The following is a 91,504-nucleotide window of genomic DNA, read 5'->3' on the forward strand; positions in this document are numbered from 1 at the left end:
TTTGGTGGAAATTCGAGGACGGCGTAATCTCCGGGTGCATCGAAGCCACCCAACCGGCGGCTGGAACCGCCAAGGAGATCACGCCATGACAAAGAATACAGCAACATCGACATCCGCGCTACTGGCCAATGAAGCAGGCTATGACCCGATTGAAGACCGGCTGCGCCAGAACATCCGCGCGACGATCGAGGCGGTTTTCGAAGAGGAGCTGGAGCAGTTTCTGGGCCGTTGCCGGTATGGCCGCAGCGGCGGGGCAAAGGCCGGATACCGCCACGGGCATCGCGAGCGGCAACTGGTCGGAACATTTGGAACCGAAACGGTGCGCGTGCCGCGTGCGCGGATCACAGGCGAGGCCGGCAAGGCCAGAGAATGGCGCTCGAAGGCATTGCCCCGCTACCAGCGGCTGACGAAGAAGGCCGAGGCGCTGATCGCTGCTGTCTACCTTTCGGGCACCAACACACGGCGGGTAAAACGCGCCCTGTTCGGCCTGTTTCAGGGGGCGGTCAGCAAGGATGTGGTGAGCCGCGCCTGGCGCAAGGTGAAGGTGGACTGGCAGGCGTGGTGCGCCCGCAGCCTTGCGGATGAAGACATCGTGCGGCTGATCCTGGACGGCACCGTGATCAAAACGCGGATTGACAGGAAGGCCACCAATATCTCGGTTCTGGCCGCGATTGGCGTGCGCCGGGATGGGCAGAAGGTCTTGTTATCACTGATGAACATGGGCGGCGAAAGCACCTCCGCCTGGCGTCAGTTCATCAACGATCTGGATGCGCGCGGGTTGAAACGGCCCGAATTTGTCATCGTGGACGGGGCACCGGGACTTGAGGTCGCTCTCATTGCCCTCTGGGGTGAAGATCTGCCGATCCAGAGGTGCACGGTGCACAAGCACCGCAACCTTCTGGCCAAGGCACCCAAGCGTATGCATGATGAGTTGACAGAAGGGAACCTCTGTAAATTCCCGTTTTCGCCTTCTTCGCGGCGGGGTGGACGGTTTTTCGCCTGTCCCGCCTGATTGCTTCGGATCATAAACCCATTTTCACCGGTTTCAAGCCGGTTTTGGGTATTTCAGGCACACCTCACCCCATGAACCCTTATCCCGGCGCCGCCAGGCCGCATTCGAACTGGACGAAGCGCTTCATGTTGTAGACCAGGTTCATCATCCCGATGCGAAATCGCGCCCGCTTCAGGCCGATGGAGCGGATCAGCTTGCCGCCCATGGAGCGCTCCTGAAAAGCGAATACATGCTCGACCCGGACCCGCACTTTCGAGCGCCTCCGGTTGGCCTTTTGCTGGCGCTCGCCAAGCGGCTTGCCGCGCCTGCCCTTGTGATGGATATGGCTGTGAAGCCCCCGCTCTTCCAGCTCGCTTTCGATCTTTTGCGAGCGATAGGCGCTGTCGGCCCACAGGTCCGATGAGGTGTTGCTCGCATCAATCAGACCGGCAAGCGCCTGGCTGTCATGCACGGCGGCATCGGTGACATCATAAGCGCGGATGAATTTGTGCCGCCGGTCGACATTGATGTGGTTCTTGTAGCCGTAATAGCTCTTGCCGTGCTTCTTCGTCCAGCGCGCATCCACGTCCTTCTGGCGCTTCTTGTGGGGTTTTTCCTCCCACTCTTCAGGCGTTTCGCCCGCCTTGATTTTCTCGTTCTCGTCCCTTTTGTTGTGCTGGCGCGGCGCCGGAACGATGCTCGCATCAACAATCTGCCCGCCCATCGCCAGATAGCCCTTTTCGCGCAGAAAGGCATCGAACTTGTCAAACAGCTCCTTCATCTTCCCGGCCCCGGCCAGCCTTTCACGGTAGGCCCAGATGGTCTTGGCGTCAGGTACGCTGTCTTCAATGCCAAGGCCGAGAAACCGCATGAACGACAGGCGGTCGCGGATCTGATACTCGATCTGATCGTCAGAGAGGTTGTAGAGCTGCTGCAAAACCATCGTCTTGAATATCAGCACCTCATCCCAAGGCGGGCGGCCAGCGTTGGATTTGCGCTGTTCGGGCGGCGTGCGCCATATGGCCTTCAGCTCGTCCCGGTAATCCTCGAACGGCACCATGTCGTTGAGCAACACCAGCGGATCACCAGATTTGTCCAGTCCCGCGTATCGGCTGGAAAGATCAAAAAATCCCATCTGACCCATGACAAAACCCCGTCGGTCGAATCATTTTCATCCTGATGACGATTCTACCCCGTCAGGCCGGATTTTGGGGGATTTTTAGAGGTTCCCAGAAGATTACCGCGACATGATCTACGCCAAAACACCCGAGGAAATCGCCACCCGCCGCAAGGCATTTCTGCGAAAATGGCGGCTGAAATGCAAGGCCGTCGCTGACAGCTTGGAAGAAGCAGGAGATAAGCTTTTCACCTTCACGCGTCTGCCACAAGGCCAGTGGAAATCGGCCAGAACGACAAATGCGATCGAACGCCTGAACGAGGAATTCCGCCGCCGCATCAAGACCCAGACCGTGCTGCCATGCGCCGAGACCGTGCCGATGCTGCTTTGGGCTCTGATGGCCTCGGGGCAGATCGTCATGCGAAAGGTCGATGGCTGGGAAACGCTCGCTCAGCCCGTCGCCGACGCAACCCTTGACCAAGCCGCCTGACCGGCGCATAACTCAACCCGCTCGGAGGTGCCTGAAATCAATTTCCACCACTTTCGAGACACAACCACCGCTACGCTAGAAGATCACTATGGCGAGGATGCTTCGCTTGACGATGAAAGCACGGCCGAAATCCGCGACTGGCTGATGGCAAATGCCGCGGAAACGGCGGACACACGGGCGGCCAATGTGTTTCGGCTGAATCCGGCAAGGGGTATCAATTCGCTGACCGACACGTCGTTTTGGCGTGCGCGGCACCGTGGCCTGTCGGATGCGATATTCAAAAGCAAAGCTGTTCGGGCACGCTCGAATTGCGTGGCTTGTCATGAAGATGCCGAGAGCGGTTGGTTCAACCCGTTCCAAGTTGAAATTCCGTAAGAAAGAGTAAGGAGTAATAGAATGAAAATTATCTATCTGGCCCTGTCAGGTTTGCTGTTGGCGACAAGCGCCACAGCAGGGGATACCACGCCACAGAAGCTGATTGCGGGTTTTGCTGCACAGGCGGGATCAACCCCCTCTGCCACACGCGGCAAAGCATTTTTTACCGGCAAACATACTGGCGGCAAACCGGAAACACCCAGTTGCCTGACCTGCCATACCAGCAATCTGAAAGGCATCGGTCACACCCGCGCGGGCAAGGAAATAGCACCAATGGCCCATTCGGCCAATCCGCAGCGATTCACTGACAGTGCCAAAGTGGCGAAATGGTTCCGCCGCAATTGCAAAACCGTAACCGGCCGCGAATGTAGTGCTGCTCAAAAGGCCGATATTCTGGCCTATCTTTCAAGCATTTAAGGAAAGGATGCCACTATGAGACTTTGGAAAAATACGGCAGGGATATTATGTGCGGGGCTGTCTTTTGTGGCTTTGGTCGCGGCGGCGCAAGGGGCGGCGGCCGAATCCGGACGTAAGGCGTTCGAGCGGGAATGCTCGGATTGCCACATGGCCTTTCCGGCGCAGCTGATGCCCAAACGGTCGTGGCATCTGATCACTTCGACACTGGACAACCATTTTGGTGAAGATGCCTCTCTTGATCCGGATGTTACCAAGAAGATTCAGGCGTATCTCGAGGCCAACGCCGCCGATACCGGCGGGCGCACACGGGGCGCTTTGCGCGGGATCAAGGACAGTGAAACGCCAGTGCGGATTACCGAAATGCCGTGGTGGGTTGGGATCCATAAATATGAGGTGCGCCCCAGTGCCTTTAAAGACCCGCGGGTGCGCAGCAAATCGAATTGCATGGCCTGTCACCGAGGGGCAAAACGCGGGAATTATGACGACGATTAAACCAATGCGGGCTTGACCTTGGGGCGGCGTTTGGCAACAAGCCGCCTCATGACACAGGAAAAACAAACACCCAAGCGCCCGCATCGCAATTTCTATGGCCGTTTGAAGGGCAAGGCGCTGCGCGATAGCCAGAAAGTGTATCTGGACGAGGATCTGGCCAGACTATCGCCCGGCGCTGTGGGGTGGGATGAAAACCCCGATCGTGTGCCGCTGGATTTGAAGGCGCTGTTTGGCGGCCGGCCGGTGTGGCTTGAGGTCGGGTTTGGCGGCGGCGAGCATATGGTGCATCAGGCCGTCCAGAACCCCGATGTCGGGATTATCGGTTGCGAGCCGTATATCAACGGGGTGGCGATGCTACTGGGCAAAATCCGCGAGGCCGGAGTGGATAACGTGGCGGTGCATCCCGGAGATGTGCGCGATCTGTTCGATGTGCTGCCCGATGGGTCCATTGATCGGGCGTTTTTACTGTATCCCGACCCGTGGCCAAAGGCGCGCCACCATCGCCGCCGGTTTGTCACACCAGAACATCTGGACCCCTTGGCGCAGGTGTTGAAAAGGGGGGCTATTTTCCGTGTGGCGACAGATATTCCCGATTATGTGCGCCAGACGATGGAGCAGATGATGGCGCGGGATGATTTTGAATGGCTGGCCGAAGGGCCGGACGATTGGCGCAAGCCCTGGGGGGACTGGATTTCCACCCGCTATGAAAAGAAGGCGCTGCGTGAAGGCAGGGTGCCCCATTATATGACGTTTCGGAAATTGTGAGGGCGCGAAAAAGAGATTTCATGCCTGCGGCGCGGATATTTATGGAACGATAATGGGGAGGGCATGGTGCAGGCAATTGGCTTGGGTTATGCAGGGGGAAATGAATATTGACGAGGAAACTGCGATGTCAGGTCATGGTGAAGCAACCCCGATGAAATCCCGCAAATGCGGTGCGCTAACGGGTGTGGCCGAGGTGCCGGGCGACAAGTCGATCTCGCACCGGGCACTGATTTTGGGGGCGCTGGCGGTGGGCGAGACAGGGATCACCGGATTGCTGGAAGGCGACGATGTGCTGGATACGGCACGGGCGATGCGCGCCTTTGGCGCGGATGTGATCGAACATGGCGGCGGCGAGTGGTCTGTGTTCGGCGTCGGGGTTGGTGGCTTTGCCGAGCCGGATGATGTGATTGATTGCGGTAATTCCGGCACCGGTGTTCGCTTGATCATGGGGGCGATGGCGACATCTCCGATTACAGCGACATTCACGGGAGATGCGAGCTTGCGCAGCCGTCCGATGGGGCGGATTACGGGGCCGGCCGGGTTGTTCGGGGCGCAGGCCTATGGCCGCATTGGTGGCCGGTTGCCGATGACCATTGTCGGGGCGGTCGATCCGGTGCCGGTGCGCTATGAAATGGAAGTGCCCTCGGCGCAGGTGAAATCAGCGGTGTTGTTGGCGGGGCTGAATGCGCCGGGACAAACCGTGGTAATCGAGCACGAGGCAACGCGGGATCATACCGAGCGGATGCTGGCGGGGTTTGGTGCGGATATATCCATCGAGGAAACCGAAGCGAGCCGCGTGATCACCTTGACTGGTCAGCCGGAATTGCAGGCGCAGGATATTGTGGTGCCGCGCGATCCGTCTTCGGCGGCGTTTCCGGTCTGTGCGGCACTGATTGTTGAGGGCTCGGACATATTGGTGCCCGGGATCGGCTTGAACCCGACGCGCAACGGGTTGTTCACCACGCTGCGGGAAATGGGCGCGGACCTGACTTATGAGAATGAACGCATCGAGGGCGGCGAGCCGGTGGCCGATCTGCGGGTGCGCTATTCGCCTGATATGGTGGGGATCACGGTACCGCCGGAACGTGCGGCCAGCATGATTGACGAATACCCGATCCTGTCGGTGGTGGCGGCCAATGCAACGGGCGCGACGGTGATGCGCGGGGTCAAGGAATTGCGGGTCAAGGAATGCGACCGAATTGACGCCATGGCGCGGGGACTGCAGGCCAACGGGGTGATGATCGAGGAATCCGAGGATATGCTGACGGTGACGGGGCAGGGAACCGGATCGGTTAAAGGTGGCGGGATGTGCAAGACCCATCTGGACCACCGGATTGCGATGAGTTTCATGGTGCTGGGCATGGCCAGCCAGCAGCCGGTTTCGATAGATGATGGCGCGCCGATCACCACCAGTTTCCCGATATTTGTGCCATTGATGACCAAACTGGGGGCGCGGCTGGAGCGCAGTAATTAGGAGAACACAGATGCGCCTGACTTTCTGGATGATATTCGCGGTGATGATGGGTGTCTATCTGGTGATGGTGTTGTGGTCTTTGCCATTGATCATGGCGGATGCGGGCGGATTGCCAGCGTTTGATTTGCGCCCGACGGGATATTCCTTTGACGAAGCACAGGCGTTTCTGACTGCACTGTCGCCGGAGGGGCGTGCGTTTTATCTGGACGTGCAGCAATGGCTGGATACGGCCTATCCGGCGTTGCTGGGGGTCACATTGGTGATGGCCTTCGGTTTTTTGTTTCGCGGGGCGTTACGCCGGGTTGCGATTGTGTTTGCGCTGGCGGGCACTGTGTTTGATTATCTGGAAAACGCGGCTGTGGCGGTGATGTTACGGGCGGGGCTGGAAGGGATAACGCCGGATATGGCGGCAACGGCCAGCCGCTGGACATTGTTGAAGTCCGGTGCGGTGACAGTGGCGATGCTGGCACTGATCGCGGGGCTGGCAATGCTGGTTTGGCGCAAGGTCGGGAGGAAGACATGAAAACAGGTGGATGTTTATGCGGGGCGGTGACCTATGTGGTGTGCGGGCCTTTGCGTCCGGTGGTGGCCTGCCATTGCACCCAGTGCCGCAAGAGCAGCGGGCATCATGTGGCGGCGACCTCGTGCCATCGGGATGATATCGAGATCACGGGCAAGGTGACATGGTATCAATCCTCGGATACGGCGCGGCGCGGGTTTTGCGGCACCTGTGGCAGCAACCTGTTTTGGGACGGGCCGGGGGTGAACCTGTCGATATTCGCGGGCACGCTGGACGGGCCGACGGGGATAAAGATGGCGGGGCATATTTTCTGTGCCGACAAGGGGGATTATTACGAGTTGGGGGATGATCTGCCCAAGGCGGATGCGGGTGATCCGGCGCTGACCACTATGGTTCACAAAGAGTAATGCCTATTTGATGAACGATCATATGCAAGAGCAGGGTTATTTTCCGGTGATGGCGCGGCCGATTTCGCGGTATTTATCCAGAACCGATGCGGGCAGGTTGCGCGCGCCGATTTCCCAGTCACCGTCGATACCCCCTGCCCAAGTATAGCCGATCAGGGCCGCGATATCGCCGCGGTTTTGGGCATAGGCGTAATAGGCGCGCGCCACAGCTGCCATGTCGTTTTCACCTAGTCCCGCACGGGTGTGGAAAGGTGTGTGGTGCGTGTCCATCACCATAACCAGCGCCTGATCCGGCCCTAACATGGCAGCGGCGCGGTTCAGGTAGGTGGTGTAACGCGGCTCGGTTGCGGGATCGGCCACAGTGTAAGCGTTGAATCCCCAATACTGGATGTTACGGGGGATTTGGGCGGGGCCATTCGGGGAATAGGCCTCGATCACCATGATCGGGGTTTCGGGATACAGGGTGCGCAGGGTTTGGGCGGCCTGTTCAAGATCGGCATGGGGCAGGTGGCGGTGGATTGGTTCGTCTGCAAGGTAAAAGACCAGATCGCGGGGCGGGACGCCGCTGTGCTTGATGGCCTGTTGCAGCATTGGCAACAGGGCATTGGGTTGGGTATTTGGCTGAAGCTGCCCATTCTGTTCGCTGAAAAAGACCGGCTCGATGTAAAGCAGCGGGGTGAAATGGCGGGCGGATTGGCGCAGCCTTTGGGCGGTGGTCTGCGTGTTTTGGGCAATGCAGACCTGATTGAGGTTGGTAAAACCGGCAACTTCGTCGGTGTAATCGGTTTTTACGATATCATCATGCGGATCATCCAGACCGCAATTCACAGCGGCAAAACCGAAATATTCAAGCGGCGTGTCACTATAGGCCGGCAGGCCGGTGGCAAGAAGTATCGCGAATATGATGGCGGGGTTTATCAGGCTTCTACTCCTCTTCCGCGTTCATGTTGAGCCATATTCTGGCATAGGCTTCGCCCATGCATTCCTCGTAATCTATGGTGTTGGCCCAGTGGGGAATGACGGTTTGGATGTTGCAGCTGGTTTCGGCCAGATCAATCTGCAACCGATGCTGGCGTTCCAGTAGGCTGTAGTAACGGTGGCTGGTGGTGCTGTCGTTGATGAAATCGGTAGAGTCAGGGATGGCCTGCAATTTGGCTATATATAAAATGAAAGTCGCAATTTCCCAGTACTTCCGACCCAGAGAAACGATTTCGGCGCATTCGATATAGTTGATACCGCAGGATATGTCGGTGTTATGGCTGGTGGGGATGCTGTTGCGCTCGATGTTGCTGGCGATTTTTTCGATGCAGGAATTTTCGGGAACCTCGCGAACATCAACCTCTTCCAGATGGCCCAGCATCTCGCAGCGTTCAAGCGTGGCGATGTTCAGGCGATCGGCAGGGAAACCGGCATTATTGAAAGCCGTCACGCAGCCCTCGACGTTGGCTGTTTGGCAGGTGTCCAGCGCATATGCAATTTCGCGGCGCAGGGTGTAGCTGGCGGTAAGGATACCTTGGCACTTGCGATAAAGGTTTTCGGGCGGGGTGTTGATACAGGCCTCAAACTGTTTTTGCAGATCGAAAGCAAACGGAGTGAGCTGGGTATCGGCACGCGGCGCTGTGGCGGCCAGACAAAGGGTGAGGATCATCAGGATACGGGTCATAATGCACTACTTTTTCAAAACTGCTTTTTCTTGGGGGCATTGGGGAATAGAAAGGGGGAAATGTCCAGAGCAGGGATGACAAGCAATGAGTTTCACAGTGGCAATCGACGGGCCGGCGGCCTCGGGCAAGGGGACGATTTCGCGGGCGGTGGCGGATCATTTTGGCTTTGCCCATCTGGACACGGGGCTGTTGTATCGGGCCGTGGGGCGCAAGGTGCTGGACGGGGTAGATCCGGTTCAGGCCGCAAAGGCATTACAGGCCGAAGATTTGCAAGGCGATGAATTGCGCACCTCCAAAGTGGCGCAAGCGGCCAGCAAGGTGGCGGTGATCCCCGAGGTGCGGCAGGCACTGCTGGATTTCCAACATGCCTTTGCGCTGCGTAACGGCGGTGCTGTGCTGGACGGGCGCGATATTGGCACGGTGATTTGTCCCGAGGCACAGGTGAAGCTGTTTGTCACAGCCAGTGACGAGGTGCGGGCCGAGCGGCGGTATCTGGAATTGTCGGGCAAAGGGCAGGATGTAACCCGCGACGGGGTGCTGGAAGATTTGCGGGCACGGGATGCACGGGATCGCGAGCGGGAAGCGGCACCGATGGTGGCGGCAAAGGATGCGGTGGTGTTAGATACCAGCGAAATGTCGATTGACGAGGCGGTGGCCAAGGCAGTTAGGGTGATTGATGGGCGGCTTTCAGAGGACTCACTGTCATGAATTCCGACTTGGGGATCAGTGAAATTGTTGTCCGTCGCGGCGGCGGCTGGGTGGACGGGGCGCGCGCCTACAAGATCGTAATCGACGGGATAATCGCTGGCAAGGTATCTAAAAACGGAACATTGCGGTTAAAAGTTCCGGCTGGCGAACATGAGGTGATCGCACGGGTGGACTGGTGTGGCTCGCAACCGGTTCAATTGTCTCTGAAACCCGGCGAGGTGGTCGAACTGGGTGTCGTGAATGGATACGGACTGTGGAAACTTGCGCTGGGTGTGACGTTCATTTTGCCGGGGATTTACATGTTTACGGTCGGGGCCAATCGATACCTGAAACTGGGGCTGATCGGCTGAGGCGGTTTTCGGCTGGCGAAACTTGCCGGTGGCCCTTGCGTTACAGGCGTTCCCGCCCTATATAGCGCGGGTCGAAGGGCCGTCAGAGCCATAGCACATGATACGAGCAGGGTCGGGATTAACCTCCGGCCCTTTAGTATTATGTGGTTTTGTGTTGGGGCATCCCGATTCGACCAACGTCAACCTGAAAGACCGGCGGAGCCAACCGCACGGCCAGTAACATAAACGTAAGGAAACCGAGACCACATGGCTCACTCAGCATCTATGGAGGACTTCGAAGCCCTCTTGAACGAAAGCTTCGAAATTGACACACCCAAAGAAGGGTCTGTCGTAAAAGGCAAAGTTATCGCAATCGAAAGCGGTCAGGCCATCATCGACGTAGGCTATAAAATGGAAGGCCGCGTCGACATTAAAGAATTCGCAAATCCCGGTGAAGAACCCGAAATCGCAGTTGGCGACGAGGTAGAAGTATTTCTGCGTCAGGTCGAGAACTCCAAGGGCGAGGCTGTTCTCAGCCACGAAATGGCCCGTCGCGAGGCCGCCTGGGATCGTCTGGAAAAAGCATACGCTGACGAAGAACGCGTTGATGGTGCCATCTTTGGCCGCGTCAAAGGCGGCTTTACTGTTGATCTGGGCGGCGCTGTTGCGTTCCTGCCAGGATCGCAAGTTGACGTGCGCCCCGTGCGTGACGCTGGCCCTCTGATGGGTCTGAAGCAGCCGTTCCAGATTTTGAAAATGGACCGTCGCCGTGGCAACATCGTTGTATCGCGTCGTGCTATCCTTGAAGAATCCCGTGCCGAACAGCGTGCCGAAGTTATCGGCAAACTGGCCGAAGGGGATACCATCGAAGGTGTGGTCAAGAACATCACCGAATACGGTGCGTTTGTTGATTTGGGCGGTGTTGACGGGCTGTTGCACGTCACCGACATGGCGTGGCGTCGTGTGAACCACCCGTCCGAAATCCTGTCGATCGGTGAAACGATCAATGTTCAGGTGATCAAGATCAATAAGGAAACCCACCGTATCAGCCTTGGCCTGAAACAGCTGCAGGATGATCCCTGGTCGCTGGTCGAAGCCAAATTCCCGCTGGAATCTGTGCACACTGGTCGCGTGACCAACATCACCGACTACGGCGCATTTGTTGAACTGGAGCCGGGCGTTGAAGGTCTGGTTCACGTTTCGGAAATGTCCTGGACCAAAAAGAACGTCCATCCGGGCAAGATCGTTTCCACTTCGCAAGAAGTCGAAGTCATGGTTCTGGAAATCGACAGCGCCAAGCGCCGCGTTTCCCTGGGCCTGAAACAGACCCAGCGCAACCCGTGGGAAGTGTTTGCAGAAACACACCCCGCCGGCACCGAAGTCGAAGGCGAAGTCAAGAACATCACCGAATTCGGTCTGTTCATTGGTCTGGACGGCGACATCGACGGCATGGTTCACCTGTCGGATCTGACATGGGAAGGCCGTGGCGAAGACGTGATTGGCGACTACCACAAAAACGACGTGGTCAAAGCGGTTGTCACTGAAGTTGACGTTGAAAAAGAACGCATTTCCCTGTCGATCAAAGCACTGGACGGTGATCCGTTCGAAGGTGCGACCGATGGCGTGAAACGCGGTTCGATCATCACTGTCGAAGTCACCTCGATCGAGGATGGTGGCATCGAAGTGACATACGAAGGCATGAAATCCTTCATCCGTCGTTCCGACCTGTCGCGCGATCGTGCCGAGCAGCGCCCCGAGCGCTTCCAGGTTGGCGACAAGATCGACGTTCGCGTCACCAACATCGACGCCAAGACCCGCCGTTTGGGTCTGTCGATCAAAGCACGCGAGATCGCCGAAGAGAAAGAGGCCGTGGCACAATACGGTTCCTCCGACTCGGGCGCGTCATTGGGTGACATTCTGGGCGCAGCCCTGAAGGGTGACGAAGAAGAATAAACCCGCTTAGGGTAACAAAATTTGGGCGGCCCTGTGTCAAGCGGGGCCGCCTTTTTCGTGCGAATCGGCAGTTGCTTGCAAATGGCGGCGGGCGCCATAATGCGGGTGGCAAATGCGAAAAATGGCCTTCCGCGACGTAATATCGCTCTAAATCAGCGCATTAGCCTGAAAATTTCTGCTGATTGCCCCTGCAATTTGTTTCTCAAATGAAAAATTACCGCTTATAGTCGGTGGGATAGTCGCGCATCAGCTGCCTTTGCAAAGCTATCTGCAAAAACTTTATTCTCGGGGGACGGAACGGATGATCAGATCAGAGTTGGTTCAGAAAATTGCGGATGAAAATCCACATCTTTATCAACGGGACGTCGAGCGCATCGTCAACACCATCTTCGAAGAAATAATCGACGCGATGGCTGCGGGAAACCGTGTTGAACTGCGTGGTTTCGGCGCCTTTTCGGTGAAAAAGCGCGACGCGCGGATCGGTCGCAATCCACGCACCGGCGAATCCGTTAAGGTCGAGGAAAAACATGTGCCGTTCTTCAAGACCGGCAAACTGTTGCGGGACCGTCTGAACGGTAAATAATCGGGGTTAGTTCCCATGCGTTACATTCGATATGCTTTTATTCTGGCCCTTGCGGTCTGTTTGCTGACGATTGCGATGGCCAATCGCGCATCGGTCACACTGCATCTGCTGCCCGAAGAACTGGCAGGGTTCGCCCTGCTGCCCAATACACTGGAATTGCCGCTGTTCGTGATCATTTTCCTTGGGATCGTCGCCGGTCTGCTGATCGGCTTTGTCTGGGAGTGGTTCCGCGAACACAGAATTCGTTCCGAGGCCGTTCGTGCGCAACGTGATGTCAAAAAGCTTGAGCGCGAAGTGGTGCGTTTGAAGGGTGACAAGGCGGATGACAAGGATGAAATCCTAGCCCTGCTTGAGAAGAGCGCCTGAAGGCGTTAAACGCCCTTTATGGCACATGAAACAAAAGTCAAAATTTGCGGGCTAAGCACGCCGCACCATGTAGCAACGGCTGTTGCAGCTGGGGCAGGGTATTTGGGGTTCGTATTTTTCCCGAAATCACCGCGCAATGTCAGCATAGCGCAGGCCCGCGATCTGGCCGTCGATGTGCCGATCGGTGTGGCCAAAGTAGCGTTGGTGGTGAATGCGGATAATGCCACGCTGGATGCCATTCTGGAGGCTGTGCCGCTGGATATGTTGCAGTTGCATGGCGCCGAATCTGTTGAACGGGTGGCCGAGGTAAAACAGCGCTACGGGTTGCCGGTGATGAAGGCTGTGGGCGTGGCGGACGAAGGCGACTTGAAAGCGCTGGATGAATACGGGCTGGTGGCTGATCAGTTGCTGGTGGATGCAAAGCCACCCAGGGGCGCGGATCTGCCTGGCGGCAATGGTTTGGCGTTTGACTGGCGTTTGATTACGAACCGGCGCTGGTTTTCGCCGTGGATGCTTGCCGGTGGGTTAACCCCTGCAAATGTGGCCGAAGCGGTGCGCCTGACGGGCGCGCGGCAAGTGGATGTTTCCTCGGGCGTGGAAAGCGCGCCGGGGGTAAAGGATGAAGAATTGATCGCAGGCTTTATCAGGGCCGCGCAGGGAGAAGCAGGATGAACGACCGGATAAACAGCTACAAAACAGGCCCCGATGAAAATGGCCGCTTTGGCAATTTTGGCGGGCGGTTCGTATCGGAAACCCTGATGCCGCTGATCCTGTCACTGGAAGAGCAATACGAGCGCGCCAAAACGGACGACAGTTTCTGGGCGGAGATGAACGATCTGTGGACCCATTACGTTGGCCGCCCCAGCCCGCTGTATTTCGCCGAACGGCTGACCGAACATCTGGGCGGAGCCAAGATTTATCTGAAACGGGATGAATTGAACCACACGGGCGCGCACAAGATCAACAATGTGCTGGGCCAGATCATTCTGGCACGCCGCATGGGCAAAACGCGCATCATCGCCGAAACCGGCGCGGGGCAGCACGGGGTGGCAACGGCTACGGTTTGCGCCAAATTCGGGCTGAAATGCGTGGTCTATATGGGGGCGCACGATGTTGAACGTCAGGCGCCCAATGTGTTCCGTATGCGCCTGCTGGGGGCCGAGGTTGTGGCTGTAACATCCGGCCGTGGCACGCTGAAGGACGCGATGAATGACGCGATGCGTGACTGGGTAACCAATGTGGACGACACATTCTATTGCATCGGCACGGTGGCCGGTCCGCACCCGTATCCGGCGATGGTGCGTGATTTTCAGGCAATAATCGGCAAAGAGGCCAAAGAACAGATGCAAGCCGCCGAGGGGCGTTTGCCTGATACGCTGGTGGCGGCTATCGGTGGTGGCTCGAACGCGATGGGGCTGTTTTTCCCGTTTCTGGATGACGACAGCGTCAACATCATCGGGGTCGAGGCCGGTGGTAAGGGTGTGAATGCCAAGATGGAGCATTGCGCGTCGCTGACCGGTGGCCGGCCCGGTGTGCTGCACGGTAACCGCACCTATTTGTTACAGGACGATGACGGGCAAATTCTGGAAGGGTTCTCGATCTCGGCCGGTCTGGATTACCCCGGTATCGGTCCCGAACACAGCTGGCTGCACGACATTGGCCGCGCGCAATATGTATCGATCACTGATGTCGAGGCGCTGGAGGCATTCCAGCTGAGTTGCGAGCTGGAAGGTATTATTCCGGCACTGGAACCCAGCCATGCGCTGGCCCACGTGATGAAAATTGCACCGACTTTGCCAAAGGATCACCTGATATGCATGAACATGTGTGGCCGTGGCGACAAGGATATTTTCACCGTGGCCAAGGCGCTGGGCGTGGATATGGATACCGGGGCATAACTGCTCTATGATGTGCTAAACTTTGGTTTACTGCATGAAAGAATGGGCTGTATAAACCCGCGGTCAATTTTTATTGCCTCATTCCGGCCTATATACCATGGCAGAGGAAGGATGCGGGGGTATTCCTTTCGTGAGTTGCCCTTTGGAGGGGGCATCCCGTAAAACGGTGTAGGGTGAAGAGGTTTCATAATGTTGAAACGGATCATATTTATTCTTGTTCTTGCCATGGCCTTGCCGGTGGCCCAGCCGGTTCTTGCCAACCCGATTGCAGATAGCGCTGTGTCGCAGTTACGCAAACAAGGGTATAATGATATTCAGGTCCAGCGAACACTGCTGGGCCGCATCCGGATTACTGCCACCAGCGAGACATATACACGAGAACTGGTTATCCACCCAATTACAGGAGAAATCATGCGGGATAGATGGTCGTCAAATGTCCAATCCGCAAATTCGCCTGATCCGATTGCAATTAATCCAGAGGGTAACGGTGGCGATGACGGCGACGGTGGTAATGACGGCGACGGTGGTGATGGCGAAGGTGATGGCGGTGGTGGTGATGGCGGTGGTGGTGATGGCGAAGGTGGCGATGGCGAAAGCGATCATGACTGAAAGTAGCAGCTGCTGTAAAAGGAACATTTTGCGTGTCAGATAAGAATCTCATCTTGGTTGCCCTGATTATTCAGGTTGTGTGTTCCGTGTTTTTCATCGCCGATATGGCTTTAACGGTCTTTGGGTTGCCACTAATGCCGACCAGCTGGATGTTGTACGAGCTGATGGAGATTTCAGCCGCTTTGGGGCTTGTCGTTGGCTCGATTGTCAGCGCAATGGCCCTACGTCGCGCCCACAAGCGCAGGCAACGGTTGGAAACACAGCTAAAGGCGGCATCCGGCGCATTTATGGAAATGTTGAATGAAAAGCTGGACGAATGGGGGCTAACGCCGGCCGAGCAGGATGTGGCGCTGTTTGCGATCAAGGGGTTTTCCACCCGCGAGATTTCCGAAATGCGCAACACCTCCGAGGGGACGATCAAGGCCCAGACCAATGCGATTTACCGCAAGGCGGGTGTCAGTGGGCGACCACAGTTGCTGAGCCTGTTTATTGACGATCTGATGGGTGATGCGCTGGTCGCCGAGTAGGGCGCTTTTGCCTGTGGCCGTTATTCCCGTTTGTGATTAATTCAAGCGATCCAGAAAATCATGTTTTTCAAGCATCTCGATGGGGATAATCTCCAGCGCCTGTTTGTGTGTCGCGGCCAGATTGACTTTTGGTGCACAGTCTTCGTCAACGGCTTGCAGAAACCGGCTGGCACATAGGCACCATTGATCGCCGGCCTTCAGCCCGCTGAAATTGAATTCGGGACGGGGTGTGGACAAATCATTCCCAAGGTATTTGGAGAAGGCCAGAAATTCATCGGTCATGATGACACAAACCGTATGGCTGCCTTTGTCCTCGTTACAGGTATTGCAGGCCCCGTCCCGAAAGAAACCGGTCAGCGGGTCTAGCGAGCAGGGGTCAAGGGCTTTGCCATAGACATTCACAGAGGGGTGCTTTTCCATATTGGCTCCAATAATACGGGTTCAATTCATGTATAGCCTAAAATCACTCTGTATTCTGCCCTGAATATTATTCCCCACACCGGAAGGGCCGGATTTGCAGTTGCCCGCGATAGCCGCTTGACCATATCCCGCCGATCCAATAGTAATCGCCACCTGTAAGCGGGCGTTGTGTAGTGGTAAGACCTTAGCCTTCCAAGCTAATGACGCGGGTTCGATTCCCGCCGCCCGCTCCAGCAAAACCGGTATCAACCACCTGTGACGATCCACCACTTGTTCACCGCGTGCCAAAGTTTTATGACGCAAGCCTGAACAAGCGAACAAGGACGGGTTAATATGGCACGCGGTACGACTCCTGACATGGATAAACGAGAGAAATCCAAAAAGGTCAGCGCGCTGTCCGGTTTGGTGCCTTTCTTGCGCCCTTATACACTGATGGTGGTGCTATCTGGCGTCGCGCTGGTGTTTACTGCAACGATTTCCCTGATATTACCGATGGCTGTGCGCCGCGTGGTTGACGGGTTTGGCGAAGAAAACGCAGCCCTTCTGGATCAGTACTTCGGGGCAGCACTGGCGATTGCTGCAGCTTTGGCTATTGGCACGGGGTTGCGTTATTATCTGGTGACACGCCTAGGGGAACGGGTGGTTGCGGATATCCGCAAGGCGGTGTTTGACCGCGTGATCACCCTTAGCCCCGCGTTTTATGAACGCATCATGACTGGCGAAATCCTGTCGCGGATCACCACTGATACAACAGTGATCCAATCTGTAATTGGCTCTTCTGTTTCGGTTGCACTGCGCAACGTGCTGCTGTTATTCGGCGGCATGGCACTGATGCTCTATACCAGTGCGAAACTGACCGGTCTGGTGCTGCTGATCGTGCCTGCGGTGATCATCCCGATCATTGTGCTGGGCCGCCGCCTGCGCAAACTCAGCCGTGAAAATCAGGACTGGATTGCCGCTAGTTCGGGTTCTGCATCGGAATCTTTAGGGGCCGTGCAAACTGTACAGGCCTTTACGCAGGAAGAGGCCACAGCCGAGGCTTTTAATGACGTGACCGAAAAAGCCTTTACTGCGGCCAGCCGGCGGATCGGTACCCGCGCGGTGATGACGATGATTGTGATCTTCCTGATCTTCAGCGGGGTCGTCGGGGTTCTGTGGATCGGCGCGCGCGATGTGCAGTCCGAAGTAATGACGCCCGGTCAGTTGGTGCAGTTCCTGATCTATGCCATTCTGGTTTCCGGTGCTGTTGGTGCACTTTCTGAAATCTGGGGTGAACTGCAGCGAGCGGCCGGTGCAACCGAACGGTTGATCGAACTGCTGGAAACCGAGGATACAGTAAAGGACCCGGCCCAACCTGTTTTGCTGCCCAGGCCGGCCAAAGGGGCAATCGCCTTTGAAGATGTCAGCTTCTATTACCCTGCCCGCCCCGAACATGCTGCGCTGAATGGCGTTTCGGTGGACATCAAAGCCGGTGAAACCGTGGCGTTGGTGGGGCCGTCCGGTGCGGGTAAATCTACCATCATCCAGTTGTTGCTGCGGTTCTATGATCCAAAAACCGGACGCATCACAATTGATGGCATCGACCTGCACGATATGGCGCGAGGGGATTTCAGGCAGGCGATTGCGCTGGTGCCGCAGGATCCGGTAATTTTTGCCACATCTGCGCGTGAAAACATCCGCTTTGGTCGTCCCGGTGCAACCGATGACGAGGTTGAAGAGGCCGCCAAGGCCGCCGCCGCACATGATTTCCTGACCGCATTGCCGGAAGGGTATGAAACCTATGTCGGGGAACGCGGTGTGATGCTGTCAGGTGGACAAAAGCAGCGCATCGCAATTGCGCGGGCTATTCTGCGTGATGCCCCAATTTTGCTGCTGGACGAGGCAACTTCGGCTCTGGATGCTGAATCTGAACGCGCTGTGCAGCAGGCCGTTGAACGCATGGCGGTTGACCGCACGACCCTGATTGTGGCGCACCGGCTGGCAACTGTGAAAAAGGCCGATCGCATACTGGTATTCGAAAATGGCCAGATCGTTGCCGAAGGTAGCCACAAGGATCTGGTGGCCCAGGGCGGGCTGTATGCGCGTCTGGCCAAGCTGCAATTTACGGACGGAATCGCTGCCGAATAGATTTTTTCGCAGCGTAGCCCTTGCGTGCCACGCCGTTTCCGCGCATTTTTCCCTATAACAAGCTCTGCACAACGCAGACACGGGGAGGAATGAATGGCACGTTTTGCGACTTTGGCTGATGTTCACGCGATCGAAAAAGAGGGGGCCTGGGAGGATCGTGATCTGCCCCAGACCATGTATCAGTTCCTGACACGGGTGGCGGAAAAACACGGCAACCGCAATGCGGTATCATTTCAGATTACCTCGGGGCCGACGGACAAGGCCGAGACGCTGACATGGCGCGGGCTGCATACCAAAGTCGTGCAGACAGCGAATATGTTCCGTAGCATGGGTGTTGGTGAAGATGATGTGGTGGCCTATCTGCTGCCCAACAGCAATGAAACTGTGATGACTATGCTGGCTGGGTCGATCGCGGGTATCGTCAACCCAATTAATCCGCTGCTGGAGGCTGAACAGATTGCCTCGATCCTGCGGGAAACTGGGGCCAAGGTTCTGGTGACTTTGAAATCCTTTCCCAAATCAGATGTCGCGCAAAAGGCTGCTGAAGCGGTCGCGCTGGCCCCGAATGTAAAGACTGTGGTCGAGGTGGATTTGCTGCGCTACTTGTCTCCGCCCAAAAGCTGGATCGCGGGATTGATCCGCCCGAAAAACCCTGTGACGCATAACGCGCGGGTGGTGAATTTCACCAAGGAAATATCACGCCAGAATACCACCCTGGATTTTCCGGATTCGGAAGGGGACCGTGTGGCAGCCTATTTCCACACCGGCGGCACCACGGGGATGCCCAAAGTGGCACAGCACAAATATTCCGGTATGATCTATAACGGCTGGCTGGGTGATACCCTGTTGTTCGATGAAAACGACACGCTGATTTGCCCGCTACCCCTGTTCCATGTTTTCGCGGTGCAGGTGGTGTTGATGGCGGTGATTGCATCGGGTGCTCATGTGGTGTTCCCGACGCCAGCTGGTTATCGCGGGGACGGGGTGTTTGACAACTTCTGGAAGCTGATCGAGCGCTATAAGGTTACATTCGTTATCACCGTTCCCACAGCTATTGCCGCGCTGATGCAGCGGCCGGTGGACGCGGATGTATCCAGCTTGAAAACAGCCTTTTCCGGATCGGCACCGCTGCCTGTCGAATTATTCAACCGGTTTGAAAAAACCACCGGCGTTAATCTGGTCGAAGGCTATGGTTTGACCGAGGCAACCTGTCTGGTGGCGATCAACCCGCTGGATGGCGAGAAGAAGATCGGCTCGGTTGGTTTGCCGTTCCCTTATACAGATGTGCGTATCCTTGATTGCGCCGAAGACGGGACAATCAAGAAAGAATGCGGCGTTGACGAGGTCGGCGAGATTTGCGTTTTCAATCCGGGTGTGTTCCCAGGAAATACCTATACCGAAGCGCCTAAAAATATTGGCCTTTATGCAGATGAAAAATACCTGCGTACGGGTGATCTGGGCCGGCTGGATGCAGATGGCTATCTGTGGATCACAGGTCGGGCCAAGGATCTGATCATTCGCGGGGGTCACAACATTGACCCCGCCGAGATTGAAGAGGCATTGGCGGGGCACCCTGCCGTGGCCTTTGCCGGTGCCATCGGGCAGCCGGACAGCTTTGCCGGTGAGTTGCCTTGCGTCTATGTCGAGCTGGTGGACGGAGCAGAGGCGAGTGTCGAGGAACTGATGGAATTTGCCAACAAGCATGTTCACGAACGTGCAGCGCGACCCAAACATCTGGAAATCCTGGACGAGCTACCGAAAACTGCGGTTGGCAAAGTGTTCAAACCGGACTTGCGAAAGCGGGCAATCGTGCGGGTTTATAATGATGCCTTGAACAAGGCGGGGATGGCGGCCGAAGTGATCCGCGTGGTCGATAGTAAAAAACGCGGGCTGGTTGCGCAGGTTGCCAAAACCGGGGATGTCGATGAAGCGTCGGTGGCGCACTTGCTGGGTGAATACACGCGGCCATGGGAATGGGTCGAGGATTAAATTAGCAAGAACAGGATTGATATTAACAACGGCCCGATATGACTGGGTAATAGATCATACCGGGCCGTTTTCAGAATATTTGGTAGTGTCGCGAGTTTGGTGGAAATTCGAGGACGGCGTAATCTCCGGGTGCATCGAAGCCACCCAACCGGCGGCTGGAACCGCCAAGGAGATCACGCCATGACAAAGAATACAGCAACATCGACATCCGCGCTACTGGCCAATGAAGCAGGCTATGACCCGATTGAAGACCGGCTGCGCCAGAACATCCGCGCGACGATCGAGGCGGTTTTCGAAGAGGAGCTGGAGCAGTTTCTGGGCCGTTGCCGGTATGGCCGCAGCGGCGGGGCAAAGGCCGGATACCGCCACGGGCATCGCGAGCGGCAACTGGTCGGAACATTTGGAACCGAAACGGTGCGCGTGCCGCGTGCGCGGATCACAGGCGAGGCCGGCAAGGCCAGAGAATGGCGCTCGAAGGCATTGCCCCGCTACCAGCGGCTGACGAAGAAGGCCGAGGCGCTGATCGCTGCTGTCTACCTTTCGGGCACCAACACACGGCGGGTAAAACGCGCCCTGTTCGGCCTGTTTCAGGGGGCGGTCAGCAAGGATGTGGTGAGCCGCGCCTGGCGCAAGGTGAAGGTGGACTGGCAGGCGTGGTGCGCCCGCAGCCTTGCGGATGAAGACATCGTGCGGCTGATCCTGGACGGCACCGTGATCAAAACGCGGATTGACAGGAAGGCCACCAATATCTCGGTTCTGGCCGCGATTGGCGTGCGCCGGGATGGGCAGAAGGTCTTGTTATCACTGATGAACATGGGCGGCGAAAGCACCTCCGCCTGGCGTCAGTTCATCAACGATCTGGATGCGCGCGGGTTGAAACGGCCCGAATTTGTCATCGTGGACGGGGCACCGGGACTTGAGGTCGCTCTCATTGCCCTCTGGGGTGAAGATCTGCCGATCCAGAGGTGCACGGTGCACAAGCACCGCAACCTTCTGGCCAAGGCACCCAAGCGTATGCATGATGAGTTGACAGAAGATTACCGCGACATGATCTACGCCAAAACACCCGAGGAAATCGCCACCCGCCGCAAGGCATTTCTGCGAAAATGGCGGCTGAAATGCAAGGCCGTCGCTGACAGCTTGGAAGAAGCAGGAGATAAGCTTTTCACCTTCACGCGTCTGCCACAAGGCCAGTGGAAATCGGCCAGAACGACAAATGCGATCGAACGCCTGAACGAGGAATTCCGCCGCCGCATCAAGACCCAGACCGTGCTGCCATGCGCCGAGACCGTGCCGATGCTGCTTTGGGCTCTGATGGCCTCGGGGCAGATCGTCATGCGAAAGGTCGATGGCTGGGAAACGCTCGCTCAGCCCGTCGCCGACGCAACCCTTGACCAAGCCGCCTGACCGGCGCATAACTCAACCCGCTCGGAGGTGCCTGAAATCAATTTCCACCACTTTCGAGACACAACCGTGGCTATTTCCATCTATAGGGAACCTCTGTAAATTCCCGTTTTCGCCTTCTTCGCGGCGGGGTGGACGGTTTTTCGCCTGTCCCGCCTGATTGCTTCGGATCATAAACCCATTTTCACCGGTTTCAAGCCGGTTTTGGGTATTTCAGGCACACCTCACCCCATGAACCCTTATCCCGGCGCCGCCAGGCCGCATTCGAACTGGACGAAGCGCTTCATGTTGTAGACCAGGTTCATCATCCCGATGCGAAATCGCGCCCGCTTCAGGCCGATGGAGCGGATCAGCTTGCCGCCCATGGAGCGCTCCTGAAAAGCGAATACATGCTCGACCCGGACCCGCACTTTCGAGCGCCTCCGGTTGGCCTTTTGCTGGCGCTCGCCAAGCGGCTTGCCGCGCCTGCCCTTGTGATGGATATGGCTGTGAAGCCCCCGCTCTTCCAGCTCGCTTTCGATCTTTTGCGAGCGATAGGCGCTGTCGGCCCACAGGTCCGATGAGGTGTTGCTCGCATCAATCAGACCGGCAAGCGCCTGGCTGTCATGCACGGCGGCATCGGTGACATCATAAGCGCGGATGAATTTGTGCCGCCGGTCGACATTGATGTGGTTCTTGTAGCCGTAATAGCTCTTGCCGTGCTTCTTCGTCCAGCGCGCATCCACGTCCTTCTGGCGCTTCTTGTGGGGTTTTTCCTCCCACTCTTCAGGCGTTTCGCCCGCCTTGATTTTCTCGTTCTCGTCCCTTTTGTTGTGCTGGCGCGGCGCCGGAACGATGCTCGCATCAACAATCTGCCCGCCCATCGCCAGATAGCCCTTTTCGCGCAGAAAGGCATCGAACTTGTCAAACAGCTCCTTCATCTTCCCGGCCCCGGCCAGCCTTTCACGGTAGGCCCAGATGGTCTTGGCGTCAGGTACGCTGTCTTCAATGCCAAGGCCGAGAAACCGCATGAACGACAGGCGGTCGCGGATCTGATACTCGATCTGATCGTCAGAGAGGTTGTAGAGCTGCTGCAAAACCATCGTCTTGAATATCAGCACCTCATCCCAAGGCGGGCGGCCAGCGTTGGATTTGCGCTGTTCGGGCGGCGTGCGCCATATGGCCTTCAGCTCGTCCCGGTAATCCTCGAACGGCACCATGTCGTTGAGCAACACCAGCGGATCACCAGATTTGTCCAGTCCCGCGTATCGGCTGGAAAGATCAAAAAATCCCATCTGACCCATGACAAAACCCCGTCGGTCGAATCATTTTCATCCTGATGACGATTCTACCCCGTCAGGCCGGATTTTGGGGGATTTTTAGAGGTTCCCATCAGCCCTTGGCCTCGTCGGTTTTTTCGTCACCAGGCAGGATGTATTGCGCACCTTCCCACGGGGACATGAAATCAAACTGCCGGTATTCCTGAACCAGCGAAACCGGCTCGTATACCACGCGTTTCTCTACTTCATCATAACGCACTTCGACATATCCCGAGGTCGGGAAATCCTTGCGCAGCGGATGGCCACGAAAGCCATAATCGGTCAGGATACGGCGCAAATCGGGATGGCCGGAAAACAGAATGCCGAACATGTCGAACACTTCGCGCTCGAACCAGCCAGCGGATTTATGCACATCGGTGATCGACGGCACGCTTTCCTCTTCGCGGATGGCGCATCTCAGCCGGATGCGGTGGTTCTGATACATTGACAGGAAATGATAAACCACGTCGAACCGCCTGACCCGCGTCGGGTAATCCACTGCGGTAATATCAATCAATGATGAAAACCGGCAGGTGCGATCGACCTTCAGAAACTCGACAAAGCCGACCAGCCCCGTCGGGGCAACCTCGACCGTCAACTCGCCGTTGGTCACGCAATAGGACAGCACATCATCCGGCCGTTTGGCCTGAATATGGGCGCCCAGTTCATTCAATGCGTCTGACATATCCACCCCTACCTGATCAAAGTGCCCGTGCGACGGATCCGGCGCTGCAACTGCAACACACCGTAAACCAGCGCCTCGGCTGTCGGCGGACAGCCCGGAACGTAAATATCGACCGGCACGATCCGGTCACAGCCCCGCACCACGGAATAGCTGTAGTGATAGTAACCGCCGCCATTGGCACAGCTGCCCATCGAAATCACATAACGTGGCTCGGGCATCTGGTCGTAAACCTTGCGCAGCGCCGGTGCCATCTTGTTGGTCAGTGTGCCGGCCACGATCATCACATCCGACTGGCGCGGGGAGGCCCGCGGTGCAAAGCCATAGCGTTCAATGTCATAACGCGGCATTGCCGTGTGCATCATTTCAACCGCACAGCAGGCCAGACCAAATGTCATCCAGTGCAACGATCCGGTCCGCGCCCAGTTGATAATGTCATCCGTGGTGGTCAGCAGAAAACCCTTGTCCTGCAAGGCATCATTCATCAGGCGAACCGATACATCCTTGTCGGCCCCGGCGGTGTTGGCTCCAGACATCACTCCCATTCCAGTGCCCCTTTCTTCCACTCATAGGCAAAGCCGATGGTCAGCACCGCCAGAAACACCATCATCGACCAGAAACTGACATCCGTCATATCCTTGAACGTCACCGCCCAGGGAAACAGAAACGCGATCTCCAGATCAAAAATGATGAACAGAATGGCGACCAGATAAAATCGCACATCGAATTTCATCCGCGCATCATCGAATGCATTAAACCCGCACTCATAAGCGCTCAGCTTTTCAGGATCGGGATTCGTTGGCCCAAGGATGACAGCGGCAAGGATCAACACCGCCCCCAATGCTGTTGCCATACCCAGAAAAACAAGGATGGGGAGGTATTCTCGTAACAGGTCTTCCACGTGTGGCTCCTTAACGCGCTCGTATTGCACATGTTGTTGCTCTTTGGTGGTTTACTCCTGCCTTATGTGCGGGTCAACAGAACCCGTGCCCCCAAATGCAGGATATTTCGACCCTTGGTGCATTTTGTATGCAATTGTGTGCTGATCTGTATCAAGCTTTGCCTACATGGCGCCAAAACGCTCCGAATCCCTGCTTCTCTTTTGCAAAAATATCCTCGGGGGGAATTGCCGCAGGCAAGGGGGGCAAACAGCCCCCATACCCGAGCGTCAGCGAGATACAAAGCGTTGCGCAGCAACTCCGTTAAACCGGCCTACCCCTCGACCACCCAGGCTGCCTTGCGCTTCTCGAAAAACGCCGCGATCCCCTCGTGGGCTTCCTCGCCGTCCCAACGGGCCACCAGCGCGTCAATGGTTTTGCCCACCACCTCGTCATCAATGCGCGGCCCCAGCTCCCGCGCCATCTGTTTGGCCGCGGCCACAGCACCGGGCGCACATGCCAGATAAGGCAATACTTCGGCCTCGATGGCGGCATCCAGTTCATCCGGCGCGACGACCTTGGCAATCACCCCCAGCGTCACCGCCTCGTCCGCATCAAACAGGCGCGATGACATGAACACGCGCCGCGCATTGGCCTCGCCCATCCGCGCCACGACATAGGGGCCGATGGTGGCCGGAATCAGCCCCAGCCTTGTTTCGGTCAACCCGAACCGCGCGCCCTCAACCCCGATAGCCACATCGCAGACGCAGGCCATACCCACACCGCCGCCATAGGCCTGCCCGTTCAGCCGCCCGATCACGGGCTTTGGCATGGTGTTGATCGCCTGCAGCATCGCCGCCAACTCGCGCGCACCCTCGGCCCGCTTGGCCGGACTGGCCTTCATCATCGACCCCATCCACGCCAGATCGCCACCGGCACAAAAACTGCGCCCCTCACCGGTCAAAACCACAACCCGCACCAAAGGATCATCCCCCAGTTGCCCAGCCACCTCGATCAACTCGGCAATCATCTGCGCCGACAACACATTGTGTTTCTCGGGCCGGTTCAAAGTCAGCACAGCCACCCCGCGCGCGTCGGTCTCTACCTTGATCGTTTCAAACATTGCTTATCCCTGTCGCATTTTCCGCGCCATTTCGGCGGCCTCTTGCAGCGTTTCGCTGCACAATCCGGTTTCATAACCCAGCGCGGTCACATGTTCCTGCACCGCCTCGGTTGCCACATTCCCCTCGGCCCCCGGCGCAAAGGGACAACCGCCCAATCCACCAATCGCCGCATCAAACACCCGCAGGCCCAGCGCCAGCGCCGCATCGATATTGGCGATCGCATGCCCGTCGGTGTTGTGAAAATGTCCCGCCAGCCGGTGCGCGGGCACCTCTTTCAGTACCGCCAGCAGCATCCGCGCCACCGTGTCTGGCGTGCCCTTGCCCAACGTATCCCCCAGCGAAATCTCGTAACAGCCCGCCGCGAACAGATCGGCCGCCACCTTGGCCACCGCCTCGGGCGCAACCGGTCCGTCATAGGGGCAATCGGTGACGCAGGAAACATAACCGCGCACCGGAATATCCGCGTGACGCGCTGCCTTCAGGATCGGCGTAAACCGCTCGAAACTCTCGGCAATCGAACAATTGATATTCTTCTGGCTGAACCCCTCCGAAGCCGAGGCAAAAATCGCAATCTCGTCCACACCGGCCGCAACCGCCGCTTCATACCCCTTCATGTTGGGCGCCAGTGCCGTATAGGCCACCCCGTCTGCCTTGATGATCCCTTGCAACACCTCGGCCCCGTCCGCCATCTGCGGCACGGCCTTTGGGGAAACGAAACTGGTCACCTCGATATGCCGGAACCCCGCTTCGGACAGCTTGTCCACAAGCGCGATCTTCTCAACCGCCGGAATGGCGCGTGGTTCATTCTGCAAGCCGTCCCGCGGCCCCACCTCGAATATTTCAACGAAATTCCCGGCCATCTCTCAACCCTCCTCAGGTGGTGCATAAAACGCGTCTCTGTAAATCACCGTATCACCATCACGCGCCTTGGCCAGCGCAAAAGCATCGCGTGCGACCAATCGCTGATAATAACCGTCCAGCGCAGGCAACAAATCCCCCGGCACGAAATGGCGCGCGATCATCACACCATAGCCAACATTCACATCCACCGCCGAAAACCCGCTGCCCAGTAAATAGTCCTGCCCCTGCACCGCACGGTCCACCACCTCCAGCGCCTTCTCCAGCCGTTTGGCCTCCAGCCGCATCACGGTTGGCGACCGCATGGCCGGATCACGCAGGGCGATATGATGCTGCGTCAGGTTCGCCAGATGCTGGCCAATCGTTTCGGCAAAATGCAACCACTGCAACCAGTCCGCCCGCTCGACGTCCCCCACTGCTCGTCCCAAGCCGCACTCGGGCCGCGTTTCCACCAGATATTCGGTGATCGCGCCCGATTCAAACAGCACCCGTCCGTCAATTTCCAGCGCCGGTACCCGCGCGGCTGGCGACAACGCCTTAAACTCCGGCCCCCGCATGGATTTGTCAAAGAAGTTCCACTGCCGAACCTCGAATTCCAGCCCCATCTCCTGCAACAGCCAAAGGGTGCGAAAACTGCGCGCCTGTGCCACATGATGCAAAGTAATCATCGCCTATCCTTCCAAATGGCCCAAATATCCGCGCCGCAGGCATCCCGAGGCCCCTTCACGGGGCCGAGACATAAAGCGGCCCGCAAGGGCCTCCATTAATCCGCTTCTTCCAACCGGATCAAAGCCGCCCCGGCCTCGACCTGATCCCCCTCGACCACCAGCACCTCGGCCACCACACCATCGCGCACCGCCAGTAGCGCATGTTCCATCTTCATCGCTTCCAGAATGGCCAACCGGTCGCCCTCGGCCACCGCCTGCCCCGCTTTGGCAAACACACCCTTCACCAATCCGGGCATCGGCGCTTCGATCAGATTGCCGTCCCCAGCATGGCTTGCATCCGCATCCAGCGGGTCAACAATATCAAAATGGAACCCGTGCCCCGCAAACACACTAACCGACGCCCCCAAAGGCACCACATGCGCCGCAACGGTTTTGCCATCCACCAGCCAGTGAAACCCGCGCAGAACCTCATGCGCCGCACCATTCACCAGCACGCTAAACCGCCCGCCGCCCAGCGCCGAGACCTTCACCTCATGCTCGACCTCTCCGGCAACCAGCCGCACCATCTGCGCCAGCGGCTCCCACAGGGTAAATCCTGTTTCCGGCGGCATGTCTCCATGCAGCTCCAACGCCCCCAAAGCCGCCAGAGCCACAACAGCTTCACTTGCCACAGGCTCTGCCACGAGCGTTTCAATATCACGCGCGATCAGGCCGGTATCGACATCGCCTGCGGCAAAACCTTCATGCACCGCCAAAGCCCGCAGAAACGCCAGATTGGTCACCGATCCGGCCACCTCGGTCAACTCCAGCACCCGCGCCAGCTTGCCCAGCGCCTCGGCACGGGTTTTGCCATGCACGGTCAACTTGGCAATCATCGGATCATAAAACGGCGAAATCACATCCCCTGCCCGCACACCGCTATCGGCCCGCGCGGCGGGTGGAAATTCCAGATGGGTCAGCCTGCCGGTTGCGGGCAAAAACCCCGCCGGCACATCCTCGGCATAGAGCCGCGCCTCGAACGCATGGCCGTTTATCCGTAATTCGTCCTGCAAACGCGGCAAGGCTTCACCCGAGGCCACCCTTAATTGCCACTCCACCAGATCCTCGCCGGTGATCGCTTCGGTCACAGGGTGTTCCACCTGCAGCCGCGTGTTCATCTCCATGAACCAAAAGCCATCCACACGCAAACCACCCGCACCATCAACGATGAATTCCACCGTCCCCGCACCCGAATATCCAATCGCTTCGGCCGCCTTCACCGCCGCCGCCCCCATTGCCAGGCGCACCTCGTCGGTCATCCCCGGCGCCGGTGCCTCCTCGATCACCTTCTGGTGACGCCGCTGCAAGGAACAATCGCGCTCGAACAAATGCACCGCACTCTGGCCATCGCCAAACACCTGCACCTCGATATGGCGCGGACGCTGGATGTATTTCTCGATTAACACATGATCATTGCCAAAGGCCCCTTTGGCCTCGGCCTTGGCTGCCTTTAACGCATCCGCGAAATCCGCCGCTTCCTCGACCAGCCGCATCCCCTTGCCGCCGCCACCGGCCACGGCCTTGATCAACACCGGATAACCGATCTTGTCCGCCGCCTTGGCCAAATGCACCGGATCCTGATCCGCGCCCATATACCCCGGCACCACAGGCACACCGGCCTCTTGCATCAAGACTTTGGCGTTGTCCTTCAACCCCATCGCGCGGATCGCCTCGGCGGATGGTCCGATAAACACCAGCCCCGCCGCCTTGACCGCGTCAACAAAATCGGGGTTTTCCGACAAAAAACCGTACCCCGGATGGATCGCCTGCGCGCCGGTTTCCAGCGCCGCCGCAATAATTACATCCCCGCGCAAATAACTGTCCGCAGGGGCCGAACCACCGATATGCACCGCCTGATCCGCCATCGCCACATGTTTGGCCTGCGCATCGGCATCCGAATACACCGCCACCGTCGCCACGCCCATCCGGGCGGCGGTCTGCATCACCCGACAGGCAATCTCGCCCCGGTTCGCGATCAGTATTTTAGTGAACATTCTTTATCCTTTATTCCCTATCCATTTGCAGGCCCGTTTCTTGGCGTCTCACACCAACCCGCACGCCGACCACCGTCATACCAACATGCCAACCCCGCTTCGACCATCCGCCGCGCCACGCCTTCTCCATCCAGCAACAAAATCACCAGCTTGCGCTGATAACGGTCAACCCCGTCAATTTTGACGGTTATCTTTTTTGCCCGCCATAACAACCAGCGCAGGTATAATGTGGCCCTAACCGCCATCAACAATTCCGAACTGCAACGGGCCTTAAGTTCGGGTGTGTCATAGGCAAGTATCCGCGCCGGATATGAACCGTCATTGCACCATATTTTCACCGTATCACCATCTGTAACCTGCCAAACACGGCATCCTTCATGCGGCTTGACAAACCCGTTCACAATATCACCAACCGGCATCCCGAACAGCAGCAAGACCAAAACAACTCCCCCGATAAATTTCCACTTCAGACTCCGTCTTTTCTTATGAGGGGGCTTGCCCATGTCCCATTTCGTATGCCGCCTGGCCCCACGCCAGAATTCAATAACGTTTGATCTACCAGCCATCTTGTTTTCGCCGCATTTGTTACCTTGGTTCAGGACCATATGGCATCAAAGTCCAGATACAGTGTCATTCAATAACCAGATCGCCCGAAAATCACATCCGGAACAGCCCGAACTTCGTCTCCTCTATCGGTGCATTCAGCGCCGCTTTCAAACTCAGCCACAACACATCCCGCGTTTTGCGCGGGTCAATCACCCCGTCATCCCACAAACGTGCCGAAGCATAGAGCGGATGCGCCTGCTCCTCGAACATATCAATCGTTGGCTGTTTGAAGGCAGCCTCTTCCTCGGCCGACCATTCCCCGCCATTGCGTTCAATCGCATCACGCTTCACGGTGGCCAGAACCCCCGCTGCCTGTTCGCCGCCCATCACCGAAATCCGCGAATTGGGCCATGACCACATGAACCGTGGCTGATAGGCCCGACCGGCCATGCCGTAATTCCCCGCGCCAAAACTGCCGCCAATCACCATCGTCACCTTGGGCACATTGGTGGTCGCAACGGCTGTTACCAGCTTGGCCCCGTGCCGTGCGATGCCTTCGTTTTCGTATTTGCGACCCACCATGAATCCGGTGATATTTTGCAGGAAGATCAACGGGATATTGCGCTGGCTGCACAGCTCGACAAAATGCGCACCCTTCTGCGCCGCCTCAGAAAACAACACACCATTGTTGGCAATAATCCCGACAGGACAACCCATCAGATGCGCAAAACCCGTCACCAGCGTTTCGCCAAACCGTGCCTTGAATTCATCAAACCGGCTGCCATCCACCACCCGCGCGATCACCTCGCGAATGTCATAAGGCGTGCGCAAATCAGCCGGCACCACCCCCAACAACTCCTCTGGATCATAAGCAGGCTCCTCGGGCGCGATCATCCGTAGGGCGGGGTTCACCCCGCCGCCCCCGTTCAGGTTCCGCACCGCTTCGCGCGCCAGTGCCAGCGCATGTGTATCATCCTCGGCCAGATAATCCGCCACACCGGACAGGCGGGTGTGCACGTCTCCTCCGCCCAGATCCTCGGCCGTGACCACCTCGCCGGTCGCCGCCTTGACCAGCGGCGGTCCCGCCAGAAAGATCGTGCCCTGTTCCTTAACGATAATCGACACATCCGACATCGCGGGCACATAGGCCCCACCCGCTGTGCAAGACCCCATCACCACGGCGATCTGGGCAATACCCTTCGCGCTCATCCGGGCCTGATTATAAAAAATCCGCCCGAAGTGGTCGCGGTCGGGGAATACTTCGTCCTGATTGGGCAGGTTCGCCCCGCCGCTGTCGACCAGATAGATACAGGGCAGATTGCATTCCTCGGCAATCTCTTGCGCGCGCAAATGCTTTTTCACGGTCATCGGGTAATAGGTGCCACCCTTTACTGTGGCATCATTGCAAACCACCATCACATCGCGGCCATGCACCTGCCCGACACCGGCAATCACACCGGCACAGGGCGCCGCGCCATCATACATCCCGTGCGCCGCCGTCGCGCCGATTTCCAGAAACGGGCTGCCCGCATCCAGCAGGTTGGCCACCCGTTCCCGCGGCAACATCTTGCCCCGCGACAGATGCCGCTCTCGCGATCGTTCACCACCACCGGCCGCCGCCAAAGCCGCCGCCTCGTTGATCACCGCCAACGCCTCTAGATGCCCCTTGCGGTTGGTCTGGAAAGTTTCGGAGGACGGCAAAGCCGTGCTGTTCAGTTTCGCCATGATACCCTCAATAATCCGCCAGCATTCGCTGCAAAAATAACGCCTGTTTGCCTGTCATCACCATATGACAGCCCTGCACCGCCGGACCGGTGCCAGTGCCCCCGCCCCATTGCGCGCCGATATAATCACAACGGGCATCGCGATAAGCCATCCACTTGCGCTGCATATCCTGCAAGGCCGGCGCCCGTTTTGGCGCGGATGACTCCAGATCGGCCATTTCCCTGTCTTCACTCTTTTCCCGCGCCATCAACTCGGTATAGGCCGCGTTCAGGCGCTGGTCCCACACCTCAAGCTCGGCCCCCATGCAGGCAACCATACCGGCAGTGCTTTGCCCCCCGTCCGTGCGCTCCATGCAAAGATTGGCGGATTCCCCGATGCAAGGCGCTGCATTTCCCTCATGTCCGCTGTCGGCGATACAGGTGTCTGTGGCCTGCATCGAAAAGACCAGATCTTGCGCCGCCACACCGCCTGCCCCCAGCAAAAGTGCCAGCAACGCATTGGCTGTATATCTCAAACCGTTCCGCTTCATCCCTCGACCTCGCGCATTTGTTTTAACTCGATCGTGCGCTCGGCTGTCATCCGCATGAAACACCCCGTTCCATACAATTGCCGGATGCTCCCTGACCCGCCAAGCGCATATTCCAGATCACAACTGGTGTCGCGAAATACCAGCCATGCCCGCTGCGCCTTTTTCAACGCATCGGCACGGTTGGCAAATTCGGGGAATATCTCGGCCTCGTCCTTGTCCAGCGCTTTCATATAGGCCATCGTCTGGCGGTATTCGTCATTCAGAAACCCGTCCCAGACCTCGGTTTCCGAAGAGGCGCAACTCGCCATGCCATAGGTGGTTTCGCCCTGCTCCTCACGCGCCATGCAGTTGCCCGACATCACACCGATACAGTCCTTCAACGCCGCCGCATCCGCAGCCTGCGCATAACATTGGGTCAGCAAGGAGCCATAGCGTTTGACTATGCCTTCCTCCGCCCAAAGAGGGGTTGCAAGAATACTCATCACTAATACAGTTCGTTTCACCCCATCGCCCCCATCAATTCGCGCCCGATCAGCATCCGCCTGATCTCGCTGGTGCCCGCCCCGATCTCCATCAGTTTGGCATCCCGCATCAATCGTGAAACCGTGCTTTCGTTCATATACCCCGTGCCGCCCATCGCCTGCACCGCCTGATGCGCCTGCACCATGGCTTGCTCGGACGCATAGAGCACACAGGCCGCCGCATCTTGCCGTGTAACCTCGCCGCGATCACAGGCTTTGGCGACTTCGTAGGTATAGGCGCGGGCGGAATTCATTGCGGTATACATGTCGGCCACCTTGGCCTGCATCAGCTGGAAATTTCCGATCGGCTGGCCGAACTGCTTGCGCTCGGCGATATAGGGCATCACCTCGTCCATGCAGGCCGCCATGATGCCGGTGCCGATGCCGCTCAATACAACGCGCTCATAATCAAGGCCCGACATCAGCACGGCCACCCCGCGCCCTTCCTCGCCCAGCACGTTTTCAAACGGCACTTCGACATTATCGAAAATCAGCTCGGCGGTGTTGGACCCCCGCATCCCCATCTTGTCAAAATGCGGGCTGGTGGAAAAACCTTTCACATCGGTTTCCACGATAAACGCCGTGATCCCGCGCGCACCGGCGTCGGGATCGGTTTTGGCGTAAACCACGATGGTATCGGCATCCGGCCCGTTGGTGATCCAGTATTTGGTGCCCGACAGGGTGTAATAGCCGTTCTTCTTCTCGGCCTTCAGCTTCATCGAAACCACGTCCGAACCCGCGCCAGCCTCGGACATCGCCAGCGCGCCGATGTGTTCGCCGGAAATCAGCTTGGGCAGATATTTCATCTTCTGCTCTTCAGTGCCGTTGCGTTTGATCTGGTTCACGCACAGATTGGAGTGCGCACCATATGACAGCGCAATCGAGGCCGACGCCCGCGCGATTTCCTCGACCGCCACCACATGCGCAAGGTAAGACATATCCGCCCCGCCGTAAGCCTCGGGCGTGGTGACCCCAAGCAAGCCCATTTCGCCAAACTCGCGCCACAGATCGTTGGGGAATTCGTTCTTTTCATCCACCTCGGCGGCGATGGGTTTGATCCGGTCCTGCGCCCAGCGATGCACCATATCGCGGATGGCGTTGACATCTTCACCCAAATCGAAATTCATCACAGCATTGAACATGGCGGCCTCGCTTGCATTATTGAACGGTTGTTCAATTAATAGCGACAAGCAGGATTCGGGTCAATGGGGCGTTGCGGTGATGTGGCTGTGCGTTGTCACACATTATTAAGACCTCTGCATAACATCGGGATTCCCCCGGGTTGGCCGTTTTGGTAAGCTAGCCGGGAAATCTCTGGGGTGAATAGATGGACCTTTTCCTGCACGAAGCGGCGGCACGGATCGGCGCGGATGACGTTCTGTCGAAGATCGACGCGCTGATGGATTGGAACTCGTTTTTGCCGATCCTGCGGCGCGGTCTGGGGCGCTCGGGGATCGGGCCTCAGGGCTATGATCCGCTGGTTCTGTTCAAGTGTCTTCTGGTTGGCCAGTGGCACGGGCTGAGCGACCCGAAGCTGGAGCGGGCCTTGAAGGTGCGGCTGGATTTCATGCTGTTCTGCGGGCTCGATCTGCACGCGTCGGTGCCGGATGAGACGACCCACTGCCGGTTCCGCAATGCGCTGGTCCGGGGTGGCGTTTACGATGAGCTGCTGGCCGAGGTCTGCCGCCAGATCGAGGCGCATGGGCTGAAGCTGAAAGAGGCTGAGGCGGCGATCATTGATGCGACCCTGATCGCGGCGGCGGCGCGCCCGCGCACCCATATCGACGCCCCGCAGGACCGGGCAGAGGACGGGGCAAGGGAAGGGACGCCGGATGATCCGCCCGAGGTCTCACCCGACGGGGCACAGCTGCATTTCAGCGCCGACCCTGATGCCCGCTGGGTCAAGAAGGGCCGCAAGAGCACGCTCGGCTACAAGGGCTTTGCCCGCTGCGACGAAGAGGGCTTTATCGACAAGGTGCACACCACGCCCGCCAATGCCGCCGAAAGCCCCGAATTCGCCACCATGATCGCGGGCGCAAAGGCGCAGCGGGTGCTGGCCGACAAGGCCTATGCGAGCAAGGCCAACCGCCAGATGCTGCGCGGCAAATACCGCGACGGCATCCTGCGCAAGGCAGCGCGCGGCCGCCCCCTGCGGCAATCGGAGAAACGCTTCAACCGGCTGATTTCGAAACGCCGCTTCCGCATCGAGCAGACTTTCGGCACGATGAAACGCCTCTTCGGCCTGCAGCGGGCGAGATATTTCGGGCGCGCCAGGGTGCATGCCCAGATGGTCATGGCCGCCATCGCGCAAAACCTGCTCAAGGCCGCAAACAGGATCACCCTCAACCCGCAAACCCCCGCAATCGCATAGCCCCAAACCCCGCCACCCGTCTGTCCGCCGGACCCGCAGGGGCGCAAGGTGGGCGGCCGAAATCTTGCTTCAACCGAAAGCCATGGCCTCATGCAGAGGTCTTTTATTACAGTAACTGGGTTTATCAGGGATGTTCTGGGTTTAAGTGGGTTGAGGCCTTATAAATAAGGGCAATTAGGCGTAGGTGGCAGAAGGACCGGTGGTTTTGCGGCGACATTGCAGTAAGCAGGGAAATGGGCCTTTATGGCAGTGTGGCGGCGCGTATGGGCGTTTAACAGTGGAATTGGCGCCAGCCTTGAAAGCCCTTTAAAACAAGGCTTGAAGGGGTGTTTTAAAGGGTATTTGAGCAGTGTCGGCGCAAATGGAACATGCAAATCGGCTTGCATGTTCGGTTTCCAGTTGCATGTTCGGCGCAAAGATTTGTTATTTATGAATATTCCATTCCATCAGCAGGTTCACTGCTGATCTCGAACATGCAAGCGATTTTGCCTCAAAACCAGCCGGACCCGCTGAATGTATTCTCTCAGGATTGCCATGAAAATGCAGTATGTCGATATGCCCAATCTCAGATTGTGATTTAAGCCAAGCCGTGTAGACTGTTGCTAAACTAGGAGCACAATCATGGCGCAGAAATCGGGTAGTGTCGCGAGTTTGGTGGAAATTCGAGGACGGCGTAATCTCCGGGTGCATCGAAGCCACCCAACCGGCGGCTGGAACCGCCAAGGAGATCACGCCATGACAAAGAATACAGCAACATCGACATCCGCGCTACTGGCCAATGAAGCAGGCTATGACCCGATTGAAGACCGGCTGCGCCAGAACATCCGCGCGACGATCGAGGCGGTTTTCGAAGAGGAGCTGGAGCAGTTTCTGGGCCGTTGCCGGTATGGCCGCAGCGGCGGGGCAAAGGCCGGATACCGCCACGGGCATCGCGAGCGGCAACTGGTCGGAACATTTGGAACCGAAACGGTGCGCGTGCCGCGTGCGCGGATCACAGGCGAGGCCGGCAAGGCCAGAGAATGGCGCTCGAAGGCATTGCCCCGCTACCAGCGGCTGACGAAGAAGGCCGAGGCGCTGATCGCTGCTGTCTACCTTTCGGGCACCAACACACGGCGGGTAAAACGCGCCCTGTTCGGCCTGTTTCAGGGGGCGGTCAGCAAGGATGTGGTGAGCCGCGCCTGGCGCAAGGTGAAGGTGGACTGGCAGGCGTGGTGCGCCCGCAGCCTTGCGGATGAAGACATCGTGCGGCTGATCCTGGACGGCACCGTGATCAAAACGCGGATTGACAGGAAGGCCACCAATATCTCGGTTCTGGCCGCGATTGGCGTGCGCCGGGATGGGCAGAAGGTCTTGTTATCACTGATGAACATGGGCGGCGAAAGCACCTCCGCTTGGCGTCAGTTCATCAACGATCTGGATGCGCGCGGGTTGAAACGGCCCGAATTTGTCATCGTGGACGGGGCACCGGGACTTGAGGTCGCTCTCATTGCCCTCTGGGGTGAAGATCTGCCGATCCAGAGGTGCACGGTGCACAAGCACCGCAACCTTCTGGCCAAGGCACCCAAGCGTATGCATGATGAGTTGACAGAAGATTACCGCGACATGATCTACGCCAAAACACCCGAGGAAATCGCCACCCGCCGCAAGGCATTTCTGCGAAAATGGCGGCTGAAATGCAAGGCCGTCGCTGACAGCTTGGAAGAAGCAGGAGATAAGCTTTTCACCTTCACGCGTCTGCCACAAGGCCAGTGGAAATCGGCCAGAACGACAAATGCGATCGAACGCCTGAACGAGGAATTCCGCCGCCGCATCAAGACCCAGACCGTGCTGCCATGCGCCGAGACCGTGCCGATGCTGCTTTGGGCTCTGATGGCCTCGGGGCAGATCGTCATGCGAAAGGTCGATGGCTGGGAAACGCTCGCTCAGCCCGTCGCCGACGCAACCCTTGACCAAGCCGCCTGACCGGCGCATAACTCAACCCGCTCGGAGGTGCCTGAAATCAATTTCCACCACTTTCGAGACACAACCTAACGTATCGCGTATTATAAAATAAGGGGCTGACCCAGATAACTACTTCAAGTAACGCTTAACCCATTGTCTTAGCTGCAATAACTGAGCTGAAGAGTCACTGTTGTTGAAACGCCACTCGCATTCCTTCAAATATAGCCCAAATTGGGCCTTGGGGACACCGTTAAATCGGCGCATGTGGCGCTTGGCTTGGTTCCAGAAATTCTCGATGCCATTGATGTGGTTGTGACGGTCTGCAAAGAGCTTGGAATGGTTGATGCGAAAGTGGTGGAAGTCTGACACATCCAGCACATTATAACCGCGCCAACAATCGGAATAGACGATGGAATCCGGCACGACTTTGCGCTCTATGATCGGGATCAGAGTGGCGGATTTGGCGTCCGGGATGATCTTGGTGTAAACCTTCCCACCCCTTTTTAATATACCAAAAACGGGAATTTTACCTGCCGCACCACGCCCGCGTTTACCTTTGCGTTTGCCGCCAAAGTAGCTTTCGTCCACTTCTATTTCTCCGCCGAACATAGCTTGGCTTTCCGCCTCCAGCTCATAGGCGATTATCTCGCGCAGGCGTAGAAAATAAAACGCTGCGGTCTTGCGGTTTACACCACACAAACTGGCTGCTGTTCGTGCTGTCGATCCCGAAACAAAATGCTCCGTAAGACGGTCTTGCTTGTAGTGGCTCAGGCGACTCTTTCTCATGCTTCCCATCATAACCTCTTTTTAGGTTATCTGGGTCAGCCCCTATTCATTTTCATTGTGACCTGCCTCTCTGATCACTACTCGGTTGCGGGTCTCTATTCGCCCAATTATCCGAGACAATGCAGTAACCTGATTTTTATCTCAAGAATCAAGTGGTTGATGGGGGTTGCTTATGTGTATAATCCGCAACACCACACCAATTCTTGGGGCAAACGATGTTAGGCCATCTATATACAGTAAGCATTTTTCATCTGTATTGGGTCATAATCCGGAAACGTGTCCATACCGCCGAGACGCAACCATAGCGAGAAATCAGTACTGCTCTGTGTCGTGACCCTATCTGTTTTTCCACGCTTGTGTGCGTTTCAACAGTCCCTTTGACAGGATCAGATGCAGGATTTTCGCCGCTGCTGTGGTGTAAAAGATCATCATCCCCATTGCCGCCGCCGGCGCAATATCGCCCGCGTCATCCATATTCAGCACCGCCACCGAGGCCAGCGTGGTTTTGGGCGAATAAAGGAACACCACCGCCGAAACCGTGGTCATGGCATTTACGAATAGATAGATCGAGATATCCAGTATGGCGGGCAGGGACACTGGCACGGTGACCCGTGTGAACAGCTTCATGGTGGGTTGCTTCAGGGATGCGGAAACGGATTCAAATTCGCGATCGATCTGTTTCAGGGCCGTCACTGCCGTCAGGTGCGACACGGTATAAAAATGGGTGACGGTGCAGACCACAAGGATGGTCATGGTCCCGTAGATCACATTCAGCGGGTTGTCCGGGTTGTTGAAGAAGAAGATATAGGCCAGCCCCAAAACCATGCCCGGAATGGCCATTGGCAGCATCGCGAACATCTGGAATATCGAACGTCCGGTTTTAAAGCCGCTGGATTTTTCCACCAGATAGGCGCCGAAAAAGATCACCGAGGTGCCGATGACGGCGGTCAACAGCCCCAGCCGGATTGAATTGAAATAGGATTTCCAGCCACCGCCATCCATTTTGTCGAACTGGTAGTTGTTCAGGCTAAGCGACAGGTCATAGGGCCAGAACTTGATCAGCGCCGCATATTGGCAGATGGCAAGGATGCCGACGATGAACAGGGCTACCAGCGCCGAATAGGCGAAAAAGAAGTTGTCGGTCTTGCTGTTGGGGGTTGGCTGGTAAGGGACGGAGCGCGCCGATAGTTGGGCCACCTGTTTGCTTTGCACATAGCGATCAATACCAAAGGCAAAAATCGCCGGGATCACCAGCACCACGGAGACCACCGCGCCCATCTCGAAATTCTGCTGGCCGATCACCTGTTTATAGATATCCACCGCCAGCACGTTGAACTGCCCGCCGATCACCTTGGGCAGGCCAAAATCGGTGATCACCAGATTGAACACCACAAAGGCGGCTGAAATCAGCCCGTAACGCGCCGCAGGGATGGTGACGGTCCAAAAAGTGCGCCACGGACTGGCGCGCAGGGATATGGCGGCCTCGTACAGGCGGCCGTCGGATATGGCCAGCGCTGTTGATATGATCAGAAAGGCATGCGGGAAGGTGAAAAAGACCGAGCCGATGACAATGCCGATCGGCCCATAGATACTGGCCCCGAATAGCAGTTCCTTCATGATCCCCTGATTGCCAAACAGATAGACCAGCGCGATGCCGGGCAACAGCGAGGGCACCAGAATGGGCGCCATAGCGATCAGCCGGAACGCCCCCTTAAAGCGCATGCAGGACCGGTTCAGCGCATAGGCAAACCAGAAGGCAAGTGAAACCGTGATCACCGTGCTGATGGTGGCGATGAACAGGGAATTCTTGATTGAATTGAACAGGGCGGGGGTTGAGAAATAGTTGATAAAGTTGCTAACACCCGTGGCCTTGACGGGGCGCAGTTGCACGCGGCGAAAATCGTTGCTTGTGAGTTCCAGCCAGTCGGTGCCGGTATGCAGGGTCGATCCTACCAAGAACCGCCCCACATCCGTTGTGTTGCGGATCTTATACATCACGGGGCTGCGGAAACTGAAATCAGGGAAGAATTTGATTAGGGCAAGCCGCCCATCCGATCCGGTGCTCAGATCCTGTTGCGAATAGACGCCGTACTTTTCATTCAGCGCGGCGGGGGTGGTGATTTCGTCCGAGAAGGTGCCGTTTTCATCCGAGACCTGCAATTCATAGGCAGCCAGATCAATCGTGTAGATCGAAAAGGATTTCGATAGCATTGCATATAGCGGCAACACCAGCGCGATCAGCAGGTAGAGCGCGATCACAATCATACCGCCGCGCATGATCAGGTCATCCTTGCTCAGCTTGCCTTTGATCTTGGGGCCGTCGGGCAGGGTGTCGGTGATGCTCATCGTGCTATGCCCCTGCCGGTGTGAAAACCATCAGGCGGCTGGCGGGCAGTTCGATCGGAATATCCCTGCCCTCGGCCAGCTCCAGCCGCCGTACGGCGTTGATCGAAAAATCGGCAATCAGTTCCTGCTTGCCTAATATTTCGTGCTGCAAACGGCAACGCCAAAAGGCGCCCAGAAATTCCATCTCACCCATCCGCACCGTCAGGGTATTTGTGGTATCTGTCAGGGTGTCCTTGTCGTGGGGGATGATATCCTCGGGCCGGATGGCCGCGATGACGGGGGTGTCTTTGGTAAACGAATGGGAGCGGCTGCTCAGGTTGCGTCCACCAATGGAAACACTTTCCTGGCTGGCCGCGGTGGCGGTGATCTGGTTCATCTCGCCAATGAAATCGGCGACAAACAGGCTGGCTGGCTCGCGGTAAATCTCGGTCGGGGTACCGACCTGTTCAATCGTGCCCTGATCCATCACCACAATGCGGTCGGCCAGCGCCAGCGCCTCTTCCTGATCATGGGTGACCATCACGGTGGTGACGCCCAGTTTGCGTTGCAGATCCTTGATTTCGTGGCGCAGGTAGACCCGCACCTTGGCGTCCAGCGCCGACAGGGGTTCGTCCAGCAGCAACAATCCGGGATTGGTGGCAATCGCCCGCGCCAGCGCGATGCGCTGTTGTTGGCCGCCGGACAGTTGGGCGGGGTATTTGCTGCCTTGTTCGGGCAGGCCAACCAGTTCCAGCAACTCGGCCACGCGGGCGTCTATTTCGGCTTTGCTACGGCCGGTGTTTTCCAGACCGAAGGCAATGTTTTTCTTGATCGTCAGGTTGGGGAACAGCGCGTAGGACTGGAACACAATGCCGAAATCCCGCATCGACGGGGGCAGGTTCGACACATCCTTGTCGTCCTGAATAACAGTGCCGCGTGTTTGCAGGTCAAGCCCTGCAATGGCGCGCAACAGGGTGGTTTTTCCGCAACCTGACGGGCCGAGGAAGCAGACAAGTTCGCCATCATTAATGTCCAGGGAAATGTCTTTCAGCGCCAGAAAATCGCCAAAGGCTTTCCACAGATTTCTAATGCTCAGATACACGTTGTCAGCCGGTTTTGTCACGGGGCGGTCCTTGGGTAATCTATTGGTATGCTTTGGAAAAGTTATGAGGGGCCGTTGTGGCCCCTCATAATATTCAAGGTTCTATTTCGGGTCGGATTTACCGTCATAGCGTTTCTGCCATTCGGCCAGAATGGTGGCGCGGTTGTTGGCGGCCCACTCGAAATCATTGTCGATCATCGCATCGACCAGACCTTCAGGGAAATATTCCACCGGCTTGGCCACACCCGGGATGGCAACCACGGCATAGCCCTGATTATACATCTGCATCGCGTCCATCGAGACGGTGAAGTCGACCAGCTTTTGTGCGGCTTCCTGATGCGCGGTGCCGGCGATGATCGAGGTTGCTTCCATCTCCCAGCCTACGCCTTCGCTTGGCACGATGATTTCCAGCGGCGCACCGGCGGCTTTGGATTTGGCACCACGGAAAGCGAAGGAAATACCGATCGGAATTTCACCGGCAGCGGCCAGTTTGCAAGGCTTGGAGCCGGAATGCGTATAGCGCGCGATATTTTCATGCAACGCGTCCATATAGGCCCAGCCGCCGTCCTCGCCAAACATTTGCAGCCAGCTGGAAACATCCAGAAAACCGGTGCCCGATGAATTGGGGTTCGGCATGATGATTTTGCCAGCATATTGCGGATCGGTCAGGTCTTTCCACGATGTTGGCGGGGTCAGACCGGCCTTTTCGGCCTCGACCGTGTTATAGCAAACGGCGGCGACCCATGCATCCATGCCAACCCATGCGGGCGGGTTGTCGCTGTCCACAAACTTGGGGTCCAGCTTGTCCACGCCAGCGGGGGCGTAGGGCTCTAACATACCTTCGGATTTCAGCAGCAGCAGCGATGTGCCGGCAAGGCCCCAGACCACATCGGCCTGCGGATTGTCCTTTTCCGCCAGCAGTTTGGCGGTGATGATGCCGGTCGAATCACGCACCCAGTTGATGGTGATATCTGGATAGGCCTTGTTGAAGGTTTCGGCGTAACGTGGCAGATCCTCGGCTTCGACCGCTGTGTAAACGGTCAGTTCTTCGGCCAGTGCGGCGGTGGCTGTGCCCAGTGCCAGAATGGCAGAGGTGGCCAGCATTTTAATAGACTTTTTCATGATTTCTCCCAGAGTTGGTTCAGGTCCAATTTTTATCATTGCGCGAAAGGAATGATAACGAAGCTTTTAAACCGTAAAAATGATACGGTTTTACGACACATCGCCTTAATAAATCCCCCCGTCATTTCCGACTATAGCTTGGATTGCCGTTGCGGCAATCCCTTTGATCGGAAATATTTACCATCCAGTCCATTTTGGATTCTTGGATGCTTTGATGGTCAGCCACAACAGACGTGCGGCTGACCGGTTGTTTGTTGTGCCGCTTAAGGCTTTTCGCCGCGTGCCAGGCGGGCGTTGATATCGTCGATTACGGCGGGCAGCTCCACCAGTGAATCGATCACATAGTGCGCGCCGGATTCCAGCAGGATTTTACGCGTGTGATCCATGCGGCGCTGGATTTCGGCCTCGGACAATGTGGCCTCTTCGTCCAGCGAATTGATGTTCATATAGTTGGAATAGCGCACCAGACCAACACCCCAGCAACCCGCGTTCAGGGCTTCGCCGATACCGGAAACCGTATCATCGCATTTCACAACCGATTTGATTTCCGAGATGTTCATCAGGTCCAGATTTTTCCACACCATATGCGGGGCAGGGCGGGCGCCGTTGATCACCTCGTCACCAGCGACGGTGGCGTCCGGGGTAAAGCCCTGTTTGATGCTGTCTTCCAGCAGGATATCGACCATCGAGCGCACGAAACCGGTTGATACGCCGATCTTGATGCCCAGCTTTTGTAAGGCGACCAGAACGTCCTTAACACCGGGCAGGATGGTGGTGTATTTGCGCAGGCATTCCAGTTGCAGTGGCACAAAATCCTTGAACATCGCATCCACATCGGACTGGTCGGGATATTTGCCTTTCACGGCCTTCCAGCGCTCGGCAATCACCGGATCCTCGGTCAGCATTTTGATGTGCAGATCCTTGCGCAGACCCATCGGGCCGCGGGCCTCTTCCATCGAAATTTCGACACCCTGGTTTTTGAACACCTCGACGAACACCACCGCAGGGGCGATGACATAGGCGTCGGCGATGGTGCCGCTCCAGTCCAGCACCAGCGCCTGAACATTGCCGCGATAAGTGCGGGAGTAAGTGTAGTTTCCAAATTCACTCATTTTTTCGTGTTTCCTTTAGATTGAGTCAGTGAAAATTTAAGCGGCCAGTCTGGCGCGCTCGATCAGGGCAGCTTTTGGCGGGGCCGCATCCGGCACGCCCATTTCGTTCAGGGTTTCTTTGGCGGCCTGCACCACATCACGCATAACACCGGCATCCATCTGACCGATGCAGCCGATGCGAAAACTGTCCACTACGGTCAGTTTGCCGGGGTAGATGATAAAGCCTTTGGTCTTCATCCCCTCGTAAAACGCGTCAAAATCAAAGGCGTCATGGGCGGGGCAGAAAAAGGTGACGATGATGGGCGACAGCCAGCGGTCCTTTAGCAGGGTCTCAAAGCCAAGGCCGCGCATCCCGTCCACCAGTACATCGCGGTTATCTGCATATCGCGCCCCGCGTCCGGCAACGCCGCCTTCGGCTTTGTGCGCTTTCAGCGCCTCAAGAAAGGCCACAACCACATGGGTGGGCGGGGTAAACCGCCACTGGCCGGTCTTGTTCATATGCGCCCATTGCGCGTGCAGATCGAGGCTCAGGGAATGGCTACGCCCCTTGGCGGCCTCCAGTTCATCCTTGCGGGCGATGACAAAGCCGAAACCGGGCACGCCCTCGATACATTTGTTGGCCGAGGACACCATCGCCTGATAACGGATTTCGCCAACCTCCAGCGGGATTGCGCCAAAGGCGCTCATGGAATCGATCAGCAGTTTGCGGCCCTCGGCGTAAACCGCCTGTGAAATTTCCGTGACGGGGTTCAGGATGCCGGAACTGGTTTCGCAATGCACCACGACCACATGGGTGATGGCGGGATCAGCGCGCAGGGCGGCTGTTACCTCGTCCCCGCGTGGCGGCATGTAATCGCCCTTGTCGAACACCACATGATCGCGGTTCAGATATTCCAGTGTCTGCGCAATCCGTTTGCCATAGGCACCATTGGACAGCACCAGAACCTTGCCATCGCGCGGGGTGAAACTGGCCAGCATTGCCTCGACCGAAAAGGTGCCGCTGCCTTGCATCGGCACGCAGTCAAATTCACCTTTGGTATCATTAACCATGTCCAGCAGCATCTTGCGCATTTGGGCTGTGACAGCGCGGAAATCGCCATCCCAACTGCCCCAGTCGCGTAGCATGGCCTGTTTCACCTCATAGGATGTGGTCAGCGGGCCGGGGGTTAGCAGATAGGGTTCGCCCAGATGCGGCGGGGTGATATTGGGGGCGGTATCGGGCATGGCGTGGCCTTTTCGTCTGTTGGATGCGGTATCAATACCCCCTTGCAAGGACGTTTATAAAATCGTTAATTTAGATCAACCTAACGATTAATCTTATGGGTGCTGAAAATGCGCTATGTCCAGCTTCGTGCCTTTCACAATGTCGCCCTGCACGGCGGCTTTTCCAATGCGGCCAAGGCGCTGCATCTGACACAGCCGGCGATTTCAGATCAGGTGCGCAAGCTGGAAGAGGAATACGACACCCTTTTGTTCAACCGTGAAAAGCGGCAGGTGACGCTGACGGAACAGGGCGGGCATCTGCTGGAAATCACCAAGCGGTTGTTTGAAAACGAAAATCAGGCGCGGGAATTGTTGCAGGAAAATCGCGCCTTCAGTTCCGGCACCCTGCGGCTGCATGTGGATTCGGCCAGCCATGTTCTGGCGGTGCTGGCACGGTTCCGGCAGAAATTCCCGCAGGTCCGGATAGAAATCCGCACCGGCAATTCCGCCGAAGTGATCGAGGCCCTGCATGATTACCGCGCCGATATCGGCGTGCTGGGAACGGTGCCGGATACGGCAGCGATTGACGTGGTTCGGCTGGGATCCAGCCCGATCATTGCCTTTACGGCGCGGGACAATCCCCTGTCTGCGCATCATTCGCTGTCCCTAAAGCAACTGTCCGCAATGCCGTTGGTGCTGCGCGAAAAGGGATCAAAAACCCGTCAGAAACTGGAACGGGCCGCCGGGGCGCAGGGCATTTCCCTGACCGCCGCAATCGAGGCCGAAGGGCGCGAGGCGGTGCAGGAAATCGTTGCGTCTGGCGTGGGCATCGGCTTTGTGTCGCAAAAGGAACTGGCCGGGGACGTGCGCCTTGCCCCGATCACAATCAGCGGCACACCGATCCTGATGGAAGAAGCCGTCGTCAATCTGGCCGAACGGCGGGGTGGGCGCCTGATCCGGGCGTTTGTCGGGATGCTTTAGGCCATAGCGGCCAATGCTGCACGCGCATGAAATCCCGCAAGGGGGTTTTCATCACCAGAAACACAATGCCGATCGACATCAGGCACCAGATGGCCGGTGCCTCGTCAATATTGTCAGTCAGTTGGCTGGCCAGTAATGGCCCTGTAAGATATTGATATACCCCGAATTTCCATGACCCGTATACCAGCGGCATGATGAAAACGGCCAGGCTGTAGGCCACCAGTGCATTGGGGAACAGGCGCAACAGCCAGTTGGCGTTTCCGGCAAAATCATTGCCCCAGCCGTTAAGAGGGAATTTCCACGCCAAATGCCAGTTGCCGGGCAGGGTGCAGAATTGCGGCCCGCACATGGCGCGGTTATCCGAGCAGGCCCCGTATATTTCCGAGGGCATCACCTGCCAGATCGTGATCCCCGCCGCCACGGCACATAGGGCATAGACAGTTTTCTGGATTCGGCGGCGCATGTCATCGGGGATGAAATGCAGCGCCAGCAGGTTAAAGAAAAACGGCTGCAATGCGATGTGAATGAAACTGGCGATGCTGAGTGCTTTGTTTTCCGGCGCGCCGCATTGGCCGATCACCGGATAGGACAGGGCCTGAATCAACTCCATCGAGGAAAAGAACCCCATCGTCACCCACAGGGCCGCCGGTTCCTTTTTCCATGCGGCATAGGCAGTCACGCCAAATCCGGCAACGGCCAGCGCCGTTGAAGCCTCTCCACTCCAGCACATTATTAAAAAGCCCCCAGTTAGCTTGTCTTTTGCGTATCCCATGCGGCAAAAGCGTTCAAGGCGGATAAATATACAGGTTTTGCTGTTGAATAGCGATGTGTCGGGTGGATTTCTCTTGAAAAGCAAACGTATTCGCCCCATCTAGGGGGCGCCCGCACAAAGGCGGGTGTATGTTTTAAGGAGAGACCATGGCTAAGGAAGAACTGCTCGAATTTCCCGGCGTCGTAAAGGAACTCCTGCCGAACGCGACATTTCGGGTCGAGCTGGAAAACGGCCATGAAATTATCGCGCACACGGCAGGTAAAATGCGCAAGAACCGTATTCGCGTTCTGGCAGGTGATAAGGTGCAGGTCGAAATGACCCCCTATGACCTGACCAAGGGCCGTATCAACTATCGCTTCAAATAGCGATATGAACGTCCGGCTGGTTCTGGGCTCTGGCAGTCCTAGGCGGGCCGAGCTGTTGGCGCAAATCGGGGTGTTGGCGGATGACGTGCGCCCGCCCGACATCGACGAAACCCCGCAACCCCGCGAATTACCCCGCCCTTACTGCGTCCGCATGGCGCGGGAAAAGGTGTTGGCCGTGGCTGCCACGCCCGATGAAATCGTGCTGTGTGCCGATACCACGGTGGCGCTGGGCCGCCGGATATTGGGCAAACCTGTGGATGCGGGGCAGGCGGCGGAGTTTCTGTTGGCAATGGCAGGACGACGGCACAAAGTGATCACAGCGGTGGCGGTGAAACGCGGCGACAGGGTGTGGGAACGCGATGTTGTCACCACTGTGCAGATGAAACGCCTGTCGAATGAAGAACTGAACGCCTATCTGGCCAGTGATGACTGGCGCGGCAAGGCGGGTGGCTATGCCATTCAGGGACCGGCCGGCGCGTTTATCCCGTGGATCAGCGGATCCTTTTCTGCCGTGATGGGCCTGCCGGTGGCCGAAACCGCACAATTGTTACAAACCGCGGGCTATCCGCTGTTGAAAGGCTGGTCATGAAGGGCACTCTGGTTGCGCTGGATCATTATAACGGCCGCCCTGCGGCGGCCCTGATGATTGACGGAAAACTACAGGACCTATTGCTGTCCCCGCCCGATGGCGCGGCCCCGACCCCCGGTGCGATTTATCGCGCTGTGGTGGATCGTCCGCTAAAGGGGCAGGGGGGCATGATGTTGCGCCTGCCCGATGGCCAAACCGCGTTCCTGCGTCAGGGCAAGGGGTTGCGCCCCGGCCAGACCATGCTGGTGCAGGTCACCGGCTATGCCGAAGGCGGCAAGGCGGTGCCGGTTACCCACAAGGTGCTGTTCAAAAGTCGCTATGCGATTGTGACGCCGGATGCGCCGGGGCTGAATATCTCGCGCTCCATCCGGGACGAGGACGAGCGCGACCGCCTGCTGGAAATTGCCCATATCGCGATGGATGGCTCGGATTTCGGGCTGATCCTGCGGTCGGGCTGTGACGGGGTGGATGGCGACAAGATCGAGGAAGATGTCTTGGCCATGCGCGATGCCGCCGAAGCCGTGATGGGCGCTGATGGGACAGATCCCGAACTGCTGATGGACGGGCTGGACCCGCATCATCTGGGCTGGCGCGAATGGGGGGAACCCGATCAATTGGCCAATCATGATGGATCATTCGAGGATCACAGCGTGCTGGATGCCATTGACGCGCTGCACGGGGCCAAAGTACGGCTGGGCAGCGTGACATTATATATCGAACCCACCCGCGCGCTGGTGGCGGTGGATGTGAACACCGGCGGCGATACCTCGCCCGCGGCGGGATTGAAGGCCAATCTGGCCTGCGCCCGTGAATTGCCGCGTCAGTTGCGCCTGCGTGGACTGGGCGGCCAGATCACGCTGGATCTGGCGCCGCTGGCCAAAAAGGACCGCAAGCAGTTTGAAAACGCCCTGCGCAGCGCCTTTCGTGCCGACAGCATTGAAACGGCGTTGGTGGGCTGGACCCCGCTGGGCCACTACGAATTGCAAAGAAAACGCGAACGTCTGCCTATTGCCTTGGGCTAAGGTCCAGCATTTCAGCCAGTTTTTCGTATACCGTTCCGGCCACAATATCCGCGCCTGTCGGAGAAAAATGGGTAGTGTCGCGAGTTTGGTGGAAATTCGAGGACGGCGTAATCTCCGGGTGCATCGAAGCCACCCAACCGGCGGCTGGAACCGCCAAGGAGATCACGCCATGACAAAGAATACAGCAACATCGACATCCGCGCTACTGGCCAATGAAGCAGGCTATGACCCGATTGAAGACCGGCTGCGCCAGAACATCCGCGCGACGATCGAGGCGGTTTTCGAAGAGGAGCTGGAGCAGTTTCTGGGCCGTTGCCGGTATGGCCGCAGCGGCGGGGCAAAGGCCGGATACCGCCACGGGCATCGCGAGCGGCAACTGGTCGGAACATTTGGAACCGAAACGGTGCGCGTGCCGCGTGCGCGGATCACAGGCGAGGCCGGCAAGGCCAGAGAATGGCGCTCGAAGGCATTGCCCCGCTACCAGCGGCTGACGAAGAAGGCCGAGGCGCTGATCGCTGCTGTCTACCTTTCGGGCACCAACACACGGCGGGTAAAACGCGCCCTGTTCGGCCTGTTTCAGGGGGCGGTCAGCAAGGATGTGGTGAGCCGCGCCTGGCGCAAGGTGAAGGTGGACTGGCAGGCGTGGTGCGCCCGCAGCCTTGCGGATGAAGACATCGTGCGGCTGATCCTGGACGGCACCGTGATCAAAACGCGGATTGACAGGAAGGCCACCAATATCTCGGTTCTGGCCGCGATTGGCGTGCGCCGGGATGGGCAGAAGGTCTTGTTATCACTGATGAACATGGGCGGCGAAAGCACCTCCGCCTGGCGTCAGTTCATCAACGATCTGGATGCGCGCGGGTTGAAACGGCCCGAATTTGTCATCGTGGACGGGGCACCGGGACTTGAGGTCGCTCTCATTGCCCTCTGGGGTGAAGATCTGCCGATCCAGAGGTGCACGGTGCACAAGCACCGCAACCTTCTGGCCAAGGCACCCAAGCGTATGCATGATGAGTTGACAGAAGATTACCGCGACATGATCTACGCCAAAACACCCGAGGAAATCGCCACCCGCCGCAAGGCATTTCTGCGAAAATGGCGGCTGAAATGCAAGGCCGTCGCTGACAGCTTGGAAGAAGCAGGAGATAAGCTTTTCACCTTCACGCGTCTGCCACAAGGCCAGTGGAAATCGGCCAGAACGACAAATGCGATCGAACGCCTGAACGAGGAATTCCGCCGCCGCATCAAGACCCAGACCGTGCTGCCATGCGCCGAGACCGTGCCGATGCTGCTTTGGGCTCTGATGGCCTCGGGGCAGATCGTCATGCGAAAGGTCGATGGCTGGGAAACGCTCGCTCAGCCCGTCGCCGACGCAACCCTTGACCAAGCCGCCTGACCGGCGCATAACTCAACCCGCTCGGAGGTGCCTGAAATCAATTTCCACCACTTTCGAGACACAACCCGTCAATCCCCATGAAATCAGTTCCCATAAAGGTAGATGACCGCTACCGCCCAAGGTACTAAAGACCACATCAAGAAGGACATCGACTTCTGCATCCACCCATACTTTTTTGCGGCGATATTCGCGTTGATATATATCTGCGTTGCAAGGTCACGCTTCAGATTTTCCGGCTGAATGGTGAGAGACTTTTCGATAAACTCTTCAAGTTCGCCTGGAGTAATGCCCGAAAGTTGGTGATGGGGTGATTGGGTGGCATATCATGGCGGTGTTGACGCGCCGCGATTCTCAGAGAGAAAAGGATATGCCACATGGAAGACGATACTATTTTGGAGTTTACCGATCCAGCCGGAATTTCACCTGATCCGCTGACGGATATCTTGCGCAAAGGCGCGCGGGATCTGTTGGCACAGGCGGTCGAGGCCGAGGTTTGTGATCTGATGGCGCAACACGCGCATTTGAGGGATTCGGCCGGTCGCCAGCGCCTTGTTCGCCACGGATACCTGCCGGAGCGCGAGGTGATGACGGGGATCGGCCCTGTCCCGGTGAATGTGCCTCGGGTGCGTGATCGTGGCACGGGGGCGGAGAAGATCAGGTTCACCTCGACGCTTCTGCCGCCGTATCTGCGCCGGGCAAAGTCGGTCGAGGAGTTGTTGCCCTGGCTCTATCTCAAAGGTATTTCCACGGGTGATTTCGGCGAAGCACTGGCGGCCCTTCTGGGGCCTGATGCGGGTGGTTTGACATCGAGCACGATTTCGCGCCTGAAGGCGGAGTGGTGGGCAGAATACGAGCGTTGGAACCGGCGTGACCTGTCGGCCAAACGCTATGTGTATTTCTGGGCCGACGGGGTTTATTTCAAGCCGCGCACGGATGCTGACAAGCAATGCATGCTGGTGATCATCGGCGCGGACGAGTGGGGTAACAAGGATGTTCTGGGCCTCGTGGACGGGTATCGAGAAAGCAGCCAGAGCTGGCGTGAACTGCTGCTGGACTTGCAACGTCGTGGCCTCAGAAAAGCCCCTGATCTGGCCGTTGGTGATGGCGCGCTCGGCTTCTGGAACGCCTTGCGGGAGGTGTTCGGTGAGACCCGGGAGCAGCGCTGCTGGGTGCATAAAACCGGCAACGTCCTGAATGCCATGCCGAAGTCGCTGCAAGCCAAAGCCAAGGGCCATCTACAGGACATCTGGATGGCCGAGAACAAACGGGACGCCGAGGCCGCGTTCAATTTCTTCATCGAAGCCTATGGCGTGAAATACGAGCGTGCCGTGGGGAAGCTGACCAAGGACCGGGACGTGCTGCTGACCTTCTACGACTTCCCTGCCGAGCACTGGAAACACATCCGCACATCCAACCCCATCGAAAGCATATTTGCCACCGTGCGGCACCGAACGAAGAAGACCAAAGGCTGCCTCGGGCGCAAGACCGCCTTGGCAATGACCTTCCGCCTGATGATGTCGGCAAAGAAGAAATGGCGTAAACTCGACGGCGCATTCCGATTGCCGGAAATCATCGAAGGGGTTGAATTTAAGGACGGGATCAAGCAGGAAAAACATGCCGCCTGATTACTGCGTCACCAACTTTTGGGCATAGCTCGTTCGCCTGCGCAAATGCCGCCAAAAAACACTACTGAATTCGACGGCCCAGTAGTCCGCGGATAAAGGGCCGCAGCAGCGCATAAGAAGGATAGAGTTATCAAGATCAACGCAAGGTAGTGTCGCGAGTTTGGTGGAAATTCGAGGACGGCGTAATCTCCGGGTGCATCGAAGCCACCCAACCGGCGGCTGGAACCGCCAAGGAGATCACGCCATGACAAAGAATACAGCAACATCGACATCCGCGCTACTGGCCAATGAAGCAGGCTATGACCCGATTGAAGACCGGCTGCGCCAGAACATCCGCGCGACGATCGAGGCGGTTTTCGAAGAGGAGCTGGAGCAGTTTCTGGGCCGTTGCCGGTATGGCCGCAGCGGCGGGGCAAAGGCCGGATACCGCCACGGGCATCGCGAGCGGCAACTGGTCGGAACATTTGGAACCGAAACGGTGCGCGTGCCGCGTGCGCGGATCACAGGCGAGGCCGGCAAGGCCAGAGAATGGCGCTCGAAGGCATTGCCCCGCTACCAGCGGCTGACGAAGAAGGCCGAGGCGCTGATCGCTGCTGTCTACCTTTCGGGCACCAACACACGGCGGGTAAAACGCGCCCTGTTCGGCCTGTTTCAGGGGGCGGTCAGCAAGGATGTGGTGAGCCGCGCCTGGCGCAAGGTGAAGGTGGACTGGCAGGCGTGGTGCGCCCGCAGCCTTGCGGATGAAGACATCGTGCGGCTGATCCTGGACGGCACCGTGATCAAAACGCGGATTGACAGGAAGGCCACCAATATCTCGGTTCTGGCCGCGATTGGCGTGCGCCGGGATGGGCAGAAGGTCTTGTTATCACTGATGAACATGGGCGGCGAAAGCACCTCCGCCTGGCGTCAGTTCATCAACGATCTGGATGCGCGCGGGTTGAAACGGCCCGAATTTGTCATCGTGGACGGGGCACCGGGACTTGAGGTCGCTCTCATTGCCCTCTGGGGTGAAGATCTGCCGATCCAGAGGTGCACGGTGCACAAGCACCGCAACCTTCTGGCCAAGGCACCCAAGCGTATGCATGATGAGTTGACAGAAGATTACCGCGACATGATCTACGCCAAAACACCCGAGGAAATCGCCACCCGCCGCAAGGCATTTCTGCGAAAATGGCGGCTGAAATGCAAGGCCGTCGCTGACAGCTTGGAAGAAGCAGGAGATAAGCTTTTCACCTTCACGCGTCTGCCACAAGGCCAGTGGAAATCGGCCAGAACGACAAATGCGATCGAACGCCTGAACGAGGAATTCCGCCGCCGCATCAAGACCCAGACCGTGCTGCCATGCGCCGAGACCGTGCCGATGCTGCTTTGGGCTCTGATGGCCTCGGGGCAGATCGTCATGCGAAAGGTCGATGGCTGGGAAACGCTCGCTCAGCCCGTCGCCGACGCAACCCTTGACCAAGCCGCCTGACCGGCGCATAACTCAACCCGCTCGGAGGTGCCTGAAATCAATTTCCACCACTTTCGAGACACAACCCAACGCAACTACGGACACGGCAATCTCAAACTGATCTTTTCCAGTGAGGCCGCCAATCTTGACAGCGATCGAACCAAAAAGGGCTGTAGCCAGTGGTAATACAAGGGAGAGCCGAGTCTCTGACGCACGGACCCAGCCCAGTTGACGTTCAAGGTTCTTTTCAAGAGCTTCTATTTCCACTGACACACTCCTTGTTGATGAATGCAATATGTGGTGGTTGTAGATAGTTATGCAACCGCGCATTTTGTTGTCGTGTGTGGCTTCTAGAAAGTAGATTAGGTGGGTCTTCCGCCTAGATTGGAACCAGTTCCCGCCAAAAGTCCGCTTCGTTCAGCCTAGCCTCTATTATTAAGCAAGCCCGTATTACACTACTCCCCCCGTCATTTTGCAAAAATGTCAGCCCCCGACCGCCCCATGGCGGGGGCTTTTGCGGCGTTGCGTCTATGTAACGGGTTACCGGTGAAGGACGGGTTTGAATTTGTGGAAACCGATGGCGCAGGCCCCCACCCGGTCGGGGGCTGACATTTTTGCAAAATGGGTTGCGCTATGTTGGGGGGGTGATTGTGGCGTCACCGGCTTGCAACTCCCCTTTCGCCCGATCAAACCGCAGATAGGCGATGGCTTGCCCGTCCGCCTGCGTGAACAGGGTTCCGGCGGGTTTGCCGTTTGCGGTGATCGGGGTGCCGACGGGGGCGGTGCCGTCTATATCAACCGTCACATAGCCCTTTTTCAGCGTGGTTTTATGTTTCATGCGGGCGATGATTTCCTGCCCGACATAGCAACCTTTGCGAAAATCGACTCCGTTCAGGCGTTCGAATCCGGCTTCCAGAATGTAGGTTTCATTGGGGATTAGCTCGATACCCGTTTCGGGGATGCAATGGGTGACGCGCAGCGCGTCCCAGTCGGTGCCGTCATCGCCTGCCTCGGCGCCATAGAGCCGCCAGCCAAGCGCGGCATGGCGCGGGTCGGGCAGGGCGTTATCGGGGGTGGTGCCGGTGCCGCGTTTGACTTGGGTATTCGAGGGCGCGATCTGCACATCGGCGCGCAGTTTGAACATGGTCAGGCGGCGGATCAGGTCTTCGGCGGTCACTTCGGGGGCGTCCAGCAGGATGTGGTCGCCTTGGTCCAGCAGAAAGAAATCGGACAGGAATTTGCCCTGGGGGGTGAGCAGGGCGGCGTAGAGCAGGCCGTCTTTGGCCTTGGCCATATCGTTGGTGATCAACCCTTGCAGGAAGGTGGTGCGGTCGGTGCCGGTGATGTCATACAGTTTGCGCGTCATTTTACATTCCCCAATCCGTGTTGAACGTAATATAGGGGGGATGGGGGACGGGAACCAGAGGGCAAAGATGCGCGCACCGTTAAGCATAATCATACCGACGCTGAATGCCGAAGGGGGGCTGCCGGTGGTGTTGGGCACGTTGATCGAGGGGCTGGAGGGCGGATTGATCCGCGAGCTGGTGGTGTCGGACGGGGGGTCGGGTGATGCGAGTTGCGAGCTGGCCGAGGCGGCGGGGGCCGAGGTGGTGCGCGGGGCGGCTGGGCGCGGCGGGCAGTTGCGGCGCGGGGCGGATGTGGCGCGGGGCGAGTGGTTGCTGTTCTTGCATGCGGATACGGAATTGTCGGCGGGCTGGGCGTCTGTGGTGCAGGCGCATATCGGTGGCGGGCAGGGGGCGGGGTATTTCCGGCTGGCGTTTGACGCCGATGGGTTTGCGCCGCGCTGGGTGGCTGGTTGGGCGAATCTGCGGGCGCGGCTGTTCGGGTTGCCGTATGGCGATCAGGGGTTGCTGATTTCGCGCGACTTATACGATGCGGTGGGGGGATACGCGGATATGCCGTTGATGGAGGACGTGGCGATGGCGCGCAGTTTGCGGGGGCAGTTGCGCATGTTGCCGGTGGTGGCCCGCACCAGTGCGGCGCGGTATCGGCAGGCCGGATGGCTGCGGCAGGGCGGGCGCAACCTGTGGCGGCTGCTGCGGTATCTGGCGGGGGGTGATGTGGACCGGCTGGGGCGGGGGTACTGAGGTGCGGCGTTTCCCGATACCAATTGCTGTCGACAAAGTGTAACAAGCTGTTATGCCGGTTTTTGTATATCTTATCCTTCTTGTCATCGCAGCGCTCGGGGCGTGGTATTGGTCAAAACGACAGGCCCGCAAAAAACTGTTGGCCACGCCGCTAACCGATCATCAGCGCGCCATTGTGCAGCAGGAAGTGCCGTTGATCCGGCGGCTACCGGCCGAATACCACAAACCGCTGGAAGGCAAGATCAACCTGTTTATGAAGCAGGTCGAATATATCGGCTGCAACGGGCTGGATGTGAGCGAAGAGATGGAGCTGTCCATCGCCGCGCAGGCCTGTCTGTTGGTTGTGAATATCGACCAATGGTACAAAAACCTGCGCACGATCCTGATCTATCCGGGTGCTTTCAAATCGCATCAAAAACAGCGCAGCGGCTATGTGGTGACCGAACGCGAAACGGTGCGCACAGGGGAAAGCTGGTTGCGGGGGCCGGTGGTGCTGTCTTGGGCCGATAGCGAGCAGGGCGCGCTGAATGACAGGGACGGGCACAACGTGGTGCTGCATGAATTCGCGCACCAGATCGACAACCTGTCCGGCCATACCGACGGCGCGCCGCTGATGAACAAGGGGCAGAGCTTTGCCGACTGGGCGCGGGTGTTTATCGAGGCATACGAGCGGCATGTGCGGGCGGTTGAGCGGGGGCATCACACGGTGATTGATCCTTATGGGGCAGAGGGCCATCAGGAGTTTTTCGCGGTGTCGGTCGAAGTGTTTTTCGAGAAGCCACAGGCGCTGAAACAGGCAGAGCCGGAGGTTTACAAGCAGTTGGTCGAGTTGTTCCGGTTGGATCCGGTGGGGTGGGGGTAGTGGGATGTTTGAGTTACAAATCGCTTGTCGTGGTGGCGTTTTGTAGCGCGTCAAGCAAAACATATCTTTGCCCCTGAGTGAATGCATAGGTGCGCCCGCTATCGTTTTTTAGGTCATTTGCAATGGGCTTGGATAAGTGTTTTGTTTGCTCACATTCTAATGTTGAAAGATTAAAAACCTGTAGTTTTTTTCCTTTTGCCCAAGTGTTTTCTTTTAGCCAGCGGTTTAACTTTTTGTTCAGTTCGGTTTCTTTACGCATGTGATCAGCAGAGAATTCAAAATCCTCTTGGCGATCTACTATTTTTGCAATTGGGGCTTGTATTTTGCCTCCCGCGTAAAAGCCTATCCAATCAACATTTCTGAAGCTGCGGTTTGCTTGGCAAATATAAACGCCGTGCTTCTGATAGGCAGGCCATGCTGTATTGGCAGCTACGATTACTACCTCGTTAACTTTAGGGAACCTCTGTAAATTCCCGTTTTCGCCTTCTTCGCGGCGGGGTGGACGGTTTTTCGCCTGTCCCGCCTGATTGCTTCGGATCATAAACCCATTTTCACCGGTTTCAAGCCGGTTTTGGGTATTTCAGGCACACCTCACCCCATGAACCCTTATCCCGGCGCCGCCAGGCCGCATTCGAACTGGACGAAGCGCTTCATGTTGTAGACCAGGTTCATCATCCCGATGCGAAATCGCGCCCGCTTCAGGCCGATGGAGCGGATCAGCTTGCCGCCCATGGAGCGCTCCTGAAAAGCGAATACATGCTCGACCCGGACCCGCACTTTCGAGCGCCTCCGGTTGGCCTTTTGCTGGCGCTCGCCAAGCGGCTTGCCGCGCCTGCCCTTGTGATGGATATGGCTGTGAAGCCCCCGCTCTTCCAGCTCGCTTTCGATCTTTTGCGAGCGATAGGCGCTGTCGGCCCACAGGTCCGATGAGGTGTTGCTCGCATCAATCAGACCGGCAAGCGCCTGGCTGTCATGCACGGCGGCATCGGTGACATCATAAGCGCGGATGAATTTGTGCCGCCGGTCGACATTGATGTGGTTCTTGTAGCCGTAATAGCTCTTGCCGTGCTTCTTCGTCCAGCGCGCATCCACGTCCTTCTGGCGCTTCTTGTGGGGTTTTTCCTCCCACTCTTCAGGCGTTTCGCCCGCCTTGATTTTCTCGTTCTCGTCCCTTTTGTTGTGCTGGCGCGGCGCCGGAACGATGCTCGCATCAACAATCTGCCCGCCCATCGCCAGATAGCCCTTTTCGCGCAGAAAGGCATCGAACTTGTCAAACAGCTCCTTCATCTTCCCGGCCCCGGCCAGCCTTTCACGGTAGGCCCAGATGGTCTTGGCGTCAGGTACGCTGTCTTCAATGCCAAGGCCGAGAAACCGCATGAACGACAGGCGGTCGCGGATCTGATACTCGATCTGATCGTCAGAGAGGTTGTAGAGCTGCTGCAAAACCATCGTCTTGAATATCAGCACCTCATCCCAAGGCGGGCGGCCAGCGTTGGATTTGCGCTGTTCGGGCGGCGTGCGCCATATGGCCTTCAGCTCGTCCCGGTAATCCTCGAACGGCACCATGTCGTTGAGCAACACCAGCGGATCACCAGATTTGTCCAGTCCCGCGTATCGGCTGGAAAGATCAAAAAATCCCATCTGACCCATGACAAAACCCCGTCGGTCGAATCATTTTCATCCTGATGACGATTCTACCCCGTCAGGCCGGATTTTGGGGGATTTTTAGAGGTTCCCATAAGTTATTTCCCCGATATTGCGAGTCTTCTTGGTCGCCACAATGTCGCACAACAAATTACGCCGTCTTCAACACCCGCTCGACAGTGGCAATTGCATCTTCTGCATCCGGGCTCAAGGAACGGCCACCACGGCCTGAAACCCCTTGAATCATCTGCACGGTATCCGCCATTGCCTCCTGTCCTGCCAACCGTTTCAACCGCCGCGCCAACCGGCGTATGGTCTCGTGCGGGTTACGGCCCTGGGCAGCGATCCAGCGGGCAAAGATAACGATCTCCTCGGCCTCATCCAGATCCACATTAAACACCGATTGCGCCTGCTGCACCATCGCGTCCGACATCGATTGATCCCACAACCCGTCCATCTGCACTGTCGCGGCCACAATCCCCGCCGCCGCCAGCCGCGCATCATCCAGTGTATCTATCGGGTGAACATTTGCGCGGCGTTTAAACCCGAACCGCCGCGCCGCCAGCCGCACATCATTGGCTGCATCTTTCAACTCGCCTGCAACATATCCGGCCTGTTTCATCCGGTTATACCAAATCAAAGCCCCGACAAGCAGTCCTGCAATCGCAATCAATACGGGCATGGGATATCCCTTTCTTCCACTAATACGCTATCCCAGCTTTGCTCATTTATTGTCGCGATACAATAGAATTCCAGCCGCCCCCTTGCCCCGACTCGTCAGGGGTGACACGCTGCGGCGAAATCGAATTCAGGAGGCATCAAATGTCCAACACCAAAAACTTCTACATCAATGGCCAGTGGGTCGCCCCGAGCACCCCCAATGATTTTGACGTTATCAACCCGTCGAACGAAGAGGTCTGCGCCACCATTTCGCTGGGCACCGAAGCCGATACAAACGCCGCGGTCGCCGCCGCCAAAGCGGCATTTCCCGCATGGGCCGCCGTGCCGAAATCCGACAAGCTGGATTTCCTGCATGCCGTGCTGAAGGAATACAACAACCGCGCCGACGATCTGGCCGAAGCCATGTCGTTGGAAATGGGTGCCCCCATTGATCTGGCCAAAACCTCGCAGGTGGGGCCGGCATCTGGCACATCAGCAATTTCATCACCGCGTTCAAGGATTTCGAATTCGACCGTATGCTGGGCGCCCACGCCCCCAATGACCGCATCCTGATGGAGCCGATCGGCGTCACCGCCCTGATCACCCCTTGGAACTGGCCGATGAATCAGGTCACTTTGAAATGTATTCCCGCGATGGCTGTCGGTTGCACGATGATCCTGAAACCTTCCGAAATCGCGCCGCTATCCTCGATCGTGTTTTCCGAAATCATGGATGCCGTCGGGCTGCCCGCCGGTGTCTATAACATGGTGAACGGCGATGGCCCCGGTGTGGGTACGCAATTGTCCGGCCACCCCGATGTGGATATGGTGTCCTTCACCGGCTCAACCCGCGCCGGTGCGCTGATCACCAAGAACGCCGCAGATACCGTGAAACGCGTGGCGCTGGAACTGGGCGGCAAGGGTGCAAACATCATTTATGCCGATGCCGACGACAAAGCTGTGAAACGCGGCGTGCTGCACTGTATGCAGAACTCGGGTCAGTCGTGTAATGCACCGACGCGGATGCTGGTGGAACGCTCGGTCTATGATCAGGCGGTCGAAACCGCCGCCGAGGTTGCCAATTCCATCAAGGTTGGCCCAGCCGACAAGGAAGGCCGCCACATCGGCCCCGTGGTTTCGGAACTGCAATACAACAAAATTCAGGACATGATCCAGAAAGGCATTGATGAAGGCGCCCGTCTGGTCGCCGGTGGATTGGGCCGCCCCGACGGGTTGAACCGCGGCTATTATGTGCGCCCGACGGTGTTTGCCGATGTCAGTAACGATATGGCAATCGCCCAGCAGGAAATCTTTGGCCCAGTGCTGTCGATCATCCCGTTCGACACCGAAGAACAGGCGCTGGAAATCGCCAATGACACGGTTTACGGGCTGACCAATTACGTCCAGACACAGGACCACGCCAAAGCCAACCGCGCCGCGCGGGCATTGCGGTCGGGCATGGTGGAAATCAACGGCACATCCCGCGGGGCCGGTGCGCCGTTTGGTGGCTACAAACAGTCCGGCTCGGGCCGCGAAGGTGGTGTCTGGGGGCTGGATGATTTTCTGGAAGTGAAGTCGGTGAGTGGCTGGGTGGAGTAGGGTGGGGTTCACCCCACCAACCTGTCAGTTGAATTAGGTTAAAGTAGCGGTGGGGTAAAACCCCACCCTACGCGCAGCCTCACGCCTTGCGCAAAATCACCGACCCCACCGAATACCCCGCCCCGAACGAACAGATAATCCCCACATCTCCGCTCTGGAAATCATCCGAGTATTTCGAAAACGCAATGATCGACCCCGCCGAGGACGTGTTGGCGTAATCCTGCAAAATATTCGGCTGCTCACCCGCTTCGGGCACCCGTCCCAGCACCTTTTTGCCAATGAAATCATTCATCGCCTTGTTGGCCTGATGCAACCACATCCGGCGCAGATCGGCGGGGGCGACCCCGTTGTCCTGCATATGCCCCAGCATATGTCTGGCGACAATCGGCAGCACCTCTTTGAACACCTTGCGCCCGTTCTGCATGAACTGCATATCGCGCCGGTCCTTCACCCCGTCAGGGCGCGAGCGGCGTAAAAATCCGTTATTGTTGCGTATGTTATTGGAAAACTGCGTCAGGCAACGGGTGGAAATAATGTCGAAATGCTCGCCCGCCGCATCTTCTTTGCGCTCGACCAAAGTCGCCGTGCAGACATCGCCGAAAATGAAATGGCAATCGCGGTCCCGCCACTCCAGATGCCCCGAACAAATTTCGGGATTCACCACCAGAATGGCCCGCGCAGAACCCGAGCGGATCATGTCCGCCGCCGCCTGTATGCCAAAAGTCGCAGAAGAACAGGCCACGTTCATGTCAAAGCCAAAGCCACTGATCCCCAACAGCTCCTGCACCTCGATCGCAATCGCTGGATAGGCCCGCTCCATATTGGATGCCGCAACGATCACCGCATCCACATCTTCGGCCGCTTTTCCAGCTGATTTCAATGCCTTGCCACACGCACCCAGTGCCATTTCCGCCATGATCCCTGGCTCGTCATCTGACCGCTGGCGCAACAGGGGGTGCATCACCTTGGGGTCAAGAACACCGGTTTTATCCATCACATGGCGCTGGTGAATCCCGCTGGCAGCAACGATGAAATCAACGCTGGAATAGGCTTTGGCTTCAACCTCGCCAGCCTCAATAGCCGCTTTGTTTTCCTCGTTGAAAAGGTCCACATAGGCATTGAACGCCTCAACCAGTTCTTCGTTTGTGATGGTCTCGGACGGTGTAAATACCCCCGTCCCCGAAATAACCGGCTGATGCATATCATTACTCCTGTGGTGCTTGTAAATAAGGCCCCGAGAGCGGAAAAACGTCAACCCCTAGAACGGACACTTTGCCTTGAAAGTCAGCCCTTTTCCGCCATCCGGATGGCGCAGACGCAGGCTTTCGGCATGCAGCATAAGGCGCTCGACCTCTCGTGCCTCGCCGGTGGCATAGAACGGGTCGCCCAGAATGGGATGCCCGATTTCCCGCATATGCACCCGCAGCTGATGGCTGCGGCCCGTCTGAGGAAACAGCCGCACCCGCGTCGCGCTATCCTCGTATTTCAACACCCGCCAGTCAGTCACCGCCTGCTTGCCGTTTTCAAAATCCACATGCTGCAATGGACGATTCGGCCAATCGACAATCAGCGGCAAATCGACCGTGCCGGTCTTTTCTTTAACCCGCCCGAACACCCGCACTACATAGGTCTTCTTCACCTGACGCTTTTCAAACTGCAAGCCCAGATGCCGCTGCGCATGGCGCGTCATCGCAAATACCATCACCCCCGACGTATCCCGATCCAGCCGATGCACCAGCAGCGCATCGGCAAACACCGCCTGCACCCGTGCCATCAGGCAATCCGCCAAATGTTCACCCTTGCCGGGCACGCTTAACAATCCACTCGGCTTGTCTACCAGCAGTAATTCGTGGTCATGGTGCAGAATGGCCAAAGCCCCCGGCGGCGGATTATATGTGGATCCTTGCATGCAGGCTTATACGCACAGCTTGCATTACTGTTCCACAAATATCCCCGCCGGAGGCCTCAAAGTTTTACCCGCTCCGATTTCGGATCATACATCGGCCGCAAAGACACATCGGCCCGCACCCGCACCCCTGCCACGTCGATTTCATAAGACGACGCCAGAACATCCGCCGCGCTTTCACCTTTACACGGCACATATCCGAGCCCAACAGCAGCACCTAACGTATGCCCATAGGCCCCTGACGACAGATATCCCACAATCTTCCCATCCCGCAGCACTGGTTCATTGTGGTAAAGCAACGGCTCCGGCTCTGCCAATCTGAATTGCAGCAAACGGGCGTCCAGCCCGTTTTCCTTTTTCTTCAATACCGCGTCACGCCCGATGAATGCAGGCTTGCCGGTTTTCACCGCAAATCCCAGCCCCGCCTCAAGCACATGATCCTCGCAGGTGATGTCATGACCAAAATGCCGAAACCCCTTTTCGATCCGGCAGGTATCCATCATATGCATCCCGCACAGCTTCAGGCCCATGTCCTGCCCCGCGTCAAATATCACCTCGAACACATGCGCGGCCATGTCGGAAGAAACGTAAATCTCCCAGCCCAGCTCGCCGACATAAGACACCCGATGTGCCCGCGCCAGGCCCATGCCGATTTCGATTTGCTGCATGGTGCCAAACGGATTGACCGCATTCGAGAAATCATTGGGTGAAACTTTCTGCATCAGCGCCCGCGCGTTCGGCCCCATCACCGCCAACACGCCTTCGGCAGCCGTCACATCGGTGATCACCGCGTTATTGTCGCCCAGATGCCGGTGCAGCCATGTCTGATCCGCCAGCCGTGTCATCGCCGGGGTCACCACCAGATAGGCCGTTTCCGACAGGCGCGTCACCGTCACATCCGCCTTGATCCCGCCACGGGTATTCAGGAATTGCGTATAGACGATCTTGCCCACCGGCACCGACATATCATTGCCGCAGACATGGTTCAGAAAGGCTTCGGCATCGCGGCCTTCAACGCGGATTTTGCCAAATGACGTCATATCATACATGCCGACATTTTCGCGCACCGCGCGATGCTCGGCCGCAGCGTTTTCAAACCAGTTCTGTCGCTTCCAAGAATAGCGGTATTCGCGCTCCTGCCCCACGTTTGCAAACCAGTTGGCGCGCTCCCATCCGGCAGCCTCGCCCATCACCGCGCCCTGGTCCAGCAGGTGCTGATGGAAGGGTGATCGCCGCACGCCCCGCGCCGTGGCCTTTTGCCGGTAAGGGAAATGATCCGCATACAGCAGGCCCAGCGTTTCCTTTGAGCGCTCATAGAGATAGGTCTTGTTGCCCTGAAACGGTGCCATCCGGCTGATATCGACATCGCCCAGATCAAACGGCTTTTCGCCATCCTGCATCCACTGCGCCAGCGCCATACCGGCCCCGCCGGCCGACTGGATACCGATCGAGTTGAACCCGGCGGCCACCCAGTAATTCTCCAGCTCCGGCGCCAGCCCCAGATGATAGGCATCATCCGGCGTGAAACTTTCCGGCCCGTTGAAAAACGTGTGAATCCCCGCCTCGGCCAGCAGCGGCATACGGTTGATCGCCTTCTCTAGGATCGGCTCGAAATGGTCGAAATCCTCGGGCAGCTGGTCAAATTCGAAGTTCTCGGGAATGCCGTCCATCCCCCAGGGCTTGGCATTCGGCTCAAATGCCCCCAGCAGAAACTTGCCCGCGTCTTCCTTGTAATAGGCGCATTCGTCCGGCACCCGCAGCACCGGCAGTTGCTCCAGCCCCTTGATCGGCTCGGTAACGATATAGAAATGCTCGCAGGCCTGTAGCGGCACATTTACCCCCGCCATGCGGCCCACTTCATGCCCCCACATACCGGCACAGTTCACCACATGATCAGCGGCAATAAACCCCTGCCCCGCATCCGTTTCCCATTCAACACCGGTTGCGCGCCCGCCCTCGGTGCGTATCCCCGCAACCCGCACCCGTTCCAGCACCTGTGCCCCGCGCATCCGTGCGCCCTTGGCCAGTGCCAGCGCGATGTTGGCAGGATCGCCCTGCCCGTCATCACGGATAAACACCCCGGCCAATACATCGTCAATATTCAGGTGCGGATAGCGGGTCTTCACCTCCTGCGCCGTGATTTCCTCGGCCGCCACCCCGAACGCCCGCGCCATGGCCGCGCCGCGAAACAGTTCCTCGCGCCGGTCTTCGGTCAGTGCAACCGAGATTGATCCGCAGGTTCGCAGCCCCGTCGCCACGCCGGTTTCTTCCTCCAGCGAGGCATATAAATCACGACTGTATTTTGCCAGCTTCGTCATATTGCTGGACGACCGCAATTGCCCGATCAGCCCCGCCGCATGCCATGTCGTACCGCTGGTCAGTTGTTTGCGCTCCAGCAGAACCACATCCTGCCAGCCCAGTTTCGCCAGATGATATGCAACCGAGCAACCGATGATCCCGCCGCCAATAATGACAACCCGTGCTTTCGTTGGGATTTCAGCCATAATCTGCTCCTTGTTAATAGACCGGCGGGGCAATCACCCAGATCGCCACGGCAGGCTCGTCATAGGGGTTGGACCAGCGGTGCATCTCGCCTTTGATGCGGAAACTATCGCCGGGGTGGATGGTGAATTTCCGGCCAGCAATCCATATATCCAGCATGCCGGATACCAGATAACCAACCTCCTGAGTGGAACGCGCAATGGCCTCTTTGGCCTTGGAACGGGGCTCAAAGGTGGAATGAACCACCTCGAAATCATTGGTCAGATCGGGCGAAAGCAGTTCCTCGACCAGTCCCGCCTCGCGGTTGCCAATACTGCGGCGCGCATGCTTTCGCACGACATAACCTTCTTCGCCCGCAGGGGCGGCGGCATGGGAAAACAGCATCGAGATTGGCACATCCAGCGCCGCGGAGATTTTGCGCAAATCATCAACAGACGGGTCCGACAAATCCCGCTCGACCTGTGACAACCAGCCGACAGATCGACCCAGCCGTTCCGCCAAATCCGTCAAGGTCACCCCGCGCGCCTTGCGGATCGCCCGCAGGTCTGCACCAAGGGTTTTTGCCCGTAACGGGTCGCTGTGTAACATTCGTGAAATACCTTATGAAATTTTCACATCTATTTTCACCATTGCCCGTAGGGAACCTCTAAAAATCCCCCAAAATCCGGCCTGACGGGGTAGAATCGTCATCAGGATGAAAATGATTCGACCGACGGGGTTTTGTCATGGGTCAGATGGGATTTTTTGATCTTTCCAGCCGATACGCGGGACTGGACAAATCTGGTGATCCGCTGGTGTTGCTCAACGACATGGTGCCGTTCGAGGATTACCGGGACGAGCTGAAGGCCATATGGCGCACGCCGCCCGAACAGCGCAAATCCAACGCTGGCCGCCCGCCTTGGGATGAGGTGCTGATATTCAAGACGATGGTTTTGCAGCAGCTCTACAACCTCTCTGACGATCAGATCGAGTATCAGATCCGCGACCGCCTGTCGTTCATGCGGTTTCTCGGCCTTGGCATTGAAGACAGCGTACCTGACGCCAAGACCATCTGGGCCTACCGTGAAAGGCTGGCCGGGGCCGGGAAGATGAAGGAGCTGTTTGACAAGTTCGATGCCTTTCTGCGCGAAAAGGGCTATCTGGCGATGGGCGGGCAGATTGTTGATGCGAGCATCGTTCCGGCGCCGCGCCAGCACAACAAAAGGGACGAGAACGAGAAAATCAAGGCGGGCGAAACGCCTGAAGAGTGGGAGGAAAAACCCCACAAGAAGCGCCAGAAGGACGTGGATGCGCGCTGGACGAAGAAGCACGGCAAGAGCTATTACGGCTACAAGAACCACATCAATGTCGACCGGCGGCACAAATTCATCCGCGCTTATGATGTCACCGATGCCGCCGTGCATGACAGCCAGGCGCTTGCCGGTCTGATTGATGCGAGCAACACCTCATCGGACCTGTGGGCCGACAGCGCCTATCGCTCGCAAAAGATCGAAAGCGAGCTGGAAGAGCGGGGGCTTCACAGCCATATCCATCACAAGGGCAGGCGCGGCAAGCCGCTTGGCGAGCGCCAGCAAAAGGCCAACCGGAGGCGCTCGAAAGTGCGGGTCCGGGTCGAGCATGTATTCGCTTTTCAGGAGCGCTCCATGGGCGGCAAGCTGATCCGCTCCATCGGCCTGAAGCGGGCGCGATTTCGCATCGGGATGATGAACCTGGTCTACAACATGAAGCGCTTCGTCCAGTTCGAATGCGGCCTGGCGGCGCCGGGATAAGGGTTCATGGGGTGAGGTGTGCCTGAAATACCCAAAACCGGCTTGAAACCGGTGAAAATGGGTTTATGATCCGAAGCAATCAGGCGGGACAGGCGAAAAACCGTCCACCCCGCCGCGAAGAAGGCGAAAACGGGAATTTACAGAGGTTCCCCGTAATATGATTCCCTGCAAGAGGATTCGCATCTTCTTCTTGCCGAAAATACCTCCGCCGGAGGCATCAAAGTCAGGCCGAGCGCAAGCGAGGCCCCCGCCGACCCGAAAGTCCCCTGCCAAGGGGGTGTCGGGGCGGAACACCTTGTTATTGTGAAAAAACAGACGCCAGAATAGCCGCCAGTGCTTTGGCATCTTCTTGACCAAAGGCATCCGGCTGATTGCTGTCGATGTCAAACACCCCCAGCAATGTGCCACCCCTATACCATACCGGCAACACCAGCTCGCTTCGGGTGCTGGACGCGCAGGCAATATGCCCCTCAAATCGCGCAACATCCGCCACCAGTTGCACCTGACCGGTACGCGCCGCCGCACCGCACACCCCGCGCGAAAACGGGATCACAAGGCAGCCATGGCCACCCTGATAGGGACCGATCTTCAGCAGATCGCCTCCAACATTGCGGTAGAACCCCGTCCAGTCAAAACGATCGTCACTATGATGCACCTCGCAAGCCACAGTGGCCATCAGGGAAACGGCATCCGTTTCCCCTTGGGTCAGGGCGGCAATGCGTTTGGCAAGGGACGGGTAATCCACCCTTACACCCGTTCAATCGCAATCGCGGTGCCTTCACCGCCACCGATGCAAATCGCAGCCACGCCGCGTTTCAACCCGCGCTTTTCCAACGCGTTCAGCAGGGTCACGATGATCCGTGTGCCGGATGCCCCGATCGGATGGCCCAACGCACAGGCGCCGCCGTTCACATTCACAATATCACGCGACACACCCAGTTCGTGCATCAACGCCATCGGCACCACGGCAAAGGCCTCGTTCACCTCCCACAGGTCCACGTCCGACACCGACCAGCCGATCTTGGCCAGCAGCTTCTGGACCGCAGGAACCGGTGCCGTGGTGAACCAGCCCGGGGCCTGCGCGTGGCTTTCATGTCCTAAAATCCGCGCCCGCACCTTCAGGCCCTTTTCTGCCGCCGCCTCAGCGCTTGCCATCACAAGCGCCGCAGCCCCGTCGGAAATGGACGAGGCATTCGCCGCAGTCACCGTGCCGTCCTTTTTGAACGCCGGACGCAGTTGCGGGATCTTCTCGGGCCGTGCCTTGGCCGGTTGCTCATCCGCCGCCACCACGGTCTCCCCGCGCCGTGTGGTCAGTGTGACCGGCGTGATTTCCCCGTCAAACGCCCCGCTCTTTTCGGCTTCCAGTGCGTTCGAGAGAGACTTCAGCGCAAATTCATCCTGATCCTCGCGGGTGAACTGGAATTTCTCGGCGCAATCCTCGGCAAAAGTGCCCATCAGACGACCTTTGTCATAGGCATCCTCAAGCCCGTCCAGGAACATGCTGTCCTGAACGTTCTGATGGCCGATCCGCGCCCCGCCGCGCATCTTGGGCAACAGGTAAGGCGCGTTGGTCATGCTTTCCATGCCGCCCGCCACCATCACCGATTTACTGCCCAGCGCAATCTGGTCAAAGGCCATCATCGCCGTGCGCATCCCTGATCCGCACATCTTGTTCAGCGTGGTGGCTGGAACCTCTTCGCCCAGCCCCGCCGCAAACCCGGCCTGCCGCGCGGGGGCCTGTCCCAGACCGGCGGGCAGAACACAGCCCATCAGAACCTCTTCGACCATTTCAGGCGTCGCACCGGCCCCTTCAATCGCGGCCTTTATCGCGGCCCCGCCCAGCACGGGGGCTTCGACCCCGTCGAATACCCCTTGGAACCCGCCCATCGGTGTGCGGGACGCTCCGGCGATCACGACTTCTTTCATTTGCTCAATCCTTCATAAAAAATCGACAGCTCTCGAGGTTTGCATACCGTTTGGTAACGATTGCTGTCTACCCTGACGACACCGAAACGTTACGGAGAGTATAATGCAGCTGGAAACATCCCCCCGCGACGACGCACTGATCGTCACCGCCATGATGGAGCGGATCGACGCCGCCATCGCCATCCAGTTCAAGGATGACTTGCGCACGGTAACCAACGGCGAATCGCCCCGCGTGGTGCTTGACCTGTCACATGTCGATTTTCTGGACAGCAGTGGGCTTGGTGCCGTCGTCGCCGCAATGAAACTTCTGGCACCGGCCCAGAAACTGGAACTGGCCGGGCTTGGCCCCAATGTCGAAAAGGTGTTTCGCCTGACGCGGATGGACTCTGTGTTCACCATTCACAGCACTGTAGATGCCGCTTTTGACGGGGTTGCCAAAGCATCCTGACCGATTGATCCTGTTGATGAAAAGGGCTGAACCTTGCCTCAGTTACAAAATCTGAACAATAATAGTTTCCGCATCACCTTTCCGGGAAAACCGCTAGCCGTTCGCTCGGCTCTTGCGCAGATGATGGAACAACTTACCGCGCTTGATCTGTCCGATCATGACCGGGGAAACATCGAACTGGTTTTGGCCGAAGCGATGAACAACATCGTTGAACATGCCTATATCGACACCCCGGATGGCATGGTCGAATTGCAAATCACCCCGACATATAACGGATTGGTTTGTCACCTGCGGGACGAAGGTGTGCCAATGCCCGAGGGCAAAGCGCCAAATGGATCCTCCGCCCCGCTTGATTGCGAGACCGAGGAATTGCCGGAAGGCGGATTTGGCTGGTTCCTGATTCGTGATCTGGCGCATGAATTGAACTACACGCGCATATCCGGGAAGAACCTGCTTAGCTTTCGAATTTCCGTAGGGGCAACATAATTCCCCGATAATTGATGCCATTTCGTGCAAAATGCCGTATTTTGGCCGCAATCGCACCTCAAGTCGGACAGAATAGCAGGGAATATTCAAAGGGTAGCTGCATATAGCTTCCCTCGGCGTCGTGCTTAACAGCCCCCACCCAGTTCGCGACGTCGAGGACTACTCCCCAAATTTCAAATTGGAATTGCCCCTGATCCGTCCTAGGTTGTGCTTTGCATACTGCAAAGGAGACACAAGATGCGTGATTACCACCTGCCGGGCCGTTCTACCGTTTATGCCAGCAACGGAATGTGCGCAACATCACACCCCTTGGCCGCAAAGGTTGCGGTGCAGATGCTGGAAGCGGGTGGAAACGCTGTGGACGCCGCGGTTGCCGCTGCTGTTTTGTTGGGCATTTGCGAACCCCAAAGCACCGGTATAGGCGGTGATTGTTTTGTTCTGCTGAAACCGGCAGACAGCGAAGAAATTGTGGCACTGAACGGATCGGGCCGCGCGCCGGCCGGACTATCAGCGCAAAAACTGCGTGACACAGACCATAAAACCATTCCCCTTGGCAGTCCCGATGCGGTGACCATCCCCGGTGCGATCGACGCCTTTTGCCGCCTGTCCAAAGACTGGGGCAAGATCGGTCTAAAGGCATCGCTTGCGCCTGCAATCCATTACGCCGAAACCGGTGTGCCGGTCGCACCGCGTGCCTCGTTCGATTGGGCCGGAAATGCCGAACGCCTGCAAGGGGCCGCGCGGAAATATTACCTGAACGACGGTGCCCCCCTGACCCCTGGCCAGATTTTTCGCGCGCCCGGCCAGGCCGAGGTTCTGCGCCGCATATCCACCGATGGCCGTGACGGATTTTACGAGGGCGAAGTGGCCGAAGACATGGTAAATTCCCTGCAAGCAATGGGCGGAACCCACATGCTGGACGATTTCGCTGCCACCGCCTGCGAATACACCGATCCGGTCAGCGGGCAATACAAGGGCTATGAGCTGGTGGAACATCCGCCCAACGGCCAAGGCGCAACCGCCATTCTGATGGCAAAGATCCTGACCCATTTCGACCTGCCCGCGCTGGACCCCTTTGGTGCCAAGCGCGCCCATCTGGAAGCCGAAGCTGCCAAACTGGCCTATGATGCGCGCAATCGGTTCATCGCCGATCCGGCAATGACCACCCGTCTGGACCACATGCTGGCCGATGAAACTGCAACCAAACTGGCCGCGCTGATTGATCCTAACCATGCAATGGAAAACCCCGCCGCGCTGTCGGAAAACGTGCATAAGGATACGGTTTACCTGACTGTGGTCGACAAGGACCGGATGGCGGTTTCCCTGATCTATTCGATCTACTATGCCTTTGGATCCGGCCTTGCCTCGGACAAGTTTGGCATCAATTTTCAGAACCGGGGTGCCGGTTTCAACCTGATCAAAGGCCACCCCAATGAGGCGGGTGGCGGCAAACGCCCGATGCACACAATCATTCCGGGGATGCTGAAACAGGGTGGCAAAGTGATCATGCCCTTCGGCGTGATGGGCGGTGCCTATCAGCCAAACGGCCATGTGCGGTTTATGACCAATATGGTTGATTTCGGCCTGCACCCCCAAGCCGCCATCGACGCCCCGCGCAGTTTTTCAGACGAAGGCGTGATGAATGTCGAACGCGGTTATCGCGATGCTGTGCGTCAGGAACTGGCCGATATGGGCCACAAGGTGGTGATCCCCAAAGCCGCATTGGGCGGCGCGCAGGCAATCCGCATCGACCATGAGGCAGGTGTACTGATTGGCGCGTCGGACCCGCGCAAGGATGGCTGTGCTTTGGGGTATTAATTTAGCTGGAACTGTAACGGATACTGCCCGTCCTCGAAATCACCAAACAGGTCGGGCAGGTCGGGGTGGCTGACCGGCTCGCCGGTATAGTCGGCGACAAGGTTCTGTTCCGACACATAAGCCACATAATAGCTTTGGTCATTTTCTGCCAAAAGGTGGTAGAATGGCTGATCCTTGTTCGGGCGCACCTCTTCGGGGATAGCCTCGTACCAGTCCTCGGTATTGGCGAACATGGCATCCACGTCAAAAACCACCCCGCGGAAGGGATGTTTCCTGTGGCGCACAACCTGGCCCAAATGATATTTCGCACGCGATTTTAGCATTGCTTTTCAGCCCCCATATCCCGTTATTAATACCGGAACGGGTGCCTGTCCATGCAGGGGTAGTGTCGCGAGTTTGGTGGAAATTCGAGGACGGCGTAATCTCCGGGTGCATCGAAGCCACCCAACCGGCGGCTGGAACCGCCAAGGAGATCACGCCATGACAAAGAATACAGCAACATCGACATCCGCGCTACTGGCCAATGAAGCAGGCTATGACCCGATTGAAGACCGGCTGCGCCAGAACATCCGCGCGACGATCGAGGCGGTTTTCGAAGAGGAGCTGGAGCAGTTTCTGGGCCGTTGCCGGTATGGCCGCAGCGGCGGGGCAAAGGCCGGATACCGCCACGGGCATCGCGAGCGGCAACTGGTCGGAACATTTGGAACCGAAACGGTGCGCGTGCCGCGTGCGCGGATCACAGGCGAGGCCGGCAAGGCCAGAGAATGGCGCTCGAAGGCATTGCCCCGCTACCAGCGGCTGACGAAGAAGGCCGAGGCGCTGATCGCTGCTGTCTACCTTTCGGGCACCAACACACGGCGGGTAAAACGCGCCCTGTTCGGCCTGTTTCAGGGGGCGGTCAGCAAGGATGTGGTGAGCCGCGCCTGGCGCAAGGTGAAGGTGGACTGGCAGGCGTGGTGCGCCCGCAGCCTTGCGGATGAAGACATCGTGCGGCTGATCCTGGACGGCACCGTGATCAAAACGCGGATTGACAGGAAGGCCACCAATATCTCGGTTCTGGCCGCGATTGGCGTGCGCCGGGATGGGCAGAAGGTCTTGTTATCACTGATGAACATGGGCGGCGAAAGCACCTCCGCCTGGCGTCAGTTCATCAACGATCTGGATGCGCGCGGGTTGAAACGGCCCGAATTTGTCATCGTGGACGGGGCACCGGGACTTGAGGTCGCTCTCATTGCCCTCTGGGGTGAAGATCTGCCGATCCAGAGGTGCACGGTGCACAAGCACCGCAACCTTCTGGCCAAGGCACCCAAGCGTATGCATGATGAGTTGACAGAAGATTACCGCGACATGATCTACGCCAAAACACCCGAGGAAATCGCCACCCGCCGCAAGGCATTTCTGCGAAAATGGCGGCTGAAATGCAAGGCCGTCGCTGACAGCTTGGAAGAAGCAGGAGATAAGCTTTTCACCTTCACGCGTCTGCCACAAGGCCAGTGGAAATCGGCCAGAACGACAAATGCGATCGAACGCCTGAACGAGGAATTCCGCCGCCGCATCAAGACCCAGACCGTGCTGCCATGCGCCGAGACCGTGCCGATGCTGCTTTGGGCTCTGATGGCCTCGGGGCAGATCGTCATGCGAAAGGTCGATGGCTGGGAAACGCTCGCTCAGCCCGTCGCCGACGCAACCCTTGACCAAGCCGCCTGACCGGCGCATAACTCAACCCGCTCGGAGGTGCCTGAAATCAATTTCCACCACTTTCGAGACACAACCCCAACACAGCCTTATCCGCCGCCTGCTCTGGTTTGCCGGATTGTGGATTGCCAGCGTAACGGCCCTGACGATCGTTGCCTTTGCCATTCGGCTAGCGATTGGAACGGGTTAAAGGCACGCCTTTAAATGCATCTGAAGCAACGGGTATGACGACTGGATACCGGTAACTCCCGACACACCCGTTCTTTATCCAGACCACACGGCAGGTTGCGCATGCGTCCGAGGGGCATGTTTATGCGGGGCCGCTTTCGGATGGCTATTGGGTGGATGCCGCTGATCTTCTGACTGGCGACCGTTTGCTGAATGATGACGGCTCATGGGCCGAGGCGGTTTCGTCCGAGGTTTTGGCCGAGCCAATCACTACCTCCGCATTGCCGCCAATCCCACGTCGGTGGTTTCAAACCCGCCATCGGCTGCCACCACTTAACCGATGGCAAAGCTGGTCTTGCCGGAACTCAGGAACATAATCACCTGCGCAATTTCCTGTAGAGACGGTTGCTTTTCTTAACATCCTGTTAAATATGGTGTTGATTACCTTATTAAATGTGTACGGCAACTGCCGTACTAAGCTGTACACAGGAAAGCAGGAAACAAAATGGCTGCTGTAAATAAATCGGCAATTGAAAGGTCCTCGGAAGCATGGAGGAATACACTTACCCGTGCGGGCGCAGAAGGCGGTTTTTATAGGGAAGTTGGGCCGCAACACAAAGCGGTCTTCATTCGCAAGGGCCCGATTCTTGTGGTGAGTTTTGACAATTTGGACGACATTCGCCAGAAAAGTGACCGCCTGCCTTGGGGCGTTGAATTTGCCACCTCAAAGGGCTGGTCAACACTTGGTCTGCTGGCACATGGCCCAACCTGGTATCGGGACGAAGCGGTTTTCGATTTTTTTGAATCCCTAGCCAAAGACGGCTTTTTTAAACAGTTTGAAAAGGTGGTTTTTTACGGCACTTCGATGGGTGGATATGCCGCCTGTGCCTTTAGCGCTGTTGTACCGGGGTCAACGGTGATTGCAGTAAACCCACAGGCCACGCTGAACCGCGAGGTCGCCAGCTGGGAACAAAGGTTTCGGCTCGCATGGCGCAAGGATTTCAACAGCCGTTATGGTTTTGCACCGGATATGATCAAAACAGCCGAAAGGGTGTTCCTGTTTTACAACCCGACCCTGATGGCCGATGCGATGCATGCGGCGCTATTTCGCGGGGCGCAAGTAACCAAAATCAAATGCCGTTATATGGGTCACGGGATACTTTCCGTCTGGCAGAATATGGGCGTGTTGGGGAAAATTATCACCGGTTGCGTCGGGGGGACGCTTGACAGGGTTGGGATTTACAAACTGTTGCGGGCACGCAAGCATTCGACCCTTTATCAGAAAATGCTGTTAAACCATTTGGTTGCAACCAGGCAACACGCGCTAACCATCACTTATTGCAACGCAATAATGTCCAAACAGTTCCGACCACATTTTAGAAATGCCCGCCAGAATGCACTTCAGGCGCTAAAATCTCAATCAGCCACGCCAGTGGCCCGCAAAGCTGCCAAGCCAACACCTGATGCTTCAAACCCGCCATCGGCGGCCACCACCTGACCCGTGACAAAGCTGGCCTTGTCCGAGCAAAGGAACACAATCACCTGCGCGATTTCCTCTTCGGTGCCATAGCGGTTTAACGGCATGGCCTTGTAATAGGCCGCGCGAATTTCGGGGCTGTGGACGGCGATGGCCAGTTTGGTGGCCACCGGGCCGGGGGCGACGCAATTGGCGCGGATGCCGACTTCGCCCAGTTCCACGGCCTGTTGTTTGGTCAACTGGATCACTGCCGCCTTCGAGGTGCCATAGGCCACCCGCAATGTGCTGGCCCGCAGGCCTGAAATTGACGCGATGTTGACGATCGCGCCGCCCTGTTTGGCCATATGCGGAATCGCCGCCTGGGAACACAGGAACACGCCGTCCAGATTGGTTTCCATCACTGTGCGCCATGTTTCGAAATCGGTTTTGCCAATGGGTTCGAATGCAGCCACACCGGCATTGTTGACCAGCGCATCAATGCGGCCCATTTCGTCGATCACCCGCGCTACCATAGCATCCACCTGATCGGGTTGTGACACATCACAGATGATCGGCAAAACGCCCTCCATCCCGTCGGCCACCTTCATCAATTCATCCGCGTCACGGTCAATCATCGCCACGCGGCGGCCCTCGGCCAGAAACAGGCGGGTGGTGGCAAGCCCGATGCCGCGCGCGGCACCGGTGACAATGGCGGTTGTGCCCCTCATGCCGATTGCGCCGCGTTGGGGTTATAGCCGAACGACGAATCCAGCAGGTGTTTGGTGTAGGGGTGTTTGGGGTTCATCGCCCGCATATCTTCGACCGTCATTACCTCGACAATTTCACCGTTCTGCATCACCGCTGTTGCGTCGCACATATGCGCGACCACGGCCAGATTGTGCGACACCATCAAATAGGTCAGCTTGTGTTCCTCGCGCAGGTCCGACAGCAGGTTCAGCACTTCGGCCTGCACCGAGACATCCAGCGCCGAGGTGGGTTCGTCCAGCAGTATCACCGATGGTTCCGGTGCCAGTGCCCGCGCAATCGCCACCCGTTGGCGTTGTCCACCGGACAGTTGGTGCGGATAACGGAAGCGGAACGCAGGCCCAAGGCCCACATCGTCTAGCAGTTTCATGATGCGATTATCGATGTCCTTGAACCCGTGCAGCGACAGGGTTTCGCCCAACACCTGATCCACCGAATGGCGCGGGTGCAGCGATGCGTAGGGGTCCTGAAATACCATCTGCACGTCTTTGTAGAAATCCTTGGGTCGCTTTTTACCCAGCTTGAAATCACCCACCTGAATGGTGCCCGACCACGTTGGCGCAAGGCCCATGATGGCGCGTAGGATCGTTGATTTGCCCGAGCCGCTTTCCCCGACCAAGCCGAAACTGGCGCCGCTGGGCACATCGAATGTGGCCCCTTTGACGGCGTCCACCCTCTCGGCCCCGTCGCCGAACCAGACGTTCAGGTTTTCAATATGTATATGGCTCATGTCCGACCACTCACGCTTTCGGCGATACGCCATGTTTCGTCACGCTTCAGCACTTCCAGCCTATCCTTTGGATGACGGATATCCGGCAAAGACCCCAGCAATCCGCGGGTATAGGGATGGGTGGCCTGCTCCAGCTTGTCAGCCTCGCATACCTCGACCACGCGGCCGGCATACATGATCAGCACACGGTCGCAAAAGGACGAGACCAGCTTCAGGTCATGACTGATGAAAATCAGCCCCATGCCGCGTTCGCGCACCAGCCGGTCGATGATCGACAGCACCTGCGTTTGCACCGACACATCCAGCGCCGAGGTGGGTTCATCGGCAATCAGGATTTCCGGTTCTGTCACCAGCATCATCGCAATCATGATCCGCTGGCCCATACCGCCGGACATCTCATGCGGATAGCTGCGCATCACCCTTTCAGGGTCGCGGATCGACACAGCTTCGAGCATTTCAATCGCCTTGGCCCATGCCGCCTTTTGCCAGCCCCGGTGTGGAAGCGGTAGATTTCCATGATCTGGTCGGCAATCGTCATCACAGGGTTCAGCGAAAATTTGGGATCCTGCATCACCATCGAGATTTTCTGCCCGCGCACCCGCTGCATTTCCTTTTCCGACATGCCCAGCAAATCCTGGCCATGCAGTTCCATCTTGTCCGCCTCGACCCGTCCGGGCGGGCGGATCAGACGCAGGATGGCGCGGCCGGTCATGGATTTGCCCGAGCCGCTTTCGTCCACAATGCCAAGGCGTTCTTTGCCAAGGGTAAAGGACACGCCGCGCACGGCTTCGAATTCGCCCTGTCGCGTCGGGAAGGTGACGCGCAGGTTTTTGACATCCAGAAGCGGGGTCATGAGTGGCCTCCTTCTTTGGGATCCAGAACATCACGCAGACCGTCACCCAACAGATTGAACGCCAACGAGACGGTAAAAATGGCAAGGCCGGGCATGGTGGCAACCCACCAGTGATCCAGAATAAACCGCCGCCCTTCGGCAATCATCGCACCCCATTCGGGGCTGGGGGGCTGTGCGCCAAGCCCAAGGAAGCCAAGGCCGGCAGCGGCCAGAATAACACCGGCCATATCCAGCGTGACCCGCACGATCAGCGACGAAATACACAGCGGCCAGATATGGCGCGTGATAATCCGAAGGGCATGCGCACCTTGCAGTTTTATGGCGGCGATATAATCCGAATTGCGGATGGTCAGGGTTTCGGCCCGCGCGATCCGCGCATAGGGGGGCCATGCGGTTAGCGAAATTGCCAGCACCGCGTTTTCGATACCCGCCCCCAAAGCCGCCACAAAGGCCAGCGCCAGAACAAGGCGGGGGAAGGCCAGGAAGATGTCGGTGATCCGCATCAGGATGGTATCGACCCAACCACCGGTATAACCGGCCACCGTGCCCACCAAAAGCCCGACAATGGGCGCAATCATCGCCACCAGCGCCACAATATACAGCGTGATCCGCGAGCCATAGATCATCCGGCTAAGAATATCGCGGCCCAGACTGTCGGTCCCCAGAATATGCCCCTCCGTGCTCGGTGGCTGCAATCGGTCGCCAAGGCTTTGGACAAACGGACTCATTGGGGCCAGCAGGGGTGCGGCGGCGGCGATCAGCACCAGCAACAACAGGATGCCAAGTCCGATCATCGCCATCGAGTTGGATTTCAGCGTCAGCCAGCCCGAATACAGCGCCGCAAATTTTGCGTGCCGCCGCGAGGTAGGCGTATCGGTCATCAGCCATTCGCGCAGGGTTTGTTTTTGTGTGTTTGTGTCCGTCATTTTGCCGCCCTCGGATCAAAGAACCGATACAGCAGATCGGAGAAAATATTCAACAGCACAAAGATCAGGCCAATAACAACCGTACCGCCCAGCACTGCATTCATATCGGCCGACAACAGCGCCGTGGTGATATACTGGCCAATCCCCGGCCAGGAGAAAATCGTTTCGGTCAGCACCGCGCCCTCCAGCAGGTTGGCGTAGCTTAAGGCAATCACCGTGATCAGCTGCACCTTGATATTGCCAAAGGCATGCCGCCAGACAACGGTGCGTTCGGGCAGACAGAGGTGGTCGCGGAAATTCGGACCAGTTGTTAAGGTGGATCGACTTATGAGAAAGACGATTCAAAATGACGAAACGAAAGAACCATTCTCCCGAATTCAAAGCCCGCGTTGCGCTTGAAGCAATCCGCGAGGAAATGACGATGGCGGAGCTGTCGAAGAAGTATGGTGTGCATCCAACCCAGATTGGCACATGGAAACGAGCAGCGATTGAAAACATGGCCACGGCATTTTCCAGACGGGGCCGTGATCCTGATCGGGTTGATGAAGCCCAGATTGAGAAGCTGCACTCCAAGATTGGTCAGCTGGTCGTGGAACGGGATTTTTTAGCCAACGCCTCGCAACAGTTGCTCGGGAAGCGAGGCAAAAAATGGTGAGCCGTGAGCATGATCTGAGTGTGCGACGACAATGCGGGCTACTTTCTCTGGCGCGCTCGAACCTGTATTACCAGCCAAAAGGCGAAAGTGCTGAAAATTTGCGGTTCATGACAATAATCGACAAGCAATTCTTGCAGACGCCGTGGTATGGATCACGGCAAATGGCCCGGCACATGCAGCGCCAAGGTTACAAGTGTGGTCGCCACAGGGTCCGCCGTTTGATGCGGCTGATGCGGTTGGTTCCGATCTACCAGACGCCCAACACGAGCAAGAAACATCCGCAGCATAAGATCTACCCGTATCTGCTGCGAGACCTGACGATTGATCGTCCAAACCATGTGTGGTGCGTAGATATCACCTACATTCCGATGCAGCGCGGGTTCCTCTATTTGGTCGCGATCATGGACTGGCACAGCCGCAAGGTTTTGAGCTGGAGATTGTCAAACAGCATGGAGGCAGATTTTTGCGTTGAAGCCCTGAAAGAGGCTATGGCCAAATACGGCAAGCCCGATATCATGAACAGCGACCAGGGCAGCCAGTTCACCGGGTTTGAATGGACGCAGGCGCTGAAAGAAGCCGACGTGAAAATCTCGATGGATGGCAAAGGTCGCTGGGTCGATAACCGGATGATCGAGCGGCTTTGGCGATCCTTGAAATACGAATGCATTTACCTCAACGCATTTGAAACGGGTTCGCAGACCCGCGCCGGGATCGGGAAATGGTTGGCTTACTACAACACCGAGCGCCCGCATTCCACCCACGGAATATTGACCCCGGATGAAGCCTATGACAGAAAAACAAAACCAATGAGTTTGGCAGCCTAAATGAAACCCTGATCCATCTTAAACTGGCTGCTGACTGGTCAAAAAAGTGGGACCACCTCTCGGGGGAATCCCGATGTTATGCAGAGGTCTTAAGGATTGGTTTATCCAGACCCATGGCATGATAGGCAGCATCATAGGTTTCTTTGGAGGCCCGTTCGCCCACAATCGAAATCACAGGGTCAATTGGCATCACGCGGCCAATGATAAAGGTGACAAATGTCAGCCCCAGCATAGTGATAATCACAGACCCAATTGTTTTCAGGATTGTGGCATAAACGGACGAGGAAAAGGGCGACTTGCGCCGCCCGTTTCCGTTATTTTCAACGACCGCCATTTACTTGGTGACCGGCCAGTAGGACACAGCGGTAATCGCGCCGCCCAGATTCAGGTTCTGCACGTTTTCACGGCGACCTGTCTGTTCGACCTTCTGGAACAGAATGGCGAACGGGGCTTTTTGCAGGAATTCACGCTGGATTTCCTCGTACATGCCTTTGCGCACGTCGCGGTCGCCTTCAACAACAGCCGCAGCCACCTTTTCGGTCAGCCCGTCTGTATCCCACGCATTACGCCATGCCAAAAGGCCGGTTGCCTGCGCTTCGTCCGAATTGTCGGGGTTATAGGCGAAGGTGCCGGCGTTGGTGTGCGGATCAGGATAATCCGGACCCCATGCACCGATATACATGTCCAGTTCACGGGCACGATATTTTGTCAGGACCTGTTTGCCTGTGCCAACGCTCAGGTTCAGGGTGATGCCGGCCTGCGCAAATGTGTTTTGCAGCGACTGTGCAATTTCCAGACGTTCCTAAATACTGACCCGCAAGATTTGCCCAAACCAGAGAAAATACCCCGGTAACGATAAGCGGCGCGTTATTGCCCAGTATCGGCGGGGAATGGCCCATTTCACCTGCCAGACACAAAAACACCGCGCGAAAAGAAATTTTTTCGCGCGGTGTTTGATCTATCAGATTTGAAAAGGGTTACATGCCCAAGGCAGTTTTCACCTGTTCAATCACGGCTTTAACCATTTCCGGATTTTCGCCAGCCTTGTCGATAGCGGCTTTCAGCAATGTCTTTTTCATTGGGTCCAGATCGGAACCGTCAATCATCTCCCCAACTTTGGCAGCATCAAAACCATCGGCTGTCAGCAATGTTTCCTGCTCGGTTGGCGCCGGATCTTCGGACATATCTGCTGATGCAGAATCTGCTGCCATATTGCTTGTGCCTTCGGCGGGCGTTGACGCGGCATCAACAGCACCGGAAAGGGCGTTGGTGATTGCGTTTTCAGTGCTGCTTGCAGCGTCGGTAGCGGCTTCGGTTCCTTCGGCTGCTGCGGCTGCAGCCTCTTCAGCAGCTTTGGCTGCGGCAGCTTCAGCCTCGGCGGCAGCGGCTTTGGCGGCTTCTTCTGCAGCAGCAGCTTCTTCAGCTGCTTTCGCTTCGGCTTCCTCGGCGGCTTTGGCTGCGGCGGCTTCGGCCTCAGCTGCGGCAGCTTTGGCAGCTTCTTCTGCGGCGGCAGCTTCTTCAGCAGCTTTGGCTTTGGCTTCTTCTGCCGCTTTGGCAGCAGCGGCCTCGGCTTCTGCGGCGGCAGCTTTCGCGGCTTCCTCTGCAGCAGCAGCTTCTTCGGCTAACTTCGCTGCAGCTTCTTCTGCCGCCTTGGTTGCGGCTTCTTCTGCGGCTTTGGCCGACGCGGCAGCATCGTCAGCAGCTTTTGTGGCCGCATCTGTGGCCTGCTCCATCACCTCGCCAGTGCTGTTATTCCCTTGCGAATAAAAATAGATACCAGCCCCCGCAGCAATCAAAGCTGCAGCAATAAGTAATGATTTGTTCATCTTTAAACCCCTAGTTAACTTTCCGGCAAAAGCATCCGGACATCTGTGTGCTATGACAGATGCACAGCCATGTGAAAAGCAAGCAAGGGGGAATATAGCACATTATTGCTCATTTCAGGGCGAATAACACCTTGTAAGCGCGCGCGCGCCCGTCTATTTTCCGCATAAGACAAGGCTTCACAATCAAAGGATCAAAGTCATAGCCCGCAGACCACACAATGCCCCGCCACAGCGCGACACTGGCCCCCGCGTAAATGAACGCATCACATCCAAGGAAATCCGGCTTATTGGTGCCGACGGTGAAAACGTCGGGGTTGTTACCCCTGCGCGCGCCATGGATATGGCAGACGAGGCCGGACTGGATCTGGTGGAAATTTCGCCAAACGCCAACCCGCCTGTGTGCAAAATCATGGATTTCGGCAAGTTCAAGTATGAACAGCAGAAACGTGAATCCGAGGCACGCAAGAAACAAAAGACCATCGAGGTCAAGGAAGTCAAATTCCGCCCGAACACCGATACGCATGATTACGATGTGAAAATGCGCAATGTGTTCAAGTTTCTGGAAAACGGCGACAAGGTAAAGATCAGCCTGCGTTTTCGTGGCCGCGAAATGGCGCACCTTAATCTGGGCCGCGAATTGCTGGAACGGGTGGCCGAGGATGTCAAAGACCACGGCAAGGTTGAAAGCATGCCTCGGATGGAAGGTCGCCAGATGATCATGATGATCGGCCAACTTCCAAAGTAGGCAACGCTTTACAGTTTATAGAAAAGCCCTCGCATTTTGCGGGGGCTTTTTATTGCGCCCCTGCCACAGCACGATCCCCTCTCCACCACTTCCACGCATCCGGAATGTCAAAAGCCAGCGACAGCCCGTCCACGGCAAACAGCAGCCACAGATATTTCTGATAGCCACCTGTAACGGCGCCCAGAAGTGGCCAGAGAATCAAAAGCAGCGGAATCCAGATCAGCAGGTGCGGCAGGGCCATCATTTTCGACAGACCCCGCTCGGCCAGCATGATCGCAATATTCGGCATCATGCCACCTACCGCCAGTGCGGCAATCAGAATACCTTTGGGCTCGTTTAGAAATAGCAGAGACATCATATTGACAGGCACAAGGATTAGAGCGACCCAGATTTGCACCCAAGTTGGCAGGGATCGAAAGCTGTGCCATATATCTGTTATCAGTCTGATGGATCACCCTATCTAAAAATGCGCAAGCCCCGGACCTGATCCGGGGCCTTGCTGTTTGTTCTCACGGGCAGGCCCCGCATCCTATGCGGGGCCACAGCCCATTTACCCGATCGCGTTGATCGCGCGGCGTGTCATCACCTTGACCAGATGGGCGCGGTATTCCTTGGTGCCGTGCAAATCGCCGATCATGTTCATCGCGTTGATGTTCAAATCCATCAGCGCATCACTGCGGAACTCTTTGTTCAGCGCCGTTTCGGCCTCGGTCCAGCGGAACACACCGTCTTCGGATGCGCCCGTCACCGCCACCCGCACGCCATCGGCGGTTTTGGCTACGAACACCCCGACCAGCGCAAAGCGCGAGGCGGGCTGGTCGAACTTCTGGTAAGATGCAACCTCGGGGATGGGGAACCTCACCGCGGTGATAATCTCGCCATCCTCAAGCGCTGTGGTGAACATGCCCTGAAAATAGTCATCCGCCGCGATTTCGCGCGTGTTGGTGACAATGGTTGCGCCCGTGCCCAGCACCGCCGCCGGGTAACAGGCCGACGGGTCATTGTTGGCCAGTGATCCGCCAATGGTGCCACGATTGCGCACCGCCGGATCACCGATATTGCCCGCCAGAGCCGCCAGCGCGGGGTAATCCCCCTGCGCGGCCACTTCGACATGGGGTGTTGCCCCGCCGATGGTCAGAACACCGCCATCAGCAGATATGCCCTTCATCTCGGCAATACCCGACAGACTGACCAGTTTTTCCGGCGCGGCAAGGCGCTGTTTCAGCGTCGGGATCAGGGTTTGGCCACCGCCCAGCGCGGTTGCCTCTTTGTCCTTCAGCGCGGCGACTGCCTCTGCAACGCTTGAAGGGGTCTCTACATCAAATGCATACATCTCTCATTCCTCCTTCAGGATTGCATTGCTTGCCAAACGCGCGAGGGCGTCAGCGGCATGTCGATATGGGTGATATCCTGACCGGCCCGTCGCAAGGCATCGACAACGGCATTGACCACCGCGGGGGGGGATCCGATCGCGCCGGCCTCGCCACAGCCCTTCACGCCCAGCGGGTTGTGGGTGCAGGGGGTCTGGCAGGAATGATCAACCGTATAGAACGGCACATCATCGGCACGCGGCATGGCATAATCCATGTAGGAGCCGGAAATCAGCTGCCCGTCCTCGTCATAGACCGCGTGTTCCAGCAGCGCCTGACCAATGCCCTGCCCGATGCCACCATGCACCTGACCGTCAACGATCATCGGGTTGACGATATTGCCAAAATCATCGGCGGCGCTGAAGCGTTCAATCGTCACCTTGCCGGTTTCGGGGTCCACTTCGACCTCGCAGGCATAGGCACCTGATGGATAGGTAAAGTTGGCCGGATCATAGAATGCGGTTTCCTCCAGTCCAGGTTCAAGGTCTTCAAGCGGATAGTTATGCGGCACATAGGCAGCCAGTGTCACATCGCCCCAGGCAACCGATTTATCGGTGCCCGCAACGGTGAACTGTCCGTCTTTCAGCTCGATATCCCCTTCCGAGGCTTCCATAAGGTGGGCCGCAATTTTCTTGGCCTTGTTGATGATTTTTTCGGTGGCGCGCACCATCGCACTGCCGCCAACAGCCAACGAACGCGAGCCATAGGTGCCCATGCCCATCGGCACTTTGGATGTATCGCCATGCACGATGTCCACTTGCGATGCATCAATGCCGATCATCTCGGCAATCACCTGCGGAAAGGCGGTTTCATGCCCCTGCCCGTGTGAATGCGAACCGGTCATCACGCTGATTGATCCCGTGGCGTTCACCCGCACCGTGGCGCTTTCATATAGCCCCGCGCGGGCGCCCAATTGGCCTACAAGGTTGGAAGGCGCAATGCCGCAAGCCTCGATATAACAATTCACGCCAAGGCCGCGTAGTTTGCCGTTGTCGGCGCTTTCGGCGGCACGTGCCTCGAAACCGGCCAGATCGGCAATCTCGATCATCTTGTCCATCGTTGCATTGTAATCACCGGTGTCATATTCCACCGCTACAGGGGTGGCATAGGGGAATTCGGTGATAAAGTTCTGGCGGCGCAATTCAATCGGGTCTTTGCCGATTTCATAAGCGGCCTTGTCGATCACCCGCTCCAACTGGAACGATGCTTCAGGGCGACCGGCCCCGCGATAGGCGTCAACCGGCACGGTGTTGGTGAACACCGCCTTGACGTTCACATAGATCAGCGGGGTTTTGTAGTTCCCTGCCATCAATGTGCCGTGTAGCCATGTGGGCACGCTGGGCGCAAAGGTCGACAGATAAGCGCCCATGTTGGCGTGGGTATCTGTGCGCAGGGCAAGGAAATTTCCGTCCTTGTCCATTGCCAGCTCGATCTTGGTTACATGGTCACGCCCATGGGCATCCGACACAAAAGCCTCGGAGCGGCTACAGGTCCATTTCACCGGACGGTTCACTGCCTTGGCGGCGAAGGTGCAGAACGCTTCTTCGGCATAGTGGAAGATTTTGGTGCCAAAACCACCGCCCACATCGGGCGAGATCACCCGCAGTTTGTGTTCGGGAATTCCCAGCACAAACGCCCCCATCAACAGGCGGATCACATGCGGATTTTGCGACGTGGTATAAAGCGTATGTTCATCCGTGGTGCGGTCAAACATGCCGATCGCCACGCGTGGCTCCATCGGGTTGGCGATCAGCCGGTTGTTGCGCAGTTCCAGCGTGGTGACGTGGTGGGCGTTCTTGATTGCCTCATCCACGGCCTCGCGGTTTTCCTCGACAAAGCCCCAGTCGTAACACAGGTTTGACTCCAGTTCGTCGTGCACCTTGGGGCTGTCTTCGGCCAGCGCGGATTTCATGTCGATCACAGCGGGCAGTTCTTCCAGATCCAGCTCGATCGCCTCGGCAGCGTCGCGGGCCTGCTCCAGCGTTTCCGCCACAACCGCACACATTGGATCCCCTACATGGCGCGCCTTTCCGTGCGCCAGAATGGGGTGTTTGGGTTCCTGCATGGCGTTGCCAAACCGGTCAGTCACTTCCCAACCACAAGGCACACCGCCCACTTCGACAAAATCCTCGCCGGTGAAGATGCGGATCACACCGTCCATCTTTTCGGCGTCCGACGTGTCGATGCTGTTGATTTTCGCATGCGCCATTTCCGAGCGCAGGAAATAGACATAGGCCTGTCCATTTGCGTTAATATCGTCTGTATAATTTCCGTTTCCGGTTAAAAACCGGACGTCCTCGCGCCGTTTGGTGCTGGCGCCGATGCCTCCGTCTGCTGGCATGATTATTCCTCCCTGATATTCCGTGACGGCGGGGTAAACCCCGCCCTACCGCTTATTCTGCGGCGATGGCGCTTATGTCCTGACCGGATGCGGCCATGATTGCCTTGACAATGTTGTGATACCCCGTGCAGCGGCAGATATTGCCGGACAGATAGGCGCGAATTTCGGCCTCGGTCGGTTTGGGGTTCTCGGCCAGCAAGGATTTGGTGGCCATCACCATACCCGGTGTGCAGAAACCGCATTGCAGCCCGTGGTGGTCCTGAAAGGCCTGCTGGATGGTCGACAATGTGCCGTCCTCGTCCGCTTCGCCTTCAACAGTCGATACCTCGGCCCCGTCGGCCTCGATTGCGAACATGGTGCAGGATTTCACAAGCTTTCCATTGACATGCACGCTGCAAGCGCCGCATTGCGAAGTGTCACAGCCAACGTGTGTTCCCGTCAGCCCCAGCCCGTCGCGCAAGAATTGTGAAAGCAGTGTGCGCCCTTCTGCTTCACCGCTTACAGCTTTGCCGTTCACGGTCATGGTGACCTGTGTCATGGTCGTCCTCCCTTATGTTCTAATTAGAGGCGAGTAAAACACGGGGGCGACGGTTTGGCAAAATGAATCTTGCACGGCGGGTTGATGTTAGCCCGATTTGCGCAGGGTTTGGGTGATCTGTGCCATGATCGACAGGGCAATTTCGGCGGGGGATTTAGACCCGATATCTAGGCCCACCGGCGCATGAATTCGGGCGATTTCATCATCCGCGAAGCCTGCCGCCTTTAACCGGTTCACCCGTTTGGCGTGGGTGCGAGTCGATCCTAGGCTGCCGATATAAAATGCATCCGATCGCAGGGCGACGGTCAGGGCGGGATCGTCGATTTTCGGATCATGCGACAGGGTGACAACCGCCGTGCGCACATCCAGCCCTTGCGCTTGCAATGCTTCGTCCGGCCAGTCGTCTATGATTTCCTCGTTCGGAAACCGCGCCTTGGACCCGAATGCCGCGCGCGGATCGACCAGCACCGGATCATAACCGGCCAGCCGTGCCATCACCAGCAAAGGCTGGGTGATATGCACCGCCCCCACCATGATCATTTTCAGCGGCGGGTTGTGGATGGCAACGAATTCGTCGCCCTCGAAACCGGATTTGTCACTGCGAAACCGGTCGGGGAAACCGTCCTTTGTCGCCAGCCTGCGGGTTTGCGCATCAGGATTGACAACATAAGCCACCGGCACACGACCGGCGCGCGCGGCCACCAGTTCGGTTAGCATATCTTCGGGCAACACCGGGCCTATCGGCTCGATCATCACCCTGATCTTGCCGCCACAGGCCAGTCCGACGGCAAAGGCCTGATCGTCGGACACGCCAAATTCCATCATCCGCGGTTTGCCGTCCTCAAGCGCATCCATCGCCTCGATAATCACGGCGCCCTCGACACAGCCCCCCGAAACCGAGCCGGCAATTTCCGTATCCCCCGCAATCGCCAGTTGGCTACCGACGGGGCGCGGGGCCGAGCCCCATGTTTCCACCACAGTGGCCAGTGCCGCCCCGCGACCGGCGCGGTGCCAGTCAAGGGCGGTTTCGGGGATGTTGTCGAAATTCTGGCTCATGGGGTTCGGATGATCCTTAGGGTGAAGCAGTTGTTGGTGGCCGATCTTGCATCAACATAGGCAACCTTCGGGTCCGATAACAAGACCCCTGCGTAATCCTCGATTTCAGCGGTCGGGGTGATCTGCCCTGTGCCATAGACAATCCGGTTGTCCGCGCCATAGGCTTTCAGCAGACATTCCTTGCGGCTTACCAGGACCGGCGGCAGACCATCGCCCGTATAGGGCAAGCAATCAGCACATAAAAAGATCGGGCCGGTTTCGGCATAGGGCTGCGGGTCGGGAAACGGGCGGGCGGCACAAATCAGCATTTCGGCCCCCTTGGGGATGTCGGTCAGGCAATGGCGGCAGGGGTTGCCGCCGCCATCCGAAATCACGCGTTCAGCAGGCAAGCCATAAGCATCCGTGCCACCAGCGCGCAATTGCGCCACCCAATCGGGATCATAGGGTAGATAGGTCAGTTGCATCGGGGGTTCCTTTCACAAGTTGCCTTGCCATGCTGCCCCTTTCTGCCCGTTCGGACGACCCGAATGTTGTGCAAAAACGAAAACGGCCACAAGGTTTCCCCTGCGGCCGTTCACCCCGTGAGTGGGTTTTGGGCTTATTTATTCAGCCGGAACAGCGTCCGAAGGGGCGTCACCACCAACCAGTTTGTTTGGCAGGGCAAAAGCAACAACAATGAACGCAACGCCCAGCGCAATGCCAAGCAGATCGCCGGGGATGCCTGTCAGCCCTTCGAATTTCGAGCCGGGAACGGTGCCCAAAGTCACCTTGCCGCCACCGATTTTGTCGAACAGGAAGGTGCTCATGATCGAACCATAAGTCGCCATATAGGCCGCAGCGCCCAACAGGCCACCAGCGATAAAGAACAGCGCATCCTTACGACCGGAAGCAGCAGCAGCGACGCCGGTGCCGGGGCAAAAGCCCGAGAACGCCCAGCCAAAGCCCAGCAGCAGGCCGCCAACGAAAACGCCTACCTCGGCGGTTTTGACCGACATGTGGCCAACATCAACGAAACCGACCATCTGGCCGGCAAACATCAACACCGAGCCAACACCGATGGCCAACAGAATGGTTTTCATCAGGTGCAGGTTGGACAGATTCAGCATTTTGATGATCCAGTTCGGGTTCGTCGCCCCGATCCGGTCCAGAACAAAGCCAAACAGCCCGCCGATAACAAGTGCAAGAAAAACAGTCATGGCTTAGCTCCTTTTATACATGATCATGGCAGTCGGGATCGCGGCCCCGAATGCGCCCAGCGTGAACAGATAGCCAGATAGCGATGTCTGCATCAGGCCGCTCATCATATGGCCCGATGTACAACCACCGGCCAGACGCGCGCCGTAAAGCACGATAAAGCCGCCAACAAAGGCCGCGGCATAGCGCTTGGCCTTGCTGTCGCCGAAATTCGCGCGCCAGATTTGCGGCACGCTGCGTTCCTCGGCGCTTTCACGTCCGCGCGACAGGGCCGAAGCAGCAGCCCCCAGAACCATCGCAATTACAAAGACGAAGCTGTAGTTCAGCGGGTTTGCGGCGTGTTTGGCATATTTACCGTGGGATTTTGCCAGATAAGGGTTGGTCGAGGTATATTTGCCATCCTCGGTCTGTGTGATGACCGAGCTGTCAACAGCATTCCAGGCAATCCCGTCCAGGATCACGAACTGCGTTGAAACCCCGATCGGTTTAACAAGGAGTACGGCCAGAAAGAACACAATGCCCAGCGCCACCCCTCCTATTTTCCAGTCCATAAGCATGATTTATCCTTTTCACAGTTTGACGTATTCAAGATATTGAATGTCTTACGGTGGGCGATATGCGCCTTGCATTGACGGTTGTCAATAAAAAGGAAAAGAATTCTCTCAACCGCGCCAATTCACCGCAATCCATGGTTTACAAGCGGAATATTTGTGCAGAGAACACGCCTAACAGACATAGAAGTTCCAAAGCAACGAGCCAGCTTGAGCTGATTGCCCAAATCTGATAACCCTTCAAATTGACTAGGGAAATATCCCGTCGGGGTAAATTTAGTATAAAATAGTGATCAAGACGTCTTGATGCACAGTTTATTGTGAGTGGAAACTATGGCAGATCAGTTGCTAGGCGGCATTGTTATAAACGAGGTCCTGGTAGACCCGAACGGTGCAAACAATTTTGATACCGACGGCAACGGAACTGCCTCTGCGACTGATGAATACATCGAACTTGTCAATACCTCGAATGCCGCGATTGATATTTCCGGTTTGCAATTGTGGGATCAGGGCGTCGGGAACTGGTTTACCTTCCCCCCTGGCACCGTCCTGCAGCCTGGCGGTCATGCAATGGTCATTTCCGGTGTTCAGGCCGGCGGCAGCTTGCCAACAGGCGGGCCGGATGATTTGTTTTTTGATGCCGGGCGCGGTTCTGCTTTGATCAATAATGGCGGTGATAATATCGTCGTTTATGATCCCGCCAACGACGAATTCATTCAGGCAACATTCAACGGCGATGCTCTGGATGATCCAACGGCCACTTACGCCGGCTTTTCCGGCACGGCCACACGCGTCGGTGCGGGCGAGGATTTCGGCACCGACAACGACGGATTTTCGATTCAACGTTCACCGGATGGCTCGAATATTTTCGATAACAGTTCCACCCCGAGGTAGTGTCGCGAGTTTGGTGGAAATTCGAGGACGGCGTAATCTCCGGGTGCATCGAAGCCACCCAACCGGCGGCTGGAACCGCCAAGGAGATCACGCCATGACAAAGAATACAGCAACATCGACATCCGCGCTACTGGCCAATGAAGCAGGCTATGACCCGATTGAAGACCGGCTGCGCCAGAACATCCGCGCGACGATCGAGGCGGTTTTCGAAGAGGAGCTGGAGCAGTTTCTGGGCCGTTGCCGGTATGGCCGCAGCGGCGGGGCAAAGGCCGGATACCGCCACGGGCATCGCGAGCGGCAACTGGTCGGAACATTTGGAACCGAAACGGTGCGCGTGCCGCGTGCGCGGATCACAGGCGAGGCCGGCAAGGCCAGAGAATGGCGCTCGAAGGCATTGCCCCGCTACCAGCGGCTGACGAAGAAGGCCGAGGCGCTGATCGCTGCTGTCTACCTTTCGGGCACCAACACACGGCGGGTAAAACGCGCCCTGTTCGGCCTGTTTCAGGGGGCGGTCAGCAAGGATGTGGTGAGCCGCGCCTGGCGCAAGGTGAAGGTGGACTGGCAGGCGTGGTGCGCCCGCAGCCTTGCGGATGAAGACATCGTGCGGCTGATCCTGGACGGCACCGTGATCAAAACGCGGATTGACAGGAAGGCCACCAATATCTCGGTTCTGGCCGCGATTGGCGTGCGCCGGGATGGGCAGAAGGTCTTGTTATCACTGATGAACATGGGCGGCGAAAGCACCTCCGCCTGGCGTCAGTTCATCAACGATCTGGATGCGCGCGGGTTGAAACGGCCCGAATTTGTCATCGTGGACGGGGCACCGGGACTTGAGGTCGCTCTCATTGCCCTCTGGGGTGAAGATCTGCCGATCCAGAGGTGCACGGTGCACAAGCACCGCAACCTTCTGGCCAAGGCACCCAAGCGTATGCATGATGAGTTGACAGAAGATTACCGCGACATGATCTACGCCAAAACACCCGAGGAAATCGCCACCCGCCGCAAGGCATTTCTGCGAAAATGGCGGCTGAAATGCAAGGCCGTCGCTGACAGCTTGGAAGAAGCAGGAGATAAGCTTTTCACCTTCACGCGTCTGCCACAAGGCCAGTGGAAATCGGCCAGAACGACAAATGCGATCGAACGCCTGAACGAGGAATTCCGCCGCCGCATCAAGACCCAGACCGTGCTGCCATGCGCCGAGACCGTGCCGATGCTGCTTTGGGCTCTGATGGCCTCGGGGCAGATCGTCATGCGAAAGGTCGATGGCTGGGAAACGCTCGCTCAGCCCGTCGCCGACGCAACCCTTGACCAAGCCGCCTGACCGGCGCATAACTCAACCCGCTCGGAGGTGCCTGAAATCAATTTCCACCACTTTCGAGACACAACCTTGAAATGTTGAAATTGCGCTTCCTTGCTTCGCGCTTAGGGAGTGATCCACTTGCTGAGTGGGTTCGTTTTGAATCGGAAGGCTATCCAAATGATGCAGAACTACCCGACTATCGAATTCTCGGAGTGACCTATAAAGTGGATACTAGGAGTAATGCCCGAAAGTTGGTGATGGGGTGATTGGGTGGCATATCATGGCGGTGTTGACGCGCCGCGATTCTCAGAGAGAAAAGGATATGCCACATGGAAGACGATACTATTTTGGAGTTTACCGATCCAGCCGGAATTTCACCTGATCCGCTGACGGATATCTTGCGCAAAGGCGCGCGGGATCTGTTGGCACAGGCGGTCGAGGCCGAGGTTTGTGATCTGATGGCGCAACACGCGCATTTGAGGGATTCGGCCGGTCGCCAGCGCCTTGTTCGCCACGGATACCTGCCGGAGCGCGAGGTGATGACGGGGATCGGCCCTGTCCCGGTGAATGTGCCTCGGGTGCGTGATCGTGGCACGGGGGCGGAGAAGATCAGGTTCACCTCGACGCTTCTGCCGCCGTATCTGCGCCGGGCAAAGTCGGTCGAGGAGTTGTTGCCCTGGCTCTATCTCAAAGGTATTTCCACGGGTGATTTCGGCGAAGCACTGGCGGCCCTTCTGGGGCCTGATGCGGGTGGTTTGACATCGAGCACGATTTCGCGCCTGAAGGCGGAGTGGTGGGCAGAATACGAGCGTTGGAACCGGCGTGACCTGTCGGCCAAACGCTATGTGTATTTCTGGGCCGACGGGGTTTATTTCAAGCCGCGCACGGATGCTGACAAGCAATGCATGCTGGTGATCATCGGCGCGGACGAGTGGGGTAACAAGGATGTTCTGGGCCTCGTGGACGGGTATCGAGAAAGCAGCCAGAGCTGGCGTGAACTGCTGCTGGACTTGCAACGTCGTGGCCTCAGAAAAGCCCCTGATCTGGCCGTTGGTGATGGCGCGCTCGGCTTCTGGAACGCCTTGCGGGAGGTGTTCGGTGAGACCCGGGAGCAGCGCTGCTGGGTGCATAAAACCGGCAACGTCCTGAATGCCATGCCGAAGTCGCTGCAAGCCAAAGCCAAGGGCCATCTACAGGACATCTGGATGGCCGAGAACAAACGGGACGCCGAGGCCGCGTTC

95 protein-coding genes, 1 tRNA gene and 6 pseudogenes (1 of these 102 cut by a window edge) are annotated in these 91,504 nt (G+C 57.5%); 49 read left to right on the plus strand and 53 right to left on the minus strand.

The genetic code is table 11. From position 1 onward, the window contains the following. Nucleotides 1–89, plus strand: the 3' end of a protein-coding gene (locus ACQY4M_RS21980; RefSeq protein WP_428548838.1) for a cytochrome b/b6 domain-containing protein. Its footprint begins 829 nt before the window's first position; only the last 89 of its 918 coding nucleotides appear in the window; its start codon lies beyond the left edge, outside the window; it ends in the stop codon at nt 87–89. Further along, nucleotides 86–940: pseudogene (locus ACQY4M_RS21985) on the plus strand (IS256 family transposase); the annotation flags it as partial. The gene ACQY4M_RS21980 and the pseudogene ACQY4M_RS21985, both read left to right, overlap by 4 nt. 151 nt (nt 941–1,091) lie before the next feature. Here ACQY4M_RS21985 and ACQY4M_RS21990 read toward each other — a convergent pair. Beyond that, nucleotides 1,092–2,135, minus strand: coding sequence for an IS5 family transposase (locus ACQY4M_RS21990; RefSeq protein WP_428539227.1), 1,044 nt, complete (start codon nt 2,133–2,135; stop codon nt 1,092–1,094). An 88-nt stretch (nt 2,136–2,223) separates the two neighbouring features. On the opposite strand from ACQY4M_RS21990, the pseudogene ACQY4M_RS21995 reads away from it, so the two are divergent. The 8 genes and pseudogenes from ACQY4M_RS21995 to ACQY4M_RS22030 form a co-directional block, all read left to right on the plus strand. Beyond that, a pseudogene (locus ACQY4M_RS21995) lies at nt 2,224–2,598 on the plus strand (transposase); the annotation flags it as partial. A 27-nt stretch (nt 2,599–2,625) separates the two neighbouring features. Next, entirely contained in the window at nt 2,626–2,973 is a 348-nt protein-coding gene (locus ACQY4M_RS22000) for a hypothetical protein (RefSeq protein WP_428548841.1), read from the plus strand. 21 nt (nt 2,974–2,994) lie between these two features. Next, complete coding sequence (locus ACQY4M_RS22005; protein ID WP_428548844.1) at nt 2,995–3,390, plus strand: DUF1924 domain-containing protein; 396 nt, start codon at nt 2,995–2,997, stop codon at nt 3,388–3,390. Nucleotides 3,391–3,405: 15 nt separating this feature from the next. Then, a complete protein-coding gene (locus tag ACQY4M_RS22010) occupies nt 3,406–3,882 on the plus strand; it encodes a diheme cytochrome c (protein ID WP_428548847.1) in 477 nt (158 codons plus the stop codon). Nucleotides 3,883–3,930: 48 nt separating this feature from the next. Then, nucleotides 3,931–4,647 (plus strand): tRNA (guanosine(46)-N7)-methyltransferase TrmB, encoded by a 717-nt coding sequence (gene trmB, locus ACQY4M_RS22015; protein WP_428548850.1) that lies wholly within the window; start codon nt 3,931–3,933, stop codon nt 4,645–4,647. Between the two features lie 124 nt (nt 4,648–4,771). Then, nucleotides 4,772–6,121, plus strand: a complete 1,350-nt coding sequence (gene aroA, locus ACQY4M_RS22020) for a 3-phosphoshikimate 1-carboxyvinyltransferase (RefSeq protein WP_428549056.1) — start codon at nt 4,772–4,774, stop codon at nt 6,119–6,121. Nucleotides 6,122–6,131: 10 nt separating this feature from the next. Next, the gene (locus ACQY4M_RS22025; protein ID WP_428548853.1) at nt 6,132–6,644 is read left to right on the plus strand and encodes a hypothetical protein; all 513 of its coding nucleotides are present in this window, start codon (nt 6,132–6,134) and stop codon (nt 6,642–6,644) included. Further along, nucleotides 6,641–7,048 carry a GFA family protein gene (locus tag ACQY4M_RS22030; RefSeq protein WP_428548856.1) on the plus strand — a complete coding sequence of 136 codons (408 nt, stop codon included), beginning with the start codon at nt 6,641–6,643 and terminating at the stop codon, nt 7,046–7,048. The genes ACQY4M_RS22025 and ACQY4M_RS22030 overlap by 4 nt, the downstream gene beginning before the upstream one ends. Before the next feature lie 36 nt (nt 7,049–7,084). Here ACQY4M_RS22030 and ACQY4M_RS22035 read toward each other — a convergent pair whose 3' ends face one another. Continuing rightward, nucleotides 7,085–7,639 carry a hypothetical protein gene (locus ACQY4M_RS22035; protein WP_428548859.1) on the minus strand — a complete coding sequence of 185 codons (555 nt, stop codon included), beginning with the start codon at nt 7,637–7,639 and terminating at the stop codon, nt 7,085–7,087. Here ACQY4M_RS22035 and ACQY4M_RS22040 point away from each other — a divergent pair. After that, nucleotides 7,616–7,999 carry a hypothetical protein gene (locus ACQY4M_RS22040; protein WP_428548862.1) on the plus strand — a complete coding sequence of 128 codons (384 nt, stop codon included), beginning with the start codon at nt 7,616–7,618 and terminating at the stop codon, nt 7,997–7,999. The genes ACQY4M_RS22035 and ACQY4M_RS22040 overlap by 24 nt on opposite strands. Here ACQY4M_RS22040 and ACQY4M_RS22045 read toward each other — a convergent pair. Further along, on the minus strand, nt 7,974–8,711 hold the full coding sequence (locus ACQY4M_RS22045; RefSeq protein ID WP_428548865.1) for a hypothetical protein: 738 nt from the start codon (nt 8,709–8,711) through the stop codon (nt 7,974–7,976). The two genes, ACQY4M_RS22040 and ACQY4M_RS22045, sit on opposite strands and share 26 nt — an antisense overlap. Before the next feature lie 85 nt (nt 8,712–8,796). Here ACQY4M_RS22045 and ACQY4M_RS22050 point away from each other — a divergent pair, with 85 nt between their 5' ends. From ACQY4M_RS22050 to ACQY4M_RS22090, 9 genes are all read left to right on the plus strand, one after another. Then, nucleotides 8,797–9,420 carry a (d)CMP kinase gene (locus ACQY4M_RS22050; RefSeq protein ID WP_428548868.1) on the plus strand — a complete coding sequence of 208 codons (624 nt, stop codon included), beginning with the start codon at nt 8,797–8,799 and terminating at the stop codon, nt 9,418–9,420. Continuing rightward, the gene (locus ACQY4M_RS22055) at nt 9,417–9,770 is read left to right on the plus strand and encodes a hypothetical protein (protein WP_428548871.1); all 354 of its coding nucleotides are present in this window, start codon (nt 9,417–9,419) and stop codon (nt 9,768–9,770) included. Before ACQY4M_RS22050 ends, ACQY4M_RS22055 begins: the two co-directional genes overlap by 4 nt. Before the next feature lie 246 nt (nt 9,771–10,016). Then, nucleotides 10,017–11,702, plus strand: a complete 1,686-nt coding sequence (gene rpsA, locus ACQY4M_RS22060) for a 30S ribosomal protein S1 (protein WP_428548874.1) — start codon at nt 10,017–10,019, stop codon at nt 11,700–11,702. Between the two features lie 301 nt (nt 11,703–12,003). Further along, nucleotides 12,004–12,285, plus strand: coding sequence for an integration host factor subunit beta (gene ihfB / locus ACQY4M_RS22065; RefSeq protein WP_118941714.1), 282 nt, complete (start codon nt 12,004–12,006; stop codon nt 12,283–12,285). 15 nt (nt 12,286–12,300) lie between these two features. Continuing rightward, a complete protein-coding gene (locus tag ACQY4M_RS22070) occupies nt 12,301–12,651 on the plus strand; it encodes a LapA family protein (RefSeq protein ID WP_428548877.1) in 351 nt (116 codons plus the stop codon). Between the two features lie 18 nt (nt 12,652–12,669). After that, nucleotides 12,670–13,323: a phosphoribosylanthranilate isomerase gene (locus tag ACQY4M_RS22075; protein ID WP_428548880.1), complete on the plus strand. Its 654-nt coding sequence runs from the start codon at nt 12,670–12,672 to the stop codon at nt 13,321–13,323. Next, the gene (gene trpB, locus ACQY4M_RS22080; protein WP_428548883.1) at nt 13,320–14,549 is read left to right on the plus strand and encodes a tryptophan synthase subunit beta; all 1,230 of its coding nucleotides are present in this window, start codon (nt 13,320–13,322) and stop codon (nt 14,547–14,549) included. Before ACQY4M_RS22075 ends, trpB begins: the two co-directional genes overlap by 4 nt. Before the next feature lie 189 nt (nt 14,550–14,738). After that, nucleotides 14,739–15,158, plus strand: a complete 420-nt coding sequence (locus ACQY4M_RS22085; protein WP_428548886.1) for a hypothetical protein — start codon at nt 14,739–14,741, stop codon at nt 15,156–15,158. A 134-nt stretch (nt 15,159–15,292) separates the two neighbouring features. Continuing rightward, a complete protein-coding gene (locus tag ACQY4M_RS22090; RefSeq protein ID WP_428548889.1) occupies nt 15,293–15,685 on the plus strand; it encodes a helix-turn-helix transcriptional regulator in 393 nt (130 codons plus the stop codon). 36 nt (nt 15,686–15,721) lie between these two features. Here the strand turns inward: ACQY4M_RS22090 and ACQY4M_RS22095 are convergent, their stop codons facing one another. Next, nucleotides 15,722–16,105 carry a DUF2237 family protein gene (locus ACQY4M_RS22095; RefSeq protein WP_428548892.1) on the minus strand — a complete coding sequence of 128 codons (384 nt, stop codon included), beginning with the start codon at nt 16,103–16,105 and terminating at the stop codon, nt 15,722–15,724. 159 nt (nt 16,106–16,264) lie between these two features. Between ACQY4M_RS22095 and ACQY4M_RS22100 the strand changes: the two genes are divergently transcribed. The 4 genes from ACQY4M_RS22100 to ACQY4M_RS22115 all read left to right on the plus strand — a co-directional run bounded on the left by ACQY4M_RS22100 (nt 16,265) and on the right by ACQY4M_RS22115 (nt 21,628). Beyond that, a tRNA-Gly gene (locus ACQY4M_RS22100) sits at nt 16,265–16,338 on the plus strand. Between the two features lie 100 nt (nt 16,339–16,438). Next, entirely contained in the window at nt 16,439–18,232 is a 1,794-nt protein-coding gene (locus tag ACQY4M_RS22105; RefSeq protein WP_428548895.1) for an ABC transporter transmembrane domain-containing protein, read from the plus strand. A gap of 93 nt (nt 18,233–18,325) precedes the next feature. Then, complete coding sequence (locus ACQY4M_RS22110) at nt 18,326–20,221, plus strand: acyl-CoA synthetase (RefSeq protein WP_428548898.1); 1,896 nt, start codon at nt 18,326–18,328, stop codon at nt 20,219–20,221. Between the two features lie 180 nt (nt 20,222–20,401). Then, nucleotides 20,402–21,628: an IS256 family transposase gene (locus ACQY4M_RS22115; protein ID WP_428539582.1), complete on the plus strand. Its 1,227-nt coding sequence runs from the start codon at nt 20,402–20,404 to the stop codon at nt 21,626–21,628. A 12-nt stretch (nt 21,629–21,640) separates the two neighbouring features. Here the strand turns inward: ACQY4M_RS22115 and ACQY4M_RS22120 are convergent, their stop codons facing one another. The 14 genes from ACQY4M_RS22120 to ACQY4M_RS22185 all read right to left on the minus strand — a co-directional run bounded on the left by ACQY4M_RS22120 (nt 21,641) and on the right by ACQY4M_RS22185 (nt 33,629). Further along, on the minus strand, nt 21,641–21,799 hold the full coding sequence (locus ACQY4M_RS22120; RefSeq protein WP_428547863.1) for a hypothetical protein: 159 nt from the start codon (nt 21,797–21,799) through the stop codon (nt 21,641–21,643). Nucleotides 21,800–21,864: 65 nt separating this feature from the next. Further along, complete coding sequence (locus tag ACQY4M_RS22125) at nt 21,865–22,908, minus strand: IS5 family transposase (protein ID WP_428539227.1); 1,044 nt, start codon at nt 22,906–22,908, stop codon at nt 21,865–21,867. Between the two features lie 88 nt (nt 22,909–22,996). Then, the gene (locus ACQY4M_RS22130) at nt 22,997–23,608 is read right to left on the minus strand and encodes an NADH-quinone oxidoreductase subunit C (protein WP_428548901.1); all 612 of its coding nucleotides are present in this window, start codon (nt 23,606–23,608) and stop codon (nt 22,997–22,999) included. An 8-nt stretch (nt 23,609–23,616) separates the two neighbouring features. Next, nucleotides 23,617–24,150, minus strand: coding sequence for a NuoB/complex I 20 kDa subunit family protein (locus tag ACQY4M_RS22135; RefSeq protein WP_428548904.1), 534 nt, complete (start codon nt 24,148–24,150; stop codon nt 23,617–23,619). Beyond that, complete coding sequence (locus ACQY4M_RS22140) at nt 24,141–24,506, minus strand: NADH-quinone oxidoreductase subunit A (protein WP_428548907.1); 366 nt, start codon at nt 24,504–24,506, stop codon at nt 24,141–24,143. The genes ACQY4M_RS22135 and ACQY4M_RS22140 overlap by 10 nt, the downstream gene beginning before the upstream one ends. 311 nt (nt 24,507–24,817) lie before the next feature. Further along, nucleotides 24,818–25,606 carry a crotonase/enoyl-CoA hydratase family protein gene (locus tag ACQY4M_RS22145; protein ID WP_428548910.1) on the minus strand — a complete coding sequence of 263 codons (789 nt, stop codon included), beginning with the start codon at nt 25,604–25,606 and terminating at the stop codon, nt 24,818–24,820. 3 nt (nt 25,607–25,609) lie between these two features. Continuing rightward, complete coding sequence (locus tag ACQY4M_RS22150) at nt 25,610–26,467, minus strand: hydroxymethylglutaryl-CoA lyase (protein WP_428548913.1); 858 nt, start codon at nt 26,465–26,467, stop codon at nt 25,610–25,612. A gap of 3 nt (nt 26,468–26,470) precedes the next feature. Then, nucleotides 26,471–27,133: a glutathione S-transferase family protein gene (locus ACQY4M_RS22155; RefSeq protein ID WP_428548916.1), complete on the minus strand. Its 663-nt coding sequence runs from the start codon at nt 27,131–27,133 to the stop codon at nt 26,471–26,473. A 95-nt stretch (nt 27,134–27,228) separates the two neighbouring features. Further along, entirely contained in the window at nt 27,229–29,166 is a 1,938-nt protein-coding gene (locus ACQY4M_RS22160; protein WP_428548919.1) for a biotin carboxylase N-terminal domain-containing protein, read from the minus strand. A gap of 17 nt (nt 29,167–29,183) precedes the next feature. After that, nucleotides 29,184–29,669, minus strand: coding sequence for a thermonuclease family protein (locus ACQY4M_RS22165; RefSeq protein ID WP_428548922.1), 486 nt, complete (start codon nt 29,667–29,669; stop codon nt 29,184–29,186). A 154-nt stretch (nt 29,670–29,823) separates the two neighbouring features. Continuing rightward, nucleotides 29,824–31,437 carry a carboxyl transferase domain-containing protein gene (locus ACQY4M_RS22170; protein ID WP_428548925.1) on the minus strand — a complete coding sequence of 538 codons (1,614 nt, stop codon included), beginning with the start codon at nt 31,435–31,437 and terminating at the stop codon, nt 29,824–29,826. A gap of 7 nt (nt 31,438–31,444) precedes the next feature. Further along, the gene (locus ACQY4M_RS22175; RefSeq protein ID WP_428548928.1) at nt 31,445–31,951 is read right to left on the minus strand and encodes a lysozyme inhibitor LprI family protein; all 507 of its coding nucleotides are present in this window, start codon (nt 31,949–31,951) and stop codon (nt 31,445–31,447) included. 11 nt (nt 31,952–31,962) lie between these two features. Further along, complete coding sequence (locus ACQY4M_RS22180; RefSeq protein WP_428548931.1) at nt 31,963–32,388, minus strand: lysozyme inhibitor LprI family protein; 426 nt, start codon at nt 32,386–32,388, stop codon at nt 31,963–31,965. Between the two features lie 77 nt (nt 32,389–32,465). Next, nucleotides 32,466–33,629 (minus strand): isovaleryl-CoA dehydrogenase, encoded by a 1,164-nt coding sequence (locus ACQY4M_RS22185; protein WP_428548934.1) that lies wholly within the window; start codon nt 33,627–33,629, stop codon nt 32,466–32,468. Between the two features lie 185 nt (nt 33,630–33,814). Here ACQY4M_RS22185 and ACQY4M_RS22190 point away from each other — a divergent pair, with 185 nt between their 5' ends. Beyond that, nucleotides 33,815–34,858 carry an IS5 family transposase gene (locus ACQY4M_RS22190; RefSeq protein ID WP_428539221.1) on the plus strand — a complete coding sequence of 348 codons (1,044 nt, stop codon included), beginning with the start codon at nt 33,815–33,817 and terminating at the stop codon, nt 34,856–34,858. A gap of 735 nt (nt 34,859–35,593) precedes the next feature. After that, nucleotides 35,594–36,820: an IS256 family transposase gene (locus ACQY4M_RS22195; protein ID WP_428539582.1), complete on the plus strand. Its 1,227-nt coding sequence runs from the start codon at nt 35,594–35,596 to the stop codon at nt 36,818–36,820. Nucleotides 36,821–36,928: 108 nt separating this feature from the next. On the opposite strand, the gene ACQY4M_RS22200 is transcribed toward ACQY4M_RS22195, so the two are convergent. From ACQY4M_RS22200 to ACQY4M_RS22225, 6 genes are all read right to left on the minus strand, one after another. Then, nucleotides 36,929–37,585: an IS1595 family transposase gene (locus tag ACQY4M_RS22200; protein ID WP_428549060.1), complete on the minus strand. Its 657-nt coding sequence runs from the start codon at nt 37,583–37,585 to the stop codon at nt 36,929–36,931. Between the two features lie 336 nt (nt 37,586–37,921). Then, on the minus strand, nt 37,922–39,931 hold the full coding sequence (locus ACQY4M_RS22205; protein WP_428548937.1) for a putative 2-aminoethylphosphonate ABC transporter permease subunit: 2,010 nt from the start codon (nt 39,929–39,931) through the stop codon (nt 37,922–37,924). Between the two features lie 4 nt (nt 39,932–39,935). Then, nucleotides 39,936–41,033 (minus strand): putative 2-aminoethylphosphonate ABC transporter ATP-binding protein, encoded by a 1,098-nt coding sequence (locus ACQY4M_RS22210; RefSeq protein ID WP_428548940.1) that lies wholly within the window; start codon nt 41,031–41,033, stop codon nt 39,936–39,938. 81 nt (nt 41,034–41,114) lie between these two features. Beyond that, nucleotides 41,115–42,134 (minus strand): putative 2-aminoethylphosphonate ABC transporter substrate-binding protein, encoded by a 1,020-nt coding sequence (locus tag ACQY4M_RS22215; protein WP_428548943.1) that lies wholly within the window; start codon nt 42,132–42,134, stop codon nt 41,115–41,117. A gap of 263 nt (nt 42,135–42,397) precedes the next feature. Then, the gene (gene phnX, locus ACQY4M_RS22220; RefSeq protein WP_428548946.1) at nt 42,398–43,246 is read right to left on the minus strand and encodes a phosphonoacetaldehyde hydrolase; all 849 of its coding nucleotides are present in this window, start codon (nt 43,244–43,246) and stop codon (nt 42,398–42,400) included. A 36-nt stretch (nt 43,247–43,282) separates the two neighbouring features. Beyond that, complete coding sequence (locus tag ACQY4M_RS22225) at nt 43,283–44,470, minus strand: 2-aminoethylphosphonate--pyruvate transaminase (protein WP_428548949.1); 1,188 nt, start codon at nt 44,468–44,470, stop codon at nt 43,283–43,285. A 108-nt stretch (nt 44,471–44,578) separates the two neighbouring features. Here ACQY4M_RS22225 and ACQY4M_RS22230 point away from each other — a divergent pair, with 108 nt between their 5' ends. After that, nucleotides 44,579–45,430, plus strand: a complete 852-nt coding sequence (locus ACQY4M_RS22230) for a LysR substrate-binding domain-containing protein (protein ID WP_428548952.1) — start codon at nt 44,579–44,581, stop codon at nt 45,428–45,430. On the opposite strand, the gene ACQY4M_RS22235 is transcribed toward ACQY4M_RS22230, so the two are convergent. Further along, nucleotides 45,372–46,160, minus strand: coding sequence for a DUF5765 domain-containing protein (locus ACQY4M_RS22235; protein ID WP_428548955.1), 789 nt, complete (start codon nt 46,158–46,160; stop codon nt 45,372–45,374). The two genes, ACQY4M_RS22230 and ACQY4M_RS22235, sit on opposite strands and share 59 nt — an antisense overlap. Nucleotides 46,161–46,348: 188 nt before the next feature. On the opposite strand from ACQY4M_RS22235, the gene infA reads away from it, so the two are divergent. From infA to ACQY4M_RS22265, 6 genes are all read left to right on the plus strand, one after another. After that, the gene (infA, locus tag ACQY4M_RS22240; RefSeq protein ID WP_007205486.1) at nt 46,349–46,567 is read left to right on the plus strand and encodes a translation initiation factor IF-1; all 219 of its coding nucleotides are present in this window, start codon (nt 46,349–46,351) and stop codon (nt 46,565–46,567) included. 4 nt (nt 46,568–46,571) lie between these two features. Then, nucleotides 46,572–47,156 (plus strand): Maf family protein, encoded by a 585-nt coding sequence (locus ACQY4M_RS22245; RefSeq protein ID WP_428548962.1) that lies wholly within the window; start codon nt 46,572–46,574, stop codon nt 47,154–47,156. Then, nucleotides 47,153–48,178 carry a ribonuclease E/G gene (locus tag ACQY4M_RS22250; RefSeq protein ID WP_428548965.1) on the plus strand — a complete coding sequence of 342 codons (1,026 nt, stop codon included), beginning with the start codon at nt 47,153–47,155 and terminating at the stop codon, nt 48,176–48,178. The genes ACQY4M_RS22245 and ACQY4M_RS22250 overlap by 4 nt, the downstream gene beginning before the upstream one ends. A gap of 169 nt (nt 48,179–48,347) precedes the next feature. Further along, on the plus strand, nt 48,348–49,574 hold the full coding sequence (locus tag ACQY4M_RS22255; protein ID WP_428539582.1) for an IS256 family transposase: 1,227 nt from the start codon (nt 48,348–48,350) through the stop codon (nt 49,572–49,574). Nucleotides 49,575–49,948: 374 nt separating this feature from the next. Next, nucleotides 49,949–51,199, plus strand: coding sequence for an IS256 family transposase (locus tag ACQY4M_RS22260; RefSeq protein ID WP_428539230.1), 1,251 nt, complete (start codon nt 49,949–49,951; stop codon nt 51,197–51,199). 244 nt (nt 51,200–51,443) lie between these two features. After that, the gene (locus ACQY4M_RS22265; protein ID WP_428539582.1) at nt 51,444–52,670 is read left to right on the plus strand and encodes an IS256 family transposase; all 1,227 of its coding nucleotides are present in this window, start codon (nt 51,444–51,446) and stop codon (nt 52,668–52,670) included. Between the two features lie 12 nt (nt 52,671–52,682). Here ACQY4M_RS22265 and ACQY4M_RS22270 read toward each other — a convergent pair whose 3' ends face one another. Both ACQY4M_RS22270 and ACQY4M_RS22275 read right to left on the minus strand, forming a co-directional pair. Then, on the minus strand, nt 52,683–52,916 hold the full coding sequence (locus ACQY4M_RS22270) for a hypothetical protein (protein WP_428548968.1): 234 nt from the start codon (nt 52,914–52,916) through the stop codon (nt 52,683–52,685). A gap of 364 nt (nt 52,917–53,280) precedes the next feature. After that, nucleotides 53,281–54,015, minus strand: a complete 735-nt coding sequence (locus tag ACQY4M_RS22275) for a YgfZ/GcvT domain-containing protein (RefSeq protein ID WP_428548971.1) — start codon at nt 54,013–54,015, stop codon at nt 53,281–53,283. A gap of 67 nt (nt 54,016–54,082) precedes the next feature. Between ACQY4M_RS22275 and ACQY4M_RS22280 the strand changes: the two genes are divergently transcribed. Continuing rightward, entirely contained in the window at nt 54,083–54,757 is a 675-nt protein-coding gene (locus ACQY4M_RS22280) for a TIGR04283 family arsenosugar biosynthesis glycosyltransferase (protein ID WP_428548974.1), read from the plus strand. 52 nt (nt 54,758–54,809) lie between these two features. Beyond that, on the plus strand, nt 54,810–55,619 hold the full coding sequence (locus tag ACQY4M_RS22285; RefSeq protein WP_428548977.1) for a zinc-dependent peptidase: 810 nt from the start codon (nt 54,810–54,812) through the stop codon (nt 55,617–55,619). A 13-nt stretch (nt 55,620–55,632) separates the two neighbouring features. On the opposite strand, the gene ACQY4M_RS22290 is transcribed toward ACQY4M_RS22285, so the two are convergent. From ACQY4M_RS22290 to ACQY4M_RS22300, 3 genes are all read right to left on the minus strand, one after another. After that, the gene (locus ACQY4M_RS22290; RefSeq protein ID WP_428548980.1) at nt 55,633–56,160 is read right to left on the minus strand and encodes a hypothetical protein; all 528 of its coding nucleotides are present in this window, start codon (nt 56,158–56,160) and stop codon (nt 55,633–55,635) included. Nucleotides 56,161–56,225: 65 nt separating this feature from the next. Further along, nucleotides 56,226–57,269, minus strand: a complete 1,044-nt coding sequence (locus tag ACQY4M_RS22295; RefSeq protein WP_428539227.1) for an IS5 family transposase — start codon at nt 57,267–57,269, stop codon at nt 56,226–56,228. Between the two features lie 145 nt (nt 57,270–57,414). After that, a complete protein-coding gene (locus tag ACQY4M_RS22300) occupies nt 57,415–57,945 on the minus strand; it encodes a hypothetical protein (protein WP_428548983.1) in 531 nt (176 codons plus the stop codon). A 140-nt stretch (nt 57,946–58,085) separates the two neighbouring features. On the opposite strand from ACQY4M_RS22300, the pseudogene ACQY4M_RS22305 reads away from it, so the two are divergent. Next, a pseudogene (locus ACQY4M_RS22305) lies at nt 58,086–59,521 on the plus strand (aldehyde dehydrogenase family protein). A 79-nt stretch (nt 59,522–59,600) separates the two neighbouring features. Here the strand turns inward: ACQY4M_RS22305 and ACQY4M_RS22310 are convergent. The 4 genes from ACQY4M_RS22310 to ACQY4M_RS22325 are packed head-to-tail and all read right to left on the minus strand — an operon-like array spanning nt 59,601 to nt 64,517. Beyond that, entirely contained in the window at nt 59,601–60,722 is a 1,122-nt protein-coding gene (locus ACQY4M_RS22310; protein WP_428548986.1) for a beta-ketoacyl-ACP synthase III, read from the minus strand. Between the two features lie 57 nt (nt 60,723–60,779). Then, nucleotides 60,780–61,430, minus strand: a complete 651-nt coding sequence (locus ACQY4M_RS22315) for an RluA family pseudouridine synthase (RefSeq protein WP_428548989.1) — start codon at nt 61,428–61,430, stop codon at nt 60,780–60,782. A gap of 56 nt (nt 61,431–61,486) precedes the next feature. Beyond that, nucleotides 61,487–63,931 (minus strand): GcvT family protein, encoded by a 2,445-nt coding sequence (locus tag ACQY4M_RS22320; protein WP_428548992.1) that lies wholly within the window; start codon nt 63,929–63,931, stop codon nt 61,487–61,489. A gap of 13 nt (nt 63,932–63,944) precedes the next feature. Then, entirely contained in the window at nt 63,945–64,517 is a 573-nt protein-coding gene (locus tag ACQY4M_RS22325) for a helix-turn-helix domain-containing protein (RefSeq protein ID WP_428547860.1), read from the minus strand. A 137-nt stretch (nt 64,518–64,654) separates the two neighbouring features. Here ACQY4M_RS22325 and ACQY4M_RS22330 point away from each other — a divergent pair, with 137 nt between their 5' ends. Beyond that, nucleotides 64,655–65,698: an IS5 family transposase gene (locus tag ACQY4M_RS22330; RefSeq protein WP_428539227.1), complete on the plus strand. Its 1,044-nt coding sequence runs from the start codon at nt 64,655–64,657 to the stop codon at nt 65,696–65,698. Nucleotides 65,699–65,996: 298 nt separating this feature from the next. On the opposite strand, the gene ACQY4M_RS22335 is transcribed toward ACQY4M_RS22330, so the two are convergent. Beyond that, on the minus strand, nt 65,997–66,443 hold the full coding sequence (locus tag ACQY4M_RS22335) for a GAF domain-containing protein (protein ID WP_428548995.1): 447 nt from the start codon (nt 66,441–66,443) through the stop codon (nt 65,997–65,999). Nucleotides 66,444–66,445: 2 nt separating this feature from the next. Further along, the gene (locus ACQY4M_RS22340) at nt 66,446–67,624 is read right to left on the minus strand and encodes a thiolase family protein (RefSeq protein ID WP_428548998.1); all 1,179 of its coding nucleotides are present in this window, start codon (nt 67,622–67,624) and stop codon (nt 66,446–66,448) included. Between the two features lie 103 nt (nt 67,625–67,727). Between ACQY4M_RS22340 and ACQY4M_RS22345 the strand changes: the two genes are divergently transcribed. The 3 genes from ACQY4M_RS22345 (at nt 67,728) to ACQY4M_RS22355 (ending at nt 70,376) form a co-directional block, all read left to right on the plus strand. Next, a complete protein-coding gene (locus tag ACQY4M_RS22345) occupies nt 67,728–68,072 on the plus strand; it encodes an STAS domain-containing protein (RefSeq protein WP_428549001.1) in 345 nt (114 codons plus the stop codon). Between the two features lie 33 nt (nt 68,073–68,105). Then, nucleotides 68,106–68,558, plus strand: a complete 453-nt coding sequence (locus tag ACQY4M_RS22350) for an ATP-binding protein (protein ID WP_428549004.1) — start codon at nt 68,106–68,108, stop codon at nt 68,556–68,558. 237 nt (nt 68,559–68,795) lie between these two features. Continuing rightward, nucleotides 68,796–70,376 (plus strand): gamma-glutamyltransferase family protein, encoded by a 1,581-nt coding sequence (locus ACQY4M_RS22355; RefSeq protein ID WP_428549007.1) that lies wholly within the window; start codon nt 68,796–68,798, stop codon nt 70,374–70,376. Here ACQY4M_RS22355 and hspQ read toward each other — a convergent pair. After that, nucleotides 70,373–70,699: a heat shock protein HspQ gene (gene hspQ, locus ACQY4M_RS22360; protein WP_118943725.1), complete on the minus strand. Its 327-nt coding sequence runs from the start codon at nt 70,697–70,699 to the stop codon at nt 70,373–70,375. The genes ACQY4M_RS22355 and hspQ overlap by 4 nt on opposite strands. A 157-nt stretch (nt 70,700–70,856) precedes the next feature. Between hspQ and ACQY4M_RS22365 the strand changes: the two genes are divergently transcribed. From ACQY4M_RS22365 to ACQY4M_RS22375, 3 genes are all read left to right on the plus strand, one after another. Continuing rightward, nucleotides 70,857–72,083 (plus strand): IS256 family transposase, encoded by a 1,227-nt coding sequence (locus tag ACQY4M_RS22365; RefSeq protein WP_428539582.1) that lies wholly within the window; start codon nt 70,857–70,859, stop codon nt 72,081–72,083. Continuing rightward, a complete protein-coding gene (locus ACQY4M_RS22370) occupies nt 72,025–72,261 on the plus strand; it encodes a DUF2474 family protein (protein WP_428549010.1) in 237 nt (78 codons plus the stop codon). Before ACQY4M_RS22365 ends, ACQY4M_RS22370 begins: the two co-directional genes overlap by 59 nt. Before the next feature lie 483 nt (nt 72,262–72,744). Beyond that, a complete protein-coding gene (locus ACQY4M_RS22375) occupies nt 72,745–73,737 on the plus strand; it encodes a hypothetical protein (protein ID WP_428549013.1) in 993 nt (330 codons plus the stop codon). Here ACQY4M_RS22375 and ACQY4M_RS22380 read toward each other — a convergent pair. The 5 genes and pseudogenes from ACQY4M_RS22380 to ACQY4M_RS22400 all read right to left on the minus strand — a co-directional run. Continuing rightward, nucleotides 73,656–74,423, minus strand: a complete 768-nt coding sequence (locus ACQY4M_RS22380) for an SDR family NAD(P)-dependent oxidoreductase (RefSeq protein ID WP_428549016.1) — start codon at nt 74,421–74,423, stop codon at nt 73,656–73,658. The two genes, ACQY4M_RS22375 and ACQY4M_RS22380, sit on opposite strands and share 82 nt — an antisense overlap. After that, a complete protein-coding gene (locus ACQY4M_RS22385; RefSeq protein ID WP_428549019.1) occupies nt 74,420–75,190 on the minus strand; it encodes an ABC transporter ATP-binding protein in 771 nt (256 codons plus the stop codon). Before ACQY4M_RS22385 ends, ACQY4M_RS22380 begins: the two co-directional genes overlap by 4 nt. Next, nucleotides 75,187–76,043 (minus strand): annotated as a pseudogene (locus tag ACQY4M_RS22390) (ABC transporter ATP-binding protein). The gene ACQY4M_RS22385 and the pseudogene ACQY4M_RS22390 overlap by 4 nt, the downstream one beginning before the upstream one ends. Continuing rightward, nucleotides 76,040–76,969, minus strand: coding sequence for a nickel transporter permease (gene nikC / locus ACQY4M_RS22395; protein WP_428549022.1), 930 nt, complete (start codon nt 76,967–76,969; stop codon nt 76,040–76,042). Before nikC ends, ACQY4M_RS22390 begins: the two are co-directional and overlap by 4 nt. Next, nucleotides 76,966–77,247: pseudogene (locus tag ACQY4M_RS22400) on the minus strand (ABC transporter permease subunit); the annotation flags it as partial. The pseudogene ACQY4M_RS22400 and the gene nikC, both read right to left, overlap by 4 nt. Nucleotides 77,248–77,315: 68 nt before the next feature. On the opposite strand from ACQY4M_RS22400, the gene ACQY4M_RS22405 reads away from it, so the two are divergent. After that, a protein-coding gene (locus ACQY4M_RS22405) for an IS3 family transposase (protein ID WP_428539245.1) occupies nt 77,316–78,448 on the plus strand; the annotation gives its coding sequence in 2 pieces (ribosomal slippage) (nt 77,316–77,568 and nt 77,568–78,448; 1,134 coding nt in all). 76 nt (nt 78,449–78,524) lie between these two features. Here ACQY4M_RS22405 and ACQY4M_RS22410 read toward each other — a convergent pair. From ACQY4M_RS22410 to ACQY4M_RS22420, 3 genes and pseudogenes are all read right to left on the minus strand, one after another. Further along, nucleotides 78,525–78,782, minus strand: a complete 258-nt coding sequence (locus ACQY4M_RS22410) for a hypothetical protein (RefSeq protein WP_428542939.1) — start codon at nt 78,780–78,782, stop codon at nt 78,525–78,527. Further along, a pseudogene (locus tag ACQY4M_RS22415) lies at nt 78,783–79,250 on the minus strand (ABC transporter substrate-binding protein); the annotation flags it as partial. It lies immediately after the preceding gene. Nucleotides 79,251–79,425: 175 nt separating this feature from the next. Further along, the gene (locus tag ACQY4M_RS22420) at nt 79,426–80,274 is read right to left on the minus strand and encodes a hypothetical protein (protein WP_428549025.1); all 849 of its coding nucleotides are present in this window, start codon (nt 80,272–80,274) and stop codon (nt 79,426–79,428) included. Between the two features lie 199 nt (nt 80,275–80,473). Here ACQY4M_RS22420 and infC point away from each other — a divergent pair, with 199 nt between their 5' ends. Continuing rightward, nucleotides 80,474–81,019 carry a translation initiation factor IF-3 gene (gene infC, locus ACQY4M_RS22425; RefSeq protein ID WP_118942060.1) on the plus strand — a complete coding sequence of 182 codons (546 nt, stop codon included), beginning with the start codon at nt 80,474–80,476 and terminating at the stop codon, nt 81,017–81,019. 49 nt (nt 81,020–81,068) lie between these two features. Here the strand turns inward: infC and ACQY4M_RS22430 are convergent, their stop codons facing one another. The 8 genes from ACQY4M_RS22430 to ACQY4M_RS22465 all read right to left on the minus strand — a co-directional run bounded on the left by ACQY4M_RS22430 (nt 81,069) and on the right by ACQY4M_RS22465 (nt 88,069). Next, complete coding sequence (locus ACQY4M_RS22430; RefSeq protein WP_428542933.1) at nt 81,069–81,389, minus strand: hypothetical protein; 321 nt, start codon at nt 81,387–81,389, stop codon at nt 81,069–81,071. 180 nt (nt 81,390–81,569) lie between these two features. Beyond that, nucleotides 81,570–82,352 (minus strand): FAD binding domain-containing protein, encoded by a 783-nt coding sequence (locus tag ACQY4M_RS22435; RefSeq protein WP_428542930.1) that lies wholly within the window; start codon nt 82,350–82,352, stop codon nt 81,570–81,572. A gap of 14 nt (nt 82,353–82,366) precedes the next feature. Next, nucleotides 82,367–84,730: a xanthine dehydrogenase family protein molybdopterin-binding subunit gene (locus ACQY4M_RS22440; protein WP_428542927.1), complete on the minus strand. Its 2,364-nt coding sequence runs from the start codon at nt 84,728–84,730 to the stop codon at nt 82,367–82,369. 52 nt (nt 84,731–84,782) lie between these two features. Continuing rightward, nucleotides 84,783–85,268 (minus strand): (2Fe-2S)-binding protein, encoded by a 486-nt coding sequence (locus ACQY4M_RS22445; RefSeq protein ID WP_428542924.1) that lies wholly within the window; start codon nt 85,266–85,268, stop codon nt 84,783–84,785. 87 nt (nt 85,269–85,355) lie between these two features. Continuing rightward, entirely contained in the window at nt 85,356–86,324 is a 969-nt protein-coding gene (locus ACQY4M_RS22450; protein ID WP_428542921.1) for an XdhC family protein, read from the minus strand. Then, complete coding sequence (locus ACQY4M_RS22455; protein ID WP_428542918.1) at nt 86,321–86,788, minus strand: DUF1203 domain-containing protein; 468 nt, start codon at nt 86,786–86,788, stop codon at nt 86,321–86,323. Before ACQY4M_RS22455 ends, ACQY4M_RS22450 begins: the two co-directional genes overlap by 4 nt. 138 nt (nt 86,789–86,926) lie before the next feature. Continuing rightward, nucleotides 86,927–87,520: a DUF6691 family protein gene (locus ACQY4M_RS22460; protein ID WP_428542915.1), complete on the minus strand. Its 594-nt coding sequence runs from the start codon at nt 87,518–87,520 to the stop codon at nt 86,927–86,929. 3 nt (nt 87,521–87,523) lie between these two features. Next, nucleotides 87,524–88,069 (minus strand): YeeE/YedE thiosulfate transporter family protein, encoded by a 546-nt coding sequence (locus ACQY4M_RS22465; RefSeq protein WP_428542912.1) that lies wholly within the window; start codon nt 88,067–88,069, stop codon nt 87,524–87,526. 333 nt (nt 88,070–88,402) lie between these two features. Here ACQY4M_RS22465 and ACQY4M_RS22470 point away from each other — a divergent pair, with 333 nt between their 5' ends. The 4 genes from ACQY4M_RS22470 to ACQY4M_RS22485 form a co-directional block, all read left to right on the plus strand. Beyond that, entirely contained in the window at nt 88,403–88,963 is a 561-nt protein-coding gene (locus ACQY4M_RS22470) for a lamin tail domain-containing protein (RefSeq protein ID WP_428542909.1), read from the plus strand. 94 nt (nt 88,964–89,057) lie between these two features. Continuing rightward, nucleotides 89,058–90,284 carry an IS256 family transposase gene (locus ACQY4M_RS22475; protein ID WP_428539582.1) on the plus strand — a complete coding sequence of 409 codons (1,227 nt, stop codon included), beginning with the start codon at nt 89,058–89,060 and terminating at the stop codon, nt 90,282–90,284. Nucleotides 90,285–90,355: 71 nt separating this feature from the next. Beyond that, complete coding sequence (locus ACQY4M_RS22480; protein ID WP_428542906.1) at nt 90,356–90,529, plus strand: hypothetical protein; 174 nt, start codon at nt 90,356–90,358, stop codon at nt 90,527–90,529. A 63-nt stretch (nt 90,530–90,592) separates the two neighbouring features. Continuing rightward, nucleotides 90,593–91,504, plus strand: a 912-nt coding sequence (locus tag ACQY4M_RS22485; protein WP_428542903.1) for an IS256 family transposase, incomplete at its 3' end; no start/stop codon positions are given.

Origin of the sequence: Profundibacter sp. (genome assembly GCF_965277155.1) — a bacterium.
In the GTDB taxonomy this organism is placed as follows: Bacteria; Pseudomonadota; Alphaproteobacteria; order Rhodobacterales; family Rhodobacteraceae; genus Profundibacter.

What these genes read in the sequence shown, in the direction of transcription:
- ACQY4M_RS21990 (WP_428539227.1), bottom strand. Translation starts at nt 2,135, where the DNA reads ATGGGTCAGATGGGATTTTTTGATCTTTCCAGCCGATACGCGGGACTG.
- ACQY4M_RS22005 (WP_428548844.1), top strand. Translation starts at nt 2,995, where the DNA reads ATGAAAATTATCTATCTGGCCCTGTCAGGTTTGCTGTTGGCGACAAGC.
- ACQY4M_RS22010 (WP_428548847.1), top strand. Translation starts at nt 3,406, where the DNA reads ATGAGACTTTGGAAAAATACGGCAGGGATATTATGTGCGGGGCTGTCT.
- trmB (WP_428548850.1), top strand. Translation starts at nt 3,931, where the DNA reads ATGACACAGGAAAAACAAACACCCAAGCGCCCGCATCGCAATTTCTAT.
- aroA (WP_428549056.1), top strand. Translation starts at nt 4,772, where the DNA reads ATGTCAGGTCATGGTGAAGCAACCCCGATGAAATCCCGCAAATGCGGT.
- ACQY4M_RS22025 (WP_428548853.1), top strand. Translation starts at nt 6,132, where the DNA reads ATGCGCCTGACTTTCTGGATGATATTCGCGGTGATGATGGGTGTCTAT.
- ACQY4M_RS22030 (WP_428548856.1), top strand. Translation starts at nt 6,641, where the DNA reads ATGAAAACAGGTGGATGTTTATGCGGGGCGGTGACCTATGTGGTGTGC.
- ACQY4M_RS22035 (WP_428548859.1), bottom strand. Translation starts at nt 7,639, where the DNA reads ATGCTGCAACAGGCCATCAAGCACAGCGGCGTCCCGCCCCGCGATCTG.
- ACQY4M_RS22045 (WP_428548865.1), bottom strand. Translation starts at nt 8,711, where the DNA reads ATGACCCGTATCCTGATGATCCTCACCCTTTGTCTGGCCGCCACAGCG.
- ACQY4M_RS22050 (WP_428548868.1), top strand. Translation starts at nt 8,797, where the DNA reads ATGAGTTTCACAGTGGCAATCGACGGGCCGGCGGCCTCGGGCAAGGGG.
- ACQY4M_RS22055 (WP_428548871.1), top strand. Translation starts at nt 9,417, where the DNA reads ATGAATTCCGACTTGGGGATCAGTGAAATTGTTGTCCGTCGCGGCGGC.
- rpsA (WP_428548874.1), top strand. Translation starts at nt 10,017, where the DNA reads ATGGCTCACTCAGCATCTATGGAGGACTTCGAAGCCCTCTTGAACGAA.
- ihfB (WP_118941714.1), top strand. Translation starts at nt 12,004, where the DNA reads ATGATCAGATCAGAGTTGGTTCAGAAAATTGCGGATGAAAATCCACAT.
- ACQY4M_RS22070 (WP_428548877.1), top strand. Translation starts at nt 12,301, where the DNA reads ATGCGTTACATTCGATATGCTTTTATTCTGGCCCTTGCGGTCTGTTTG.
- ACQY4M_RS22075 (WP_428548880.1), top strand. Translation starts at nt 12,670, where the DNA reads ATGGCACATGAAACAAAAGTCAAAATTTGCGGGCTAAGCACGCCGCAC.
- trpB (WP_428548883.1), top strand. Translation starts at nt 13,320, where the DNA reads ATGAACGACCGGATAAACAGCTACAAAACAGGCCCCGATGAAAATGGC.
- ACQY4M_RS22085 (WP_428548886.1), top strand. Translation starts at nt 14,739, where the DNA reads ATGTTGAAACGGATCATATTTATTCTTGTTCTTGCCATGGCCTTGCCG.
- ACQY4M_RS22090 (WP_428548889.1), top strand. Translation starts at nt 15,293, where the DNA reads ATGCCGACCAGCTGGATGTTGTACGAGCTGATGGAGATTTCAGCCGCT.
- ACQY4M_RS22095 (WP_428548892.1), bottom strand. Translation starts at nt 16,105, where the DNA reads ATGGAAAAGCACCCCTCTGTGAATGTCTATGGCAAAGCCCTTGACCCC.
- ACQY4M_RS22105 (WP_428548895.1), top strand. Translation starts at nt 16,439, where the DNA reads ATGGCACGCGGTACGACTCCTGACATGGATAAACGAGAGAAATCCAAA.
- ACQY4M_RS22110 (WP_428548898.1), top strand. Translation starts at nt 18,326, where the DNA reads ATGGCACGTTTTGCGACTTTGGCTGATGTTCACGCGATCGAAAAAGAG.
- ACQY4M_RS22115 (WP_428539582.1), top strand. Translation starts at nt 20,402, where the DNA reads ATGACAAAGAATACAGCAACATCGACATCCGCGCTACTGGCCAATGAA.
- ACQY4M_RS22120 (WP_428547863.1), bottom strand. Translation starts at nt 21,799, where the DNA reads ATGATCCGAAGCAATCAGGCGGGACAGGCGAAAAACCGTCCACCCCGC.
- ACQY4M_RS22125 (WP_428539227.1), bottom strand. Translation starts at nt 22,908, where the DNA reads ATGGGTCAGATGGGATTTTTTGATCTTTCCAGCCGATACGCGGGACTG.
- ACQY4M_RS22130 (WP_428548901.1), bottom strand. Translation starts at nt 23,608, where the DNA reads ATGTCAGACGCATTGAATGAACTGGGCGCCCATATTCAGGCCAAACGG.
- ACQY4M_RS22135 (WP_428548904.1), bottom strand. Translation starts at nt 24,150, where the DNA reads ATGGGAGTGATGTCTGGAGCCAACACCGCCGGGGCCGACAAGGATGTA.
- ACQY4M_RS22145 (WP_428548910.1), bottom strand. Translation starts at nt 25,606, where the DNA reads ATGTTTGAAACGATCAAGGTAGAGACCGACGCGCGCGGGGTGGCTGTG.
- ACQY4M_RS22150 (WP_428548913.1), bottom strand. Translation starts at nt 26,467, where the DNA reads ATGGCCGGGAATTTCGTTGAAATATTCGAGGTGGGGCCGCGGGACGGC.
- ACQY4M_RS22155 (WP_428548916.1), bottom strand. Translation starts at nt 27,133, where the DNA reads ATGATTACTTTGCATCATGTGGCACAGGCGCGCAGTTTTCGCACCCTT.
- ACQY4M_RS22160 (WP_428548919.1), bottom strand. Translation starts at nt 29,166, where the DNA reads ATGTTCACTAAAATACTGATCGCGAACCGGGGCGAGATTGCCTGTCGG.
- ACQY4M_RS22165 (WP_428548922.1), bottom strand. Translation starts at nt 29,669, where the DNA reads ATGGGCAAGCCCCCTCATAAGAAAAGACGGAGTCTGAAGTGGAAATTT.
- ACQY4M_RS22170 (WP_428548925.1), bottom strand. Translation starts at nt 31,437, where the DNA reads ATGGCGAAACTGAACAGCACGGCTTTGCCGTCCTCCGAAACTTTCCAG.
- ACQY4M_RS22185 (WP_428548934.1), bottom strand. Translation starts at nt 33,629, where the DNA reads ATGTTCAATGCTGTGATGAATTTCGATTTGGGTGAAGATGTCAACGCC.
- ACQY4M_RS22190 (WP_428539221.1), top strand. Translation starts at nt 33,815, where the DNA reads ATGGACCTTTTCCTGCACGAAGCGGCGGCACGGATCGGCGCGGATGAC.
- ACQY4M_RS22195 (WP_428539582.1), top strand. Translation starts at nt 35,594, where the DNA reads ATGACAAAGAATACAGCAACATCGACATCCGCGCTACTGGCCAATGAA.
- ACQY4M_RS22200 (WP_428549060.1), bottom strand. Translation starts at nt 37,585, where the DNA reads ATGAGAAAGAGTCGCCTGAGCCACTACAAGCAAGACCGTCTTACGGAG.
- ACQY4M_RS22205 (WP_428548937.1), bottom strand. Translation starts at nt 39,931, where the DNA reads ATGAGCATCACCGACACCCTGCCCGACGGCCCCAAGATCAAAGGCAAG.
- ACQY4M_RS22215 (WP_428548943.1), bottom strand. Translation starts at nt 42,134, where the DNA reads ATGAAAAAGTCTATTAAAATGCTGGCCACCTCTGCCATTCTGGCACTG.
- phnX (WP_428548946.1), bottom strand. Translation starts at nt 43,246, where the DNA reads ATGAGTGAATTTGGAAACTACACTTACTCCCGCACTTATCGCGGCAAT.
- ACQY4M_RS22225 (WP_428548949.1), bottom strand. Translation starts at nt 44,470, where the DNA reads ATGCCCGATACCGCCCCCAATATCACCCCGCCGCATCTGGGCGAACCC.
- ACQY4M_RS22230 (WP_428548952.1), top strand. Translation starts at nt 44,579, where the DNA reads ATGCGCTATGTCCAGCTTCGTGCCTTTCACAATGTCGCCCTGCACGGC.
- ACQY4M_RS22235 (WP_428548955.1), bottom strand. Translation starts at nt 46,160, where the DNA reads ATGTGCTGGAGTGGAGAGGCTTCAACGGCGCTGGCCGTTGCCGGATTT.
- infA (WP_007205486.1), top strand. Translation starts at nt 46,349, where the DNA reads ATGGCTAAGGAAGAACTGCTCGAATTTCCCGGCGTCGTAAAGGAACTC.
- ACQY4M_RS22245 (WP_428548962.1), top strand. Translation starts at nt 46,572, where the DNA reads ATGAACGTCCGGCTGGTTCTGGGCTCTGGCAGTCCTAGGCGGGCCGAG.
- ACQY4M_RS22250 (WP_428548965.1), top strand. Translation starts at nt 47,153, where the DNA reads ATGAAGGGCACTCTGGTTGCGCTGGATCATTATAACGGCCGCCCTGCG.
- ACQY4M_RS22255 (WP_428539582.1), top strand. Translation starts at nt 48,348, where the DNA reads ATGACAAAGAATACAGCAACATCGACATCCGCGCTACTGGCCAATGAA.
- ACQY4M_RS22260 (WP_428539230.1), top strand. Translation starts at nt 49,949, where the DNA reads ATGGAAGACGATACTATTTTGGAGTTTACCGATCCAGCCGGAATTTCA.
- ACQY4M_RS22265 (WP_428539582.1), top strand. Translation starts at nt 51,444, where the DNA reads ATGACAAAGAATACAGCAACATCGACATCCGCGCTACTGGCCAATGAA.
- ACQY4M_RS22275 (WP_428548971.1), bottom strand. Translation starts at nt 54,015, where the DNA reads ATGACGCGCAAACTGTATGACATCACCGGCACCGACCGCACCACCTTC.
- ACQY4M_RS22280 (WP_428548974.1), top strand. Translation starts at nt 54,083, where the DNA reads ATGCGCGCACCGTTAAGCATAATCATACCGACGCTGAATGCCGAAGGG.
- ACQY4M_RS22285 (WP_428548977.1), top strand. Translation starts at nt 54,810, where the DNA reads ATGCCGGTTTTTGTATATCTTATCCTTCTTGTCATCGCAGCGCTCGGG.
- ACQY4M_RS22290 (WP_428548980.1), bottom strand. Translation starts at nt 56,160, where the DNA reads ATGATCCGAAGCAATCAGGCGGGACAGGCGAAAAACCGTCCACCCCGC.
- ACQY4M_RS22295 (WP_428539227.1), bottom strand. Translation starts at nt 57,269, where the DNA reads ATGGGTCAGATGGGATTTTTTGATCTTTCCAGCCGATACGCGGGACTG.
- ACQY4M_RS22300 (WP_428548983.1), bottom strand. Translation starts at nt 57,945, where the DNA reads ATGCCCGTATTGATTGCGATTGCAGGACTGCTTGTCGGGGCTTTGATT.
- ACQY4M_RS22310 (WP_428548986.1), bottom strand. Translation starts at nt 60,722, where the DNA reads ATGCATCAGCCGGTTATTTCGGGGACGGGGGTATTTACACCGTCCGAG.
- ACQY4M_RS22315 (WP_428548989.1), bottom strand. Translation starts at nt 61,430, where the DNA reads ATGCAAGGATCCACATATAATCCGCCGCCGGGGGCTTTGGCCATTCTG.
- ACQY4M_RS22320 (WP_428548992.1), bottom strand. Translation starts at nt 63,931, where the DNA reads ATGGCTGAAATCCCAACGAAAGCACGGGTTGTCATTATTGGCGGCGGG.
- ACQY4M_RS22325 (WP_428547860.1), bottom strand. Translation starts at nt 64,517, where the DNA reads ATGTTACACAGCGACCCGTTACGGGCAAAAACCCTTGGTGCAGACCTG.
- ACQY4M_RS22330 (WP_428539227.1), top strand. Translation starts at nt 64,655, where the DNA reads ATGGGTCAGATGGGATTTTTTGATCTTTCCAGCCGATACGCGGGACTG.
- ACQY4M_RS22340 (WP_428548998.1), bottom strand. Translation starts at nt 67,624, where the DNA reads ATGAAAGAAGTCGTGATCGCCGGAGCGTCCCGCACACCGATGGGCGGG.
- ACQY4M_RS22345 (WP_428549001.1), top strand. Translation starts at nt 67,728, where the DNA reads ATGCAGCTGGAAACATCCCCCCGCGACGACGCACTGATCGTCACCGCC.
- ACQY4M_RS22355 (WP_428549007.1), top strand. Translation starts at nt 68,796, where the DNA reads ATGCGTGATTACCACCTGCCGGGCCGTTCTACCGTTTATGCCAGCAAC.
- hspQ (WP_118943725.1), bottom strand. Translation starts at nt 70,699, where the DNA reads ATGCTAAAATCGCGTGCGAAATATCATTTGGGCCAGGTTGTGCGCCAC.
- ACQY4M_RS22365 (WP_428539582.1), top strand. Translation starts at nt 70,857, where the DNA reads ATGACAAAGAATACAGCAACATCGACATCCGCGCTACTGGCCAATGAA.
- ACQY4M_RS22370 (WP_428549010.1), top strand. Translation starts at nt 72,025, where the DNA reads ATGGCTGGGAAACGCTCGCTCAGCCCGTCGCCGACGCAACCCTTGACC.
- ACQY4M_RS22375 (WP_428549013.1), top strand. Translation starts at nt 72,745, where the DNA reads ATGGCTGCTGTAAATAAATCGGCAATTGAAAGGTCCTCGGAAGCATGG.
- ACQY4M_RS22380 (WP_428549016.1), bottom strand. Translation starts at nt 74,423, where the DNA reads ATGAGGGGCACAACCGCCATTGTCACCGGTGCCGCGCGCGGCATCGGG.
- ACQY4M_RS22385 (WP_428549019.1), bottom strand. Translation starts at nt 75,190, where the DNA reads ATGAGCCATATACATATTGAAAACCTGAACGTCTGGTTCGGCGACGGG.
- nikC (WP_428549022.1), bottom strand. Translation starts at nt 76,969, where the DNA reads ATGACGGACACAAACACACAAAAACAAACCCTGCGCGAATGGCTGATG.
- ACQY4M_RS22410 (WP_428542939.1), bottom strand. Translation starts at nt 78,782, where the DNA reads ATGGCGGTCGTTGAAAATAACGGAAACGGGCGGCGCAAGTCGCCCTTT.
- ACQY4M_RS22420 (WP_428549025.1), bottom strand. Translation starts at nt 80,274, where the DNA reads ATGAACAAATCATTACTTATTGCTGCAGCTTTGATTGCTGCGGGGGCT.
- ACQY4M_RS22435 (WP_428542930.1), bottom strand. Translation starts at nt 82,352, where the DNA reads ATGTATGCATTTGATGTAGAGACCCCTTCAAGCGTTGCAGAGGCAGTC.
- ACQY4M_RS22440 (WP_428542927.1), bottom strand. Translation starts at nt 84,730, where the DNA reads ATGCCAGCAGACGGAGGCATCGGCGCCAGCACCAAACGGCGCGAGGAC.
- ACQY4M_RS22445 (WP_428542924.1), bottom strand. Translation starts at nt 85,268, where the DNA reads ATGACACAGGTCACCATGACCGTGAACGGCAAAGCTGTAAGCGGTGAA.
- ACQY4M_RS22450 (WP_428542921.1), bottom strand. Translation starts at nt 86,324, where the DNA reads ATGAGCCAGAATTTCGACAACATCCCCGAAACCGCCCTTGACTGGCAC.
- ACQY4M_RS22455 (WP_428542918.1), bottom strand. Translation starts at nt 86,788, where the DNA reads ATGCAACTGACCTATCTACCCTATGATCCCGATTGGGTGGCGCAATTG.
- ACQY4M_RS22460 (WP_428542915.1), bottom strand. Translation starts at nt 87,520, where the DNA reads ATGACTGTTTTTCTTGCACTTGTTATCGGCGGGCTGTTTGGCTTTGTT.
- ACQY4M_RS22465 (WP_428542912.1), bottom strand. Translation starts at nt 88,069, where the DNA reads ATGGACTGGAAAATAGGAGGGGTGGCGCTGGGCATTGTGTTCTTTCTG.
- ACQY4M_RS22470 (WP_428542909.1), top strand. Translation starts at nt 88,403, where the DNA reads ATGGCAGATCAGTTGCTAGGCGGCATTGTTATAAACGAGGTCCTGGTA.
- ACQY4M_RS22475 (WP_428539582.1), top strand. Translation starts at nt 89,058, where the DNA reads ATGACAAAGAATACAGCAACATCGACATCCGCGCTACTGGCCAATGAA.
- ACQY4M_RS22480 (WP_428542906.1), top strand. Translation starts at nt 90,356, where the DNA reads ATGTTGAAATTGCGCTTCCTTGCTTCGCGCTTAGGGAGTGATCCACTT.